Origin of the sequence: Facivitalis istanbulensis (assembly GCF_040560405.1) — a bacterium.
Lineage (GTDB): Bacteria > Pseudomonadota > Alphaproteobacteria > Sphingomonadales > Sphingomonadaceae > Sphingomonas > Sphingomonas istanbulensis.
On record NZ_JAVSCQ010000009.1, the window covers coordinates 1 to 115,343 of the forward strand.

The window sequence follows — 115,343 nt, forward strand, 5'->3', positions numbered from 1 at the left end:
GTCGATGACCGGCGGGTGTTGAGCGGGATCGTCTTCGTCAATCGCAATGGGCTGCGCTGGCGGGATGCACCAAAGGACTATGGCCCTCACAAGACGCTGTATAACCGCTGGAAACGCTGGGGCCGGATGGGCGTATTCACGACCATGATGGAAGGCCTTGCGGCTGCGGATGCCGAGCCCAGGACTGTCATGATCGACGCGACATATTTGAAGGTGCACCGCACGGCCTCGAGCCTGCGGGTTAAAAAGGGGATCTCGGCCGCCTGATCGGACGCACGAAAGGTGGCATGAACACGAAGCTCCATGCCATCGCCGACGCGAACGGGCGCCCCTTGAGCTTCTTCATGACCGCAGGCCAGGTCAGCGACTATACCGGCGCGGCAGCGCTGCTCGATGACATGCCAAAGGCACAGTGGCTGCTCGGAGACCGCGGCTACGACGCCGACTGGTTCCGGGACGCTCTCCAGGCCAGGGGCATCCAGCCCTGCATCCCGGGCAGGAAATCCCGCAATGAACCAATCAGATACGACAAGCGCCGCTATCGGCGTCGCAGCCGTATCGAGATCATGTTCGGACGCCTGAAGGACTGGCGCCGCGTCGCCACCCGCTACGATCGGTGCCCGACCGTCTTCCTCTCCGCCATCGCGCTCGCTGCAACCGTCATCTTCTGGCTGTGATCAACGAGTCCTGACCCTAAATAGCTGACAGGGCCTCGCGTGTTGTCGCGATGAACTCGCGGGGTGACCTATAGCCGAGGGCGCGGTGTGGATGCACCTCGTTATAGTGGTCAATCCAGGCTGGCAGCTGGGCGATGACAGTCTGCGCATCGGGCCTGGGGTTCACGCGGACGTAGTCGCGCTTGAGTGTGCGGACGAACGCTTCTGCCATGCCGTTGGACTGCGGGCTGCTGACCGGGGTCGTGCGTGGGACCAGCCCGATGCCGCGGGCAAAGGTGCGGGTGTCGCGAGCGGTGTAGCAGCTGCCGTTGTCTGTCAGCCACTCGATCGGCTCGGGCACGCGGTCCACCCGGCCGTAGCGATGCTCGACGGTAGCGACCATCAGGTCCTGCACGTCCTCGGCGGTGATGCCGCCCGTCGTGGCCACGTGCCCCATCGCTTCCCGGTCGCAGCAGTCGAGCGCGAACGCGACGCGCACCTTCTCGCCGTTGTCACAGGCGATCTCCAGCCCGTCGGAGCACCAGCGAGTGTTGCGCTGGTCGACGGCAACACGGCCGTCGTGACGGCGCTCCTCGTGCCGTCCGCCGCCTCTTTGGAGCAGCAGTCCATGCACCTTCATGACGCGGTAGACGCGCTTGGGATTGGGAACAGCGCGACCGGTCTGCTCGGCTTGGCGGCGCAGCAGGGCATGGACGCGGCGATAACCGTAGGTGGGCAGATCGGCGACGAGCAGCCGGATCTCGGCGACCAGCTCGGCATCCGGCAACGGTGGCCGTCCGCGCGGTCGCGGCGGTGGTCGGTTACGCGTCGCGGATAGATGCGGGCGGGCCATGCCGAGCGCATCGGCTACCGCGGTCACAGAACGTCCCCCGGCAACGAGGTCGAGCGCAAGAGCAGTTTTTTTGGGCCTGCGGCCCGGGAAACGGCCTCACGCAGCAGCTCGTTCTCCATGGCTTTCTTGCCGAGCAGCCGCTGCAACTCGCGCACCTGCACCTCCAGCGCCCGGTACTCCGACGCTGGCACCACCTCCTCGCCGGCTGCCGTGGCGGTCAGCGCACCCTGGTTCATCAGGCGGCGCCAGGTGAAGACCTGGCTGCCGCTGATGCCGTGCTGGCGCGCGACGAGCGACACGCTCATCCCCGGCAGATAGGTTTCCTCGACGATCCGGACCTTCTCCTCCGGTGTCCACCGCCTCCGGCGCTGGACACCGGAGAGGACCTCGCCGTCATTGTAACGCCTGGTCGTACCGTCAGTCATATGCCTCACTCTTATCTAAGAGCGAGACCCTGTCAGGTCATTTGAGGGGCCACCTCAACTTCCGAACCTAGCTCAATTGCCTTTCTTCTATCTTTTGGGCCTGCGCTAACGCCCGCCGAAACCTTGGCGCGAAAGTTGGAACTTTCGCGCTGAGGGAGACGGAGGGGGATTGAGTGTGTGGAGGAGAATGAAATGAGACCGCTGACGATGACGGACGAAGAAGCGGACGCACTCTTTCTTGAGCTCTGCCAAGAGCCGCCTGAGCCGCCCATCGAAACGTTGGCGGTGAACGACAATGGCGAGCATGTGCAATTGACAAGGAGGCCGTGGCGCAGTCGTCGAAACTTTGCGTACGCCTACGCCGATCGATGGTTCATGATGATCTTTTTGCCGGCGAAGTGAGCCCGCTCTTCCAAAAGCCGGTCGATTAGAGCAGCGGGTGGGGGTGGCGTCGCTGTGCAGTAAAACTGCCCATCGCCTCCACCCCCACCCGGCCTCTATTCGTCACAATGAATGCTTAATATCCCGTTACCACCGCTTCGGATTGCGGTGAACCGTTCTATTCGCATGTGGAACCGTGTCATCCTTGCGTTAATGGAATGGCCGTAACGGTATCGCCCAAAGGGAGACGACCGACATGACCGATGAATCCTGGACCGTTCGCGCACGCAAAGGAGCCTATCGCGCTTCGGCTGCTGCCTCGTACGATCGGCCGATGGATTACGCCATCGAGGGCCTGATGCCAGCTACAGGCGCGACCATCTGGTTCGGCGCCGGCTCCACAGGCAAGACCCAGCTCTTGCTTTGGATGGCGGCGCACATTGCGGCCACCGGCGACAAAGCACCTCGGCAATGGCTGGGTGCCGACATCCATGCCAGGGGGCATATCCTGGTCCTGACAGCGGAAGACCTGCAAGAGCATTTGCTCAAGCGGATCGGCATGATCGCTCGCCGCATGACGGCCGATGCCGGCGGCACCAGTCACGACGTGGCCGCATTGTGCCAACGGATCCATGTCATGGCCTTCCTCAGCATGAGCGCCGCCGAGTTCGGGGAGCCCAATCCCTGCTTGTTCGAGCGAGGCGGAGGCCGCTGGCAGCCAAGCTCCGTCCTGAAGGGCGTCGAGGCGTTCCTCGACGACTGGAATCAGCAGGTCGTGGCCGACGGTCGCCCGGAGGACCGGATCGTTGGCGTCATCCTCGACTCCGCCGTCTCAATGGCAGGGTTCGAGCTCGCCAATTCCGAGGCGACGACGAACTTCCTGTTCTACCTGAACCGCCTGGCACGGTGGCAGAACATGTTCTGGGCAGTGATCGGCCATACGCCGAAGGACGCAGCGAAGAAGGCTGACGACGCCGCGATCGAGCGGCTACGGGGCTCGGCGATGTGGTCGACAACTCCGCGTACCGTCATCGAGGTACGCCTCGCTGGACCGTCGGAAGATCTGGAAGCGGTCCGTGCCGTGCATGGCAGCCTGTCCGATCGTGACGTCGTCATCGTCGAGGTCGCCAAGGCAAACTCGCAGGGCGCGGACCTGCGGCCACGTACCCTACTGCGCCGATCTGATGGTGCCTATGACGACCTCACGCCCGAATTCCCCGGCATCTTCAGCGCGCCGCCGCCCGAATCCCGCGGCAAAGCGAGCGCACACACGCCAGAACTTCGCCGAGCCGTCGTCGCCCTTCTTGCGTCATTCAATGGCGGCAAGCCGGGTACCCTCATCGAACGGGACGCGCTTCGGGCTGTCTTCAACGACGCCAAGGCCTCGTCCCCGGTCCTGGGCACGATCGGCAGCGACGTCGATGGCTCGCGCGCCAAAACGCACGGTACGCTTGCCCGGGAACTCGCACTCATGAGCAAGGCAGGGTTGATCGATACCAGTCACGGGAACATCCGCATCGTCGATCTCGCGTCCGACAGCGACCAGCCATTGGCTGAGGCCGCAGAATAGCGAGAGTCTACATACGTCCATATATGGCCATCAATGTTGCGTGCTATCGCTTTACAGGCCATATTTGGACGATGCTTTACACGCCTGGTGAAATCGCGGCCGATCTAGGCCGGAGGATACAGCATCGCCGCCTGGCGATGAACCTGACGCAGGTCGACGCGGCGGCCCGCGCCGGCGTCTCCTATCGCACCTGGCGGCGCCTGGAGACCGAGGGCAAGGCGTCGATCGACGACCTCGTCCGCGCGGCCGTGGCGCTGCGGTGCGAGCAGGATCTGTTCGTCCTCTTCCCGGAGCCGGTGGCCAGTTCGATGGATGCCCTGCTGGAGCAAAAACGGATGACCGAACGCACTGCGCCGAAGCGCCGCCGCCGGGCCGCGTCGAGGATCCCGTCGTGAAGCTGAGGCCGGGGGCACCGCTGGGGCTCGCACTGGCGTTCGACGATTCCGCGCCCGCTGCGCAAGCGGGGCGGGTCGTGATGGCCGGTGGCGTCGCCCAGCTCGAATGGTCGCCCGACGTGATCCGCAGCGGCTTGCTCGTTGCCCCGCTGCTCTATCGTCCCGAGCGGGGCCTGCACGCCGCGCGGAGCCGGTCGTTCGGCGGGCTGCACGGCTTCCTGGCGGACAGCCTGCCCGATGCCTGGGGACGGCTGTTGCTGCGACGTCGCCTCGCCAGGATCGACGTCCAGTTCGACACGCTGAATCCGGTCGATCAGTTGGCGATCATCGGCGCCGCTGGCCGCGGCGCGCTGGTCTATCAGCCAGCCACTACACCCGACGAAGCGATCGGGACGATCGACCTCGATGCCTTGGCCGAGGAATCACGGTTGCTCCTCGCGGGAGACGAGGGCGCGCTGGTCGACACGCTGGCGGCGCTGGGGGGCGCCTCGGGCGGCGCTCGTCCCAAAGTTCATGTCGGCTTCGCCCCCGATGGCGCGATCAGCGTCGGCGAGGCCGCGGACGGCCATGACGCCTGGATCGTCAAGTTCCGCGCGACCGGCGACCCCGTCGATATCGGCCCGGTCGAGGAAGCCTATGCCCGCATGGCCCGCGCGGCCGGTCTGACGATCGCGGAATCCCGCGTCCTGCCCGAACGCGACGGACCTGGCTATTTCGCGACGCGCCGCTTCGACCGACCGGCCCCCGGACGCCGGCTGCACATGGTATCCCTCGCCGGGGCAGCCGAAGCCCCGTCCGAGATGCCGAGCCTCGACTATGACGGATTCCTGCGTGCGACCATGGCGATCACCCGCCATGCCGGCGACGTCGAACAAGCCTTCCGCCGCATGGTCTTCAACGTCCTGGCGCATAATCGCGACGACCATACCCGGCAGCATAGCTATCTGATGGGACCGAGCGGTGAGTGGCGCCTCGCCCCGGCCTATGACCTGACCTTCTCGGTCGGCCCAGGCGGCGAGCACTATCTCGCGGTCGAGGGCGAGGGCCGGACGCCGACCCGCGCGCACGTCCTCGCGCTGGGCCGCCGCCATGGCCTGTCGGATCGCGTCATCGCCCAGATCATCGACCGAACGCGCGACGCGCTGGCCGAATGGCCGGTCATCGCTGCCGATGTCGGCGTCACTGTCTCGCGACGCGATATCGCGGATCGCCTGAAGGTCACCGACGACCACTTCGGGTGAGAAGAAGGCCCTGCACGTGGGGGTTACCCACGTCAGGAAGGAAAAGACATGATGAGCATCGACGCGGACGCCGGCGGCACCGTCGCGATGACGCCGGGGACCGGCCCGGTCCTCCCCCAGGACATGATCGACGCGGCAACCGCCGACGCCATCCTGCGGCTCGACCGCAAGATCGCCCGTGCGATCCAGACGGACCGGGGCATCAACCTCAAGTCGGAGGATCTCGACCTCCTCACCCTGGTGGGTGCAGTGAACCTGCTCGGAAAGGCGCGAAGCGAAATTCTGAAGGAAAAAGCGCAGTGCCGTCACCGAACGACTTCTATCGCCGTGGTGAATTCTACCTCGATCACGTCCGAGGCAAGGACGGCGAGGTTGCCAGTCCGAACCTCTACATCTGCTGGTACTACCCGGTCTCCGGCCGAATGCAGCGACGCAGCACGGGCACGGCTGATCTTTGCGTAGCGACCGAGGTGCTCGACCGTCACTATCTGGCGTTCCACCAGCCTGCTGACGACGACAAGGCGTCCTACACGGTCCATCAGGCGATGACCGACTATTGGACGCTGCACGGCTCCGAGCAGGTCAGCGCCGACGCGATCCGTGCCCGGCTGAAACTGGTGAACCGGTTCATCGACCATGAACTCACGACCGGTGTATTGCGTGAGCCCGTGCTGCCGAAGGTGCTGGACGCCGAATGGCTGATACGATTCCGAAAGTGGGGGGCCGAGATCGATCCCGTGACCCAGCGGCGGCGTGACCCGAAGACCGGCGGGTGGACCGTGTCGACGCGCAAACGGGCGAGGTCGACGGTCGAGGAGAGCATCATCCAGCTAAAGGCAGCCTTGCGGTTCAACGTGAAGCGTATGGAGGCGGTGCCCGAACTGAAGCACCTGCCCCGCGCCGCCGTGACGCCGGAGCGCAACTTCCGTCTCTCGCTCGACCAGATCGCCGAGATGCTCGACTATACGGCGGAAGGAGACCCGGAGCTCAGCCCGGCGCATCCAGCACGGCTGATGCCGCTGCGCCGCTATCTGATCGGTGCGATCTGCACGCTGGCGCGGCCGGATGCGCTCTACGACATCTCGGTGCGGCCCGACCGGCAGCAATGGCACCGCAACGCTGGCGTGCTCGACCTCAACCCGGCGGGGCGGATTCAGACGCGCAAGAACCGACCGGCGCTCCCCGTCACATCGCTCCTGGCGAACTGGCTGGAGGCGACGGACGACCGGCTGGTCTGTCACGAGAGCGTGGCAGAGGAGGATGAGGACCGTTGGGTGGTTCAGCGGCCCGTGGCAGACGTCAAAAAGGCGCGGAGCGTCATGGCAAGGCGGTTCGGGGTGCCGGTTGGCTTCGGCCCCAAGCTGATGCGCCACAGCATGGCGACCTTGATCGCACAGCGTGGCGTCTCGCAGCAGGAGATCCCGCTGGCGCTCGGTCACGTGGTGCTGCCGCCATCGACGCGGCGCTACGTGATCTTCAGCCCGGCCTATCTCATCCAGACCAAGCAGGCGCTGGAGGACATTGCCATCGAGCTGGCACGGAAGATGGCGACGCCGCTTCACGCAAAACCCACGCAAGTCGGTCCCGATGGACGGCGGCGGCAAACGTGACGGCCTGGCGTTTCCACGCCGTCGCTACCGGTCCCAATTCGCTGCCACGGCCGCCCTTAGCGCCTCCGAGGCCCCCGTGAGCCCGGATGTTCCACTCGGCATGACACGCAAAAGGCACGCAAAACCGTGACGCGCAATTCGGGGGTCTAAAAACCAAAAACCCCGCTAAGCCGTTGGCCTAGCGGGGTTTTCGATGGTGGGCGTGGCAAGGATTGAACTTGCGACCCCTGCGATGTCAACACAGTGCTCTACCACTGAGCTACACGCCCGCCGGAGGTGGGCCAATTAGCCGGGAGCCCCGGAGGTGGCAAGCCCTAAATTGCGCCGTCGACCGAATTTGTTTGAAAAAGACGATCCACCTCCATCACCAGGTCGCGCAGATGGAAGGGTTTGGACAGGACACGGGCATTGGGCATCGCCTGTCCGGCCTTCAGCGTGACCGCGGCGAAACCCGTGATGAACATCACCCGCAGGTCGGGCACCATCGCGGCGGCCCGCTGCGCCAGTTCGATACCGTCCATCTCGGGCATGACGATATCGGTCAGCAACAGGTCGAAGCGGTCGGTCTCCAGCAGCGGGATCGCCGCCGTGCCCCGGTCCACCGCCGTGACGCGATAGCCCGACCGGGTCAGCGCGCGGGTCAGATATTCGCGCATGACCTCATCATCTTCGGCCAGCAGAATGTGCAGCATCTCTTGATCCCGATTCATCGTGGCGATCAGCATAACGACCCGGCCGTTAAGAATTCCAGACCATTGCGGCGGCCGGGGCGGCGGCATAGGATCGCATCGATGGCCAGCCCGTCCCCCGATGCGAGCTTTGCGATACTGGGCCCTACCCCGCCGATCGGGCCGGTGGTGGTGTCGGTGCCGCATGGCGGGCGCGCCTATCCCCCCGCGATGCTGGACATGCTGCGCGTGCCGCTCAGCGCGCTGATCGGGCTGGAGGACCGGCTGATCGACCGGGTCGCGATCGCCGCGCGCCGCGACGAGACGATGCTGGTGCAGCACAGCCCGCGCGCCTGGATCGACCTGAACCGGCATGAGGATGAGCGCGACCCGGTGATCGACCTGGGCGCACGCGTACCCGCGCGCCCCTCGACCAAGTTGCGCAGCGGCCTGGGCTTGGTGCCGCGCCGCGTCGCCGGTCATGGCGACATCTGGACCCGGCGCTTTTCCGATGCCGAGATCCGGGCGCGGATCACCGCCGACCACCGCCCCTATCATGCCGCCCTGCATCGCTGCCTGGCCGAGGCACGGGCGCGGTTCGGGATCGCCATCCTGCTGGATCTTCACTCCATGCCACCGCTCGGTAGCCCGGGCACCGGCGCACAAGTGGTCCTTGGCGACCGGCACGGCAGCACTGCGGCCAGCCAATATGTCCGCCGGGTCGAGACGATGATCCGGGCACGGGGCGTCGCGGTCACGCGCAATGCCCCCTATGCGGGCGGGCATGTGGTCGAACGGCATGGCGATCCCCGTCGCGACATCCACGCAATCCAGCTCGAACTCGACCGATCGCTGTATCTCGACGCCGCGCTCGAATCGCCGGGTGACGGGTTCGACGCCACCGTGGCGCTCGTCCGCGTCGTCGTCGACACCCTGACCGCCGCAGCGCTGGGCGATGGACCGGCCTCCGCCCTGCCGCTCGCCGCCGAATAACGGCCCGACCGCAATGATAAAAAACCACCTCGCGCAAGGGGGAGAGCGCGAGGTGGCCAAGGTTCAGGGAGGAGACACGCTGAAAGCGTGTCATACGACACCGCGAAAGGGGGGAACACGATGTCGTACTGATATAAATAGGAAAGCGCCCATTTGGTTCAACCCGGGGCGCCACAATTCGTCATTTTTTTGTAACGCCTCGCGGAAGCGGACCCAATCGCGCCGGCTTCATGCGCGGACCGCGATGCGGGCGAGCACAGCGTCGCGCAGCAGATAATGGTAACGCAGCGCCGCCGCGACATGAATCGCGACCAGGGCGAGCATCGCCCAGTCGCTAAGCCGCATGGCGAGCATCAGGCCATAGAGCAGCATGTGCAACGCATGCGCGCTGCCCCGCACCCAGGTCGGGACTTCGGCGGGTAGCGGCGGCGGGCGATGGCCCAGCCGCCACAGGATCCGGCCGACGGTCAACGCCAGCACGGTCAGCCCGATCGCCATGCGCAGCGGGATGGTCCCGCGCAACAGGCTTTCATGCAGCAGGCCGATCGCCAGATTGGCGATCACCAGTGCCGCGATCGCCCAGTGAAAGGCGATGGCGACACGGCTCTATCACGCCGTCCCGGCGACCGGCCCGCTCATGGGTTAGCCGATCGGCTGAAGCTGCGGCTGTGGCATCTTGCCGAGCTGCATCTGGCGCGAGAAGATGTCCCGCATCAACGACAGCGAGAAGAGATGCGCATAGAGCAGCGGGAGCATCCCCGACTGGCTCATCTTGCGCAGATGGTCGCCGCGCAGGTCGACCAGCTTCTCTTCATTGATCATCTGGAAGCCGCGATAGACGAAGGGCTGATCCGCACCCTCGGGCTGGATCGAGACCTCGCCGTCCATCAGCAGTTCCATCTCGCCCAGTTCCTTCATGAAGTTCTGGGTCCGGGCGCCGGCCTGTTCGAACGATTCGTTGAACGACAGGATATTCTTCGTCAGTTCGCTGGGCTGGCCATTCTCGAACAGCGCATCGCCCTCGTCGAACGCGCCGATCGTCGGCGAGGTCGGGTCGAAGCACAGCGACAGCTCATCGGCCTCGGGACGCAGGCGCGCCAGCATGTAGGGATAGCGACGGACATAGGCCGGGACATAGAAATTCGTCTCGGTGAGACGGCCCTCGTCGCTGACGAAGACGTTGACGCCCTCGTTCAGGCCCATCAGCGCCAGCGGGATCGGCTGATCCCCGACCGAGAAGACGATCGGCATGAAGCGCTGCACCAGCGGGAATTCGTCGACGGTGACGGGGATCGCATGCTGGCCGACCAGGAAGGGCGCGGTGTCCTGCGGGCGAACCTTGTAATTGGCATGGGCCTCGCTCGAAAGCGGCTCCAGGCCGTTGTAGAAAAGGGGAAGCGACGGCGCGCTGGCCATGATGATCTCCAAAAACTCGTCTCACGCGAGCCCCCCGGCCGCGTGCTGTGCGCCAGTGTCTATGGGGCCGGAGCCTCAGGCGCAAGCGACGAGCTTGCCGGGGTTGAACAGGCCGTGCGGATCGAGCGCCGTCTTGATCGCGCGCAACGTCGCCACCCGCTCGGGCGACAGGCGGGCGAGTTCGTCGCGCTTCATCTGGCCGATGCCGTGTTCGGCCGAGATGGTGCCCCCCGCCGCCATCACCAGGTCATGGACAAAGCGGGTGATCGTGGCGGCCTGCTCGGCATAGAAATGATCGCGATCGGTGTCGGGCGCGGCGCGGACATGGAAATGGATGTTGCCGTCGCCCAGATGCCCGAAGCCCGACGCATGGGTGCCGGGGAAGCGCGAATCGCACGCCGCCGCCGCCTCGACCATGAAGCGCGGCATGGCGTCGACCGGCACGGCGATGTCGTGTTGCACCGCCGGCCCCAGGGCACGTTCGGCATCGGACAGCGAATGTCGCAGCAGCCAGAAGGCCTCGGCCTGCGCCTTGGACGCGGCGATCACCGCATCCGCCGCCACGCCGTCCGCCAGCGCCTGCCCCAGCAGCGTTTCCAGCATCCCCGCCGGATCGATCGCGGGATCGCCCGTCACCGCCTCGATCAACACATGCCAGGGGTGCGCGCCCGCCAGCGGGCTGCGCGCGCCGGGCAGATGGGCGACGGCGGCGGCCAGGCTTTCGGCGGGCATGATCTCGAAGCTCTCGATCATGTCGGTCGCGGCCTGCAACCGGCGCAGCAGCGCCAGTCCGGCGGCGGGATCGGCCAGCCCGACCCAGGCGGTGGCGCTCGCCGCGATGGCCGGGACCAGGCGCAACGTCGCGGCGGTGACGATGCCCAGCGTCCCCTCCGCGCCGATCAGCATCTGGCCCAGATCATAGCCGCGATTGTCCTTCTTCAGCGCCGACAGGCCGTCATGGATCGTTCCGTCGGGCAGCACCGCCTCCACGCCCAGCGTCAGCCCGCGCATCGTCCCGAAACGCAGCACCTGCGTGCCCCCCGCATTGGTCGACACCAGTCCGCCGACCGTGGCATTGCCCCGCGCGCCCAGGGTCAGCGGGAAGCGCATGCCCTGCGCCTCGGCTGCGCCGTGCAGATCGGCGAGGATTACCCCTGCCTCGGCCACCGCCGTCCGCCCGTCCGCATCGATCCGCCGCACGCGGTTCATCCGCCGGGTCGACAGGATCAGCGCCGATCCGTCCGCGGGCGGCGTCGCCCCGCCGACCATCGAGCTGTTCCCCCCCTGCGGCACCAGCGGCACGCCATGCTCGGTCGCCGCGCGCAGGATCGCCTGGACCTGCGCGCGGTCGGCGGGAGCTAGGATCGCGGGGGCATGGCCCTGGAACCGCTTGCGCCAGTCGATTTCCCATGGCGCGATCAGCGCTGGGTCGGTGACGATGCCGCGTTCCCCCAAAAGCGGGCGGAGCGTGGCGATCAGGGCGGTCTGGGCGGGTGTCATGGATCGACGGTTAGGCGAGGTTCATAAAGCGTTCAACGATCGCCGCTAGAATCGGTGACCGACCATGGTCCGCCATTCTCGCTCTCTCGCGCTTCTCACGATGCTCGCGACGCCCGCTTTGCTGGGAGCCGCGCCGGCATCGCCGTCCGATTCACCGGGCATGACCCATTATGCGCAGATGATGGTGCGCGAACGCATCGTGGTGCGCGTCCCGCGCGAGGCCCCGCCCATCAGCACGCCGAACCACTGGAAGGAGCGCAAGGGCCCGCGCTGCATCGCCGCACAGCAACTGGCCGGGGCGCTCCCCGCCGAGGACGGCGCAGTCGACATCGTGCTGACCGGCGGCAAGCGGGTTCGCGCCCGGCTCGCCAAGGCCTGTCGCCAGATTTACTATTACGCCACTTTCTATATCCGTCCGGGCAGCGACGGACAGATTTGCGCGCGCCGCGACCCGATCCGCACCCGCGCGGGCGGCACATGCGAGATCGAACGCTTCCGCAGCCTGCTCCCCGCCCGCTGAGCGGAACGACGCGGCGGCAGCCTTGTGATGCGCGAAAAACGCAACGGAAACCGGCGCGCCTGAGTCGGAAAACTTGACTTTTCGCGCCATATCCGCAAGCGCCAACATCGTGCTGGGCGAGCGCGGGGCGATTCCCACTCCACGCCATATTCCGGAAAACTGCATGAGCTTTGCCGATCTCGGCCTATCCGACGAACTCCTGAAGGTGGTCATCGACGCCGGCTATACCGAGCCGACGCCGATTCAGGCCTCGACCATCCCTTCGGTGCTGATGATGCGCGACATCATCGGCATCGCGCAGACGGGGACGGGCAAGACCGCCTCCTTCGTCCTGCCGATGATCGACATCCTCGCACATGGGCGGAGCCGCGCGCGGATGCCGCGCAGCCTGATCCTGGAGCCGACACGCGAACTCGCCGCGCAGGTAGCCGAGAATTTCGAGAAATACGGCGCCAACCACAAGCTTTCGATGGCGCTGCTGATCGGCGGCGTGTCGATGGGCGACCAGGTCAAGGCGCTGGAAAAGGGCGTCGACGTGCTGATCGCGACGCCGGGCCGGTTGATGGACCTGTTCCAGCGCGGCAACATCCTGCTCACCGGCTGCTCGATGCTGGTCATCGACGAGGCGGACCGCATGCTCGACATGGGGTTCATCCCCGATATCGAGGAGATCTGCGCCAAGCTGCCCTCGCAGCGCCAGACGCTGCTCTTCTCGGCGACGATGCCCCCGCCGATCAAGAAGCTGGCCGACAAGTTCCTGGACAATCCCCGGATCATCGAGGTTGCGCGCCCCGCCTCGACCAACACCAACATCACCCAATGGATCGTGCCGGTCGCGCCCCAGGCGTTCGAGAAACGCAAGCGGCTGCGTCAGTTGCTCGGCCAGGAAGAGGTTCGGACCGCGATCATCTTCTGCAACCGCAAGACGACGGTGCGCGAGTTGAACAAGTCGCTCAAGCAGCACGGCTTTCGCTCGGGTGAGATTCACGGCGACATGGAACAGTCGCAGCGGCTTGCCGAACTGGACCTGTTCAAGACCGGCGAGATCAACATCCTGGTCGCCTCGGACGTGGCAGCACGCGGACTGGACATCAAGGGCGTCAGCCATGTGTTCAACTTCGACGCGCCGTGGCACCCCGACGATTATGTCCACCGCATCGGCCGGACGGGTCGCGGCGGTGCGACCGGCGTCGCCTATACCTTCGTCGCGCCCGATGATGCCGAGAATCTCGACAATATCGAAAAGCTGACCGGCCAGAAGATCGACCGGCTGGAGCAGCCCGCGCCCGTCGAGGACGAGCGGCCCGCACGGCGGTCACGCCGCGACCGGAGCCGCGAGCAGGCGGTCGAGACCCCGGTGGAAGCGGTCGAAGAAGCGCGCGAGCGCCCTGCCCGTCGCCGCCGCGCGGAACCACGTCAGGACGAAACGCGCGAGGAGAAACAGCCCCGCGAAACGCCGCGCGCACGCCGCGATCCACCGCGCGAGGAGGATCGTCGCCGCGATCGACGTCGCCCGGCCTCGGACAGCGAGCCCGACGATGGCGGCTGGAACGGCCCGATCCCGGACTTCCTGAAGGTTTCCTTCGGCTCCTGATCCCACGCCCATGTCGCTCGACATCATCAGCTTCGTCGAACCCCAGCCGAGCGATATCGCCAGCCCCTGCGTCAATGTCTGCACGATGGACAAGACCAGCGGCTGGTGCCTGGGGTGCGCGCGCACCATCCGCGAGATTTCCAACTGGAGCGCCAAGCCGCCCGAGGAACGCCGCATGATCCTGACCGCGCTGCCCGCGCGCAAGGCGGCCCTCGCCGCGCGACAGGGTTAAGCACGCCCCTGCGGGACGAGACGCCGCATCCCCGGCGAGGACCGGGGCTTCGATATCGTCCGTAGCGCAGAGCCAATGGCAAGGTCTGGCGGCGTTCCCTATCGCCCGACGAAGCGCCCCGGTCGCCGCTCGGTCACCGCCCGCACGCCTTCGGCAAAATCCTCGGTCTGCATCAGGACCGCCTGTTCGGCGAGTTCATGATCGGTCGCCGCCTCGACCAGCGCACGCAGATCCCCGCGCAACGTCCGCCGGGTAGACGCCACCGCCAGCGGTGCCCCGGCCGCGATCTCGCGCGCCAGGGCCAGCGCGGCATCGTCGAGTTCCTCCGCCGGGACCAGTTGATCGACCAGCCCCCAGCGCTCGGCGTCCTGCCCGCGAATCCGCCGCCCGGTCAGCAGCATCATCGCCGCGCGCTGTCGCCCGATGACCCGTTCCAGCACGGCGGAAATACCGAAGCCGGGATGCAGCCCCAGCTTGACGAAATTGGCGACGAAGCGCGCCTCGGGCGAGGCCACGCGAAAATCCGCCGCCAATGCCAGGCCCAGTCCGGCACCCACCGCCGCCCCCTGGATCGCCGCGACCATCGGCGTCGCCACGCCGAACAATCGCGCCGCCGCCAGATAAAAGGGGCTGCGCGCACCCGCCGGCAAGGGCTCGGCGACGGGATTGGCATGGACGAGATCGGCCCCGGCACAGAATACCCGACCTTCGGATCGTAACAGGATCGCCCGGAGCGCCGGGTTGTGATCGACCGAATCGAACGCATCCCCCAACGCCGTTATGGCCGCCAGCCCCAGATGGTTATTCGGAGGATTCCGTAGCGTTACGATCGCAACGCCATCCTGATGGGTCATGTCCACAGCCATGCGCCCTGTTAGCCCTCCGCGCGATCCAAAACCAGTACCATACCCGTTGCTCGAAAGTCACAGTCCGGGCGGCTTCGTGCATGCCGTGCAAACAGATGCTTGAGGCCAGGCACGGGCCATGCGTAGAAGATCGCCATGTCAGAATGACCGACCGCGAAAGGATCGGCATCGGGCATGGGGAGCCAATGGGCTCCGTGCCGGGAGAGGGTGCGGGGCGGTCCCGAAAACGGACCGCCCTTTCGCACCCGCCGCGGCACCCGGACGAATCTCCTATCCGCATAGTCGTGAGCCGGTTTCACCGCCGGTCGACCTTGCATGCATTTCGTTACACGCGCAGGAACGGGGGAACCCGAAGCCGCGGCGGGGATTGCTGATGCGGGAAATCACCGGTGGCGGGCTGAACGAATCGCCACCGTTCGTCTGTCCGTCTGGGAGCCGACAATGCCCGATACCATCCTGATCACCGGCGCGTCGGCCGGGCTGGGCGCGGCGTTCGCGCGTTCGCTGGCAAGAAAGCCGGTGACGCTCGTGCTGACCGCCAGGCGGACCGAGCGACTGTCGGCATTGGCGCGTGAACTGTGCGAGCGACCCGGCGTGGAGGTGCATATCGTCTCCGCCGATCTGGGCCGGGCGGACGGCGTCAAGGCGCTGCTGGACGGCATCGCCGATCGCGGATTGCACATCGATACGCTCATCAACAATGCGGGATTCGGCGCGCTGGGCGATTTCACCGACAGCGACCTGGCGACACAGACGGGCATGATCGACGTCAATATCCGCGCGCTGGTGACGCTGACCCACAGCCTGTTGCCACCGATGCTGGCGCGTGGCCGCGGCGCGGTGCTGAACATCGCCTCCACCGCCGCCTTTCAGCCGGGGCCCTATATGGCGGTCTACTATGCCAGCAAGGCGTTCGTCCTGCATTTCTCCGAAGCGCTGCACGAGGAGGTGAAGGGGCGCGGCGTCACCGTCACCGCGCTGTGCCCGGGGCCCACCCGGACCGAGTTCGCCGATGTCGCGGGCATGACGCAGACGCCGCTGTTCGAACGCTTCGCCGGCGCGTCGGATCAGGTGGTGCGCGACGGCCTCGCGGCGATGGAGCGTGGGCAAGCGGTAATGGTGTCGGGATTGTTCAACCGCCTGACCGCCACCGGCACCCGGCTGGTCCCGCGCGCACTGCTCCGGGGTGCGGTGGCGAAGCTGCAGAACGGGCGGCGTTGATCGCGTTCGCGCGCCCACGACTGGACAGGGCCGCTCCCCGTCCCCGCGCGAACCGCGCCTAGTCCACTGTCACCGGCGTTCGGCTGCCCCGAACGCTCTCAAAGGCGTAGAGCGCGCACCCAGCCCAGATCAGCACGAAGGTGACGATATGGACGGGCTTGAGCGGCTCGCCGAAAATGAGCACGGCCTGCGCGAATTGCAGGGTCGGCGCGATATATTGGAGCAACCCCAGCGTCGCATAGCGCAGCCGCCGTGCCGCCGCCGCGAACATCAGGAGCGGCGCCGCCGTCACCGCCCCGGCCAGGATCAGCAGCATGTCGAGATGCCGGTCGGTGCCGAACACCGCCGTGCCGCTGGCATTGGCGAAGATCAGCACCGCCAGGGCCGGTCCCGCAAGCACCAGCGTCTCGACCGTCAGCCCGCCCAGCGCATCGATCGCCGCGACCTTGCGCACCAGTCCATAGAAAGCGAAGGTCAGCGCCAGCGCGAGCGAGATCCAGAGCGCACCGCCGCCGCTGATCGCCAGCACCGCGACGCCCACCGCCGCGATCCCCACCGCGATCGCCTGCCCCCGGCGGATCCGCTCGCCCAGCAACGCGACGCCGAGCGCCACATTGATTAACGGGTTGATGAAATAGCCAAGGCTCGCTTCCAGCACATGGTTGTTCTGGACCGCCCAGATATAGGCCAGCCAGTTGAGCGCGATCAGCGTCGCGCTGACGCACAGCAGCAACAGCGTCCGCCCCCGCGCCGCCGCCCGGATCGCCGCACCGCGCCGCGCGACCAGCACGACCACGCCCAAGAGCAACAGCGACCAGAGGATCCGGTGCGCCAGCACCTGAAAGGCCGGCACGTTCTTCAACAATTTGAGGTACAGGGGCAGGATGCCCCAGCTGATATAGGCCCCGATGCCGAGCAACAGGCCGGTGCGCGCGGTGCGGTCGGTCGTCATGATGCCTCCTGTCGACGCTGCGACGCCGGATGGCAAGCGCCGGTTCACCCGGCCACCGATCTCCCGTCAATCCCGGAGTGGCGCGCGGCGGCAGGCCTCAATCCGCGAACAGCATGACCGGCGTTTCGAGCAGGTTCTTCAGCGCCTGGACATAGCTGGCCGCGTCATACCCATCGACCACGCGGTGGTCGCAGCTGATCGACAGGTTCATCAGCTTGGCGCGCGCGATCGTCTCGCCGCCGCGCCCGTCGGCGCGGAAGACGGGCCGTTCGACGATCCGGTTCGGCCCGATGATCGCGACCTCGGGGCGGTTGATGACCGGCGTCGTCGCGATCCCGCCCAGCGGCCCCAGCGAAGTCAGCGTGATCGTGCCGCCGCCCATGTCGCCGCTGGCGATGCTGCCCGCGCGCGCCGCCTCGGCCAGCCGGGCGATCTCGGTCGCGAGCTGCCAGACATTGCGGCTCTCGGCGTTGCGGATGACGGGGACCATCAGCCCGGCGGGCGTCTGCGTCGCCATGCCCATATGCACCGCGCCCGAGCGCTTCACCACGCCCGCCTCGTCATCATAGCGCGCATTGAGCATCGGGAAGTCGGGCAACGTCTTGCAGATCGCGACGATCAGCAGCGGCAACAGGGTCAGCTTTGGCCGGTTGCCCCGCCCCGCATTCAACTGCGCGCGCGTGTCCTCCAGCGCGGTGACGTCGATCTCCTCGACATAGGTGAAGTGCGGGATGGCGCGCTTGGAGGCGGCCATGTTCTCGGCGATGCGGCGGCGCATGCCGATGACGCGGACGACCTCATCCGCGCGAGGCGCACGGGCCGGGGTATAGCCCTGGCCCGCGCCATAGCGGAGAAAGGCGTCGAGATCGGCATGGCGCACCCGGTCGCCCTCGGCGGGCTTCACGCTCGACAGATCGATGCCCAGATCCCGCGCGCGGGCGCGGACGGCAGGCGAGGCCAGTACCTTGGCGGGAACCGACGGGGTGGCGTGCTCCTGCTCGACCGGGGCCGATCGCGGCGTCGGCTCGGGGGACGGGGCGGGCGCGGCAACGACCTCCACGCCGGAATTTTCCGCCTCCAGCACCGCCTCGTCCTCGGCGGCCGACTGAGCCTCTTCCACCGCGTCCGTCTCGATCACCATCAGCGCCGAACCGATCGGCACCTGGTCGCCGACCGCGCCGGCCAGTTCGACGACCGTCCCCGACACGGGCGATTCCATCTCGACCGTCGCCTTGTCGGTCATCATGTCGGCGACCGACTGGTCCTCCTCGACCCGGTCGCCGATCTTCACATGCCAGGCAACGATCTCGGCCTCGGAGATGCCTTCGCCGATATCGGGCAGGCGGAAGGTGAAACGAGCCATGTCAGGCGTCCTTCAGCAGAGTCTTGAGCGCCTGGCCGATACGGACCGGGCCGGGGAAATAGGCCCATTCCAGGCTGTGCGGATAGGGCGTGTCGAAGCCGGTCACGCGCGCGATCGGCGCTTCGAGATGGTAGAAGCAACGTTCCTGCACCAGCGCGGACAGCTCCGCACCGTACCCGCCGGTCCGCGTCGCCTCGTGCACGATCATGCAGCGGCCGGTCTTCTTCACCGACGCCTCGATCGCTTCGATGTCGAGCGGAACCAACGTGCGCAGGTCGAGGATGTGGGCGTCGACCTCCATCTCCGCCACCACGCCCGCCACGACATGGACCATCGTGCCGTAGCAGAGGATCGTCACCGCCTCGCCCTCGCGCACCGTGGCCGCCTTGCCCAGCGGGATGCGGTAATAGCCGGTCGGCACTTCGCCGCCGGGATGCTTCGACCAGTTCTCCGCCGGGCGATCCCAATGGCCGTTGAACGGGCCGTTATAGATGCGCTTCGGCTCGAAGAAGAGGACCGGGTCGTTGTCCTCGATCGCCGCGATCAGCAGGCCCTTGGCGTCATAGGGCGTGGCGGGGATCACCGTCTTGATGCCCGAGACATGGGTGAAGATGCCCTCGGGCGACTGGCTGTGCGTCTGGCCGCCGAAGATGCCGCCGCCAAAGGGCGAGCGGACCGTGATCGGCGCGGTGAACTCCCCCGCCGAGCGATAGCGCAGCCGGGCCGCCTCGCTGACCAGCTGGTCGAGCGCGGGGTAGATATAGTCGGCGAACTGGATTTCGGGCACCGGGCGCAAGCCATAGGCCCCCATGCCGACCGCGACGCCGATGATGCCGCATTCGGTGATCGGCGTGTCGAAGACGCGAGTCTTGCCATATTTCTTCTGAAGGCCCGCGGTGGCGCGGAAGACGCCGCCGAAATAGCCGACATCCTCGCCCATCACGACCACGTCCGGGTCGCGCGCCATGACCACGTCCATGGCGGAGTTGATCGCCTGGATCATGTTCATGCGGGTGGTTTCGCCCGTTTCGGGGGCGGTCGGGGCACTGAAATCGCTCATCTTTTGTCTTCCACCCCGGCGAAGGCCGGGGTCCAGTGGCGAGATGACAGGAGGCGCGCGATGCCTTGCGGTCGCGGGGACGCAGCGACTGGACCCCGGCCTTCGCCGGGGTGGTTCCGAACGGCGGTCACTTGCGCGCCCATGGCCGACCGCTCGCTTCTTCCTCGTCGAGCATCTGCTGGCGCTGTTCGCGCAGATGCCAGGGCATTGCCTCGAACACGCCGTCGAACAGGCTGTCGAGCGGCTGGTGCAGACCGTGGCCGAGAATACCGTTCGCCTCGGCCGCCTTTTGCGCGGCGCGGACCTCCTCGGCGACTTCGCGATCCTGCGCGGCATGGGCGTCCTCGTCCCACTCGCCCAGCGCGATCAGATGGTCCTTCAACCGCCGAATCGGATCGCCCAGCGGCCACGCGGTCGGCTCCCCCGCCGAGCGATATTGGGTGGGATCGTCCGAGGTCGAATGGCCTTCAGTGCGATAGGTGAAATGCTCGATCAGTGTCGCGCCCTGGTTGGTCCGCGCCCGCTCGGCGGCCCATTGCGTCGCGGCATAGACCGCCAGCGCATCGTTGCCGTCGACCCGCAGCCCCGCAATGCCATAGCCGATCGCCCGCGCGGCAAAGGTTGTCGCCTCCGCCCCCGCAAAGCCGGAAAAGCTGGAGATCGCCCACTGGTTGTTGACGACGTTCATAACGACGGGCGCGCGATAGACGGCGGCGAAGGTGCAGGCCGAGTGGAAATCGCCCTCCGCCGTCGAGCCTTCGCCGCACCACACCGCCGCGATCCGGGTATCGCCCTTGGCGGCGGAGGCCATCGCCCAGCCCACCGCCTGCGGATATTGCGTGGTGAGATTGCCCGAGATCGAGAAGAACCCCGCCTCTTTCGCCGAATACATGATGGGCAGTTGCTTGCCGCCCAGCCGGTCCGCGCTGTTCGAATAGATCTGGTTCATCATGTCGACCAGCGGCCAGTCGCGCGCGATCAACAGCCCCTGCTGGCGATAGGAGGGGAAGCACATATCCTCATAGTCCAGCGCATGGGCGGCGGCGACGGCGACCGCCTCCTCGCCCAGCGCCTTCATATAGAAGCTGGTCTTGCCCTGCCGCTGCGCGCGGAACATCCGTTCGTCGAACGCGCGCAGCAGCACCATGTGGCGCAGCATCCGACGCAAGGCATCGGGTGAAAGCCGGGGGTCCCAGGGACCGACCGCGCGGCCTTCGTCGTCCAGCACGCGGACCAGCGTATAGGCCAGTTCATGGAAGCTGTCGGCGGGCGCGGCGGTGTCGGGGCGACGCTGCGCTCCGGCAGGCGGGACCTCTACCCCGGCAAAGTCGACCGCATCGCCGGGCCGGAATTTCGGCTCGGGCACGTGCAACTGCAACGGGGCCAGATTGGCGCGCGAATGGCCTTCGGGCGGCACCGCCATGCTCTCTCCTCAACGCTTTGCCCGATTCCACCGGGTCGTTTCTATCTTTCAACCGACTGACATTTTATTTCAAGCGCCTTTTGCGGGCACTCATCGGTCGAACGCGTCGAGTGGCGGTATGGCTCCCGACACCCTCACCCTTCCCGCCCGCTATCGCGTCGGAAGGGTGCGGGTGTCGCGGTCAGTTCCCCGAGATCGCCGCCTCGAACGGCACGACCGGATGCGGGGCTTCGTCATAGAGGTTGACGACCGGCGCATCCGCCCAGGCATAGCGCACCCGAATGTCTCCCGGCTGCGCCCCCGCCAACCGGACCTCCGTGCCCGTCACCGTCGCCTCGGCGTAGCGACAGGCACGGGCATCACACAGCTCGAACCCGATGGGGGCCGCCGCGCTCCACGCATGCAGCGCGCCTTGCACGCCATTGAAGCGCAGCACCACACCGCCCCCGGCCCGCGTCGCTGAGGCGATCATGGGACCGGATGCAGCGGCGCGGTCGCCCGCCGCCAGATGCTGCTGGGCGAAGACCAGCCGTTTGGCGAGTTCGTTCTTGTCCGCCGGATGGATGTCGTTGCGCACACCGATATCGATCGCGGTCGCCAGCGCGGCGTGTTCGTCGCGCAGCACCGCCAGCCTCTGTGCCTCACGCAACGCCGCCCAGCCGCTCTCCCCGATCTTCACCGGCGGCGCGCCGAAATCGGCGAGCTGGACGATCAGGAAGGGCAATGTCGGATCGCCGAACTGCCGCCGCCACCCGGTCATCAACGCGCCCAGTCGGTCGCCATAGCTGGTCAGGCCGACATCCGATTCACCCTGATACCAGGCGACGCCCTTCAACCCGATCGGCCCGAGCGGCGCGATCATGCCGTTGTAGAGCGTGCCCAGCCCCGCATGGCTTTCCCAGGGCGCGCGCGGATAGCGCTGGTCGTCGCGCTTGTAGACCGAGTAGCGCCAGCCCGTGCCCAACGGGATCGGTGCTCGCCCGGCGGGGGTGAACCGGATGCTGTCGGCCGGGCCGAACATCCCGCCCGGGCCATAGGTGTCGCCCAGCGCCACGACGATCTCGTTTCGCCCGGCCTTCAACGCCGCGCGCGGCACGGTGTAGCGCCGCCAGTCTCCCCAACCAAAGGTTGCACCGACCGGCACGCCGTTGATCCAGACGGTATCGAGTTCGTCGATCCCGGCCAGCTCGATCGTCCCGTCGCCGGTGGGCGCGCCCGGCAGGTCGAAGCCCTGTCGGAACCAGACCAGCCCGTTATAGTCGGCAAGCGCGGGCACACCCCATTCCTCCCAGGGGCCGAACTTGGGAACCGCGGTCCATGAGAGCCGGTCGGGCGCGTTCCACGGCTCCTGCCCCGACGCGTCGCCGCTCGCCTTGCGCCACCACTGGCCCCAGCGATCCCCAAACGCCCGAAGCCCCGCCGCATGGTCGCGGGCATAGAGCGCCAGCAGATCGGCATCGGCGGCCAGCCCCGGCAGCTTGCGCGCATCGGTCGCCGCGACCCAGGGCAGGATCTTGGTCCCGCCCCAGCTCGAATCGATCGCGCCGATCGGCACGTTCGCCTTGGCGGCGAGGTCCTTGACCATCAGATAGCAGGCGGCGGAGAAATCCGCGACCGTGGCGGGCGCTGCGGCGGCCCAGACGGGGCGGTTGGCCAGCGGTTCGTCCGGGGACAGCGCGACATGATGCGCCACGTCGAGCAGGCGGATGCGGTCGTTCGCCGATCCCCTGACCAGCCCCTCGCCGCCCAGCGCCGCCTTGGTCGGATATTCCATGTTGGACTGGCCCGAACACAGCCAGACATCGCCGATCAGCAGGTCGTCCATCCGGTCGGCCACCCCGTCCCGCCCGGTCGCGGTCAGGCTTTGCGACGTGGTGGACGCCGCCATCGCGGGGAGTGTTGCGCGCCAGCGGCCCTGCCGGTCGGCGGTCACAGTCGCGCGGCCCTCGCCCAGCGTGACGGCGATCCGCTCGCCCGCATCCGCCGCCCCCTCGACGATGATCGGACGGTCGCGTTGCAGGACGGCATGGGCGCTCATCGGGGTCAGGATGCGCGGCCGCGCCTGCGCCATCACCGGCCATGCCGCCGCCGTCCCCAGCAGCAGCGCCAGACCCACACGCCGTCCGGTGCCGGACCGTGATTGCCCCCTTCGCATCATCTCTCTCCTATGCTCCTCACGCCGCCCGTCATGCGGGGTCCGGCTGTCGCGGCAGCATAGGATCGCCAAAATGATAACGCTATCGCAAATAGGTTACGGACGCTTCACCGTGTCGAAGGACAGGGTCGCGCGGACCGGAAAGTGATCGGACGGATAGATCCGGCCCCGGTGATAGGTATCGGTCGCGATCGCATCCGCCTTGAACCCGCGCAGGAACAGATAGTCGATGCGGCGATCGGGCGTGCCGGTGAAGTCGTGGAAGGTCAGGGCCGGACCCGTGCAATGGGTCGCGCTGGTCCAGCCATCGGTCATCGCACCGGCCAGCGTGCGATAGGCGGCGCTGTCGGGTCGCGCGTTCATGTCGCCCGCCAGCACCACCGGCAATCCTTGCGCCAATGCGGGCAGGCGCGACAGGATCAGCCGGGCCGCCCGGTTCCGCGCCTCCGCATCCTGGTCGCGATGGGCCAGATGGGTGTCGATGAACAGGAACCGGCGCGGCCTGTCGCCCCTGGTCTCGAACACGGCCCAGTTCGCCATGCGGGGCAGGTCGGTGCCCCAGCTCTGGCTACCCACCCGGTCGGGCGTATCGGACAGCCAGAAATCGCCATGGCGGATCAAGGTCAGGCGATCGATGCGATAAAGGATTCCCATATGTTCGTCGCCGTGCCCGCCGCGCCGGTCGCGCCCGAACCAGCGATATTGGGGCAGCGCGCGAACCAGGTCGTCGCCCTGCCGCTGGAGCAGTTCCTGCGTGCCGATCAGATCGGGCGCGGCGCGCCGGAGCAGTTCGACCATCACCGGCCGCCGTGCCGCCCAGCGTTCCGCGCCGTCATCCGAGGCATAGCGGACGTTGAACGTCATGACCTTCAGCGGAACGGACGGCAGGACCGGCTGTGGATCGGCCGCCGCGACCAACGGGGTCAGCAGCATGACCGCTGCCATCGTCAGCCGTCCCACCGCACGCCATGCTCCGATCATATCCATCCCTTCACCACCGATAGCGTTCACACATATTTTCCGGCCCGACACGAGGGCGCTGGGGCGCCGGTCCATGGCGAAGGAGCGTGGCAGGATCATTACAGCGACGAGATTATGATTGAGAACAGTTATCATTATCGATAATGGCGCCCCCGCATCGCATTCGATGCGCGTATGAAGTCAGGGGGGGCGTCCGATGTCGAAACTATTGTGGCATGCCATGGTGCTGGCCGGAAGCGCGCTGGGCCAGACGGCGCACGCGCAAAGCACGACCGCGATCGAGGCGGACAGGGGCGACATCATCGTCTCCGGCCTACGCGAAGCCAGTGCCAGCATCACCGGCAGCGACGTACCCGCCGCCCGCTATCCGCAAAGCCTGCGCATCATCGATCGGACCTTGATCGACCGGCTGGGCGCGACGCGACTCGACGACACGATCGATCTGGCGGGCGGCGTGGCGCGGCAGAACGATTTTGGGGGATTGTGGGACAAATATTCGATTCGCGGCTTTGCCGGGAACGAGAATAGCGGCCCGGACATCCTCATCAATCGCTTCAGCAGCAATCTGGGCTTCAACGCGCCGATCGACACCGCGACGGTCGAGCGATTCGAATTCCTGAAGGGCGCCGCCGCCGCGCTGTCGGGACTGGGCGAACCGGGCGGCTCGCTCAACATCGTCACCAAGACGCCGACCGCCAGGCCGCAAGGTGAAGTCACCCTGTCCTATGGTAGCTGGAACCGGCTGCGCGCGACGGGAGATGTCAGCGGCCCCGTCACCGACACGCTCGCGGTCCGACTGATCGGCGTGACCGAAAAGGCCGACAGCTATCGCGATTATGTCCACACCGACCGGCTGCTGCTCGCCCCCTCGATCTCGTTCGCGCCCGGCAAGGATCTGCGCCTGCTCTACCAGGCCGAGTTCATGCGCAACCGCGCGCCGATCGATCGCGGCGTGGTGGCGATCGGCGGCAATGCGCGGGCGATGGGCCGCGACACCTATCTCGGCGAACCGGCGGACGGCCGGGTCGAGCAGCAGATGCTGTGGCAGCAGGCGAGCCTGTTCGCCGCGCTGTCCGACCGGGTATCGTTCGAAGCCGGACTGTCGCAGCGCGACGGGCATCTGCGCGGCTTTTCGACCCAGCCCGATTTCGGCGGGCGCGGCCTCCAGGCCGATGGCCGCACGATCGGCCGGTCGCGCCGCTATCATGATTTCGACTGGGAGGACCTGTCCGCCCGCGCCGAGCTGACCGCCAAGCTCAACTGGCTGGGCCTGTCGCACGACCTACGGCTGGGCGTCGACCGGGTACGGCATGGCATGGATTTCCGCATGGACCAGGCGCGGGGGCGGCCCGGCGCGCCGATCCTGCCCATCGACGCGTTCAACCCCGTCTATGGCCAGTCCCTGCCCACCCCGACGCCTTTTCAGGACCGGCATCATTCCTATCGCAGCGAGAGCATCTATGCCCAGGATCTGGTCAGTCGCGGCAATCTGACCCTGTTGCTGGGCCTGCGCTGGAACAATTTCCGCGAGACAATGGTCAATCATCTGCGCGGCAACCTGACGCTGGAGACGGTCGATCGCGGGCTGACCCCGCGCGCCGCGCTGACCTGGGCCGTGACGCCGGGCCTGTCGCTGTTCACCAGCTGGGGCCAGTCGCTGCGCCTCAACCCGTCGGACGGCGTCAGCAGCTTCGACGCGGAAAAGAGCGATTCGACCGAGGTCGGCGCGAAATACACGCTCTTCGGCGGCGCGCTGACCGGCCAGACCGCGCTGTTCACCATGACCAAGCGCAACGTCCTCAACCCCAATGCCACCGACCCCTTCGTCAAGACCCAGATCGGCCGACAGCGTTCGCAGGGCGTGGAGACGGTGGCAGACCTGTCGCTGCGTGGCGGACTGAAGGTCACGGGCACCTACACCTATACCGATGCCACGGTGCGCAACGACAAGGATCCGGCACTGATCGGCACGATGCTGTCCAACGTGCCCCGGCATCTGGCCGCGCTCGACGTGCATCAGGCGATCGGGGCGGTGACGATCGGCGGCGGGTTCAGCCATGTCGGCGCGCGCAACGGCGATCCCTTCGCCACCGGCTATCGCCTGCCCGCCTATACTCTGGTCCGCGCCGATGCGACCTGGCGGGTGACCGAGAAGTTCGACGTCCGGCTCGACCTCGAGAATCTGTTCGACACCTATTATGTCAGCAGCAGCTACGCCAATGTCTGGACCATGCCCGGCACGCCGCGCAACGTCCGCGTGACCCTGCGCGGCCGATTCTGACCGCATCGATCCTCCCCCGGCCGTCTGGGGCAGCAGGCCGGGGGCCTGTCGGAGGGGTGTTCGCCCCCCTCCACCTCCCCTGGGAGCGGACGAGGCAATGCCCCCCCCTTCCGCGCCGATCGCCCTTGCGACCGGCATCGCCCGATCAATACGCGTGGTCGCAATGCGCGCTTTCACCCCTATGGCGGTGATCGAAAGGTCCGCGAGCCGTTGTCGACCCCGCTGGATCGCTGGTGTCGCCCGGCGGGCCTGATCTGCCGCCGGAGGCCGGATGGCATCGTCATCCGCGCGGCGGCCGAGCGGCCTCCGCCCGCGCAACCAACTGTTTACGGCCCTGCCGCTATGATCGAGGCATGACCGACCACAAGGACGAGAAACGCTACATCAAGATCGAGGGACGACAGGTCGAAAACGGCATGTATGTCCATGCGCTTCATTGCTCGTGGTTGGACAATCCCTTTTGGCGCAACAGCTTCCTGATCACCCATGATCGGGATCGCGATCAGATCCGCGAGCATGTGCCGCATGCCACCATCGACCTGTCGCGCGGGCGCGGCCCGATGGTGACACCCGTCACCGGGGAATGCATTCCCGAGCCGGCGGAAATACCGATCGATCCGCCGGCCGCGCCGATCGCCATCACGACCAACACCACGCCAAAGCGCGCCCGGCGACGCAAGCCCTTGTCCGAGGTCGAACGGGTACACGCCACCGCCGCCAGGACCGCCGCCTCCGTCGCGGAGCTGTTTCGCGAAGCGCGGCTGGGCAAGGCGATCCGCACCTGCGACCTGATGCCCATGGTCGAGGACATCGCCCGCGCCACCGTTCGCGGCAATGCGACGATGATCGCGGTCACCCGGCTGAAGACACAGGACCGGCACACCTATGTCCATTCGGTCGCGGTCGGCGCGATGATGATGGGCCTTGCCCGGCATCTGGGATTCAGCGACGATGACATCCATGTCGCGGGCATGGCGGGCCTGCTGCATGATATCGGCAAGACCCATATCGCCGCCGCGATCGTCGACAAGCCGGGCGCGCTGACGCGCGAGGAACTGCGTGAGATGCGCCGCCACCCGGTGCTGGGCTATCACATGCTGCTCGACATCGACGATCTCGACCCGCGCATTCTGGATGTGTGCCGCCATCATCACGAACGGATGGACGGCACCGGCTATCCCGACGAACTGAAAGGCCCCGAACTGAGCCGCTTCGTCCGCATGGCGGCGGTGTGCGACGTCTATGACGCGATCACCTCGATCCGGTCCTATAAAAGTGGCTGGTCGCCACACGAAGCGCTGGCGCAGATGGCCGAATGGCACGGCCATTTCGACGCGACGATGCTCGACGCGCTCATCGCCAGCCTGGGCATCCAGCCCTATGGCGCGTTGGTGCGGCTGCATTCCAACCGGCTGGGCGTGGTGGTGCGCGAGGGCGACAGCCCGCAGACGCCGGTGGTCCGCATATTCTTCGATGTCCCCGACCAGCGCCGGATCATGGCCGAGGACATCGCCACCGCCGACGATCCCATCCTGCGCAGCGAACGCGGCGCCTATTGGTTCGGCGAGGAATGGCCGAGACTGCTCGGCGAGATGATGGCGGATTCCGCGGCCGCGCGCGCGCCCTTTGCCGAGGTCGAGCGCCGCCGCGCACTCGGCTGACGCGGCGGGCGTTCCGCGCCGTGGCGGATCGGCGCGGGACGCTGTATGGCGCGACGCCATGATCCGCCTTAGTGAATTGAAACTGCCTCTCCATCACCCGGACGAGGCGCTCCCTGCGGCCATTTGCCGCCGGTTGCGCATCACCCCGCGCGACATGATCCGCTTTACCATTGCCCGGCGCGGCGCCGATGCGCGCGACAAGGCCAATATCCAGCTGGTCTATTCGGTCGACGTCACGCTGAAGAACGAAGCGGCGGTACTGACCCGTTTCCGGCGCGACCGCGACATCCAGAAGACGCCCGACACCCGCTACCCCCTGCCCAATCCGCCGCGCGACGGGAGCAGGCGGCCGGTGGTGATCGGCGCAGGCCCCTGTGGCCTGTTCGCTGCGCTGATCCTGGCCCAGGCGGGCTATCGCCCGATCATCCTGGAACGCGGCAAGGTAGTGCGCGAACGGACCCAGGACACCTGGGGCCTGTGGCGGCGCAGCGTCCTGAACCCCGAATCCAACGTCCAATATGGCGAAGGCGGCGCGGGCACTTTTTCGGACGGCAAACTCTACAGCCGGATCAAGGACCCGCGCCATCTGAACCGCAAGGTGCTGACCGAGTTCGTCAAGGCGGGCGCACCGCCCGAGATCCTGACCGAGGCGCATCCGCATATCGGCACCTTCCGCCTGGTCACCATGGTCGAGAGCATCCGCGCGACGATCGAGCAGCTCGGCGGCGAGTATCGCTTCTCCACCCGCGTCGACGGGCTGGAGGTCGAAACCGACGGATCGGGCGAACGGCGGGTGCGCGGGCTGCACCTGAACGGCGGCGACTATCTGGAGGCCGATCATGTCGTGCTGGCCATCGGGCACAGCGCGCGCGACAGCTTCGCGATGCTCCAGGCGGCAGGCGTCTTCGTCGAGGCCAAGCCCTTTTCGATCGGCGTGCGCATCGAACATCCGCAAAGCTGGATCGACCGCGCGCGCTTCGGGCATCAGGCGGGGCATCCGATCCTGGGCGCGGCGGAGTATCACATTTCGCACCACTGCTCGAACGGCCGCACCGTCTACAGCTTTTGCATGTGCCCGGGCGGCACGGTGGTCGCCGCCACCTCCGAGGAGGGGCGCGTGGCGACCAACGGGATGAGCCAATATTCGCGCAACGAGCGCAACGCCAATTCGGGCTTCGTCGTCGCGATCGATCCGGAACGCGACTATCCCGGCGACCCGCTGGCCGGGATCACGCTCCAGCGCGCGCTGGAGGAACAGGCGTTCGTCGCGGGCGGCTCCAACTACAAGGCTCCGGCGCAGCGGGTCGGCGACTTCCTGGCCGGACGGCCCTCCACCGGCCTGGGGACGGTCCTCCCCTCCTATCGCCCCGGCGTGACGCCGACCGACCTTTCACTGTGCCTGCCCGATTTCGTGATCGCGGCGATGCGCGAGGCGATCCCGGTCTTTGGCAAGCAGATCGAGGGCTATGACCATCCCGATGTCGTGATGACCGGGGTGGAGACGCGCACATCCTCGCCCGTGCGCTTCACACGCGGCGAGGATGGGCAGAGCCTGAACACCCTCGGCCTCTACCCGGCAGGCGAAGGCGCAGGCTATGCCGGGGGCATCCTGTCGGCGGCGGTCGACGGGATCAAGGCGGCAGAGGCCGTCGCCCGGCAGATGGCGGCGGGATGAGCGGCCCGGTCAAGCTGTTCTTCGACGGCGGCCTGCGGCCGCTACCCGCGGGCATGGAATGGGCGGTGGTGCTGCGCGGGCGCGCCCGGCTCGCGCGCGGACTGGGACCGGGCGGCAGCATGGCGGCCGAATGGCTGGCGCTGATCGCCGCGACGCGGCTGGTGATCGAGGAAGGGCTCACTGACGCGCTGCTGCTCGGCGATGCGGCGGCGGTGATCGCGCAGGCGCAGGGGACGGTGCGCGTTCCCCCATCCTGCCGCGCGCTGCACCGCGCGTGGTGCGACCTGCCGCCGCCGCCCGGTCGCCTGCGGCTGCGCCACATCCGCCGGACGCAGAATCTGGCCGGGATCGCGCTGGCCAAGGCGAGCCTGCGACAACCGCTATGACGGCCCGATCCGCCCGCGTCGCCGTGCCATGGGTCATTCCGGCGCGGCGGAACAGATCCGACGCCGATCGATCCTAGTCCGGGATCAGCGCCCAGCCGCGAAGCTGCAACGTCGCCATCGTGGTCAGCCCGGACACGTCGATCTCCACCCCCTTGTCGACCGTCGCCGGGGCGATGTTGTTGCCCACCAGCGCCTGGCTGCACACCCGGACCGAAACCCCGGCGGCGCGCAGCGCGGCGATCAGCGGCAGGTTCGGGTTCCGCGCGGCCTTGGTCCGATCGGTATAGGCCGCATCGGTCATCACCGAGAGCGTGGCCGGACCGTAGATGATGACAGCGACATCACCCGGCGCCGGCCGAACGCCATCCGCGCCGAGCAGGTTCAGGAAGCGCGCAACCTTCTCCAGCCCGGGATTGGCCTGATCGGGCGCGGATGGCGCCTTCGTGACACTGAAAAGCACGCGGTAGCGGAGTGCGTGGTCGGGACGCTCCTTGGCATCGGGCATGGGCGAGATCGCGCCATAGCCCTGCACGACGGGATGGCGCGGATCAGCGGCCATGGCCGTCCCGCCTCCGGCCAGCAGGACTCCGCCGGCCACGACAAGCTTCAACAGGGTCCACATGCACCAACTCCTCATGATCCTATGCGCGCAAAAGTCGCCGCCCCGGTCCGGGACCGGCCGCTGGCGGAATCGGGCATCACGGCGCCTGGGCTGCTGCCCGGCACCGCGATCCCCAGCGCGGCGAACAGCGCGCGCAGGCGGGTTTCGACCTGTTCGCCCGCGACGCTGTAATAGACCTGCCGCGCCTCGCGCCGGGTCGTGACATGGTCCGCGCGGCGCAATTCGGCAAGTTGCTGGCTGAGCGCGGGCTGGCCGATCCCGGTCACGCTCTCGATCTCGCCGACCGACCGCTCGCCACCGAGCAGCACCGACAGGATCATCAACCGCTGCGGCTGCGCGAGCGCCTTGAGCGCCTCGGCCAGCGCGGTGGCCTGTTCCCGGTCGAGGGTCACCGATCAGGCCTCAGCCGGTGGAACCAGTCGGGGCTGTCGTCTGACGGCAGCGAGGGCGGCAGAAGCACATCGTCGCCCGGCCGCCAGCAGGCGGGCGTCAGGACGCTGCCGTCCGCCGTCCGCTGAAGCGCCTGGATCGTGCGTAGCATCTCGTCGACGCAGCGGCCGACCTGCATCGGATACCAGCTCGTCGCCTGGATGATGCCATCCGGGTCGATGAAATAGGTGGCGCGCACGGCGGAGGAGTCGGTCGCGTCAGCATCGATCATTCCATAGGCGCGGCCGATCGCCATCGACGGATCCTCGACGACGGGGAACGGAATCCTGATCCCCGCCATGGCTTCGATCGCGCGCACCCAGGCGACATGCGCGTAAAGGCTGTCGACCGACAGGCCCAGCAGGACACAGTCCGCCGCCGCGAACAGGGGCGCGGCCTTCGCCAGCGCGATGAATTCGCTGGTGCATACCGGCGTGAAATCCGCCGGGTGGGAAAAGAGCATCAGCCAGCGGCCGCGGAACTGGTCGAGACTGACATCGCCGTGCGTGCTGCGCGCGCGGAACGTTGGTGCCTGGTCGCCAATACGCAAAGGTCGGTGAGGGATGGGAATTTCCATGCCCCCACCCTGCCAGCGAACGCCGCTTGACGCAATACGGTTACATACTTACATTAATAGACATACATGGAGGTGTAAGTGTCCGACCTTTTCCTGCAACGGGCGTTTTCGCAGATTGAAGGCGCCCGTGCCGCACACCACACCCCGACGGTGCGGGCATTCTTCGACGAACCAACGAACACGGTCAGCTATGTGGTGTCCGATCCCGGGACCGGACGGGCGGCCATTATCGACAGCGTCCTCGATTTCGATCCCGCCTCGGGCCGGACCGCGACTGCCTCGGCCGACGCCATCATCGCTCATGTCGAAGATGAGAATCTGACGGTCGACTGGCTGCTGGAAACCCATGCGCATGCCGACCATCTGTCGGCGGCCCCCTATTTGCAGCAGCGGGTTGGCGGAAAGCTCGGCATCGGTCGCGCAATCATCCAGGTGCAGCATGTCTTCGGCAAGCTGTTCAACGCTGGCACCGAATTCGCCCGCGACGGTTCCGAATTCGACCGGCTGTTCGACGATGGCGATACGTTCGAGATTGGCGGGCTTCACGCCATTGCCCTCCATGTCCCGGGCCATACCCCCGCCGACATGGCGTTCGTGATCGGAGATGCGGCCTTTGTCGGCGATACACTGTTCATGCCGGACTTCGGCACCGCCCGCGCCGACTTTCCCGGCGGCGATGCCCGCCAGCTCCATCGCTCGATCCGGCGACTGCTCGACCTGCCGCCGCAGACGCGGATGTTCCTGTGCCATGACTATAAGGCACCGGGCCGCGAGGACTATGTTTGGGAAACCACGGTCGCGGCGCAGCGCGCGGATAACGTCCATGCCCGCGACGGGATCAGCGAAGACAGCTTCGTCACGATGCGCCAGGCCCGCGACGCGACCCTGGCGATGCCCCGGCTGATCCTGCCATCGATCCAGGTGAACATGCATGGCGGACGGCTGCCGACGGCCGAGGATAACGGCACGCGCTATCTGCGCATTCCGCTGGACGCGCTGTGATGCCGGGCTTTCCCCATGCGATGCCCGGCCACGGCCTGATCGGCGGCCTGCTGATCGGACTGGCGGCGGCCCTGATGCTGCTGGCGAATGGCCGGGTGGCGGGCTGCAGCGGCATGTTTCCGCGCGCGGTCGGGCTCTCCAACAGCGGCGCGCCACGCGGCGTCGCGATCGCCTTCACACTGGGCCTGCCGATCGGTGCCGCGATCATCGCGGCGCTGATCGGAGCGCCGTCGCACTTCCCCACCTCCTGGGGCGTGCTGGCGGTCGCGGGGCTGATCGTCGGGTTCGGAACCCGGCTCGGATCGGGGTGCACCAGCGGGCATGGCGTCGTCGGCATGGCGCGCCTGTCGCCGCGCTCGATCGCGGCGACGATGACCTTCATGGCCACGGGCTTCGCGACCGTCGCGGTCCTGCGCCTTCTCGGATGGAATGCATGATGCGGCAGGCTCTGGTGGCGCTCTTCAGCGGCGTGCTGTTCGGCATGGGACTGGCCGTATCGGGCATGACCGATCCCGCACGGGTCCGGGCGTTCCTCGACATCGGCGGCGCTTGGGATCCGACGCTGGCGTTCGTCATGGGCGGTGCGCTCCTGATGATGGCGGTGGCGTGGAGGATCGTCCGGCGGCGCGAGAAACCGGTGGTGGCCGAGGCGTTCCACCTGCCCGCCACCCGCCCGATCGATGCGCGGCTGATCGGCGGCGCGGCCTTGTTCGGGATCGGCTGGGGACTGGGCGGGCTCTGCCCCGGTCCGGCCATCGCCGCCCTGGCGATCGCGCCCGGCCCGGCGCTGGTCTTCACCCTTTTCATGATGATCGGCTTTGGGCTGTTCCGCCTGCTGCCGCCCGTCAGATAGCATAGTGACAGGATAGCGACATGGCGTTCAAGCCTCTGGATGACGATATTGCCGTCTCGCCGCAGATAACGCTGGAGGATGTGGCCGAAGCCACGCGCCAGGGGTATCGGTCGATCATCTCCAACCGCCCGGATGGTGAGGAGGCGGGGCAACTCCCCGCCGCCGCGATCCGGGCCGAGGCGGCGCGGCACGGCCTGGCCTTCACCCATATCCCCATCGTGTCGGGCAAGGCCACCGAGGCCGACACCGCCGCGATGGCACGGGCGCTCGAGACGCTGCCCGGACCGACCCTCGCCTTCTGCCGAAGCGGGATGCGGTCGACGACCCTGTGGGCGCTGGCCAGGGCGGGGAAAGGCACCCCCGAAACCCTGATCGGCAAGGCCGGCGCGGCGGGCTATGACATTACGGGCCTTGCCCCCCGGCTGCGCCCGGCCGCACCGCCCAGAGCATTCGATGTGGTGATCGTCGGCGGCGGGTCCGCCGGTATCGCGACGGCGGCCAGCATCCTGAAGCGCAATGCCAAGGTGACGATCGCGATCGTCGACCCGGCGCAGGACCATTATTATCAGCCGGGCTGGACGCTGGTCGGCGCGGGCGTGTTCCGCCCGGAGGCGACCCGACGCGCCCAGGCCGATGTCATGCCAAAGGGCGTGACCTGGGTACAGGTCGCGACCACCGGTTTCGATCCCGACCGCAACCTGGTGGAACTGGCGGACGGCGGATCGCTCGCCTATGATGTGCTGGTCGCCGCGCCGGGGCTCCGCCTGGCGTGGGAAAAGATCGACGGCCTGGAACAGACGCTGGGGCGCAACGGCGTCACCTCCAACTATCGCTACGATCTGGCTCCCTTCACCCATCGGCTCGTCCGGGAGACGCGGTCGGGGCGCGCATTGTTCACCCAGCCGCCGATGCCGATCAAATGCGCCGGCGCGCCGCAAAAGGCGATGTACCTGTCCTGCGACCTCTGGCGCAAGGCGGGGGTCCTGCCGAAGATCGACGTCGCGTTCCACAATGCGGGGCCGACCCTGTTCGGCGTCCCGACCTATGTCCCGGCGCTGATGGACTATATCGAGGCGTACGGCATCGACCTGCGCCTCCAGTCCAATCTCGTGGCCGTGGACGGGGACCGCCGGGTCGCGACGTTCGCCCAGACGAAGGACGGCGCGACCGAGACCATCGAACGCGAATATGACATGCTGCATGTCGTGCCGCCGCAGGTGTCGCACGACTGGGTGGCGAAGAGCCCGCTGGCCGCCGCCAATGGCTTCATCGACGTCGACGAGGCGACGCTGCGCCACCCGCGCTACCCCAATGTCTTCGGCCTGGGTGATGGCGCGGCCACCAGCAACGCCAAGACCGCCGCCGCCGCGCGGCAGCAGGCGCCCGTGGTCGCGGTCAACGTCCTCGCCGCGCTGGAGGGCAAGGCCCCGGTCGCCGATTATGACGGCTATGGCTCCTGCCCGCTGACCGTCGAGCGCGGCAAGATCGTTCTCGCCGAGTTCGGCTATGGCGGCAAATTGCTCCCGACCTTCCCCAAATGGCTGATCGACGGCACCCGCCCGACGCGGCTCGCCTGGTTCCTGAAGGAAAGGATGCTGCCACCGCTCTACTGGCAGGGCATGCTCAAGGGGCATGAACTGCTCGCCCGCCCGCACCGGATCGATGCCGCGTCATGATGCTGGAGCCCATCCAATATCTGCTGGGCGCCCTTTCCGGCGGCCTGGTCGGCTTCACCCTGGGGCTGGTCGGCGGGGGCGGCTCGATCCTGGCCGTCCCCCTGATGGTCTATCTTGTCGGGGTGCCGAGCGCCCATGTCGCGATCGGGACCAGCGCCTTCGCGGTCGCGGCCAACGCCGCCACCGGGCTGATCGGTCATGCGCGGGCCGGTACGGTCAAGTGGCGCTGCGGCGGCATGTATGCGCTCGCCGGTATCGTCGGCGCGTTCGCGGGATCGACGGCGGGCAAGGCATTTGACGGCACCCGCCTGCTGTTCCTGTTCGCGCTGGTCATGGTGTTGGTCGGCTTCGTGATGCTGCGCGGCCGCAAGGCGCAAGGCGAGCCGGGCGCGCAGTGCAACCGCGAGAACGCGCCCAAGGTGCTGGGCTTCGGACTGGTCACGGGCGTCTTCTCGGGCTTTTTCGGCATCGGCGGCGGCTTTCTGATCGTGCCCGGCCTGATCGGATCGACGCGCATGCCGATGCTGAACGCCGTCGGCACCTCGCTGGTCGCGGTGGCCGCCTTCGGCCTGACGACCGCGCTCAACTATGCCTGGTCCGGTATGGTCGACTGGCCGCTGGCAGGGGTCTTCATCCTGGGCGGCATCCTTGGCGGGCTGCTCGGCCTGATGGCGGCGCGGCGACTGGCCGAAAGCCGGGGTGCGCTGACCACGGTGTTCGCGGTGCTGATCTTCGTGGTCGCGGCCTATATGCTGTGGCGCAGCTGGGGCGCGCTCTGATGCCCGGTCACCGCGACGCGATTGTACGGGCACGGGCGCCATTCGCCTTCGCCCTGGGCATCCCCTTCATCGTCCTGTCCTGTCAGTCCGGCACCGACTGGTCCGCCTTCGCGGCCAGCGCCGGGCCGCTGGCGGCGCATGAGGTGCCGGCCGCCTTTATCCTGGGGGCGGTCATCCTCCCCTGTACCGGATGGGCCAATCGGGTGTTGCGCGGCAAGGTCGGCACGCCCGGCTGCCGTTGATGCCCCCTGCCCACTTCTTGCGGCAGCGTCCCGGCTGGTTCGATCCGATCCGGGCAACTGGCGTCGCCAGCCTAAGGCTGGGCGCGGGGCTGTCGCACCGGTGGCTGGAACCGTAATGGGAGGCGCCGCCGCCATCGGCCCCATTCTGATCGCGACCGATCGCGGTATCGCGATCCTGTGCATCCTGCTCTTCTTCGGCCTTGCCGCGCTTGCCGCCCGCTGGGGGGCAACGAGGTTCGCCGGCGTGGCGACCAGCATCGTTCTCGCGGGGATCGTCACGGCGCGGATCGGCTATGTCGCCCGGCACGCGACGATCTATGCCGACGCGCCATGGTCGATGCTGGCGCTCTGGCAGGGTGGGTTTTCACCGCTGGCCGGTGTCGCGGGAGCCGCATCAATGCTGCTGATCCGCCTTGGTCGTGGCAGGGACGCGCTGTTCGGGCTGGGCGCGCTGGCGATCCCGACAATGCTGTGGTTCGGCGTGCAAACCATTCTTCCGACGGCGGACCATGGTCGGTTTCCCGATCATGTGACGCTGGCCGATGCCGCCGGTAAGCCGATGGCGCTCGACCGGTTTCGTGGCCGCCCCTTCGTCGTCAACCTCTGGGCGACATGGTGCGGCCCGTGCCGACGCGAGTTGCCGATGCTCGACGCGGTCGCCGGAACAAGCGACGTCCCGATCATCCTGGCCGACCAGGGCGAGGCACCCGGGACGGTCGCCGCATTCCTGCGCGCCGAAGGCATCGCGCCGCAACACGTCGCCCTCGACATCGATCGCCAGTTGAGCGGCGCCTTCACCGTCGGCGGATATCCCGCGACCATCTTCATTGCGGCCGACGGCACGATCGTACAAACCCGGATCGGCGAGATGTCTCGCGCCGCGCTCGCCGACGGGATCGACATGGCAAGGAAACACCGATGAACCGTCGAAATCTTCTGATCCGCAGCACGCTGGCCGCGCTGGCCTTCACGCTCTCGTTCACCCCGGCCCTTGCGGAACGACAGCCCGATCTGTCGCGCAAGGCCGTGACCGACGATCCCGTCGCGCCGAAGCGCGGCACCCCGGGCTATGACGTCACGATCGTCGAGTTCTTCGACTATAATTGCCCCTATTGCCGCCGCATGGACCCGGTCCTGAACAGCCTTCTGGCATCGGACAGGAAGGTCCGGCTGGTGTATCGGGACTGGCCGATCTTCGGCCCCGCCTCGCGAGAGGCGGCGCGCGCGGCGATCGCCAGCCAGTGGCAGGGGCGCCATACGGCGTTCCACGCGGCATTGCTGTCCTCGCCGGCGCGGCTCGACAGCGCCGGGATCCGGGCTGCGGCCGCGCGCGCCAAGGTCGACTGGCCGCGCCTGCAACACGACCTGACGCTCCATGGCGCCGAGATCGACGCGCTGCTCGCGCGCACCAACGCGATCGCCGAGGCGGTCGGCTTCCACGGGACGCCGGCCCTGATCGTCGGATCACAACTCGTGGCGGGCGCGGTCGATCTGCCGTCGCTGCGGCGGATCGTCGCGACGGCGCGCGCCCGGCCAGAAGCACGCTGACCCATGCAGAAGGATGAAGGCATGAAGGAGTATCAACATCGTGGCATGACGGTCGCGTCGCTCCACGACGAACCGACCGGCAGCTTCCAATATGTCGTCGTCGATGACGCCACGAAGGCGGCCGCGATCATCGACCCGGTTCTCGATTTCGACCGCCGGGCCGGCGCGACATCGACCCGCAATGCCGACCTGATCCTCGCTTATGTCGCGCAAAAGGGGCTGGGCGTGGAATGGGTGCTCGATACCCACCCGCATGCCGATCACTTCTCGGCGGCCCCTTATCTGGCGGCGAAGACGGGCGCGCGGACCGCGATCGGTGCGAAGGTCGTCGAGGTCCAGGCGCTGTGGCGGGACATTTACTGCCTGCCCGATCTTCCCACCGACGGCAGCCAGTGGGATCGGCTGTTCGCCGATGGCGACACGTTCCGCATCGGCTCGCTCGACGCGCGCGTCATGCTGTCGCCGGGGCATACGCTCGCGTCGATCACCTACGTCGTCGGCGATGCGGCGTTCGTCCACGATACGCTGATGGTGCCCGACAGCGGCACCAGCCGGGCGGATTTCCCGGGCGGCGATTCGCATGTGCTGTGGCGATCGATCCGGGCGATCCTCGACCTGTCGCCCGACACCATGACCTATGTCGGCCATGATTATGGCAAGGACGGCCGCCCGGTCATCGGCCATGCCACCGTCGCGGAGCACCGCCGCGCCAACATCCATGTGCGCGACGGCATCGGCGAGGAAGAATTCGTCACCACCCGCGACAAGCGCGATGCGACGCTCCCCCTGCCCGACCTGATGCTCGCCGCGCTTCAGGTCAATATCCGTGGCGGGCGGCTGCCCGACGCGGAACCGTGCGGCACGGCGTTTCTCAAGCTGCCGCTCAACCGCTTCACCGCCATCGGATAGGCGCGCCGCCGCCACCGGGGACGATGGGCCGGCCCTGCCCATCGTCCCCGGCGACCCGTCCGAAACCGCGCCTGTCGCCAAATCGCAACGCCGTCGTAACAAACTTGACCCTCTAGTCGGCCAGTTGCCCCGCGCATGGCCAACACGGACGAGATCGGCTCAAAGACCGCGAAACTGGCACCGGGCCGAAGCCGGTGGGCGAGGTTGCTCGACCAGATCGGTCGCAGCACGCGGCGGGCCGATGCCGAGGATCTGTTGCAGGACGCCTATTGCTCGCTCCTGAGCCGCGCCTCGCTGCCCGACAACCAGGAGGCGTTCCTGGTTCGCGCCGCGGTGAACAAGGGGCGGGACGCATGGCGGCGCGAACGGGTGCGGGGCGCGGACGGCAGCGAGGAGGCTTTCGCCGACCTGGCGGACGGCTCCCCTCCGCAGGACGAGGTTCTCATCATGCGCCAACGACTCGCCCGCGTCCGTGAAGGGGTCGCCCGGCTCACGCCCCGGACACGGGAGGTTTTTCTGCTTCAACGCGTCGAAGGGTGCAGCTATCGAGAGATTGCCGAACGCCTTGCCATCAGCCAGAGCGCGGTGGAAAAGCACATGGCCAGAGCGATGACGCATCTGGCAGAATGGACAGAAACCTGGTGAACGCCGCCGAAAGCAGGGCCGCGCAATGGATCGCCCGCCTGCATGCCGAAGATCGCTCGCCGGCGGATGAAGCGGCCCTGCGCGCATGGCTCGAAGAGGATGAGCGCCACGCCGCCGCGTTCGAGCGCGTCACCATGGTGTGGGACATGGTTCCGGGCAGCTGCACGGCGCAGCCCGTCCGACGCCGCCCAGCGCTGACGCGGCGCGGGATGCTGATGGGGATCGGTGCCGTGACCGCGACCGGCGCGAGCGCGCTTGTCGGCGTTTCCGCCGCGTTCGCGGGCACGCGCTACGAGACGGGGATCGGCGAGCGGCGCACCATACGCCTGCGCGACGGATCGCAACTGCTGCTCGATGCGGCGAGCCGCGTCACGGCCGACGCCTGGCCGAGATACCGCAAATTGTGGCTAGAAGAAGGGCGGGTGCGGCTATCGATCGTGCCGGGGACGGTGCCGTTCGAGGTCGAGGCCGGGGGGGAACGGATCATCGCCTCGCCGGGCCGCCTCGACCTGCGGCGCGATGCGGGGTCCGCCCTGTCCGTCACCAGCATCGCCGGCCGGGTCAGCGTGATCACGGACAGCGGCACGCGGCACCTGACGCCGGGTGAAAGGCTTCGCGCCAGCCCCGGCGGCATGGCGCTCGACCGCCCCGACACCGCGCAGACCGAGGCCTGGATCGACGGCCACTGTGTCTTCAACGACGACACCATCGCGCAGATCGTCCAAGAGGCCAACCGCTATGCCTCCCCGCCGCTCGCGGTCGCGGATCGACAGACCGCCGCCATGCGGGTGAGCGGCGTCTATCGGCTGGGCGACAATGCCGAGCTCGCCCGGGCGCTGGCCTCGCTGCTCGGCCTGGACGTGCGGGCCGACGGAGAGACGATCCTGCTCGGTCGGAAAAAATATCTCGCCGAAGGGGTGGGGTGATCGGCGGCTGATGCGTCGGAAGGGTGCGGCCCCGGTGGCCGCCATCTTTCTGGGGGGATCGAATTCGTGGCCAGCCGTTACCGTCCAAGCCTGTATCATACGCTCCTGCTGGGTGCCGCCCTCGGTGCCTGCATCGCCTCGCCCGCCACGGCGCAGGATCGGCCCGCCGCCATCGACGTCGCGGCCCAGCCGCTTGCCGCCGCGCTGAAGAAGGTCGCGCGCCAGTCGAGCGTCAACATCCTGTTCGCGCCCGAGACGGTGCGCGGCATGACCGGGACGGCGCTGACCGGACGCCTGAGCGCGCGGAGCGCCGTGGAGCGCCTGATCGCGGGGCATCCGCTGCGCGTCCGGCAGGAGCCGAACGGCACGCTCATGATCGTCGCCGCGACGCCGCGCGGGACCGTCACCGGGGCACTGACCGATGCCGCGCCGACGACCGACGCCACCGAGGTCGCAAAGGCCGGCGGCAATGACGACATCGTCGTCACCGGCTATTCGAGCAGCCTGTCGCACGCGCTGGAGGAGAAGCGCAAAGCCTCCAACGTCGCCGACGTGGTGCGCGCCGACGATATCGGCAAATTCCCCGCGCAGAACATCGCGGAAGCGTTGCAGCGCGTGCCCGGGGTCTCGATCGTGCGCGACCGGGGTGAGGGCGTATTCGTCCGGGTGCGCGGGCTGGGCGCGAATTTCCAGGTGGTGACGCTGAATGGCCGCTCCGTCGCGGTGAACGAGAATGTGCGCGACAGTGGCCAGAGCGGCCGCCAGTTCCGCTTCGACACGCTGCCGTCCGAACTGGTATCGGCGGTCGAGGTCGTGAAGAGCCCGCGCGCCGACCTGGACGAAGGCGGCATCGGTGGCATCGTCAACCTTCGCACCTTTCGCCCGTTCGACCTGAAGGAACCGCTGCTCAACCTGTCGGCCAATGTCAGCGCCCCGCTGCTCGCCCACAAGGCCAATCCGCGCCTGTCCGGGCTGGCGAACTGGGTGAACGACTCGGGCACGTTCGGCGCGCTGTTCGGCGCCGTATATGACGAGCGGACCACGCGTCAGGATCGCATCACGGGCGTCGGCTGGGCCGACGGGCGGATCGACGCGAATGGCGACGGCACGCTCGATTCCAGCACCATCCTGGTGCCCACCAGCGCCCGCCCGACGCTGGAGCGCGAGGATCGCCAGCGGATCGGCCTGAACGGCGCGATCCAGTGGAAGCCGGACGACCGGTTCGAGCTGAACGTCGACGCGCTGTGGAGCCGGCTGAACATCCATTATGACGAACTGACCTATTCGGCCGATTTCTCGAACACCTCCGCCGGCAAGATGGTGCCCGGCACCGCCGTCGTAACGAACGGCGTGCTGACCGCCGGCACCGTCCAGACCTCCACCCAGATCGGTCGCGAAACCTCGAATCTGCGCTATTCCAACTGGCTGATCGGCACCAACGGGCGCTGGCATGCCGATGGCTGGACGGTCAGCACCGACATCAGCATCGGCCGCGCGGTGTCCAACACGCCAAGCCCGATCTACCGCTATCGCCTGCTCGGCCCGGTCGGCAATGTCGCGTTCGACTTCGGCAAGGTTGGTGGCCGCCTGCCGACGCTGCAATTCCAGTCGGCGGACCTGTCGCAACCGGGCACGCTGCCGGGCCGGCGGATCGAGTATCGCGTCAACGATTCGATCGACAATGAGCGCGCGGCCAAATTCGACGTCGTGCGCGACCTGGACGGGATCGTCACCGCGCTGCGGGCGGGGGTCAAGGCAGAGAAGCGCGACCGCGACTATAACCGCCGCGACATCAACTTCACGGGCGGGATCGCGGGTCAGCGGTTCGATGCCGGATTCTTCGATCCCTTCCCCGTCAGCGGCTTTCTGAAGGGCGTGGACGGCGACCTGCCGCGCAGCTGGCTGATGCCCAATGGCGGTGCCTTTCTCGGCGCGGCGACCGGCGTGGACTCGCTGCTGGCGGGACCGCTGACGCGCGGCGACCGGCGCAACAGCTATGATATCGCGGAGCGCATCCTCTCCGGCTATGCGATGGCGAACTTCACGGTGCCGCTGGGCGGCATCACGCTGCGCGGCGATGTCGGCGTGCGCTTCGCCTCGACGCGCCAGACCTCGTCGGGCTATGCCGACAATGGCCGCATCGCCGTGCCGGTCAGCTACCGGCGGGACTATGACAACTGGCTGCCGTCGCTGAACTTGGTCGGCGAGCTGACCGACCGGCTGCAACTGCGCTTCGCCGCGTCCAAGGTCATCACCCGCCCCTCGCTGGCCGACCTCGCGCCGCGGCTGACGATCAATTCCAACCCGACCGTGCTGACGGCGGTCGGCGGCAACCCGCAACTCGCCCCGTTCCAGGCGTGGCAATATGACGGCACCGCGGAATGGTATTTCGCCCCCGGCAGCGCGCTGATCGGCGCGGTCTTCTACAAGGACATCACGACTTTCGTCTTCCAGCAGACGCGCGACTTCGTGCTGGACGGCGCGAATTACCGGCTCACCGCGCCCCAGAACGGGGGCGATGCGTATGTCGGCGGGTTCGAGATCGCCTATCAGCAGCTCTTCCGGTCCCTGCCCGCGCCCTTTGACGGCCTGGGCACCCAGATCAATTATACGCATACCAGCAGCAAGGGCACCTATGCCGCGGCGGGCGGCGGCACGATGCGCGACGCGCTGGTCGATGTCGCCCGCGACACGTTCAATGTCACCGCCTTTTACGAAAAGGGGCCGTTCGGCGCGCGGACGAGCTATAGCTGGCGCGGCAAGGTGCTGCGCGATGTCGGTGGCGCGGGGCTGGCCGCCAACAACGACAGCCCGTTCGGAAGCCTGGATTTCGACATGTCCTATGCGGTGCGCCCCAATGTCACGCTGGTGGTGCAGGGCATCAACCTGGCCGGCGGGCGGCAGTGGCAATATGTCCGCGACGATCGCTTCGCGGGCTATACCGATTATGGCACGACGCTGATCGCTGGCGTCAGGGCGCGATTCTGATGGCGATCCGACTGCGACGATGGCTCGCGGTCGGCGCGGCCCTCTGGTCGGGGGCTGCGTCCGCCCAGCCCGTCGAGCATCTCGAACGGGTGGTCATCGTGATGCGGCATGGCGTGCGCAGCGCCATGTCCAGCCCGGAGGAACTGGGCGAATACAGCGCCCGGCCATGGCCCCGCTTCGCGGTGCCCGCCGGTCATCTCACCGACGATGGCGCGCGCGCCGTGACGTTGCTGGGCGACTGGTATCGCCGCCATTACCGCGCGGTCGGCCTGCTCGCGGACGGGGATTGCGCGGTCTATTACTGGGCCAACCACACCCAGCGGACGGAAGCGACGGCGACGGCTCTGGCCAGGGGGCTGACGCCGAACTGTCCCGCCACTATCCACCAGTCGCCCGCTGCGCCCGATCCGCTGTTCGATGCGCCGATGACGCCGCTTGCGCGCCTGGACCCGGCGCGTCGGCTGGCGGCGATCTCGGGCCGGATCGGCGGCGATCTCGCGGGATGGGACCGGCGGCAACAGCCGGGACTGGATCGCTTCGAGGCGATCCTGCTCCAGTGCGAACGCGTGCCCTGCACGCCCGCCGAGCGACGTCGGCCCAGACGGCGTCTGGCCGACACGCCGATCCGCATGGCGCTCGATTCGGATGGCGACGTGACGCTGACCTCGCCCGCGCTTCAGGTCGCCGGGATCGCGGAAAGCCTGTTGATGGCCTATGCCGACGGCCTCGCCTTCAAGGGCTGGCGCGGCATCGATGCGAAAAGCATCGAAGCGGCGATGACGGTGCACGGGGCGGGCATCGACCTGCGCACCCGCACGCAGGAGGTGGGTCGGCAGGCCAGTGGCTATCTCGCCACGCGAATCCTGGCGACGTTGCAGTCGGGCAACGGGCGCGGCGTGGCGGCCGAACCCATCGGCGGGACCGAGAAGATCGTCGTGCTGAGCGGGCATGACGGCACGGTGACGATGCTCGCCGGTCTGCTGGGGCTGGAATGGCAGGTGCCGGGCTATGCGGCGGGACAGGCCGCACCCGGCGGCGGGCTGGTGTTCGAACGCTGGCGCCGCGCATCGGGCGAGGCGATCGTCCGGGTCCGCTACATCGCGCAGGGCCTCGACCAGCTCCGGGCGTTGACGCCCCTCACCGGCGACGCCGTGCCGGGGAACGCGGCGGTCTTCGTGCCGGGATGCAGCGAAGCCGACATGGCCTGCCCGCTGGAGGATTTCGGACGGCGCGTGATGGAGGCGCAGCGCTGACGCTTCCGCCCGTCGCCATCGGCCGGTTCCCGGGGTGCGAGCGGCGCCCCGGGGCGGCAGGGCTTTACTGGCGACCGGCGGTGACGCCACCATCCACGGGCAGGATCGTACCGGTGATCCACGATGCCTGATCGGACGCGAGGAACAGGATGGCGTCGGCGACATCGCCCGGCTGACCATTGCGCCCCAGCGGGTGGAAGCTGTTGAAGCCGGGCAGCGTCGCCTTCACTTCGTCCTCGCTCATGAAGCTGTTGTAGATCGGCGTTTCGACCACCGCCGGCGCGACCGCGTTGACGCGGATCCGGTGCGGGGCCAGCTCAATCGCCAGGTTGCGCACCATCGCGTGCACGCCCGCATTGGCCGCCGAATAGGCCGCCGACGGGGTCGCGCCGATCGCCTGGATCGCCCAGAGCGACCCGGTCTGTACGATCGAGCCGCCCTTGTCCTTCATCGCCTTGGCCGCTGCCTGCGCGGTGAAGAACTTGCCCTTCAGGATCGTGTCGAGATACCAGTCATAATCCTGCTCGGTCAGTTCCAGGAACGGCTTGGGGCTGAACACACCGGCATTGTTGACCAATATGTCGAGGGTGCCGAAACGCGTGACGGCCATGTCGACCAGCGCCGCCCCAGTCGCCGGATCGCCGATGTCGCCGGCCAGCACGACCAGCCTTTCCCCCGTCGGATCGATCTCCTGCGCCGCCGCGTCCAGCTTCGCCTTGTCACGACCGTTGATCGCGACGCGGGCGCCTTCGGCCACGAAGCGCCGTGCGGTTTCCTTGCCGATGCCCGAACCGCCGCCGGTGATCGCCACAACCTTGCCGTCGAACCGAGTCATATCGCATCCTTATCTATCAATAGGTAGTCACCTTGATAAGGCGTTGCCCCGATGTGCCGCAACCCCTATTTTCCGATAGATAGATATTGAGCGACGGTGGGGGACGGGCGTGAACGAGACGGCAGAGGCGATCATGGACGCCGCGGAGCGGCGGATTCGCGCCGGCGGTTATGGCGGCTTCAGCTTTCGGGATCTGGCCGCCGATGTGGGCGTGAAGAGCGCCAGCGTGCATTATCATTTCCCGACCAAGGACATGCTCGTGGCGGCGGTGGCGCGGCGCTATAACGACCGGGTCGTCGCGGCCGTCGAGCAGGAGATCGCAACGGGCGCCGACGCGGTCGAGGCATGGCGCAAGGTCTTCCGCGACGCGCTGGCCAAGGGCGCGCATATGTGCCTGTGCGGATCGCTTGGCGCCACGGCGGGCGACCTGGCGCCGGACGTCGCCACCGAAGTCCGCCGGTTCTTCGATCTTGGCGTCGACAGCCTGATGGCCGGCGGCTTGCCGCGCGCGCGCGCGATGCAGGCGCTGGCGCTGCTGGAAGGTGCTATTCTGATGGCCAGCGTTCAGGGCGATAGCGCGATATTCGATGCCGCGACTGCCGTCCTGGCCGATCCCGCCATGCGTCCGGGCGCGGCGATCGCGCCGTCATGACAGACCGAAGGCGCGGAGGTCATCCCTAGGGAATTGGCCGCGATCGATCGCCCCTGCCCTGGTGAAGCGTGGAGTGTCAGGCGACCATCCCGCGAACAGCGCCCAGCGGATCGTCACTGCCAGCCGCCACCCAGCGCCAGGAACAGCCGGACCTGATCGGCCGCCAGCCGCGCCTTGGACTGGGCGACGGCGCGATCGGCCGTGACCATGGCGCGCTGTGCGTCGAGACGCGGCAGGAAGCCGGTCCGCCCACGACGATACAGCATGTCCGCATCCCGCGCCGCGCGCGCCGTCTGGCGCTGCGCCTCGGTCAGCGCGGCATGCGCGTCCAGATCGCGGGCATAGACGGACAGCGCGCTTTCGACCTCGCGCAGCGCGGTCAGGACGGTACCGTCGAAGCGCGCATAGGCGGCATCGGCCTGTGCCTGGGCGTCGGCGATCGAGGCGCGCACCCGGGTCCGGTTGGGAAACTGCCAGGAGATCAACGGGCCGAGCGAGAATTTCAGCGTGTCACCGGCCAGCGCGTGGCTGTCGAGCCCGGTCGAGCCCACCGCGCCGCCCAGATTGACCTGCGGATAGAGATTGGCCGTCGCCACGCCGATCCGCGCGGTCGCCGCCCGCAAGGCCCATTCCGCGCCGCGCACGTCCGGCCGCCGCCGCAACAGCGCCGCGCCGTCGCCAACCGGGATCGGGCGCATCACGCGCGGCACGTCACGACAGGTCGCGACGCTGCGATCGAACGCGGCCGGGGGATGGCCCGTCAGCGTGGCGAGGCGATAGAGCGCGACTTGCCGGGCGGCGATCATGCCGGGGATCGTCGCCTTCACCTGCGACTCCTGCGCGCGCGACCGCGTCAGCTCCGTGGTGATGCCGCGGCCGGCGCGGATCATCCGCGCGGTCAACGCCGCTTCGCGCTGCTGCACCGCCAGCGCACGCTCGGCGACCTCCAGATCCTCGCCCGCCGCGCAGGCCTCGACATAGGCGCTGACGATGTCCGCCGCGACGGTGACGCGGACATTGTCCTGCGCCGCGCGGGTCGCGGCCAGATCCGCCCCCGCCGCCTCGACCGCGCGCCGCACCTGCCCGAACAGGTCGAGCTGATAGGACACGCTCACCCCGCCCGAATACAGCAGAAAGGGTGGGAAATTGGCATTGGGCATCAACTCGCCCTCGGGCGAGGGCCGCGCCGCGCCCAGCGAGGTCTGCACGTCGGTCTGGACATGGCGACCGTCATTGGCCCGGTCGAGCCCGGCGCGCGCCCGCGCGATATTGGCGGCGGCGACGCGCAGGTCGGTATTGTTGCGCATCCCGTCCTCGATCAGCGCGTCGAGGCGCGGATCGTCATAGAGCTTCCACCAGTGATCGGGCACCGGGCCGGGATCGAACGCCGCTTCATTGGCCCCGACGAAGCTGCCCGTCGCCGAAGGGCGCGCGACCACCGCCGCATCGGGCCGGTGATAGTCCGGGCCGACGGTCGTACACCCCGCCAGCAACAGCGTCGCGAGCAGCGCGGAACGGACACGTCGGGTCATCGCGACGCCCGCGCGGCCTGAGGCTGTGCCGATGGCGCAGCCTGGACGGGTGCGGTCTGAGCGGGCGCGGGCGCCACGGGCGGCGGCAGCACTTCGACGGTCGCGGTACGCCCGGCGATCAGCGCCATGCCGCGCGGCACCCGGTCGATCGCGATCCGCACCGGAATACGCTGGGCCAGCCGGACCCAGGTGAAGGTCGGATTGACGTCGGCCAGCATATTGGCCCCGGCCCGCCGTTCCCGATCCTCGATCCCGCCCGCGATGCTGGCGACATGGCCATAGATATAGCGGTCCTCGCCCATCAGCCGGGCCCGCACCCGGTCGCCGACCCGCACGCGCGGCAGCTTCGTCTCCTCGAAATAGGCGGTAATGCGCAGCGAGGTCCGGTCGACGATCGCCAGCACGGCATGTCCGGCAACGGCATAGTCGCCGGGCCTAAGATCGAAGTTGCTGACCATGCCGTCGACCGACGACCGCACCGTGGAGCGTTCTAGGTCGAGCCGCGCCGAATCCAGCGCCACCCGCGCCTCGGCCACCGCGCTTTCCAGCCGTTCGAGCTTGTCGAGCGACTGTTCGCGCTGCTCGGCGGCGACCAGTTCGCCCAGCACGCGGTCGCGGGCTAGTTCACGCCGGGCCTGTGCGGCCTGCGTCTCCTGCGCCGCCAGCGCGGCCTTCGCCCGCGCCACAGCCAGCATGAACCGTTTCTGGTCGATTTCGAACAGCGGCGTCCCCACCGAGACCTGCTGGTTGTCCTTGACGAACACGCGCGAGATCGGGCCGGCGACATCGGGCGCGATCTGCACGATATCGGCCTGTACCCGGCCGTCGCGGGTCCAGGGATCCTCTTCGTATCGCAGCCACAGGGCGTGGCACAGCGCCACCGCCAGAAGGACCAGCGCGAGGGTGACGATGACGCGAAGGATGAGAAGCCGGTTCATAGGGGCCAATGTGCGAGGGAGGAAGGCGACAGACCAGTCATGACGCTCGCGATGACACCCCAGATGATGGCAGTCATGGCGATGTCGAACAGGCCTCGGTGCCAGACGAAACGATAGAGCCCGGCGCGCCCGATCAGCCATGCGAGGCCCTCCGACAGCGGAAAGGCGATCAGCGCGGCGATCAGCAGCGGGTGGACGAAGACCCCGGCAATGTCGATCTCGCCGGTCATGACGCGGCCACCGGCTTGCGCCACGCCGGTGCGTCAGCGAAGAAGTTGCGGCGCAAGCCCGTCAGGACGGCGAGCAGGCTTTGCCGCAGCGCGGCACCATCAAGGGTCATGGCCAGCAGGATTGCCGAGTCCAGGTCGCGACGCAACATTTCGTCCGGCGCACGGTCGGGTTGGCGGATGCGGGCCAGATAATGCCCGGCAATGTCATCGCGCAGGCGCAGCAGGTCCAGTCCCGCGACATCATATCGGGCCCGCCCGATCCGCTCCAGTTCCATCACATTCATGCCCACGCGCAATTCGCCCAGCACCGCCAGCGCCTGCCCGCGATCCTCCTCGCCCGCGCCGTTGAGCCGTGAGGCGACCAGCCCGGCGCGGTCGAGCATCCGGCTGCGCCACGCCGCCGCCTCGCGATCGTTGGTGCCGCGCGACAGCCGCGCCAGATCGCGCCACCCCGCCTTGCGGATGCGATGGATCGCGGTCCCCGCCGTGATCGACCGCAGCAACCGGGTTGCCGCGATCGCCATGACCACCGCCACCAGCAATCCGACGACGCCGTTGAGAAAGCGGGACGCGTCGAAGCTGAACCGATTGTCCAGCGACAGGCTGCCCGGAACGGTCAGGACCAGGGGCATCATCCGGCCGTTCCAGCGCGGCACGGTCATCAACGCGCCGATCACCAGCAGCATGGGGGCCATCGCCAGGGCAAAGGTCACGAAATCGTGATTCTGGGGCAGGACGACGAACAGATATGCCGCCGCGAGCGGCACGCCGACGATCGTCCAGATCAGGAAGCTTTGCTGCGCTGGCACGGGATCATCCATCGCCGCGAAAACGCAGCAGATGATCGCCACCATCGTCGCCGCGCCCGCCCCGTCCGGCCAGGCCGTAAGGATCCAGAACAAACAACAGACAAAAGTCGCGACCATCGCCGCCAGCCCCGACGACAGCGCCAGTCCGTAATCGCGGTGCAGCGGGCGCGTCACCCGCTCCTTCAACAGCGGCGCGAGCGCCTTGGCCGCCACGGGATCGGGCGCGATCATCTGCGCCGCAAGCCGATGAGTCGCCCGCCACACCGCGAGCAGTTCGCGCAGCCGCGCCAGCAGGCTGATCCGCAACAGGCTGGCCCAGTGGTCGCCCGGCTCCTGCTCCTGGATCACCCTGCACCGTTCAGCGAGCACCTCCTGCGCGTCCTCCTCGGGCCGGGCGATCCAGCCGCGGATATCGGCCAGCAGCACCCGCGCCGGATCGGTCAGCGCCTCCTTCTCGATCAGGCTGCGCCGCCGATCCTCGATCGCCGAAATCAGCGGCAACAGCGACACCATGCGGTCCTGCAACGCCGCCAGCATGGCGCGGGTCGGGCGCAGCGTCCCGGTATCGAACGGCACATGCGTCGCCAGCCCATGCAGTTCCGACAGATCGATGACGAGCCGTTCCCGCTCGCGGTCGAGCCGGGGGACGTCCTCCTCCGCGATGCTGTCGACCATCCAGGCGCGCATGTCCGCCATCATCGCATTGACCCGCCGGGCCAGGACGCCGGTGACGCTGCTGGGAAAGACCACCGCATGCACGACCGCGGCGCACAGCACGCCGATGCCGATCTCCTGCGTTCGTGCGATCGCGATGGTGAACACGGCCTCGGGCGTGGCGACCGACGAGAAACCGATGATCGCCGCCGTATAACCACTCAGCATGAACAGATAGGAGCGCGGGGTCCGATCCAGCAACGATACGAACAGGCACCCACCGACCCATGCCGCCAGCAACAGCGACAACAGGGTCGGCATCGTCACGAAGGTCGGTACCAGCGCCACCGCGATGACGGCGCCGACCACGGTGCCGACCAGCCGGTATACCGCCTTCGACCGGACCGCGCCGCTCAGCGGCTGGCTGGTGATATAGACAGTGGTGACCGCCCAGAACGGCCGTTCCAGATTGATGCTGAATGCAAGGAACAGCGCCAGCATCGCCGCAACATAGCTGTTGACGGAGAAGATCGCCGCGCGGGCATATTGACTCCAGTTCATCGCGGGAGCCGCTTCATCGATCCGCTTCGCCGCGACGATCCAGATCGTCGATCCGCGCCTGCAAACGATCGAGCACGCCCAGGGTGGTTTCCAGGTCCGCCGCCGCGATCCCCGCGAACAGCTCCTTCCTTACCTCCGCCACGCGTTGTTCGGCGGCGAGCGCCATGGATCGGCCCGGCGCCGTCAGGTGCACCTTGCGCGCCCGCCGGTCGACGGGATCGACCTCCCGCCGCACAAAGCCGTTGCGCTCCATCTCGTCGATCAGCGGCACGATCGTCGGCGCTTCGACGCCCAGCATTTCCGCCAGCACCCCCTGCCGCACGCCATCGTCCAACCGTCCGAGCATCATCACCGCCACCCCGCCGGTCTGGGACACCGGCAGGTCCACCAGCTCGCGGTCGAGATGCCGCCGATACCGGCGGGCGAACTGGATGAGCACCGATCCCAGTCGGCGTTGGATGGCAGCGTCAGAGGTCATGATAGATCGATATCGAATTATTTGATGACGCATCAATATGGCGTGTCGTCGGCCCGCGCAAGATGCCTTGCGCCGCGCAGGCCCGCGCTGGTCTGCGCAGCCTCCTAGGCATGCAAAACCATGACGTCGGACCGCATGACGAATCCGCGTCCTTGGCCCGCAGGACGAAAATGGCGGCCGTCAGGCGGCCTTCGGCAGGGTGCGCTCGACCAGCACCACGCCCAGCCCCGCCGCCGCCAGGCAGACGGCCAGCAGCAGCATCGGCGCGGTGTCGCTCTGCGTGTGATCGCGGATCGCGGGCACGGCGGCCTGGGCGAAGAAGCCGCCCAGATTGCCGACCGAATTGATCGCCGCGAACCCCGCCGCCGCCCGCGCGCCCGACAGGAGCCGTGGCGGCAGGGTCCAGAAGACCGGCTGGCCCGAAAAGATCGCCGCCGCCGCAAGGCTGAGAAAGGTGAAGCGCAGCACCGGCCCCTCGACCCAGACGCTCAGCGCCAGCAGTCCCGCACCGATCAGCGCAGGGCCCGCTGCGTGCCAGATCGGGTTGCGCACGCGCGCGGCGTGGCGCGGCACCGCCCACAAGGCGATCGCGACGAGCGTCCAGGGAATGATGTTGAGCAGGCCGTTGACGCTGTTCGACACGCCGAAGCTGCGCACGATCGTCGGCAGCCAATAGCTGAGCCCATAGGCGGCCAGCGGAAAGCCGATATAGACCAGACAGAGCAGCACCACCCGCCGGTCGAGAATCGCGCGCAACGCCGCCCCGGGCGATTCGGGTTCGCCCTGCGCGCCCTCGGCGAGTTCGGCCGCGAGCCACGCCTTGTGCTCGGGATCCAGCCAGCGCGCCGACGCCGGACTGCGCGGCAGGAAGAAGAAGACGATGGGCGCGAGCAGGATCGCGGGCACGCCCGTCGCCAGGAACACCCATTGCCAGCCCGCCAGCCCGAACGTGCCGCCCTGGTCGAGCAGCCAGCCGCCGATCCCCGCCCCCACCGCATTGGCGACCGCGCTGGCCAGCATGAACAGGCCCACCGCCCGCGCGCGATACCGGGCGGGGAACCACAGGGTCAGCAGATAGAGGACACCGGGAAAGAACCCCGCCTCCGCCACGCCGAGCAGGAAGCGCAGGATGTAGAAGACGGTCGCATTCGGCGTGAAGGCCAGCGCCACCGTGACCAGTCCCCAGCTGGCGATGATCCGGGTGAACCAGATATGCGCGCCGACGCGGTGCAGGAACAGGTTGCTCGGCACCTCGAACAGGAAATAGCCGACGAAGAACAGCGATGCGCCCAGCCCGAACGCCGCCTCGCTCATCCCCAGCGCGTCGACCATCTGCAGCTTGGCATAGGAGACATTCTGTCGGTCGATATAGGCGACCAGGTAGAGCAGCCCGAGAAAGGGCATCAGCCGCCCCATCACCCGGCGGATCGTGACCTGTTCCACCCTGTCCATCACCGCTCTCCCCCGGGGCATCGCCCGGATTCGCTCCGGGTCTTCGCGATGCGCGGATCGCGCCTCCGCCCGGGACGTTATAGGCCATATGATGCCTGCCCGTCATCCCGTCTTGTCCGACATGCTATTGCGTTGCGACGCAAAAAAATTTCATCGCAAGTCTGACAGTCGGTTCAGCTTGGCGTAGGATAGCGTCGTGCAATAGGCACGACCTGCCGCGCGCATCATCATGATAAGGGGGCTTTCGTACCACCATGACCGCATTGCCATTCGCTGTTTCCGGCCAATCGGTTGCTCATAGCCTGTTGGCGCTGGCGGCGGGATCGCTGCTCGCCACGCCATTGATGGCGCAGGCCGCGCAAGTGTCGCCGCCGCCCGTCATGGTGCCGGCCACGCCGAACCAGACGATGACTCCCCAGACGATGCCCGCACCCCGGCTGGCGCCGCCCAACGTTGCGCCGCCGGTCGTACCCGCCGTCGCGCTGCCCAGCCTGAATCCCGCCCAGGCTCGGCAACTCGCCGCGCTGATCGCCAAGGGCGAGGTGACCCAGGGCCTGCGCCAGGGGCCGCCGCGCGACCTTTCGGCGCTGTCGCCCGCCGCGCTGGTCCATGTCGCCCTCGATTATGCCCATGCGGTGCATGTCGGGCGGCTCGATACCGCCGACTTCACCAAGGACTGGGGCATCCGTCCGCAGGCCTATGACCCGCTGCCCGCTTTTGCAGATGCGGTGCGCCGCGACCGGCTGGACGCCTGGGACGCATCGCTGCCGCCGCCCTATGCCGGCTATGACGCGCTGGTCGCGGGGCTCGCCCGCTATCGCGCCATGGCGGCGGCGGGCGGCTGGTCGCCGCTGCCCGCCAACGCCACCATCCCCTTCCAGTCGAGCGGGCCGCTGGTCGCGCAGTTGCGCAAGCGGCTGGCGATGGAGGATCCCGCCGTCAGCACCAGCGGCGCGACCTTTGACGACGGGCTGCTGGAGGCGGTGCGGCGCGCGCAGCGGCGCTATGGCCTGAATCCGGTCGGCACCGTGGGGTCGCAGACGATCGCCGCGCTCAACGTGCCGGTGACCCACCGCATTCGCCAGATCATGGCCAATATGGAACGCTGGCGCTGGCTGCCACAGCATCTGGAAGCCAGGCGCGTGCAGGTGAACATCGCCGCCGCGGTGCTGACCCTGTTCGACGGCGACAATCCCGTCATGTCGATGAAAGCGGTCACGGGTCGTCCGGGCAACGAGACGCCGATGCTGGTGTCCTCGATCCGCAGCATCGTCCTCAACCCGCCATGGAACGTGCCAAGCTCGATCGCCGCAAAGGAGCTGTGGCCCAAGGAGCGCGCCAATCCCGGCTATCTGAAGCGCAACGGCTTTCGCGTGATCGACACGGGCAATGGCGGCAAGCGGTTGCAGCAGGCGTCGGAACGCAGCGCTCTGGGACGGTTCAAGTTCGACTTCCCCAATGATTTCGCGGTCTATCTGCACGACACGCCCGCGCAGGCCGGCTTCTCCCGGTTCGATCGCCTGTCCAGCCATGGCTGCGTCCGCCTGGAAAAGCCCGCAGATCTGGCCGCGCGGATGCTCCAGACCACGCCCGAATGGCAACCGGCGCGGGTCGATGCGACGCTGGCCTCGGGCAAGACGGTGCGCGCGACCATGGCGGAGCCGGTGGCGGTCTATCTTCTTTACTGGACCGCCTTCGCCAACGCGGACGGACAGGTCGGTTTCCGGGACGATCCCTATAGCTGGGACGCGCAGCTGGCCTCCAAGATCGAGGCGCGCTCGGCCGAGCGTGCTTCCTCCACCAACGCATAAAGGGGTTTGGACCGGATATGACGATCACCACCAATCGCATGCGGCTGCTGGGCCTGATGGCGGCGGGGCTGTTGCTGCCCGCGCTGGCCGGTTGCTCGCGCTCCGAGCCGGAGCAGCAACCCAGCTACGGCATGGAGAATGACGCGGGCGTGACCGAGACGGTGCCCGAGACCGAGGCCCCGGCCCCGATCAACGATACCGACATGCAGCCGGCCATGCGCAACATGGCCGCCGAAGCGCCGCCGCCCCCGCCGCCGCCGCCCGCGCGCTCGGTGGACCAGCAGATGATGGATGACGCCTCGGTCACCGGCATGACCGCCCGGGTCTCGCGCGATCATGGCGACACCGGGATGGCTCCTGTCGAAAGCGTGGCGAACGAACAATAAGCCACTGTCCCCCAGCGCGCCGGGCTTGCCGGGACGCTGGGGGCTTATTGAAGAGAACAGACCGCACGGCGGATCATTCCGCTGGCGAAGGCCCTCCATGGCTCCGCCGCACAAGGCGGTGACAGGCGGATGGACTGACGGCGGCAGGTGCCCCCCTTCCCCCCTGAAAAGTAACGCTGGACCATCCGCCGGTCGAAAATTCGACGCCTGATCGACATCAGTTTTTGTTGCAATTGATTTGCATCACCAATAAATGCGCGGCCCAGGCCGGACAAACGGCTATCAGGGGAAATCATCATGACCATGATGTGGCTGGCGGCGATGGCCGTCGGCGGCACTAGCCTATCTGCGCCCGTATCACTTCCGCCCGCCGATCGGGCGATCCAGCAGGACGAACCCGCGCTGGACGAGGATGTGCTGGTGACGGGGCGGCGGACCAGGGAATTTCGCGCGGACACGGTGCAGGTCGGCGCGTTTCGCAACCGCTCGCTGCTCGACACGCCCGCCACGGTCGCGGTGATGACGCGCAGCCTGCTCGACGCGCAAGGCGCGCAGGGGCTGGAGGATGCGCTGCGCAACACCGCCGGGGTCGGCCAGCAATCGACCAGCCCGATCACCACCAACAGCTTCGTCTCACGCGGCGTGTTCATCAATCCGCGCACCAATTACCGGCTCAACGGCGCGCTCCAGATCGTCAACATGGGGCCGATCCCGATCGAGAACAAACAGCGGGTCGAGATGCTGAAGGGCGTCTCCGCGCTCTATTACGGCCTCAGCACGCCATCGGGCATCGTCAACGTCGTCACCAAGCGGGCGGGCGCGCAGCCGGTCACCTCGATCCAGCTGACCGGCGATGTCGAGGGCAGCTATGGCGGTGGCGTCGATATCGGCCGCCGCTTCGGCAACCACGACCAGTTCGGCGTGCGGCTGAACGGCTATGCCGGGCATCTGGAATTCCCCATCGACGGGGTGAATGGCCGCCGCGCGGTCGCCGCCGGGGCCTTTGACTGGCAGGCGACGTCGCGCCTCTCGCTCAAGCTCGACCTGGAATATTATCGCCGCGCCACCGACGAGCCGGGCGGCATCCGCCTGCCCTCCGCGATCGGCGCGGTGAAGGGCGTGGGCGGCATCATCATCCTGCCCGACGCGCCCGATGCGCACCACCGGCTCGCCCCGGGCAATGCGCCCTATATCACCTGGGTCAACAACATGCTGGCGCGCGCCGATTATGATCTGGGCGGCGGCTGGTCGATCCGGGCCGAGGGCGGGACGGCGCAATCGCGGCGGCAGCGGGCCCAGTCCAATCTGGAACAGCTGAACGTCACCACCGGCCAGGGCGTATTGGTCAGCGTCTATACGCCCGATCAGGATTATCGGAACGGCTATCTCCGCACCGAATTGAGCGGCACGGTCCAGACCGGCTTCATCCGCCACGAACTGCTGTTCGGCTTCACCCGCAACCGCCAGGTGCAGAGCGACCAGCACCGCCAAAGCTATCGCAACGTCGTGCAGAATCTCTATGCGCCGCGCGACGTGCCCTTCGCCTCGCTCACGCCGTCGACGATGCGGGTCGGGGTGGGCAGCGTGAATATCGACACCGGCGTCTATGTGATGGACATCGCGCATCTGGGCGAACGCTGGCTGGCGATCGGCGGCGTGCGCCATGTCGATTATGCGACGGAAGGCGCCAAGCGGACCTTCACCATGCGCACCTGGACCCCGACCGCCGGTCTGGTCTTCCGCCCGACGGCGCGGACCAGCCTGTACGGCACCTATATCGAGGGGCTGGAAAGCGCGGGGACCGCGCCCGACGGCACGGAGAATGCGGGCGATGTGCTGGACCCGGTGGTCAGCCGCCAATGGGAGCTGGGCGGCCGGGTGGAGATCGCGGGTGCGATCGCCTCGCTCGCCGGGTTCGTCATCGATCGCGGCCTGGACTATACCGACGCCACCAACCGGCAGGTCGTCGACGGCCGGGCGCTTCATCGCGGGGTCGAGGCCTCGTTGCAGGGCCAGGTCGCGCGCGGGCTCTCGGTGATGCTGTCGGGCCAGTATCTCGACGCGGTGCAGCGCCGGACCGGCATCGCCGCGCAGAACGGCAAGCAGATCGAGAATACGCCGCGCTGGGCCGGGTCGGCCTTTGTCGAATACCGGCCCGCGATCGCCCCCGATTTCGCGATCAATGCCGGGGCCTATCATACCGGCCGCCGCTGGTCCGATCCGCAGAACCGGGCGCTGCTGCCCGCCTATACGACCTATAGCCTGGGGGCGAGCTATGGCTGGCGGATGGCGGGCGAAGGACCACGCATGACCGCGCGGATCAACGCCGACAACATCGCCAATACCCGCTATTGGGCGACCGGCGGCACCACCCTCTATGCCGGGCTGGGCCGCACGGTCCGCGCCTCGCTGACGGTCGATTACTGATCCACGGGCGGCGGGTTTTCGCGATAGTGGAAATAGCGAAAGTCCGCCGCCTGCCCGGTGCCCGCCATGTCCTGGCACGCCATCCCGACAAAGGTGCCGGTAAAATTGGGCAGGCCGGGCAAAGTGGCTTCGTCGGACAACAGGCTGGTGTCGAACAGGCCGGGTAGCCAGCTCCAGTCCGCCGCCTCGCCCGCCCGAAAGGCAAAGCGCATCGCCGCCCCGTCCACCGCGACACGCAACGCGACCGGCCCGTCGAGCACGGCGATGGGCGGGGTCAGCTGGCTGCGCCCCTCGCCCAGCGGCAGGACCGACAGCAATTGCACCTGCCGCCTGCCCTCGTCATCGGCGGTCAGGTGGAGATAATGGAATTTGGAGCTGTTGTAATAGCAGACCAGCCCCGCCGCCTGCTGGAAATGCCGAGGCGTGAAATCGACCAGCGTCTGCGCGTCATAGCGGAACGCGGTCTGGCGGCGGGCGACCAGCGCCTGTTCGAAATGGCTGCCGATCGTCTCACGCCCGAACAACCGCAAATGGCCGGGCCGCGCGTCCAGGCTGAACAGCCTTTCCGGGCATGGCGTGCGCAACCATTGAAAAGCCGTGGGAAGCGCGGGGCCGTCGAACGCGTCGCGCGCATCGATCGGCGCGGAGCATTCCGCCACCTCCGGGGCCTCGGCGCAGCGCAGCCAGCCATCCGCGCCCCAGATCATGCGCCGGATCGCCGTCTCCCGCCCCAGCACACAGCGATCGCGGCCGGGCAAGGGCCGTCCGCACAGATAGGCCATCCACGTCTCGCCCTCCGGCGTGTCGACCAGATCGCCATGCCCCGTGCGCTGGAGCGGCGCGTCGGGCGTATCGCGCGCGGTCAGGATCGGGCCATCGGGATGCGGGACATAAGGCCCGAACAGGTCGCGCGACCGCGCCATCACCACCGCATGGCCCCGCTCGGTCCCGCCCTCCGCAACCAGCAGGTGATACCAGCCGTCGCGGCGATAGAGATGCGGCCCCTCGGTAAAGCCCAGCGCCGTCCCCTCGAAGATGCGCCGCCGCTCGCCCAGCAGGCGGCCGGTCGCCATGTCCATCTCCTGCGCGACGATCCCGGCGAAGCGCCACCGGTCGGGACGATGATCCCAAAGCATGTTGAGCAGCCAGCTACGCCCGTCCTCGTCATGGAACAGCGCCGGGTCGAAGCCGCTGCTGTTCAGATGCACCGGGTCCGACCAGTCGCCGTCGATCCGGTCGCACGACACCCAGTAATTGTGGAAATCGCGCAGCGACGCGCCCCTGGCCCCATCCACCGTGGTGCGGCCATAGCGCTTCACATCGGTGTAGATCAGGTGGAAGCGCCCGTCCTTGTAGCTGAGATCGGGGGCCCAGACGCCGCAGCCGTCGGGATTGCCGCGCATGTCGAGCTGCGCCGCGCGCACCAGTGGCCGGGCGACCAGCGTCCAGTTCACCAGATCGCGGCTGTGATGGATCTGCACGCCGGGAAACCATTCGAAGGTCGAGGTGGCGATATAATAATCCGCGCCGACGCGCACGATCGAGGGATCGGGGTTGAAGCCCCGCAATATCGGGTTGGTCGGGGTCATGCGGGTTTGCGTACCAGGGTCCAGAGGAGGGCCGCACCGGCGAGGTCGAGCAGGCCGAGCAGGAGGAAGAAGGGCTGATAGCCGACGCGGTCGACCAGCACGCCGAGCGTCAGGGTGAAGAGCAGTACGCCCAGATTGGCCGCCGTGCCCGACACGCCGGTCGCGGTCGCCACCTGATCCTGCGGGAACAGGTCGGAACACAGGGTGATGACCGTCACCGACAGCGTCTGGTGCGCAAAACCACCCAGGCACAGCAGCGCGATGGCGGCGGCGGGGCTGGTCACGCTGCCGACGAACATCATGCCGGTCATCAGGATCGCGCCCAGCGTGAACGCCCCGCGCCGCGCGTCGATCAGATGCACGCCGCGCCGCTGGAGGAAGGCGACGACGGCAGGGCCGAACAGGCATCCCAGATCGGCCGCCAGAAAGGGCAGCCAGGCGAAGAGCGCGATCTGGGTCAGGTCGAAATGCCGCGCCTGCACCAGATAGAGCGGCATCCACAGCGACAACATCCCCCAGACCGGATCGGCCAGGAAGCGCGCGACGGCGATCGCCCAGAGATTGCGGTGGCGCAGTAACTCGCCCAGCGGCGGGCGGCGACGCCGCTTGGCCAGCATGGTCTCCTGCCCCTCGACGATCAGCGTGCGCTCACGTGCCGACAGCGCCCGGTGCCGCGCGGGTGGCGCATACCAGAACAGCCAGGCGACGACCCACAACAGCCCCAGCCCGCCCGCGACGAAAAAGGCCGCGCGCCAGCTATGGTAAAGGACCGCCCAGGCGACCAGAGGCGGCGCGAAGACCGCGCCGAAGGATGCGCCGATCTGATACAGGCCACCCGCCACCCCGCGCTCGCGCGCCGGAAACCATTCGGCGACGACCTTCATCCCCGCGGGCTGCGCCGATCCCTCGACCAGCCCCAGCGCCGCCCGCAGCCCGGCAAAGCCCAGCCAGCCGCTCGCAAAGCCATGCCCGATGGTGATGCACGACCAGACCGCGACGAACAGGGTGAAACCGATCTTCAGCCCGATCAGGTCGAGCAGATAGCCCGCCAGCGGCTGGAACATGATGCCGAACTGAAACGCGCCGGTGATCCAGCTATAGTGTTCGGACGAGATATGCTGCTCGGCCATGATCGCGGGCGCGGCGACGCCCAGGATGCTGCGCGTCAGATAGTTGATGACCATCGCGCCGACGAACAGCGCGATGATCGTCCAGCGGACATAGGGGAAGCGCCTCACGCCACGGTCCCGGCCGATGGGTTCGTCATTTTTCGGATATCCTCATCCCGGTTTGCGCCGATGGCATTGACCTGTCCGGCCGTGCCGGGGCACGGATTCGGCGACAGCTTCGGGGCCGGGGGCGCCGATGACAGGATGGAGAGCCTTTGACCCGTTCCCGAAAGCGCCCGCGGGGCGTGACGATCATCGACGTCGCCAAGGCCGCCGGGGTGTCGCCGATGACCGTCTCGCGCGTCATCAACGGCGACCCCGGCGTGCGCGACGAGGTGCGCGGTCATGTGCGCGAGGTGATCGCGAAACTGAACTACACGCCCAATCTGATGGCGCGCAGCCTGGTGACCTCGCGCGAGATCCGGATCGGCGTCATCTTCGCCAATCCCAGCGCGGCGTTCATGAGCGAATTGCTGGTCGGCGTGTTCGAGGAAGCCTCGACCCGCGCCGCGCAACTCTTTCTGCTGCGCGGCGAACAGGATCGCCCGCCCACGCCGGATGCGATCCGCGGCCTGATCGACCAGCGTATCGCCGGGCTGCTGCTCGCCCCGCCCTTGGGGGAATCGCCGGTCGTATGGGACATGCTGCGCGAGGCCGGGCTGCCCGTCGCGGTGGTCGGCGGGATCGCGCCCGATGCGGTCTGCGTCGGCATCGACAATGCCCGCGCCGCCTATGACATGACGCGCCACCTGATCGCGCTGGGCCATCGGCGCATCGGCTTCGTCCATGGCAATCCCGACCAGTCGGCCAGCCTCGACCGGCTGTCGGGATTCCGCGCGGCGGTGGCCGAGGGCGACGGGCTGGACGTGCGGATCGTGCAGGGCGATTACAGCTATGCCTCGGGCCTGCGCGCGGGCGAGGCGCTGCTCGACCAGGCCGATCCGCCGACCGCGATCTTCGCGAGCAACGACGACATGGCCGCCGCCGTGGTCTCGGTCGCGCATCGCCGCCACCTCGACGTGCCGGGCGACCTGACCGTGGCGGGCTTCGATGACAGCACCGCCGCGACCACCTTGTGGCCGCCGCTGACCACCATCCGCCAGCCGGTGCGCGCGCTGGCCACGACCGCGCTGCAATTGCTGATCCAGGATATCCGCGGCGGCCCGCCCGCCGCGACCGGCCAGCCCCGGCTGACGCTGCTCGACCATCACCTGATCGAACGCGACTCCGCCGCGCCCCCGCGCCGCTGACCGGCCGGCGCTCCGCTCGCCCGAGGGCGCGGCGACGGGCCCCCTTCCCGGGCCGGGATGCAGCCGGTCTCTCGACAACGCCGATGGCACGCCGTCCCCATGCGGTCGCTCGACCACATCATCCCGGCGCAGGTCGGGGCCCCGTCGCCACGCGCCCCCTGAGGCGCGTGGCGCTGGCATGGAGATCGGACGCGCCACGCGATTACCGCTTCGGGGCCGTCACGCCCGCGTCGGTCTGCACGACCGGCTTCATCGTACCGTCGGGATTGTAATAGAGCCGCTCGACCGTCACCGCGCGGCGGCCGATCGCGCCGCTCTGGTCGCCGATCGCCAGCGTGGCGTTGTGCAGGAACAGATACCAGTCGCCCTTGAACTGCGCGATGCCAGGATGGATGGTAAAGCTGTACTTGCCCGATCCGGTCAGCAACCCGCGATAGGTCCAGGGCCCCTTGATCGACGGCGCGGTGGCATAGGACACATGCTCGTCACGCTGCGTCGTGCGGTCGAGCGAGGCATAGGTCAGGTAATAGAGATTGCCGCGCTTGTGCAGCCAGGGCCCCTCCTCGAAATGCGGCGGCGTGATCTCGGTGATCGGGCCGTCAATCTCGATCATGTTGGGCTTCAGCCGGGCGATATAGCATTGCCGGTTGCCCCAGGCGATCCAGGTGGTGCCGTCGTCGTCGGTGAACACCGTGGGATCGATATCCTCCCAGCTATGCGTGCCCCTGGGCGTCATCTCGTTGGTGATGAGCGCCGATCCCTTGGCATCGACGAACGGGCCGGTCGGCTTGTCCGACACCGCCACCGCGATCGCCTTGCCCGGATGGGTATCGTCATGCTCGACCGCGGCATAGAACCAGTATTTGCCGTTCTTGTAGATCGTCTGGCTGGCCCAGGCGTCCTTCTTGGCCCATTTGAAGTCCCGCACGTTCATGATCGGCCCATGCGACGTCCAGTGCCGCATGTCGGTGGTCGAATAGACCAGCCATTCCTTCATGTTGAACATCTCGTCGCGCTGCGCTTCGTCATGCCCGACATAGAGGTACAACCGGTTGCCCACGACGAGCGGCGCCGGGTCGGCGGTAAACCGGTCGTGAAAGATCGGGTTGGCCCCCGCCGGACGCTCCGCCGCCCCGGCCGAACCCGCGCCCGGCAGCGCCGCCAGCATCACCGGCGCGATCATGGTCCACAGCTTCATCGTCATCCCCTCCGTCAGAATTGGAATCGCACGCCCGCACGATAGACCCGACCGAGGACATCGTAGAGTGCCGGATTGACGAAATAGGGCGACGGCGCGGGATCGCGGTCAAATACGTTGTCGACCTTGAAATAGGCGGTGACCGCCGGGGTGATGTTATAGGTGCCGCCGACATCGATATAGAAGGCGCCGGGCACGAAGTTGCGCTCGATCGTCGGGCGGTTGACCGTCGAGGCCGGACAGCCGGTGGTGCAGACGACATATTGATTGCCCAGCTTGCCGTCGCTGAACCAGCGTTCCTGCAACAACAGCGACCAGTCGTCGGTGGCATAGGTCTGCGTCGCCAACCACTTCCACTTGGGGGTATTGCCGATATTCACGCCCGCCGTATCGTTGGGGATGGTGCCGGGCAATCCGGTGTCGGTGATGAAGCGGCGGATATTGGTCGCCAGCGTGCGCAGCGTCAGGCTGCCCGGCAGGCCCAGCGGCCGCTGCCAGCGATAGCTCGCCTCGATATCGAAGCCATCGGTCAGGATCGAAGCAAGGTTGAACGCCTGGACATTGATATAATTGGGGCCGTTGGGATTGTTCAGGTTGAACACGCCACAGGTCTCGGGCGCGATCTTGAGGTAGCAGAGATTGACGATGTCGCCCGCGCCCAGGCTGGAGATCACATCGGTGATCTTGATCTTGTAATAGTCGACCGACAGGCTGAGCCCCGGAATCGCCTGCGAATTGGAGAAGGCGATACCCAGCGTGGTGTTGCGCGCGATTTCGGGCTTCAGGTTGCGGTTGCCGATCGTGTTCTGCAACGCCAGCACGTTGACGTTGTTGAACGGATCGAAAAAGCCCGGCAGCGTCGTGGTGACCGGCGCGGCGAACAGTTCCGACAGGTTGGGCGCGCGCACGTCGCGCGAGGTGACGCCGCGAATGCGCAGCCCGTCTACCGGCAGGTCCCAGGTCCCGCCGATCTTCCACGCCCAGACACTGCCCGAGGTGCTGTAATCGGTCAGGCGCACCGCGCCGCTGATATTGGCGCGGCCCCCGGCATCCGAGTTGATGATCGGCAGATCGGCCTCGAGGAACGCCTCCTTGACGCTATAGGCGCCGCTGCCATTCTTGTAATTGCCCGCATACCAGTTGTTGCCGTCGGCCAGCAGCACGGGGTCGGCGGGATAGGCCGCATTGGCCGGGCTGTTGGCGAAGCCCGCGCCATAGGGGTCGGCATGGACGCGGTAGAATTCGTGGCGGAACTCGCCGCCGAACGCGATCGACACCGGCCCCGCCCAGGAGGAGAAGGGCGAGCCCGAGAAGTTGAGGCTGATGACGTCCTGAGTCTGGCGCGTCCGCTGCATCGGGCCGTTCTGCGGCATGATATAGCCCAGCGCCGCCGCCGAGGGATTGCCGCCGAAGATGTTGAGCGGCTGGCACCCATTGGCGCGCGCGGTCGCATCGGCACAGACGATCGCGCCGTTCAGGACAGTGGCGTTGATCGCCTGGTTGAACCGGCGCGACAACAGGATGTTGCTGACGTCGATGTTCGAATAATTGGTGCCATGCTCATAATAGAGGTCGTAGCTCCAATCCGAGCCCGCGACCGATTCGCGCCCCTTCGCCCCTGCGACGAAGCGATACTGGCGACGATCGGTATAGACCTGCGAACTGCCCAGCGCGGCATTGCTGGTACCATATTGGAAATTGGTGATGCCCGCATTGGCGCAGGCGGTCTGGACCAGCGCGGGCACGAAGGGATTGGCGCACTGGATCGTCAGGTTGGGGCGATTCTGCCCGCCGACCGGCTGGTTGCTGGTCTTCACCTGGCTGATATTGACGGTGGCGTAGAGTTCGCCATTGGGCGCGAAGTCATAGCCGATCCGGCCATAGCTGTTCACCCGCTGGATCCGCGACAGCAGCGAGCGGCCCGCATCGACATTGCCCGACAGATCGCCGCCCAGGCAGAAGCCCGGCAGGCATCCGCGCACATTGCCCGCCGCGTCGCGCGCAGGCACGCCGCCCGATCCATATTGGAACTGGAACGGATTGCCCGCCTGGTCGAAGGCGATGCCCTGCAGCGGCCCGGCGGTGATCAGGCCATATTTGGTGTAGTTATAGGGCTGCGCATAGTCGCGGTAGAGATATTGCGGCGCACCGTCGTTCAGGACGTTGCGATTGATGAGCGTCGATTGCCGGAACCAGTCGCGGCCGCCCGCCAGCGCGGTGCCAAACTGGCCGCCACCCACGCCATTGTCATGCGCATATTCGGTGCTGACCACGACATGGACGCGATCATCGGCCAGGCTGGTCCCGCCCGCCAGTTGCACCAGCACCTGCTCGCTGTCGCCATGGGTGGTGATGCCGCCCTGGACATTGCCCTTGATCCCCTTGAACCGGGTATCGGTGATGAAGTTGACGACACCACCCACCGCATCCGAGCCATAGGAGGCGGACGCACCGCCATTGACGATGTCGACCCGCTTGATGAGCAATTGCGGGAACAGGCTGATGTCCGGCACGCCCGTCACGTTCGCGCCGACCACCCGCTGCCCGTCGAGCAGGGTCAGGGTGCGGATCGCCCCGACGCCGCGCAGCGAGAAGGAGCTCAGCCCCTGCGTGCCGCTCGACGTGCTGAAGGTGCCGACCGAGGTGCCGGTCGACCCCTGTAGCGAGGGCAGTTGCGCGATGGTGGTAAAGACATTGGGCTGCGCATTGGCGGCGATCGTGCTGGAATCGATCACCGTGGTCGGCGTCGGCGCGGTGAAGCCGCCGGTGGTGATGCGCGAGCCGGTGACGATGATGTCGCGGCTGGACACCCCCTCGCCCTCGGCCTGGCTGGTATCGGGCGAGGTCGCCTGCCCCACCGGGTCCGTGCCCCGTTCGTCGGGGCGTTCGCCAGACTGCCCGCCGGGCCGTCCGTCGGGCTGCCGGGCCTGATCCGGTGGCGTGGCGGTGGTCTGCGACCGTGCCGGCGCGGCCAGATTCAGGGCCAGGGTCAGCGCCAGCATCGCCAGGCTGGTCGATCCTGCGGCATGGTTGCGCAAACGCCGTGCCCGCGATCGCGTGGTCATCATCATCCTCTCCCGCTCTACTCGTTCCGTATATCTGGTAACGTTACCAGCATTGATTGCCGCTTTCGGCGACGATGTCAATGCTCCGACATTATGATGCGCCGGAACGGGTATCGGCCACGCCCGTCGCCCGCCCCGGCGAACAGCTGCCGCGCCGACTCAGGCGGTCGGCACGGCGCGGTCGAACAGGCGGCAATCCGCCCGCTTCACGCCCGACAGCTTGGCGTCGTTGCGCAGCGAATAAGCAGTCCGCTGGCGCACGTTGAACGCCATGACGCGGCGGATGCGCGGATTGGGCACGACCGCGTTGAGGAAGCTGACGGGCGCGATCGGCTGATAGTCATAGACGACCTCCACGACCATGAGCGCGGTGCCGGGCGCCGCCGCGATCTGATTCCCCGCCGGCCCCATGCCCGTCAGGGTCGAGGCGGTTTCGACCGCGCCATGGTCCTCATTGATCCCACTATCGAGATCGGCCACGGCCTGCCCGCCGCGGTCCAGCGGGCCGCCCAATGACGATGGCATCCGCAAAGCCCCCGCGCAGCGTTGCCAGCGTATCCATTGCTGGGGCAGCCCCGCGCCATTGACCGCTCCGTTCGTCCGCTGCTCCAGATCGGACAGAATGATGCGGCCATGGGTCGACAGCCCCAGCGGCTCCCCCATCTTCAGCGCGCCGATCATCAATTCGGTGATATCGGCCTCGTCGATCGAGGTGCGGACGCGCCCCGCATTGTCGGCCACGGACATTGCGATCTGCGATATCTGCATATTGGCGACGATGAAATTGCTCAGCTCGATCCCGCCCAGCCCCAGCAACAATATGACCGGCGCGGTGATCGCGAATTCGACCAGCGCCACGCCGCGCCGGTCACGCAGGATCGCGGGCCGGGGGAGCCGCGTCCGGCTCATGCGCATACCGTCATCGGCTCGGCCTGCGACGCATAGGGCTGGTTCTTCAACATGGTCGTGACGGTCAGCCGGGTGACCGGATCCCAGCCCAGCAACTGCTTCATCGGCAGCAATTCGGGATAGGAGACAGTCGCGGTGTACAGCACCACGTCATCCGACCCGCCGGTCCCCGACCGACCGGCATCCGCGTCCCAGACGCCGTTGCCGTTGATGTCCAGGAAGCAATCCCCCTTATTATAGGTGCCGAGCGGTGGCTTGTCGGTCGTGATCGGTTCGGGCCGCGTGACCTGCCGGAATTTTTCATAGCTGGTCGGCAGGACGACGACGGTGGCGTTCGGGGCGATCGACGCCAGCCCGGTCTCGACGATCGCGGTCAGTTGCGCGGTCGTCGTGCCGGTGCCCACCGTGACCGCCCGCGCGCCGCGATCCAGCGCATTCTGCACCTGTGTCACGACATATTGCCGATAGCCCAGGTCGAACAGGCCATAGGTGATGGTGATCGCCGGCAGCGCGAGCAGCGCGAACTCGACGGCCGCGACCGCGCGGCGATCCCGCCACACCGGCCCGCCCAGCATCTGGAGAAGGCGGGTCATCGGGTCAGCCTCAGCGCGCCGATATTCTTCCCGATCTCGACGAACCGGCCCATCAGCGCTTCCTGATCGTCCGAGGTCGAGGCCTGGCTCTTGTTGCTCGCACAATTCTCCAACGTGGAATCGATCGAGGTCGCGAAGCCCAGGACCCAGACCGAATAGCCCATCGCCTTGGCTTGCGAACACAAGAGCGAGAAACGCTGCCGGTGGCGCGCGAGTTGATCTGCCTCGTCCGAGGACGCTCCCCCCGGCGTCGCACGCTTGTCGAGTTGTTCGACGCCATAAGAGGAATAAAGCCCCCTATAGCCCGTATCGAACAGCCCGTCGGTCATGAAGATGATATATTTCTTCACGGGCATGGAATTATATTTCTCGGGGTTGAGCCCGCCGAAAATACCCGATGACGAGGCCCAGCGCGCACCCCACATCATGCCATTGTCATGATAGGTACCGCCATTGGGGACGAGCGTTTTAAGATAGTTTTCGAGATCCTGCCGCGTCCAGCTCTTCATCATCGCCGGCGCGCTGGGGCAGGCATATTGCGGCTTATAGGGATCGTTGGCGTAGATGCCGAGCCAATAGGGCACATATTCGACTTCGGGCCAATAGGGCTTCCACCGCGTCGCGTTGTCGGTCGGGATCAGATTGATGTTGAGGTCCGTCGCCCCGGCCGGAATCGCGGGACTGTTCGCCGGCATCGCAACGGTCTGGCGCTCCTCCACGCAACCGGCCCATGACACTTTCCGGGGCGTCGAGCGCGTCGGCTGATAGCCGGTGCCATCCGCCGTGCCGACCAGTTGATCCACATCGACAGCGGCCCCCGCCACATAGTCGGTCACGTCGAACTTGCGCGGCAGATAGGTGAAATAGGTGCAGGAGCGCTCGGCCCAATCATAGGTGCCACCGACATCGTAGCAACTGTTCCGGCCCCGTCTTTCGGTCACGCTTTGCCGCGACTGATAGGTCCATTCGCCCGACAGCATATAGTCGGGATTGACCGCGCGGATCGCCTTGCCGACATTGACCGCGCTGGCATAGGGCACCACCCCGTAGCGCAGGCGCATGCCCGATGCGCTCAGTTGATCCTGCACGGACGCCAACTGGTCGAACAGGGCCAGCACGGCGCCGCGCAGCGCCTCGATCTTCGTCTTGGTATCCGCCGGGGTCGCCTTGTCCTTCATCGACCCCGTCGTATCGAGAACCAGGACGATATCGGTGTTCACGAAATCCTGCGATGCATTGCAACTCGTGCTGACCGGCAGGCTGTCGACCCCGAATATCCGCATCACCGACGTGGGAATGCTGGTCGCGGCGGTGAGCACCAGCGTCGTCTTCGAATCGGGCGCGCTCGTCACCTGGGGAACGAAGGGACGCGCGCCGAAGACGCCCTGGGTGAAATTGAAATTGAAGAACTTCGTCGCTTCGCTTCGGACGCGATCGTCGATCGTCGTCGTCATCGCCCGCCGCCCGGCCAGCACGGCGGCGTCGCAGGCGACCTGCATCTGCTTGCGCGCAACATAGGCCGTGCCGAGGTCGATCCCCGATCCCATCAGCGCGACCAGCGGGATCATGCACAGGACCCAAAGCAGCATGACATTGCCCCGCCGGTCCCGCGCCAACCGGACAACACCCGCAATCCCATAGCGCCCGGCCGCACGCCATCGCCCTCCGCCGGAACGCGAGGAAGAAGCCGGATCGGGAAGAATCGGATGGTTGTCGGGCATAGGATCACACGCGGTGGAGGCACACCCATGCGGCATCTTTCTATAGTTCCGATTAACCCGGGACCAATTTGCAGCCTGCGACATCCCGGCGCGTGGGATGCGTAGGCGTCCGATCATTGCCGTCGATGAGCAAAGCTGCTGATCGACCAGCGAGCCCGTTGCAAGGGACCAACACGTCGCTTACGTTCAGTTCATGCCCGAGTTGGCCGTTTGGAACGGAGGCAACGGCATTGCACCTGACGATCGGGTCTTCATGAAGGGCCGCGTCGACCACGCACTTGGGCTCTGCTCAATGCTGTGGCGGGATTTTGTCGTATTTGAAGACTATGTACTTCGAGGCCCGCTCGACGTAGAACAACTCCACTCGTGGGAGAGCGCCGGACATCCCGTCAGCAGGTCGAAACGGCAATGAACGCCCATCTTCTTGAGGGCGTTTTTCTGAACGACATAGCCGAAGAGCCCCTCAAGACTCAGCAAGCCGCGTGGTTTGCAGTGATAATGGCCATCATGCCTTTCGCCAAGCTATCGCGAGATTTCCCTGATCGACGTTTTGCTGTGTTCGTATTGGAGGGCGACTTTGGCGTGTCATTTTACCAGGTTGAGAGGCAGCATTTGTTGCATACCCCTCACCAACATGACTCCAAGCCCATGGCGCGAGTTCACCGATACGGTTGGCCGGTCGACCATCGGCGATGCGGGTGAGTACGTCACGCAGCCAGACTTCGGGCTCGACGACGTTGAGCCGGGCGGTCTGGATCAGCGTGTAGGTCGACGCTGCCCGGTCACCGCCTTTGTGGGAGCCGGCGAAGAGGTAGCGCGCTCGCCTTGATGGCAGGGTACGCCTCAAGAGCTTCATTGATCGCGCCGTCGCTCAACCAGATCGAGAAAGCCCAGGGTCCGAGCAAAACTCGTAGAGCGTCATCATCAGCGGCGTGCCTCAGACAGCCAACGGTTCGAACACGAGCGATTGGTGAAGGGAAATGCCCGCCGTCACGCCGTCGGCCGCCGCCCAGCTTGCATTGTGGGGCACGCGGGCAATGTCGCCGGCTGCGTAGACGCCCGGAACAGTAGTCAGCTTGGCGGCGTCGGTGTGGATCACCTTGCCGAACGGGCCGTCATCCAGCGCGCAACCGAGTTTCTCGGCGATCGGGCTGTTCAGCCGAGAGCGCGGAGCGAGGAACAGGGCGTCGATCGCGACCGAACGACCGCCATCCAGCAGCAGCGACGACAGCGAGTCGTTTCCGCCCTGCAAAGAACGAATGGGTGCCGGCTCGATCGCGACGCCGCGACGATCCAGCATCGTGCGGGCCGCCTGGTCGGGGAGATCGTTGCCGTTCAGGTACAGCGTTGTCGGCCCCCAGTCGGCAATCAGAGCCGCTTGATGCACCGACATGGGAGCTGTCCACATCACGCCCAGCCTGCCGCCACCATATTCGAAGCCATGGCAATAAGGACAATGCAACACGCTGCGTCCCCAACGTTCGGCGAGGCCCGGCAAGTCCGGCAATATGTCGGAGATGCCGAACGCCAGCACCAGCTTGGCGGCGGCCACCATGCCACCTCCGGCGAGGGCGACCTCGAAACCGCTCGCCACTGCCCGCGCACCAGTCGCAACACCCGAAATCATCCGCACGGTGGGGTATCGCGCGACCGCCTGTCGCGATGCGGTGATCATTGCCTGGGGATTGGCACCGTCCTGACCGAAAAAGCCATGCGAGGCTTCGGCGAAGCGATTACGGGGGGAACCGGAGTCAATGACGCACACAGACCGGCGCGCGCGGGCTATATGGATGGCGGCGGACAAGCCGGCGAAGCTACCCCCGATCACGATCGCGTCATGCTGCATGAACAGTCTCCAGGTCTATCGATTTACCGCTTGCGACCATGCGGTCGTGGAAGTCTGCACTGAGCTCTGCGAGCGTAATGGCCTCAAGACGGCCGAGCAGCAGCGCTTTGGCGTCGTCGAAGGCGGTGTTCAGCGCGGCATTTACCGCCTGTTCGACGAGGCAGCCCGGCGATTCGGTTCGGTTTCCCATCGCGAACAGCTCCCCGCTGCCGAGTGCGGCATAGACATCACGCAGCGTGATCGCGGCAAGATCGCGCGTGATCGTCCACCCTCCACCATGCCCCTTCTCCGAGCGAACGAACCCTGCGTTTCGAAGACCCGACATGATCCGGCGAATGACCACCGGGTTGGTCTGCATCGCCTTGGCCATGGTCTCCGATGTCACCGGACGGCCGACCTCCGCCATGTGCAGCATGACATGGAGCACGCCCGACAGCTTGCTATCCCGTTTCATGTAATTTCATATGTTGCATGAAACGGTCTTTGTCAACAATGATCGGCCAGCATTGCTGTGAGAGGAGGTGCCAAGTGCCCGCCCACACACGAAATTCCTGACAGGCGCTTATCGCTTTGGTCCCCCAACGCGCATTGTCTCGCGCGATCGCCGCAACCAGGTGGCAATATCGACCGTCGCCAGTCCAAGCTTCGCATTGAAAGAGTCTTCGATCGGCCAGGCGACCCCATCGGGTCGCGCAAAAGCAAGTCGGTATGCTGCCATCAAATCCGTGGGATCACGCTCGGTATCGGCACGAAGCTGTTCGGGCGTCGACAGCAGGCGCTCGACGGTGATGCCGAGCACGCCATCTACTGTGTCCGCGAGATCGCGATAGGTGAAGGTATCGCCGGCAACATGCAGGATCTGGTTCGCAAAGGTGATCGGATCGCTCGCGACCAAGGCGGTCACCTGACCGATGTCCTCGGGAGTCGTGGCCGTCAATCGATGGTCCCAATGTCCCAGTGCACGCACAGTGCCGGACCGAAGATCGACCACGCCAAACTCCGGCAGAAACACGAAGCTCGTGAAGATGCCGGTCGAGATGATCGTCCAGCGGACCCGGTCCTGCGAGCGAAGCAGCGTTCGGACGTCGAGCTGATCGTCCCAGACCGCCTGCCCGCTACCGCGCCCCACCACGTCGTAATCTACGCCGAACTGCCACGGGATATAATGATCGACGCCGGCCCCCAGCACGGCCTCGGTGATGCGCTGCTGCGTGCCAGGCCCGCCGACAAAGCCGGTGCAGCAGATGACCATCGAAAAGCGAGAAAATATAGCGATCAGTTCTTCGACGCTGGAGGTTGCCAGATCCGCGTCGATTATATCGATCCCCAGCGCACGCACCGCGTGGCGCGCTGCAGATACGACCGCTGTCGTTTGTGGGCGAAGCAGCACCGACACCGATCCCGCGCGGCGCCGGGCGTCGGCGGGGGCCAATTCGTTCAGCACAGCCATTCCCAATTCGCCGGCACCGAGCACCAGAATGCCAGTGCGTTTTACGTCGATATCCATCATGCTTTGCATCTCCTCGCCGCATAGATGCGCAGGCGCGAGGATTTACAGAAGAAGGCACATTCTTGATCCTGCATGATAATCCGGATTTCGTTGAAGCGATGCGCCACTCCCGTGCCGCGTGTGACGCACTCAGCGAGGAGGACGATGGGCTCAAACGCGAGGTCTTGTCGCATGCCGGCAATCGCTGGTCGCTGGGTGTGGTCCATGCGCTCGGGGTTGCCGGGACGCTTCGTCATGCGGCGCTAGCTCGCGAACTGAAGCCTGTGACGCAGCGCATGCTGACACGAACCCTGCGTCACCTCGAGCGCGATGGCCTGATCGTGCGGACGGACCATGGCGAAGTCCCGCCGCGCGTCGATTATGATCTGACCGATCTTGGACGCGCCTTTCTGATGGGCATGATGCCGCTATGGTCGTGGGTCATCGACAATGCCGAAGATGTCCGCAGCTCCAGGGATCGATTTGACCGGGCTGGAAAGTGATGGCGATAACAGCGATCCTGAGCCCGCGCTGCGCTGGCACTACTCTCGAGCCGAGCCGGTCGGACGATCGATCTCCTTCGACCGTCCGGTACTGACGGAAGCCTCAGGACGCATTCGATCAGAGATCTTCCAACGGCTTGGATTGCGACAGGCGGGGACCGAGGATCGCCATCGTTTGCTCGGCCACTGGTGCCAGCACCTCGAATGACGCGGTCACAGCCTGATCGCCGGCACGCGCGGGATTGCCTGCATCGAAAGGCGGGGCCGGATCATATTCCATGAGCAGCTGAGTCGTCCTGGCGACATGCTCTCCAAGGATCGTGTCCAGCAGGGTCAGGCCGAAATCGATGCCCGCCGTGACCCCGCCCCCCGTGATCCTGTTGCGATCGATGACGACGCGCTCGGAGACGGGCTCCGCACCGAACATCTCGAGCATAGCCAGCCCGGCCCAATGGGTCGTGGCGCGATACCCGTCGAGGAGGCCCGCAGCGCCCAGGATGATCGACCCGCTGCAGACTGCGGTGACCCATTTGGCACGCGCGCCATGATGCGCCAGAAAGCCCATGACCTCCCGATCGTCGAACAGGTCCACCTGTCCGGACCCTCCGGGCACGAACAGGATGTCGAACGCATCCGGGGCGTCCTCGAACGACATCGTCGGCGCAATGTTGATGCCGATGTCGGACTGGATCAGATCCTTCGTCTTCCAGACGAGGTGCGTCTGCATCGGCCCGTGCAGTGTCGTGAGCGGTCCTACGAGGTCGAGAAGGGTACAGCCCGGAAATGTCAGCATCGCCACCTGCAGCGGCGGCTTTCCCGTCATCTGCGGCGTCATAGCCATCAGCGACCATTGGCTAGTCCTAATTTGCGTCATGCGTTGCTCCATCAGTCCACACGCGTCCCGGAAACGCTGATACTCGGGAGGAATCCGGGCTTGGCGCGTCCGGTGAGCGTCTCTCCGTCGCGGGTCAGGTCGAACTTGATCACCATGCTCATGGGCTTGGTGATGCGCTGCGACCACTGGATCCGGTCGCCGTCCGCCACCGGATCGATGAAGGGCACGGTTTCGTCGCCCTGCGTCGCGGTCCCTGAAATCGGCCCTTCTCGATGGACGATATCGAGCAGCACATCCTGTCTGCCCAGCGGTGTCGGAATGCTGATCTGCCAGCGGCCGTGAAGGCTCATAAGTCTTTCTCCCAAATACAATCTAGGCGGTCAGGGCACGCTGCCGCTTGACCTCTCGCGCCTGCGCTAACCCGTGGTCATCCATCTGGCTGAGGAAGGCCTTGACCTGCGCGATGGTCTCCTCATCGGCGACGCTGGGATGCCCGGCATTGAAGGGTGGCGCCGGGTTATATTCGAGAATGAGTTGCGCATTCTTGGCGACCTGTTCACCCTGAAGCCGCGCCAACACCGTGAGGCCGAAATCCAGACCTGCCGTCACGCCGCCTCCGGTCAGTCGGTTGCGATCGATGACCACTCGATCGGGAACGACTTCGACATCGCCGGTCAGCCCCAGCATGTGGCGGGTCGCCCAATGCGTTGCAGCACGGTAGCCATCCAGAAGGCCGGCAGCGCCGAGAACCATGGCACCGTTACAGACCGACGTGACATAGCGGGCCTGTTCACCCTGCGCACGGACGAACTCGATGGTCTCGACATCAAGCATCAGGTCGAACGTCGCCATGCCGCCGGGCACGAAGAAGACATCCAACTGCTCGGGGCATGTTTCGAAGCAATGGGTGGCATGAATGACGATCGCGCTGTCCGTCGTGATCGGAGCGCCATCCCTCGACACCAGGAAAACATCGGCGAACATCGCCCACGCCTGATGGGGAGCAATGAAATCCAGTGCGGTCAGGCCATCATAAAGCAGGATCGCGATCCGCGGTCGCCCGGCCTCCAAGCCAACTTCCATGTCAATTACCTCCGTGGAACGACAATCCGAATCAGTACGACCGGTCGTACTTTTCTAGGCAGGATTCTTTGTTCTGCAATAAAAATCTATAATTCCTTGCCATTTCTGCGTCCGCAAGGCGGCTGGTAGGGCCACTCGCCATGCAAATAAGATGTTGCAAATAAGCACGATCGGTCGTATCCATTGCCCTATGAAAGGCAACACCACCAAACAGCGCTTGCTGCAGATCGGTCTGGATCAAATGAGTGTCCATGGAGTCGGGGGTGTAACCCTCGGGCAACTCGCGACGGCTTCGGGCATATCGAAAAGCGGGCTTTTTGCGCACTTCAAATCGAAGGAGCAGCTTCAGATCGAGGTACTTGAGAGCATGTCCGAGATGGCGTTCAACGTCATTTTCCAACCTGCCCTGCAAGCACCCGAGGGCCTTCGGCGTTTGCGGTCCGTGATGGAGCACTGGCTCGGCTGGTGGCGTCGCGCGGGTCTTACCGGTGGTTGTCCGATCGCCGGCGCACTGTTCGAGTTTGATGATGTCGAGGGTGAAGTTCGCGCTCGTGCCACGGCAATGGAACGACAATGGCGGCAGCAACTCGCAACCTATGTCCTTGAGGCCAAATGGCTCGGCCAGCTTGCGGAAGACACAGACGTGGACCAATTTGTTTGGGAACTGTGTGCCATCTATCTCGGCCATCATGTATCGAGCCGGTTCCTGAAATCTGCGGATGCCGATATGCGTGCCCGGCATGCGCTTGATGCCTTGATCGAACGACATTCGCCGCCGTCCCACCAGCCCGAGGCGGTCCAGCCATGAATGTTCACGCACCTGATGTGGCCGCGTTCCGGCGCTTGCGTCTGATGGCTTTGATCGAAGGCACGACGCTGGTCTGCCTGATTCTCGTGGCGGTTCCGTTGAAGCATTTGCTGCATATGCCGGTTGCCGTCAGCGTCATGGGGCCGATCCACGGCGTCGCCTTCGTCGCCTATGTCTGGGCCCTGATGGCCGCGGCCTCAAGCGACGCGTGGACGTCTCGCGAGACCATTCGCTTCGTCATTGGTGCGCTTGTCCCGTTCGGCAGCTTCGTCAACGAGCGCTGGCTGAAAAGACGGGAGCGGGCGATGGCCGACGGTGTCGCGCGCTGATGCTCTATCTTTGGCTGAAGGCCGCACACGTCGCGTCCGTCCTCATCTTCATCGGTGGGTTGATGGCGCAGACTCTCGCCGTGGCGACGCTCTGGGAGGGGGCTTCCAATCTGCACAGAGCCATCGAACGCTGGGACCAGCGGGTCACGACACCTGCGATGCTATCAACATGGCTGTTCGGAATATTGCTTGCCGTGAAGGGCGCCTTCTTCACCAGTGGCTGGCTTGCCGTGAAGCTGGCGATCGTCGTCTTCCTGAGCGGCATGCACGGCATCCAGTCGGGCCGCCTTCGGCGAGCGTTGAGGGACCGATCGGTGAGGGCAAAGCGCATTTACCTTTCTACGCCCGCTATCGTGGCCTTCGGTGCGCTCGCTATCGCGGTGTTAGCGGTCATCAAGCCGTTTTGAGAACAGAGTTATCATAGCGTTGAGCAGCCCCCTTCTGAGTAGCCCATCGACTATGACAGTCTGGACCTAGGAAGGGACGACGAATGCCCACTCTAATTGGGGAGTGTCAGGAATTTCGTGTGCGGGCGGGCGGATGAACATTACACCGGCATGGCCCTGATGAAGCGTTCGCCGAAGATGACGGCGAACTGGGCCTTTGCCATGGCGAATGGTTCAGCTTTCGCGTCATCGACAGATTTCTCTGTGTAAGGCAGCTGCCGGGCGGACCGATCCGCAAATTGTCGGATTGGGAACAACTCGACGTCGGAAGGTCGATCCTATGGCATCCTGAGCCGGATGACGGGGCGATCAGTCTGGCAGAGGGGCGCGCTGCCCGCCTGCGAAAGCAGGGCAGAGGGCGCTTTGACGTTCAACATCGCGACGATGGAACGTTGTGGGTCATCCGGACTGAACCGCTGCAAAGCGACATTGCGATGGAGTGCCAGTGATGCCGGCGCAGGTGGAGGCGGTCACGGCGCGCTGGCGAGCGCCTTACCTTCGCAGCATGCTGGACTTGCAAGTCGGTGGTTCAGTCGACCTACGCCCAGATGAGGGCGACACGCTGAAGGCGCTCTGGGAGCGGGTGAAAAGGCAGTCCGCAAGATACCGGCTAGCCGGATACCATTTCCACCTTCACAAGCGAACCGATTACATTTTCGTGCAGCGGGTTGAGTCCGAAGAACGCAGAAAGCTGGCACCATTCCTCCGGCTTGCAGTCGGAGATAAAATGCGCTGCACCGAGCCGTTCGAAACAGATCGACAACAGAAAAATCTCCGCCGCAGGCTTTTATACCTCTGGGAGAAGGGTCCTTTCATTTGGGTGGAGCGCCATACCGATGGACTTTTGTATTATCGCTGCATTGACCGCCGGGATAATAGAGCAGCACTTTGGTATGACCAGCCATCGGATGACGGTTCGGTTTCACGAGGGGCGAGGCTTGTTTGTTGTCCGTTCGAGCTAAGGTGCTTCCAAGCAGAGTTTGAGCGGGCCAAGGCCGCTATCCTCGCCAGCCGTGCCGCCGCTGCCGCCGACGTTTCAGGTATTATATCCGCATAATACACGTGGGTACTTTTCCCACTCTAATATTTTTTCTACAATAAGCGATTGATTTTATTGTAGAAAATCTTTTCTGTGACCGCCAGCGCCGAGGCATAGGCCGTCAAAAACATATCCTTTTGATTTTGCAGGATTTTTTGGCAATTTTAACGCAGAAAAAATTCTGTGAACTATCGGTATCTATCGACCGTTTCGCGGTGAGACCTAGACCTCACACCGCGAATCTTTTGCTCCCGATAAAGTACCGTCAAAACCGGCGAAATCAATACACCCGCCTCGATTCTATATCGCTGCGATGGCGGGTTGGCCTTGCCGACTAAGGGGGCCGAGACGGACTAGACCTCTCTGGCTGCTGATACTAAACTGCAGTCTTCAGCCATCAGACTGCGAGGATTTGTATCAAGGCGAAGACCGCGGGTTTGCCAAATGCCACATTTGCTAACCGATGTGACGCTAACCGCTAAATTTTCAAACTGGCGCCACCATGAGCGAGCAAGGCGTGGGAAAGCTAAAGCAGCTTGAGCGCCTCCTCCCGGAAGGCGTGCTCGTTGATTCCGCGTGGTTCTCTGTGCGCGACTACTGTACCTCGCTACACACTCAATATGTCGGCTTGGGCCGGCTCGAACAGCCGGCACGCCGGGTCTATCGCCGCTCCCGCGGGCAGTTGAGTTAGCAGCAGGCTATTATCTCGCTCCAGACGCTTTTCAGCCATCGCCTTTTCGTTGGTGGCCGGACAGCTCTCGAACTGGAGGGTGTTGGCGGCAATCAGGTAGGTATCGCCAGCTATATCGAGCAATCGGGGTGGCTGGTGCCGGTCACCATACGTCTGATGCAGGCATGCATCGGACAAGCCCAGCAGTGTCTCTGACGATCCTGAGCGCCGGAGAACCACAGGAAACGGTGGCTTTTGGGAGACTTCTGGGATACCGTCATGCCGAGCTAATGATCGCCCGTGGCATCTAAAGCACATAATAGTATAGCGAGGCCGAATCGAAGAAAGGAGGCGAGCATGTCTACCAAGCATATTCTCGCGCTCCTCAACTCGCATATCGACGGAGATGAAGATCAGCTTCTGTCGATCGCCTTGCAGATTGCGGCACAGGAAGCCCGTCAAGGTCGGGCCGAGGATGCCGAAAAGCTGAAGCGCCTTGTCCAAAAGGCTAGAGATCAGCGTCATGTCGGAAAGCCCGCAGGCGGGCAGACACCGATCCCGCTAGCTCGGCCACGGGGTGAATTGCAAGGTCTTGTCGAGAGCGCCTATCCCAAGGTCACGTTGTCAAGCATGGTGCTGTCGGACGACATCGCCGCAAGGCTTGGGCGGATCGTTCGCCAGCAACAGGAACGCGCAACCTTGCGCGAACACGGCCAAACGCCGGCGACACACATGCTGCTCGTCGGTCTGCCTGGCACAGGTAAGACCATGACCGCCTCGGCGCTTGCCGGGGAATTGCGCCTGCCGCTCTTCACTGTGCGTCTCGAAGCGTTGTTCAGCCGCTTTTTTGGCGAGACCGCCGGCAAGATGCGACTTCTGTTTGATCAAATCGCGCAAACACGCGGTGTCTATCTACTCGACGAGTTCGACGCGATCGGCGCTCGCCGGGGCGACCCGAACGATGTCGGCGAGATCCGCCGGGTGTTGAACTCGGTCCTGGCCTTTATGGAAGAGCCAAACTCGACCGACAGCCTCGTGCTGGCGGCAACGAATCACGTCGAGATCTTGGATGAAGCGCTGGCGCGGCGCTTCGATGAGGTGATCGAATACACCCTGCCAGACGTCGCGGCCGCCCGCGCGATCGTTGAGCGCCGCCTTGGCAAATTCAAATTCGCCGCAAAGGCGTGGCCTGCACTCGAAACGTCGCTGGAGGGGCTCAGCCAGGGCGAATTGGTTCGTGCCGCAGATGCCGTCGTGAAGGACGCTATCCTTGAAGGGGCGTCGAAGGCCTCACCTGAAGCGCTACAAGGCGCTTTGGAGAACCGACAAACATTAAAGGGTAAGTTCCGTCGTCAATCCAGCCGTTAGGCAGGCTCCGCCAACGGATAGACTGGAACTCGAACAAACGAGCAAGGACTTATGGCGGAGCCAGATAATTTCGAAACGAGAAACCGTCAGCACATACCGATCGACGTTTTCCGTGAGACGGCAGCTTACACCTTCCCATCACGCAATCAGGAACGCAAACCGCTTCGCGGCGACTATGCTGCGCACGCCGCACGTTTGCTTGATCAACTCGCCGCTGCGCTCGGCGATGTTCCACTGCCAGCCGACGATCCTCGTCTCACCGTTCAGGGCCTGAAATCCGGCACGATCGTCGAGATCACGACACTGCCGCCAGCCGAGGACTCCCGGACCAAGGCGGTCAAGGTTCCAACAGCGCTCGAGTTTCCTACGCAGGACGTGGTGGTGCTCCGCTCCGAACGGAACGACGATCGCACGGAGAGCGCATTGCTGTTCGTGCCGGATGATGCGCGCGCCTTCTTGCAAGGCCGTATCAGTGAGTATGGTCTCGATCCGGGCAATCAACGACGTCCTGATGTCGAGCGCTTCGAGGTCGTCGAGGAGGTCCGGGCGATTGACACAGGATCATTGTTCACGGGCGCGATAGACTTGGCTGCGCCGGACATCGTTTGGTGGGAGTTGTGGGTTCGCCAGCCTGTCGCCTTGGCGGATCGCCTTGTTAACTCGGCGCGCAATGCGAATATCGATGTTCATGACGACCGCCTGATCTTCCCCGACACGACCGTCCTGTTTCTGCACGGCGCCGCCGCGACGGTTGCGCTCTTCGCGACGCGCGTACCGGGCGCGATCACCGAAATCAGGCGTGCGACAGGGACGATCGAACCCTTTCTCGATCGTGGAGAGATAGGGCTGGGTCAGCACGATTGGGTCGCCGAATTGTCCCAGAGGGTCTCGGCGCCCGCGCACGATGCCCCGGTGGTTTGCACGCTCGATACGGGCGTTGCTGCCGCCCACCCCCTGATCGCTCCCGGCCTGCGTGGTGCGTGGGCCTATGATGCTGCCTGGGGCGCCGACGATCATCAGCCGAACGGCGGTCACGGCACGCCGCTGACAGGCCTCGTCCTATATGGCGATCTCGAACCCTTGATGAACGACGCGCGTCCGGTCACGCTGACGCACGGCGCGGAATCCATGAAACTGTTGCCACCGCACGGATTCCCGCCGACCAAGCCGCCCAGCTATGGGGTCGTCACGCAAGGTGCGGTCAGTGCGGTCGAGATCGAACGGCCGGACGCGCTGCGCAGTTTCTGTATCGCGACCTCCGCGACGGACTTCCCGCCCAGCCGACCATCGACTTGGAGCGGTGCGCTGGATCAGATCATCGCCGGGGCGATGCCTGGCGAGGTTGATGACCAAGTTGCGGCATCCGAACGTCCCAAGCGCCTGATGGTCGTCGCCACCGGAAACGTATCCGGCGGAATGGCTGTGGACGTGCTGCCCTCTCATCCGTTGGAAGATCCGTCGCAAAGCTGGAACGCCCTCACCATCGGCGGTTTCACGCGCAAGGAGCAGCCGCCGGCGCCGCCTCCCGTGTTGCAGGCGGCGGTCCCCGCCAATCATCGCAGCCCGTTCAGCCGCGGTTCTCAGTCGCTTCCCGATGACCTGACCCCGATCAAGCCCGAGGTGCTGTTCGAGGCGGGCAACATGATGTCCGACGCCACGGGCTTCTGCGGCTGGGACCCGTCCGTGTCCCTTCTATCAGCGGGGTCAGATGTGGCGGGCGAGCCTTTGGTCCCGTTCTGGGCGACCAGCGCCGCCGCAGGCATGGCCGGCAATTTCGTCGGTCGGCTCCAAGCGGCTCGGCCCGACCTCTGGCCGGAAACGCATCGCGCGCTCATAGTCGACTCCGCGGGCTGGCCCGAGCCCATCCGAAAGAAGTTCATCGGCACAGGCGCGCACTGGAAAACGGGCAAGGACGCCACCAAAGCGAAGAAGCAGGCAATGCTTCGCGAGTTCGGATACGGCGTACCGGACATCGGCCGCGCGGTCCTCTCAGCGCGCAACGATGCTACGCTTGTTGCGCAGGCAGAGCTTCAGCCTTTTGCGATAGGCGCGGACGGCCGAACCGGCGTGTTCAATGAGATGCATTTCTATGATCTCCCTTGGCCCAAGACGGCGCTGGAGCAGCTCGAGAACGAGATCGTCACGATGAAGGTGACATTGTCCTATTTCATCGAGCCCAACCTAACCGGAAAAGCCGCCACCCGCCCGGACACCTATCGTTCCTTTGGTCTGCGCTTCGATATGAAGAAGCGCACCGAGACGAGCGCCCGATTCCGCAGCCGAATTTCCGCGAGCCAGGCGAAGGATGGCACGGAGGCCGACGGCGAGACGAGCTGCTGGCTGCTCGGACCAAAGGCGATCCAGGCGGGCTCCCTCCATTGCGATCTCTGGCGCGGACGAGCGATCGACCTCGCCGGGCACGATGCTATTGCCGTTTACCCCGTCGGAGGTTGGTGGAAGTCGCATGTTGGGCAGAAGCGCGTAGCCGACAAGGCGCGTTACGCGCTGGTCATCTCGATTTCCGCGCCCGGCCAGCAGGTAGATCTCTATTCGGAAATCACGACATTGGTTGATGCGAAGGAAATCGAAGTGTTGCTCGGTTGATCGGCTGGTTTCGGTGCGATTTGGCGGCGAAGTGTCGGGCTATAGCGGGCAGTCGGCGGAGCTGTCGGTCCGCGCCCAACGATTATGGGTTCATGCAAGATAATTTCCGGCCTGCAAAGTATCGGCTATTTCTTGCTGCTTGAAACCACATCACCATCAAGGCGCAGTATTTCATCGAAGCAAAAATGACAAATATCTAAGCCCAATCTCTGGCATTAGGCCCCATCATAGCTGCGGTCAATCAGTGGCTTGGCTTTGTCCAGCGTGGCGACATCAGTGATGATGATTTCGAGGTCGCCAGTGCCGAAGTGACCGATATTGCGCACGTCGCGGGTAAAACCCGGCTCAAGTTGTATGGTCGCCGGATCGATCTTGACGAAAACTTTAAGGTGCCTGATCTGCGGCTTGACCTCGACGCACGCAAAGTTCTTCAGGCGGCGGAAGGCGACATAGTTGTCTAGGGTCTTCAACTCGACATCATCGCCTAGCGCCAGCAGGTACGCCTTCGTTGCCTCGTAGAGATCGACAAGGTCCTGGTCAGCATCCGCGAGGTACTGCGTGACAGTTTTCTGGCGCGACCGAGGTCGCATCGCCGCAGGCTCGCCTTGGGTGTCAACGCTGGCGGAGATTTCGCGCGCGGGCCGCTCCGATGCCGAGGTCAGCAGTTCGAACAGCAAGAGTTCGTCACCAAAGCGGCGATAGCGAACCAGCGCAATATTTCGGTTCATCTGGTTGACCGCATGAGCATCGTATTTTGTGAAATCACCCGCGATGCAGATCAGCCGGGGCGTCGTCCAATCGACGGCCTTCGCCTCTTCGGCGCCGAAGCGCTCCAGAACAAGCCATTCGAAATCACGGCGGTGGTCCATCAGCCAGTCGAGGTAGAATAAGCCTTGGTTGATGACGTTCTCATTGCTGGCCCGTTTGTACTCGACGATCACAGGCGAACCATTCTCGTCGATGCCCAGCGAATCCATGCGTCCGCCGTTCGTCGTCGAAAACTCCGATGCAAGAAACCGCACACCGAGGAACGCTTCCATGTTGCGTTCAATAAGGGTCTGCAACGACTTCTCCAGCGCGACCGCGCTGCCGCGAAGCTCTGTGACCGAAGCACTGTCCGTGCGAAAGAGTTTTATATCGCTCATACAAAAATCACCAAATGAACTGGTGCCCCATTCTATCAAGTCTTCTTAGGCGATCCTCGTAGTCCGGCATGATCGTTTCCAACGACCGCCAAAATCGCCGTGAATGATTGTGCTCAAGAACGTGACAAGCCTCGTGTGCAATAACGTAGTCGACCAGCGGCATCGGAGCCATCACCAAGCGCCAGTTGAGGCGTATGCGCCCCCGTGAATCGCAGCTTCCCCAGCGTTTGGACTGGTCAACGACATTGACGGTCGGTGTTGGAATGCCAAGCGTCTCTGCGATCATTCGCGCGCGGGCAGGAAAATGCTGGATCGCATGCGCTCGATACCAGTGCCTGAGCCCGCTGCGGACAGCGGCGCGCTGAATGGATTCATGGCCATTCGGCAGCACCGGAGCAACAAGGGTGGAACCTCTCGCAGTAATCCGGGTCGTGACGGCGGTTTCGTCGGGAATGAGCTTCAGGCGATATTGGCGGCCGAGGTAGTCAAAGGTCTCGCCACTCACAAATTCCTTGGCGACCGGCTGCCCCCCCAGTTCGCGGTACGCCGCCTGTTTGCGAAGCAGCCAAGCTCCTTTCTTGCGAACGATGCCGAGGACGCGGTCATCGTCTAAGTCCGACGGCGCGAGGACGCGCACTCCGTCGAAACCAACAGATATCGCCACGGTTTTCCGACGCGCCGTCCGCTCGATTAGGAACGCAAACGTTTCGCCGCCAAAAATGATGGAATGCTGAGCCGCGTCCGTCATCCCGCATACCTCGCGCGGGCAACATCCATGATCTTTGCCGTCGTGGCTTCAACCTTGTGCGCATCCAATCCCAAGCTGCGCAATTGCTCCTTGATGGATCGGCGCATCTGTCGCTGGACGTCCTCCTTTTGATGCCAGTCGACAACCTCGGCATATTCCTCAAGCGCCCTGGTGATACCGGCAGCGCTCCGGGAGCGTTCAGGGTCTGGTAGGTCGGCGTCAATGAAGGGCAGGATGGCAGCAGCCGTTCCGGTAAGGCCGTCGCTTCTGCCCGCCGCGCCCGAGCGAATATCTGCGGCTCGCCCGACCATTGCTTCAAGCTGGGTCAAGGCGCTGGCAGCGGAGACGCGAGCTTCCCGCCTATCATTGACGATCCGCTCCAACTGTTCCCAAAGCGAGGCGTAAGCCGTCGGGTTCTCGTCGCGGTGGACGTGGATCTCCTGGCGAATGGCGTGCTCGATCTCGGCAGCCTTGGCAGCGCTCGACCTGAGGCTTTCCAGATGCGGACGGAAGGCGGGGTCGAGAATATCGAACTTCACCAACAACTGTTCGACACCCGTCACCGAGAGGTGGCTGGTGATAATCTCGCCCACCTTCGCGCCGTAGTCCTTCGGGTCAAATGGCTCCTCGTGATAGGCGCGGCGGGCGAGAACGCGGATGCGCGATAGCCACTTCAAGTCGGATGGATAGGGTTCTTCCAATGCCTTTGGGTCAGGCAAGACCATGTCCATGGCCTCGGCAAAGCGTAGGAAGTCGAGTTCGAATTTGGCGCGGATGTCGTCGGGGCGCAGCAGCTCGACGCACGTCGTATCGTCCTTGCGGCCAATACCTTCGAAGAGTCGAATGGCCGCTCGGTGCCGACTCTCCAGAAGCTGGACTTTCTCGGACAGTGGACGAAGCGCACTGGCTATGCCGTCTTCGTCCGAGAACATATCCAGGGCATCGGAAATGCGTCGATTGTCGCCCCAATAGTCAACGACCAACCCATAGGTCTTACCGTCAGCGGTCCGGTTCACGCGGGCGATGGCCTGCAAAAGCGTATGCTCTCGCAGAGGGGCATCGAGATACAGAACCTGCTCTACCGGTGCGTCAAAACCGGTGAGCAGCATATCGCACACGACCAAGATTTTCAGCGGATCGTCACGCTTCTTGAACCGGCCAATCATGGTGTCGCGGTCGCGTTTGGACAGGTGATGGGCTTGCAACCGGGCGCTGTCGTTGTTGGATGCAGACATGATCAGCGCGCATTCTGGCGCACCGAGCTGCCGCAAAGCTTCGACGTAGGTCACGGCGACGTCTCGGCTGACCGTCACTATTTGGGCTTTGAAACCATTCGGTTCGATCGTGCTTCGATAGTGCGCAAGGATATCTTTGGCGATGGCCTCAACACGAACTTGAGCTCCGGCAAGCTTCTCCTGAAGCCGCATGCCGCGCTTCAGTTTCTCAATCTCTTCGTTCGACAGTTCAGGGAACGTGGCCCGAATATCCCGTTCGAGATCGCGGCCGTCGATCCGTAGTTGTGCGTCGCGCATCTCGTAATAGATTGGGACGGTCGCTCCATCATTCACAGCCTGGTCGATCAGGTAGCGGTGCAGATAGTCGCCGAAGACCTCACGGGTGCTGCGGTCCTTTTTGTCGATGGGCGTGCCGGTAAAGGCGATCATGCAGGCATTGGGCAGTCCTGCCCGCATCCGAGCGGCAAGCGCACCATATTGCGTCCGGTGCGCTTCATCGACCATGACGAAGACGTTCCGCGCTTTGGAAATGACCGAAGAGCGTTTCGGCACGGCGCTGTGAAACTTGTGGACGGTGGTCAGAACTGTGGTTCCAGCGCCGCCCGATAGAGCGTTGCGCAGCGCGGCTCCGCTTTCGGCCTGGATGGGGTTGGCAAATCCTGAACGCTGGAATTGTCCGGTGATCTGGTCATCAAGGTCGGTTCTATCCGTAACGATGACAATCGTCGGATTTTCGGCTTCGGGAAGGCGGCGCAGTTTGGTCGCAAGAAACACCATCGTCAGCGACTTACCGGAGCCTTGGGTGTGGTGGATGACCCCGCCACGGCGTTGTGGGTTAGGTGCGGTCCGGATGCGCTCAATCGCCTTCCCGACGGCAACGAACTGCTGATAGCGCGCCAGCTTTTTGATGCGCCGTCCGTCGATAGTCTCGAACATCACGAAGTTGCGGATAAGATCGAGCAGATTGGCCGGGGCGAGAAGCCCGGCGAGCAAGATGTCTTGTCCGGTTGGCGTTCGACCCAATTGCGCCGCAAGCGCGTCGAGCGTGAGTGGATAGGGGTCTTTCCACTCAGCCCATTGCCTGGCAGGCGTGAGCGTCGTGCCATATTTCGCCACGTCGCGCGCAAGTGCGATGGAAATCTGCGCCGTTTCGAACAAGCGGGGTGCGCCAAGCCCGGCGAACTCATCCCGGCTTTCATAGCGGCGGAATTGGCGGATCGCCTCACCCATCGGGTCGGCCAGTGACGGCGATTTGCATTCGATGGCAGCGAGCGGGAGACCGTTCACGTAAACGACGATATCGGGAATGATGTCCTGACGCGCACCCTTGATGGCGACTTGCCGCGCGAACTCAAATGTGTTGGCGGATGGATCGTCGAAATCGAAGAATCGCACATTGCGGTCCTGTCGTCTGCCACCTTCAGTATGGGGGGCCGTCACGCCGTAGGTGAGAGCCGTATAGGCGCTCTCGTTGGCCTCCATGACATCGACGGCTGTAACGCGCGTTACAGCCGCAACAGCGCGGCGGACGCCGTCCTCGCCGAGCCACGGATTGAGGCGCGTCAGGCATTCCGCAACGCGCACCGTCAGAACCGGCTCGGTTGCCAGCCCGTCGCGCAATCGTCGTACGTCGTCTGGTGACAAGGGCTTATAATCGAACAGCACCCTCAGAAGGTCCGCCGCCGGCTCCTCTACCCATTCGCGCTCAAGCTGTTCACTGGTTTCGTTCATGCAGCTTGCCCGGCTTTGTCACGATGCCGCACAATGATGCTTTCCGGGAGGCGAATGCGCCCTGAGAGCAGTTCCTGAGCTAACGCATCCCGGTTTCCGACCAGCACCTTGCGGGTCTCACGCTCTTGCGCGATCCGCATGTCAAATGCTTCACCAACATCCGCAATCCTTTGTTGCTCGGTCGTCGGTGGCAGCAAGATCTGGAGCTTCTTGAAGACCGGCATATAAATGGTCTTGTGCGTACTGCCTTCCTGAAGGCGATCCCACTCGCGTTCCATGTGGCGGAAAACCTGAACGAGATAGGCCGGTACAAGAGTTGGCCCGCAGACCCAGTTCGCAAAATCCTGGCTGGTCGCCATAGGATACTTCATCCGCGAGGCCTTACCGACCGTTGCTGTCCGGGAGAACACCACGGTGTCCTTCGGCAGGACGCGCGCAGAGGAATTTGCGATTCCCTTAGCGGTGACGCATTCCGAGGTCCGGTCCACTTCGAGCGCATCAAGAGCCTCGGTGTCCGCTAGCGACAACCAAGGGATATCACCATTCCAGTAGTCTGGCTTATCTCGGCTTGGAGTGTGACCGCTTTCGAGCTTGGCTACCTTCGTCAGTGTCACGAGGTCCCAATCTGCCGGGATATGCGTGATCCCCTCGGCTACTCGTCCAAGCACCCAGCGTGACGGTAAGGGCTTTATCGGCGCTTTCTGGCCCCGAATGCCGCGCGTCAGCAACTCGCGCATAGTAGCGTGCTTGGCCTCGGCGAGCGCCGCAATTAGTGCCTCCGATCTGGCGATAGCTTCCTCAATCGCACCTAAAACTTCGGAAATCGCGCGCTGTTCGGCGAGGGGGGGAATGGCAAACTTAAAGGCAGCCAGATCGCTGAACAGGATCGATTTTCTGCGATTGACCCCCCCATTGCTGTAAGGATCAAAACGACCGCTCAATGCAAATCGCTTGAAGTTCCTAAAGGCGACATCCTTGTCGACATCTGTGGAGCTGAGCTCAAAGACGGTATACATTGGGCTTATAAGGCCCGCGTCATAGTTTTTGAGATAGTCTATAGAGCCTTCATCCAAGTGGATCGTTGCATAGGCGAATTGACCACGCCTTACGATCTTATAGTTCTCTGTGTTTTCGCTGTAGACGGACTTTGAGAAATATTCATTGGAGCGAACGAAGCCTCGATGCTTCGTCATGCTCAAGACCGGAATGTCAGCACTCGACCTATTCCTGCTCGAAATTTCGCGAGCGATTTGACCTATGCGGACCTCGCGCCACCCCTTCGGTACGTTACCCGACATAGCCCATCTCCTTGAGAAGGGCGTTCATGCGCGCGGCGGCTTCATCGCGTGCCTGCTCGGCGGCCCAAAGTTTGCCAAGCTCGGCTTTGACGTTGATCGGCTTCTCGGGCTCAAGTGTGTCGATGTAGCGGGAGATGTTGAGGTTAAAATCGTTCTCTTCGATCTCTTTCATGTCGACGATGCGGCAGAAGCGATCCTCATCCTTCCAAGCATTGAAGGCATTGACGATCCGCGTGATGTTGTTTTCGCCAAGAATGTTCTTTTTTGGCCGCTCCTCGAATTCCTTCGCGGCGTGAATGAACAGCACTTTGTCCTTGCGCTCAGGCGCTTTTGCCTTGTTGAGGATCAAAACGGTCGCCGGAATGCCGGTTCCTGCGAACAGGTTTTCCGGCAGGCCGATAATCGCTTCGAACAGATCGGCTTTCAGCATCGCTTCGCGAATACGGCCGTCGCCTGAGCCGCGGAACAGCACCCCATGCGGCATCACTACGCCGCAAACACCTTTAGTGTTGAGCGTGGCCACCATGTGCTGAACGAAGGCCAGATCGCCCATGTTCTTAGGAGGAATGCCGTAGATGAAGCGGTTATGCCCCTTCTTCTCGGTGTCGCCTGACACATCCTCGGCGCCCCAGCTATCCAGCGAAAAGGGCGGATTGGCGATCACGCGGTCATACAGGAAGAGGTTGCCGTCCTGATCGAGCAGGCGCGGATTGCGGATCGTATCGCCCTTTTCAATACGCGCATCGCGTAGCCCGTGCAGTAGTAGGTTCATCTTGGCGATAGCCCATGTGCCAAGGTTTTTTTCCTGCCCATGCAGTGTGATGTTGAGTGCTTCACCCAGTCTCTTGCCTTCAAGCTTCGCCACATGCTCCGCGACCTGAACCAGCATGCCGCCGGAGCCGCAGGTGGGATCGCTGATGCGCATGCCCGGCTTGGGATCCAGCAACTCCACAATCAGCCGCACGACATGATGGGGGGTATAGAACTCGCCACCCTTCTTGCCTGCATCATCTGCGAATTTGTCGATCAGATATTCATAGGCGCGACCAAGCATGTCCGGCTCGGAAAGCGAGGCGTTCGACAGGTCGATGCGTGAGAAGTGGTCGATCAGACGCGACAAAACGCCTTCGCGGTTCTTGGCGTCGCCAAGGCGTGATTCGGAATTGAAGTCGATATTGGCCAGTACGCCTTCAATCGAGGGATTGGCGTCCTCAATCGCGGCGCATGCCTTGTTGAGGTGATCGCCAATGCCCGTCGTCAGCTTTTTGATCGACGACCAGCGCGCGCGCTCAACCAGAAAGAATTCATGCTCGTCCGGGTCGCTGTAGGCGACATCCTCCGGCAGACCCTGACGCATGGCCTCCTTGGCTTCTTCTTCAAAGCGATCAGACAGCCGCTTCAGGAACAGAAAGCCAAAGATGTAGATCTTGTAATCGGAACTATCGATGGAGCCGCGCAGGATGTCGGCGGATTTCCAAAGATGATTTTCCAGTTCGGTGCGTGTAAGCTTGGCCATATTTTCCTCAATTGTTCTGGTTGTCGCCAAACAGGCGAGCGTCAATCAGACGCCGCGCGAGTGAGCGGCGGATTTCGGCAGCCTCCAGGGCGGTGCGGTAGGCGAGTTGCGCGTCCTTAACGAGGGCGGCGATGCGCTCCTGTTCGTTCCGAGACGGCAGTTTGATTTCGAGCTTGGCAAGGTCTTTTGGCGACAGGGACAGCAACGTCGTCGCCCCTCTCCGCAGAACCTCGATCTTTGGGCGAAACACATCGCTGGACAGGATTGCAAACAGCGCGCCGCCCGCCACATCGGGGCCGGGTCGCACAACAATGATGTTTGCGCTGACGATAGCCCCTACTGTCTCATCCCCCACAAGGCCGAATTTCAGGAGCGTACCGCGCCCCGTGACGAGCACGTCATCGACCTGCACCGCATAGGTCGCCGCTTTGGAGGGAGACGAAAAGCCTACTGTGTCCAGCGCTTCTCGCGCGGCTACAGCGCCATCTTGGAGGTCACGTACGCCGATAACCGGCAGCCGTTCGCCAGGGCGAACCACCGTTTCCTCGCGCGACACGCCAACGCCTGCAAAGACCTCCGCAACATCCAGAAGGCGGGCGGCGGAGCGACCGACGGCGACTGTTTTCACTCGTTTTGTCATACGCGATCTATAGCCGTAGCGCACTACGCCGTCAAGAGAATACAAAACCGTAACTAGCTACGGCATAAAATTACGTGTTTTGTTGTTGACAGCCAAGCGAATCGCGCTCATAAAGGCGACGTCAGGCTAGAGTCTGGCGTTGGAAACATAGGAGAAATGCATGGCATCACGGGCGAAGCCCAGTGGCCTCACAATTACGGAGCGCGATGCGGCGCTCATTCGCGGAATGATCAAGCGGGGCGACCGCCATCACGATATCGCAGCGTTCTTCGGCCTCAATCAGGGCCGGATCGCTGAAGTAAAGGATGGGACGCGGTTTCCTGAAGTTCCGCCGGTGAGTCCAGACGAACTTCCGCCGAGGGGGCCGTATCTCACCCCGAAGGCAAAATGGATGGAAAACCGACTGGTCTCGTAAACCAGCCGATTTCCGAATACCTGGGCCGAAGCCCGCTAGGCATGCTTGAACACCATTACCCTAGCTGGCCCATCCTCAGAAATCAATGACCCGGCGCTTCGGACGGGTCTCATTTTCGGCCCAAGGAGGGCCAGCTACATGTTTGAAATCCTCCGCGCGAACGCAGGCGGGTACTTCTGGCGCCTTAAGGGTGCCAACGGCGAAACCCTGTGCCACTCCGAGGTCTACACCTCCAAGCAGTCTGCACAGGCGGGCGTCGATGCAGCGAAGAGGGTTGCCCCGCTCGCCCAGGTCCACGACCGGACCTAACGTACTTAACTTGAGTTTGAATGAGCCCCGTAGTGAACGCTGCGGGGCTCCTTTTCCTGCACGGCCCCTCAAGCTAAATCTGATTGCCCGGCATGCGGCGGCTTGGCCCTTGCAGCTGCTCACCCCTGGATTTCCCACGCCCCGCTTTCAAACGCATCTCAACGATCCGTCGTGATTCGGAACGCCAATACCTCTCAAATACTCATATTTGAATGATAATAATAGGTTAATCGTCATATATGAATTAGACTCTGCGGGCTGTTTCCATCTCGTCGCCGACGAAAGCAGCCTCATAATCGCGTGCGAACCCGCCAGAGACGCCAACCTGCCTGAAGGCTTCCCGCCATCCGTCCGAAATGCGCTGCGCCATGGTTCGGATGATCTCCCGTGCCTCGGCCTCGGGAATCTCGAAAAACTCGCAGGCTTCAAGTGCGAGCCTGATTGATCGATCATGGGATCCACCCTCGAGGATCGCGGTCTCAAGATGCGGGTTGCGGTCCGGTGACGGGTTCACGTCGAATACCGGCGACAAGCGCCACTGACCCGCCCCCACATAGAGGAAGCCGTGGTTCTTCAGGTGATCGTCCTTGTTGGACACGAGGATCGTGAAAATCAGACGCCGGTAGAGTTCGCGGAAGTCGTCAGAGGGATCAGATGAATAAGCCCGCATGAAATCGACGATCTCCGTGTAGGAGCCCAGTTCCACCCCCGTCTTGCCGAGCGCAGTGCGCGCGGAGATGTACGGAATCCGTGCGGACCCACGCCGGTCGAACCGCTGGATCAGAGCAACTGGAAACGGTGTGTCCGCCAACTCCAACCGGGCCTCGGGTGTGCGGATACCACAGGCTGCCGCCAGGCGGAGGGTCGCGACCTCAACGCGCTCGATCGGCTGTTGATCGTGCACCGAGGTGAACTTCGCCAGCCACAGCGCATCGCCGTCCCTGACATTGGCTTTGGGGCGAGCGCCGCCGGAGCCGCCTGCGCCGGCCAGCGCTTGCATCTCCTCGGGCGAGATTTCCTTGCCCTGCTCATAGGCGCGCGCGATCGCCGTGATGGTTTCGAGATCGACCAGACGCGGAACGGCGTCGGCTGCCTTGCCGCGAATGATCTCGCCCTCGTCGTCCAGAAAGCGCAACGCGCCCTGCCGGCAGGTATCGTCGGAAAGCGTCAGATACTCGAATTCATTGAGACCATTGCCATAAGCGCGTTCGAGCAACCTGCGCCCCCAACTGTCCGGCGCCGCATCGGCGAAAACGCCCGCCAATGCGTCGCGCATGTTTCCGGGCTGTCCCGAAGTGTGGAACGGGCCGGCCTCAAGAGGGAAATCGGGCTGTATGGCGAAGGCACGCGGATTTTCAATCCATTTGGCGCCATAGGCGAAGGTCGAGAATTGCCGCGGCCCGGCATGGGTGAAACGCAACTGCCCCACCGTTGTCCGGCCTTCGCCAAGCGCGACATGGGCGAAGAGATCGGCCATCAGAAGGAGGCCCCGTCAGGGTCCACAACGTCCTGTCGATCCTGCGTCTCCTCCGTCTGAGCCTTCTGTTTTTTCAGCCTTGTCGCGAAGGAACGGCCCCTGCGCGGTCCGTGCTCCGCTGCCAGCGCCAGCCCCAGATCGTCCTTGCGGATATCGACCAGGTCAGCGAGCCGCTCCAGAAGGCCGAGTACAACGAGAACGTCGGCAAGCGTTCCGATGGCAACGCCGGGATCGCCTCGTTCAAGGCGGGCGATGGAACTCGGCGAGGTTCCCGCACGCACAGCGAGATCCGCCACGGCGATGCCACGCCGCAGACGCGCGTTGCGGATATCCTGGCCCAGCCGTTCCAATGCTGGTTTCGCCTTGGGGGAACTCATCTCAATCATCCATATTTGATGGAATTTAGCTTTCAATAAGTCATATATGACTAATTACTGACCTGGTCAAGAATTCCAGCCCGTGCCCTCCCCGCAGCGTGGGCATTTCGTTTCGGCATTTGGGGAAATCATATTCCTGATCCCTTAGCCATTGGCGGCCAGCAGCGCGAGATAGGACCGAATGACCGTCGCGACTGCTCCTCGCTGGCCTGGATGGCAATCTCGCTTGGCTCGCGTGGCCTGCGCTGGCGCAAAGCGTCCTGAAGGCCTTCGATCGCCACGGACAGGCCAATCTCGTTCCAATATCCGGGGGAGCCTGTACCAGCCAGCAATGGAGATGTGAGTCAGTCCCGTTAATCGCCATGATGCCTTTGCCGAGGGGGAAAGCCTTCCCCCTGGCCGGCGCCGAAGTCGCCGGCACACACCCTTCTGCGGGGAGACCCCGCAACGCCCCCTTGTCAGGCTATCATCCGACGCGATCTTCAGGGCGTGAGATGCCCGAGAAAGAGAAGGCGCCCGAATGCGATTCCTGTTTCCGCATAGTCATGCCTTTCGGAAAGGCCGCGTCACCGTCGACGACGACGGAAAGGCCGCGCCCGACTGTCTGGTCGAGTTCGGCGATGGCGTCACCGTCATCGCGGAGTGGCATGCTGAAGGCGATTCCATCCGTCTCACCGTTCCAGATTATCGCACCGCACGCGGCACGCTGGTCACGGCGCGGACCTGGCGGCTCGCGAAGGGCAAGGACGGCAACTGGCGCTCGGAGCGCGTGTCCTAATCGCGCGCAAGGATCGACTCGGCCGGGCGGAGCCGATCACGGCGTTGCCCGACCAGACGATGCAGTGCCTGATCTCATAGAGTGAGAGTGCGGGCTGGTTTTGCCGTGACGGGTAGAGAGCTGGAGGAGAGGCTTCCGGCGCCCGTCGCGGAGAACCGCGATGTCCAGACATGACCGCACCCCTCGCACCGGCACTGAGCGGGCGAACCTCTATGACGAAATCACCGACAAGATCATCACCGAACTGGAAGCCGGCCGCGTGCCATGGGTGCAGCCCTGGGGCAGCGCGGCGGCCAAGGCTCCCCTTGGTCTGCCGCGTAATGCCGCGACCTCGCGCTGCTACAGCGGCATCAATGTCCTGATCCTCTGGGGCGCCGTCATAGACCACGGCTTCGCCGGCCAAGGCTGGCTCACCTTCCGCCAGGCGCTGTCGCTCGGCGGCCATGTCCGCAAGGGCGAGCGCGGCACCACCGTCGTCTATGCCGACCGCTTCACGCCGGAGGACGAGAAGCGCCGCGCCTTCGAGGCCGGCGAGGAAGCCCATGCGATCCCGTTCCTGAAGCGCTTCACGGTGTTCAACACGGCGCAATGCGACGACCTGCCCGAAGACATCGAGGCGTCCGCGCCGCCGCCGCCGCCCGGCATGATCGAGCCCCAGGTCGAGGGGCTCATCAAGGCGACCGGCATCGATTTCCGCATAGGCGGCAACCGGGCGTTCTACGTGCCGTCGCTCGACTATGTGCAGGTGCCGCCGCCGGCTGCCTATTTCGAGCCGATCAACTGGCACCGGACGGCGCTGCACGAACTCGGTCACGCCAGCGGTGCAGCACACCGGTTGAATCGGAACCTCTCCGGCTCCTTCGGCTCGAAGCTCTATTCGGTCGAGGAAATCACGGCCGAGCTGATCTCGGCCTTTTGCTGCGCCTCGCTCGGCATCGTGCCGACCGTGCGCCATGCCGACTATATCGGTTCGTGGCTGGAGGTGCTGCGCGAGGACAATCGCGCGATCGTCCGCGCCGCCTCGCAGGCGAGCAAGGCGGCGGACTGGCTTCTGTCCTTCGGGCCGGACGCCGACAGCCTGCCCGACGCCGACGATATGCGGAGGGCCGCGTGACCTGCGCGATCCGGCGAACCGAAGTGCGTGGCGCTGCCCTTCAGAGGAAGAGGGCGGCGCTTCGCTTCGTGACGGATTGAAATCCGAGAGAGAGTTTCTCGGAGTCCGTCATGGAGTGAAGACCATGGCCAAGGCCGCTACCCGCAAGAAGAACCCCGCCGTCGCGATGATCGAGTTTTCCCGCTCGCGTGACATTCCGTTCCACCGCATCCGGCTGTCGGACAGCAATGTCCGCGAGATCGACGTCGAAAACGGTCTCGACGAGCTGACCCATGACATCGACCGGCGCGAAGACCTCGTGATGGGTCTCAATGTCCGTGCCATCCTCGACGATGCCGGCGTCGAGATCGGCGATTTCGAGACCCCGGCGGGCGGCCGGCGTTACCGCGCCATCGCCCGCCTTGTTGCAGCGGGCCGCTTCCCGGCCGATGGGCTGGTCCCCTGCCTGGTCAAGAAGGCCAACGCCAAGACCTCGGCCGTCGACGATTCCTACGCGGAGAACGTCGTCCGTCTCGCCCTGCATCCGCTCGACCAGTTCAAGGCGTTCAAGCGCATGGTCGACGGCGGCATGTCGAAGGAGGAAGTCGCCGACGCGTATCGCACCACGCCGCGCTACATTGGCCAGCGGCTCCGCCTCGCCCGCGTCGCGCAGTCCCTGCTGGACGCTTATGCGCGCAGCGAGATGACGCTGGCGATGCTGGAGGCGTTCACCGTCAACCCTGATCATGCCCGTCAGGAACAGGTCTGGGAGGCGATCCAGCGTTCGCACAATCGCCAGCCTTGGTACATTCGCGATCTCCTCACCGAAACGACCGTGCCGACCGACGACAAGCGCGCGCAGTTCGTCGGCGTCGAAGCCTATGAGCAGGCCGGCGGCGTGATGCTGCGCGACCTGTTCTCCGATGAGGACGAGGGCTGGCTGGAAAACCCCGCGCTGCTGGACCGGTTGGTCTCGGACAAGCTGAAGGTCATCGCCGATAAAGTCGCGGCGGAGGGCTGGAAGTGGATCGAGATCGATACCGATCTGCCTTACGGCCATGATCGCGGTCTTCGCGTCCTCAACGCCACCTTCCCCGATCTGAGCGAGGAGGATCGCGCCATTCGGGAGGCACTGCGCGAGGAATACGAGCGGCTCGAGGCGGAACACGCCGATTACGACGAGCTGCCCGATGACATCGACGCGCGCCTCGGCGAGATCGAGGCCGCGTTGAGCGTCTTCGAGAAGCGCCCGGCCATCTATGACGCTGCCGAGATCGCCCGCGCGGGCGTATTCATCAGCATCGATCGCGCCGGCCAGCTTGTCGTCGCTCGCGGCTACGTCCGTCCCGAGGACGAGGCGCCCGTCACCGGCGATGGCGAGGACGCAGCCGGCGATGGCGAGACGGATGCCGAAAGCGGCGCGGTCGCTGCCCAGGCCAGCGTCCAGCGCGCCGTCATCACAATCGGCGGCGAGCCGGTCGATACGGAGGACGACGAGGATGACGCGATCAAGCCGCTCCCCGAACGGCTCGTGATCGAACTCACCGCCCATCGCACGCTGGCGCTCCACGACGCGCTCGCCAATAACCCGCATGTCGCGATGACCGCGCTCCTGCACCGCCTGGTCATGCAGCGTTATCACTACGCAGCGCCGACCGGCTGCATGGAGATCAGCGTGCGACAGCCGCATCTTGGCGTGCAGGGCAGCGATCTCAGCGACACGCCCTCGGCCAAGGCCATCGACGAACGCTTCGACGCCTGGAAGGCCGATGTTCCTTCCGACGAAGGCGCGGTCTGGGACTGGATCGCCGCGCTCGACGAGGCGAGCCGGATGGCGCTGCTGGCCCATTGCGTCAGCTACGGCGTCAACGCCCTCTACGAGCGGCCGAACCCCCACAGCGGTTCCGGCGTTTCGCAGTTCGGCCTTGATCGCCGCCTGTCCGGTGCAGACCGGATCGCCCGCGCCACCGGCTTCGACATGGTAGCGGATGGCGGCTGGAGGCCCACGGTCGACAACTATCTCGGCCGCGTCACCAAGCCCCGCATCCTCGAAGCTGTCCGCGAAGGTGCGGGCGAACGCGCCGCCCAGCTCATCGCGCATCTGAAGAAGGGGGACATGGCGAAGGAAGCCGAACGCCTGCTGGCCGAAACGGGCTGGCTGCCCGAGCCGCTGCGCCTGGTCGAACTCGACGGCGACGTCGCGGACGCTGCCGATGCTGGTGATGACGAAGCCCTGCCGGATTTCCTGGCGGGCGATGGCGACGAGGAGGAAGCCGCCGAGACCGAAGACGAACACGTCGTTCTCGTCGCGGCCGAATGATCGAAACCTGCGCCCCATCATCCGGTGGGGCGCATTTTTCATCCAAGCCACTGCCGTCTTCCAAGAGTGGAGAGAGGCAGAGGCCGGTCGGCCTGGCCGTGACGGGTTACGAGGTGGAGGAGAGGCTTCCACCGCCCGTCGCGGAGTTAGTCCCATGACCCTTGCCCGCCAATTCAACGCCGCTCTGATCGGCGCCATTCTCGCCCGGCACGTTCTACCAACCCTCCAGCGCGCGCAGAAATTCCCGCTGCGGATCTCTTGCATCGGCACCGCCAGCTACGACGACATGGAAGCCCAAAGTTTCGACCAAATCGTCGCCATCGGCGAATGCCTGTCGCCCGAAGAAGCCATGTCCGTCGCGAGCAACCGTGTCGCTCGCGGCGACATCCGCGTCGGGACCGACGACATGCTGCGCTTCCGCCCGCGCACGATCGTCATTCAGGACTGCGATCAGGGGCTGTTTCTCGCCGGAACGGTCCGGGCCGGGATCATCCTCTGGCAGCAGCCGGTCGCATCCGACGCCGAGGCCCGCCAGATCGTCACCGAAGCGAGCAAGCTGCGCGGCGCGGCCTTCGCCGCCGCCGGTCGCGGCGAGCACGGCCCGGCTCGCGACTATCGCTACCGCGCCAGTCAGCTTGAAGCGCGGCTGGTCGATGCATTCTGGCGCGAGACCGCCGCCGAGCTTCTGCGACTGCCGCTGGCCGCCTGACGTTCTGCTCCACCTTTCCATCCATCCGACCCGGCCATGCGCCGGGTTTCGTCGTTTGAGGAGCCAGCCATGGCCGAATATCTCACCCGCTTTTCCTGCCTGCTCGACGTGGGCACGCCCGAGAACGCCGCTCGCGCGCTCGATCTCTACAACACGCTCTCTGCCGAGAGCGCCGACGAAGACCCGCCGTCGGAAGGGTTTCATCTGTCCATCGTGCCCGAGCATGGCGGCACGCAGCTCTGGATGCGCGATGATTCCACCGGCGATCCCGCGCATGTCATCCGGTTCGTCCAGCGTTGCGCGGCGGCGTTCGGCCTCACCGGACGCTGGGGCTTCCAATATGCCAACACCTGCTCGCGGCCGCGCCTCGACGGCTTTGGCGGCGGCGCGCATGTTCTCGATCTCGCCACCGGCGACACCATCGCCTGGACCTATACCGATGGCTGGCTCGCCCAGGTTCTCGGCGGAGGCGATCCCGATGCCTGAGACCATCGAAACGACCGTCTATCGGCTCGACGAGCTTTCCGACGCCGCCAAGGACAACGCCCGCGCCTGGTATCGCGAACGCGGCTTCGATTACGGCTGGTATGATTCCGTATTCGAGGATTTCCAGCGCATCGCGGAAATCCTCGGTATCTGCCTGAAAACCCAGCTCGTTCGCCTCACGGGCGGCGGCTCCCGGCAGGAGCCGCAGATCGCGTTCACCGGCTTCTGGTCGCAGGGCGATGGCGCCAGCTATCAGGCGTTTTATGCCTTTCGGAAAAACGCCGCCCGCGAAATTCGCGAGCACGCGCCGCAGGACACGCGCCTGCACGCCATCGCCGCCGATTTGCAGGCGATCCAGCGCCGCAACTTCTATCAGCTCTGCGCCGATGTCAGTCATCGCGGCCGCTATTCCCATGAGTATTGCATGGCGATCTCGGTCGAGCGGCATAGCCCGGTCTGGCAGGACATGACCACTGATGCGGGGGACGCCGTGATCGAGGCGCTGCGCGATCTCGCCCGCTGGCTCTACCGGCAGCTCGAACGGGAATACGAATATCTCAGTTCGGATGAGGTCGTGGACGAGACGATCGCCGCCAACCAATACACGTTCACCGAAGCCGGACGCCGTTTCGGCTGATCTCGACAGGCGCCCCGCCGCACGGTCGGGCGCCTTTTTCATGCCGGCTATCGCCACGGCATCAGAGGGAGAGAGTGGCCGGGACGGGTTTGAGCCCGTCCGGTCCGAGAGAGAGAGCGCCGGCGGGCTTGCCCGTTTCCGCTCTCCCGAGGATTTCCCGATGAACACTCTGCTTCCTCTCGCCGATACGCTGCCGGCGACGCCGCTCGCAGCACCCGGCGACACCGCCGCCGCCGTCCACGCTGCCGCCCTCCTGATCCTGCCGCATCTCGAACGCGGGGCGCGCGTCGATGCCGTCGCCCTGCGCGGCGCGATGGAGACGGCCTTCGGCGGCTCCGACGCCACCGGCCTCTGGGACTGGAAAACCGCCTATGAGGCGTGCGAGGTCGCGACCGTCCTGTTCCTGCGCAAATACGGAAAGGCGCTTTTCCGCAAAGCCGGTTCTCCCGTCGCAACACTCCCGCTGCTCGGCAAGATCGTCGGGCTCCTGCCGACCCACACCCGCCGTTCGCAGGAGAGCCAGGCCCTCCAGCAATTCTCGACGCCGATCCCGCTCGGCCTGGTCGCCGCGACCGCCGCCGCGATCACATCCGCCGACCGTGTGCTGGAGCCTTCGGCCGGGACCGGCCTGCTCGCCATCCTCGCGGAGATCGCCGGCGGCTCGCTCGTGCTCAACGAGCTGGCCGACACGCGCGCCGCTCTGCTTTCCTCCCTCTTTCCGGCCATTCCCGTCACCCGCTTCGACGCGGCGCAGATCGACGATCATCTCGATACCGCCGCTGTCCCGTCCGTCGTGCTCATGAACCCGCCGTTCTCGGCGATGGTCCATGTCGAGGGCCGCATGGCGGACGCGGCGTTCCGCCATGTCGCCTCGGCGCTTGCGCGCCTTGCGCCCGGCGGGCGTCTCGTTGCGATCACCGGCGCGAACTTCGGCCCGGAAGCCCCGGCGTGGACCGCCGCCTTCGCCCGCCTGCAGGAGCGTGGCCGCGTCGTCTTCTCCGCCGGGATCGACGGCGCGGTCTATGCCAAGCATGGCACGACATTCGCCACGCGGCTCACCGTCATCGACAAGCTGCCCGCCGACGATCCCACGGTCTTCCCGGTCTCGCCGGGCACCGCGCCAGACGCCGCGACGCTCATGGACTGGATCGGCGCGCATCTTCCGCCGCGCCTGCCGGTCGATCCGTCCGTCATCATCCCGACCGCTGCGCCCGCCGCCGCGCGCAGCGTGCGCGGCTATCTCAACCGCGCCGCCAGGACCACGCCCGCCGTCGTCGCGGCCGAGCCCGAAGGTGTCGCGCTCGACTATGAGATCGTCGACGCGCTGGCTGAGACCGAAGCCGGGGCCGACGACGACGGCCGCATCTCCGACGCCATTTATGAAGAATACGGATTGCAGGCGATCCGTATCTCCGGGTCTCAGGCTCACCCGACCAAGCTGGTGCAGTCGGCGGCGATGGCGAGCGTCGCGCCGCCGAAGCCGAGCTATCGCCCGCAACTCCCCGCCAACATCCGCGAGCTTCTGTCCGACGCCCAGCTCGAAACGCTGGTCTATGCGGGCGAAGCCCATTCGGACTATCTCGCCGGCGCATGGACCGTGGACGAGAGGTTCGATCTCGTCTCGGCCGCCCGCGACGATGCCGAGAAGGCCGTGCGCTTCCGGCGCGGCTTCTTCATCGGTGACGGCACCGGCGTCGGCAAGGGCCGCCAGTCCGCCGCGATCATCCTCGACAACTGGCTGCAAGGCCGGCGAAAGGCGGTCTGGATCTCCAAATCCGACAAGCTCCTGGAGGACGCGCAGCGCGACTGGTCCGCGCTCGGCATGGAGCGCCTGCTGGTCACGCCGCTCTCGCGCTTCCCGCAAGGGCGGCCGATCACGCTTGCCGAAGGCGTCCTATTTACAACCTACGCCACGCTGCGCTCCGACGACCGCGGCGAGAAGCTTTCCCGCGTCAAGCAGATCGTTGAATGGTTGGGCTCCGATTTCGATGGAGCGATCATTTTCGACGAGGCGCACGCGATGCAGAATGCCGCCGGAAGCAAGGGTGAACGGGGCGATGTCGCCGCCTCGCAGCAAGGTCGTGCCGGGCTTCGCTTCCAGCACGCGCTCCCGAACGCCCGCATCACCTATGTCTCGGCGACCGGCGCCACCTCCGTCCACAATCTCGCCTATGCCCAGCGGCTCGGCCTCTGGGGAGGCGAGGATTTCCCGTTCTCGACCAGGGCCGAATTTGTTGAGGCGATCGAGGCCGGCGGCGTCGCGGCGATGGAGGTGCTGGCGCGCGACCTGCGCGCGCTCGGCCTCTACACCGCCCGCTCGCTCTCCTTCGACGGCGTGGAATATGAGCTGGTCGAGCACGCGCTGACGCCCGAGCAGACGCGCATCTACGACGCCTATGCCGGGGCCTTCGCGATCTTATGGCGAGCTGCGCATAAGATCCCTTATCGCGAGGAAGCGGTAATGCGGAGGAGCGCGGCGTAACCGGCGAATTCCCATGATAGTGTGCGCAGTTGCTGCGCATTATATTGGTTGCGAACCTCGGCGGTCCCTGGACCAGCTGAGGAGGCAATCATGTTGAAGTTGCATGACGAGTTGATCACCGAACTCTCGAATTCGCTCACCACACAGAATTACAATCCCGTGGTCGTGGCGAACCACCGTCTCTACGCCCGCGCGTTTCTCGATTATCTGGCCGAGTGCGATATACAGGTCGAGACTGTGACGCCGCAGCAGGTCGATCAGTATTTTGGCTATGCGGTTCAGGATTTTGAGATCCAGTACGGTCGGCCTCCCAGTGCGCGTTGGCACATGTTGCCCCGCACCGCGATCGCCAAGCTCCTCCGGCTTGCTCAAGGCAATTGGCCCCCGGACGCAGAAATGATCGGTCCCGATGACGAGCATCGACATGAAATTTGCCGCGAATACGAGGCATGGCTGCGCGAGGAGCGCGGTTTGGCAAGCGCGTCCATTGCGGCGCTGATGTGGGAGGCGCGAAACTTCCTGCGATGGCAGTTCGACCGGGCCGGTGCCGCCAGCCTCGAAACGTTGAGCATCGTGGACATCGATCTCTACATGGACATGCGCGCGCCTGGTTTACGGCGCAAATCATTGGCCGATGTCGCTGAGCGTCTCCGTTCGGTGGTTCGCCATCTGCATCGGACGGGTCGCATCCCGACCGATCTGACGCCACACATCATCGGCCCCATGCTCTATGCCTACGAAGATGTGCCGTCGACGCTGGAAAGGAGCCAAATCGCCGCGGTTCTGGCGACAACGCAGGAGGACAGATCGCCACGCGGACTACGCGATTATGCGATACTTCAGCTGCTTGCCACGTATGGGCTGCGCGAAGGTGAGATATGCCGCCTTCGGCTCGATGACGTGGACTGGCGCGCAGAATCCCTCCGGATCTGCCACACCAAGACCAACGCGTACTCGTACATGCCGCTAATGGTGACTGTTGGTGAAGCGCTGCTGGATTATCTGCGCCTTGGGCGGCCCCAGGTTGAAGTGCGGGAAATCTTCGTCCGATCCTGCGCACCCTATATCGCAATGACGAACCTGTACGGCATGATCCGCGGTCGGTTGGCCGCCGCAGGCGTAGTGCCAGCAGGAAAGCGGGGGCCGCATGTCTTCCGCCACGCACGTGCGGTCGAAATGCTGCGGGCATCGGTCCCGCAAAAGATCATCGGCGACGTGCTCGGGCATCGATCCACCGAATCCACCAATACTTATCTCAAACTGGCAACAGATGATCTCCGAGCCGTGGCACTCGAGGTGCCTGGAATGGAGGTGCTGTCATGAGCGCCTGGCACGATCCCGATCGCACCGTCGTCGACGCCTTCCTGGTAAAATCGCAGTTCCGGCCGGGAAGCGTACCGACATATCGCTGGTTCCTTTGCACCTTCGAAGATGTTGCCCGCCGGCATCCGGCGGTGGACCGGCAGATGCTCGACGCCTGGCTGAAGGAGATGCAAAAACGTTGGCGATTGTCGACGCTGCTCAATCAGGTCTGCATTGTCGACCGCTTCCTCGACCACCTCGTCGAAATCGGGCTGATCGCCGACAACCCTGTTGCTGCACTTCGCCGTCGGTACAACGTCAAGCAAAGCAAGCCGATCTGGCGGGCCTTGGCTTCCCCGAATCCCGACGAATCCTTGGCCGCGTTACGACGGCCTGCGCCCTTCGGCAGCGTGCTGGGTGACTTCATGCAAGACCATGTCATGCTGATGCGCAGCCGGGGATATCAATATGAAGCGCAGGCTCACTGGCTGCTGCGGTTCGATCGGTTCCTTCAGGCCCGTCCCGACCTCGCGGAGCAACCACTTGAGGCAATGATTGCGAGCTGGGCGGCTGCCAAGCCGACCCGCAACCACGCGGCTGAATGCCAGAAGCTGGCGCGCATCCTGACCAAGGCGCGGTTCCGCCTCGATCCGACTATCCCGCCAAAGCGCTTCAATCCCCGGCCAGAGCGGGAAGTAGCGCGGGAGCATCGGCAACCGCATATCTTCAGCCCGGCTGACGTTCGGCGTATGCTCGATACCGCACGGACTTATCCGTCGCCGGACGCTCCGCTGCGGCCGTTGACCCTCTACACCATGATCATGCTGGCCTATTGTGCCGGGCTACGGCGAAGCGAGCTGGCATGGCTCGATCTTGGTGACGTGGACCTGCAATCAAGCACGATCACGATCCGGGAAACGAAGTTCTACAAGACCAGGATCTTGCCTCTATCCGACAGTGTCGCGGTCGAACTGCGCGCGTACATCGATGCGAGGCGGCGCGCTGGCGGCCCACAGAACCCGAAATCAGGGCTGTTCTGGCATGCCCACTTAAATGACCGCTACAGGCCCGAGGCGGTTACGACAATGATTACCAACGTCATGCGCCGTGCTGGGCTCAAGCCCGCTTCGGGCCGGACCGGGCCGCGGGTCCATGACCTTCGTCACTCGATGGTGGTGAACCGCATCCTCCAGTGGTACCGGTCCGGCATTAACCCTCAGGAAAAACTGCACTTCCTCTCGACCTACATGGGGCACCGGGATCTCCACTCCACGCTGGTCTACATCACCGTCACGCAGGATCTGTTGCAGGAAGCCAGTGAACGGTTCCGCGCGCTCGGCGCCCCGTGCCTTGTCACGGAGGCGCGGCCATGAGGAAAGGCAATCCATTGCCCGCGTTGTTGCGGGCGTTCTTCCAGGAGTGGCTGGCCGAGCAGCGCAGCGCGTCAATCCACACGATCCGCTCTTATCGCGACACCTGGCGGCTGCTGCTTCGGTTCGTCGCGGAGCGAAAAGGCTGCGGGGTCGCGCGGCTGACGCTCACCGACGTCTCGGCCGGCGAGGTGCGCGCGTTCCTTCATCATACCGAGCATGGCCGCAAGACCACGATCGGCACGCGGAACTGCCGACTGGCCGCCATCCGCAGCTTCTTCAGCTTCGTGGCGGACAAGAATCCGGAATACATCGCGCAGTGCTCAGAGGTCCTGGCTGTTCCGTTGAAGCGGGAGCCCACCTCCGCGCCGTGCTACCTCGAGCCCGAGGAGGTCGAGGCCATCCTCGCCCAGCCCAACCGATCGACACTCGAAGGGCTGCGCGACCATGTACTGCTCTCGTTCCTCTATAACAGTGGCGCGCGAATCCAAGAGGCGCTTGACCTCTGTCCCGAAGCAATCCGGTTCGATGCACCGAACTTCGTGCGTCTTTACGGCAAGGGGCGCAAGGAACGCATCTGCCCGCTCTGGCCAGAAACCGTGGCATTGCTCAGGAAGCTACTGGAGCGACAGCCGCGTGCGCCCGATGAGCGGATCTTCGTCAATCGATACGGTGAACCGCTAGGGGCGTCAGGGGTGCGGTTCAAGCTCAACGCCTACGTGGAACAAGCCGCGAAATCGACGCTGACCCTCCAGTCAAAACACGTTACGCCTCACAGCTTCCGGCACGCGACCGCCGTCCACCTCGTTGCCGCCGGGGTCGATATCACCGTCATCCGCAGTTGGCTCGGGCACGTCAGTCTCGATACGACCAATCACTATGCTCAGGCCAATCTGGAGACCAAACGAAAGGCGCTGGAACAGGTTGGCGCCCCGGCGGCGAGCAACGTGCCACCTTCGTGGAAGCGAGATGCCAATCTGATGGGATGGCTCGACACCCTATAGAATAATGTGAAGGACGTGGCGAAATGTTCCGCAGCTTTGCAGGACTACGCCGCGTTCCTCCGCATTACCGCTTCCTCGCGATAAGCCATCATCCATAACAATCTCGACGCGGCGATGGAGGCCGCCAACATCACCGGATCGTCCGGTACGCTGAACAAGCAGGCGAAGTCCGCCGCCCGCTCGGCCTTCGAGGCCGCCAAGCAGCGCTTCTTCGGCCATCTGCTCACCAGCATGAAAACGCCGACCCTGATCCGGTCGATCACCGCCGATCTGGAAGCCGGTCATTCCGCCGTGATCCAGATCGTCTCGACCGGCGAGGCGCTGACGGAACGGCGTCTGGCCGATATCCCGACAGAAGAATGGAACGACATCCGGGCGGACATCACGCCGCGCGAATATGTCCTGTCCTACCTCGAAACCAGCTTTCCCGTTCAGCTTTACGAGCCCTTCACCGACAGCGACGGCAAGGTCTCGTCGCATCCGGTCATGCGGGACGGCCAGCCCGTCGAAAGCCGGGAGGCCGTCGCCCGCCGCAACGAGTTGATCGAGAAGCTCGCGAGCTTGCCGGCCGTCCCCGGCGCGCTCGACCAGATCGTCCAGCACTTCAGCACGGACATGGTGGCCGAGGTGACGGGCCGCTCGCGCCGGATCGTCCGAAAACGCAGTCCGGGCGGTATCGACCGCCTTGTCGTCGAGAACCGCGCGGCCTCCGCCAATCTCGCCGAGACGCAGGCGTTCATGGATGACGACAAGCGCGTCCTGATCTTCTCGGACGCCGGCGGCACCGGGCGCAGCTATCATGCCGAACTCTCGGCGCGGAACACGCGGCTGCGCGTCCACTACCTGCTCGAACCGGGCTGGAAAGCCGACGCCGCCATCCAGGGCCTCGGCCGCACGCACCGGACCAATCAGGCGCAGCCGCCGCTCTTTCGCCCGATCGCAACAGACGTGAAGGCCGAAAAGCGCTTCCTCTCGACGATCGCCCGCCGCCTCGACACGCTCGGCGCGATCACGCGGGGCCAGCGCCAGACCGGCGGCCAAGGTCTCTTCCGTCCCGAGGATAATCTGGAAAGTCCCTATGCGCGCGATGCGCTGCGCCAGCTCTACATGCTGCTGGTGCGCGGCAAGGTCGAGGGCTGCTCGCTCGACCGCTTCGAGTCCGCCACCGGCCTGAAGCTGATGGACTCGACCGGCATCAAGGACGATCTGCCGCCGATCACCACCTTCCTCAATCGGCTGCTGGCGCTGACCATCGAGCTTCAGGGCGTCCTCTTCACCGCCTTCGAGCAATTGCTGACGGCGCGCATCGAGGGCGCCATCGCGAGCGGAACCTATGACGCCGGGCTGGAGACGCTGACTGCCGAGCGGTTCACCGTCACCGACCGCAAGACCATCTATGTCCATCCGGGGACCGGCGCGGAAACCCGGCTGCTCACCATCACGCAGCGCCAGCGCAATCGTCCGCTGACCCTAGACACAGCACTCGGCCATCTCGATGACCGGCGCGCGAAACTCCTCGTCAACGAGCGTTCCGGCCGCGCCGCCGTGCAGGTGCCGACCACCAGCATCATGCTCGACGATGGCGAGATCGAGCGCCGCGTGCGGCTCCTGCGCCCGATGGAGGGGCATAACATCCCCTTGAACGCCATGGCCGAAACGCACTGGATCGAGGCCGATCAGGATGCGTTCGCCGCCGCCTGGAACGCCGAGATCGCCGAGGTGCCGGAGTTTGCCGACAGCACGATCCATGTCGTGACCGGCTTGCTCCTGCCGATCTGGAAGCGCCTGCCGAATGAATCGACGCGGGTGTATCGCCTCCAGACCGATGACGGCGAGCGCATCATCGGCCGCCGGGTTTCTCCGGCCTGGGCCGCCAATGCGACCACGACCGGCACGACCGCGCTCGCGCCCGATGACGCCTTCATGGCGCTGATGGACGGCCGCACGATCCTCGATCTCGCCGAGGGCCTTCAGCTTCGGCGCGCGCGCGTCATGGGCGCGAACCGTATCGAACTCTCCGGCTTCACCGACACGATGCGCGAGCGGCTCACGGCCTATGGCCTGTTCCACGAGATCACCTCGTGGAAACTGCGCATGTTCGTGCCGGTCGATGCGTCCGGCCCGGTCGTGCTCGCCAAGCTGCTCGAACGCTGGCCGGTCGAGCGCATCGGCGAACGGGAGGCGGCATAGATGGCCCGCCTCGCGGCTTCCGAACTCGCAATCCGTCTCGGCCGACACGCCGAGGCGGTTTGCCGTCATTATCTATCGTCCGGCCACCGCGCCGGACGCTACTGGCAGGTCGGCGATGCCCGCAACACGCCTGGCCGGTCGATGTTCGTCCGGCTGACCGGGCCGGAAACCGGCAAGGGCGCAGCGGGCAAGTGGACCGATTCCGCCACGGGCGAGCATGGCGATCTTCTCGACGTCATCCGCGAAAGCTGCGGGCTGATCGACTTCAGGGACATTGCCGACGAGGCCCGGTCCTTCCTTGCCCTGCCGCATCCTGAACCCGAACCGGGGAAGCGTGACTGGCGACCGGCATCGGCGCCGGCAGGATCGCCCGAAGCGTCGCGGCGGCTCCTTGCGATGGCGAGGCCCATCGGGCGGATGCTCGTGGAAACGTATTTGCGGAACCGAGCCATTACGGCTTTGCACGAAACCGGAGCCCTGCGCTTCCACCCCCGCTGCTACTATCGGGCCGACGAGAACGCACCGACTGAGACCTGGCCGGCAATGGTCGCCGCCGTCACCGACCCCGCCGGCACGATCACGGGCGCGCACCGCACCTGGCTCGATCCCGACGGCTTCAGCGAGGCGCGTCTTGGCCGTGCGCCGATCGAGACGCCCCGGCGTGCGATGGGTGATCTCCTGGGAAACGCCGTCCGCTTCGGCATGGGCAGCGAGGTTATGACGGCCGGCGAAGGCATCGAAACGGTGCTGTCCGTCCGCACGGCTCTGCCCGCTATGCCGTCTCTGGCAGCGCTCTCGGCGGCCCATCTCAGCGCCATCCTGTTCCCGACGACGCTGCGGCGGATCTATGTCGCCCGCGACAAAGATCCGGCCGGCGATGGGGCGATGGCGACCCTGACGGAGCGTGCGAGCGCGGTCGGGATCGAGACGGTCGTGCTCACGCCGCGGCTCAGTGACTTCAACGAAGATCTCAGGCTTCTCGGCCACGACGCATTGGCGGCACGGCTGCGGGACCAGATCGTCTCGCAGGACATAGCTCGCTTCATGCTGCTGGCGGCCTGATCGGTCCCGGTCAGGTGGCAGCGGCAAGGCGGTATCGCGGAGCCGGTTCAGCCATGGCGATCTACCTGCGGCGCTGAGAGGCCACACCCACGGCCTTCTGAGAGGGCGATCGGGGCGTCAGCCGTGCCGGACAGGCAATGCCGGTTGCCAACGATTTTCCGCCGCGCCGCACCCACCCCACGCGACAGGTCGCGCGGGGACCCCGGCTGGGGCGCTTTGCATCGCGAAGCAAAATCGCCTGTAGCGCGATCATGATGTCGAGGGTCTGCCGGCACAGGTAGACGTTGTGCGGCTTCGATCGCTTCATGCGCTCCTTCGGGATGGTCCAGACAGCGTTGTCGAAATCAATCTCGTCCCATACTGCATCCTGCAACTCGCTCTTCCGGACCATGGTGAGGAGGTAGAGCTTCATGCCGAGGCGGATCGTCGGCAGCGTCGCGACATGCTCGAGCTGCTTGAACATGATGCGGATCTCAGCGGGCGAAAGCGCGCGATCCTTCGGCGTAAAGGTAGCGATCGAGGCCGGACCGACGTCATCGGCCGGATTGGCGACCTTCTCGCCGTGCAGAATGGCAAAGCCGTAGATCTGCTTCAGGATATCCCGCACATGGATGGCGGTCGCAGGCGCGCCGCGTTCGACGATCTTGCCGCAGTGAGCGCGCAGGTCATCGGGCGTGATCTCCGTCAGGAGACGATTCCGCCAGACGGGCATGAGTTCGCGTTCGAAGATGGAGCGCCGCATCGCGCGCGTGCTATCGGCCATCGTCGCGCTGGTCAGCCACTTCTCGCCGAACTGGCCGAAACTCTTTGCTTCCTTGATCCGACGCTTTTCGCGCTGCTTCTCGATGGCGGGAGACCGCCCCTCGGCGATCGCGCGCCGCGCGTCGATGCATAGCTCGCGAGCTCTGGCGAGCGATATTCCGTCACGGGCATATCTGCCGAGATAGACGGTCTCCCGCCTGCCGTTCAGCCGATAGTCGAGCCTGAAAGAGATGGCGCCCGAAGGGGCGACGCGCACATACATGCCGTCACGATCGGATACCTTGTACATTTTAGCTTTTGGTTTCAAGCACTTGAGCGCTGCATCGGTCAACATTTCGGGCCTCCTTGCGGAAAAGTACCGTCACGCGGTTTTTGGAGGCCGATATCGTCGAAAATGCTTTTATTTCAGCACATTAGTTCGAAAAAAGTACCGTCATTGGCCTCGGTTGACCTGACGGTACTTTCGTTTTTCCGGTTGATCAATGGGGGTGAGGCCCGTCAGCGAGGCCGCCGAACGCCATCTATGCCCACCGATAGATGGCGATAGGCATCGGATGAATTTATTTTTGTTTTCAGTAGCTTAGATCGTACCAGAGCGTAAAATCGGCGGTGTTCGGAGGGGCCTGAATCATTCCCACTCAATCGTGCCGGGCGGCTTGCTCGTATAGTCGTAGACCACGCGATTAATGCCCTTGACCTCGTTGATGATGCGGGTCGTCACACGGGCCAGGAAGTCGCCCGGAAAGTGGAATGCCTGCGCGGTCATGCCGTCGACCGAGGTGACCGCGCGCAGCGCCAGCACCGAGTCATAGGTGCGGCCATCGCCCATCACGCCGACCGAGCGTACCGGCAGCAGCACCGCAAAAGCCTGCCAGATCGCGTCGTACAGCCCCGCCTTGCGGATCTCCTCCAGATAGATGGCATCCGCCTTGCGTAGGATGTCGCAACGCTCCTTCGTCACCTCGCCGGGGATGCGGATCGCAAGGCCCGGCCCCGGGAAGGGATGGCGGCCGACGAACACCTCGGGCAGGCCCAGTTCGCGGCCCAGTGCGCGGACCTCGTCCTTGAACAGCTCGCGGAGCGGCTCGACGAGCTTCATGTTCATCCGCTCGGGCAGGCCGCCGACATTGTGGTGGCTCTTGATCGTCACCGACGGGCCACCGGTGAAGCTGACGCTCTCGATCACGTCGGGATAGAGCGTGCCCTGCGCCAGGAAATCGGCGCCGCCGATCTTCCTGGCCTCCGCCTCGAACACGTCGATAAAGGTCTTGCCGATGAACTTCCGCTTGGCCTCGGGGTCGGTAACGCCGGCCAGGCCGCCCATGAACAGTTCCTGCGCGTCCACATGGACGAGCGGGATGTTGTAATGGCCGCGGAACAGGCTGACGACCTGGTCCGCCTCGCCCTGGCGCAGGATGCCGCCATCGACGAATACGCAGGTGAGCTGATCGCCGATCGCCTCGTGGATCAACAGCGCGGCGACCGACGAGTCGACGCCACCCGACAGGCCGCAGATCACCCGGGCGCTACCGACCTGTTCACGGATCTCGGCGATCTTGGCCGCACGGAATTCGGCCATCGTCCAGTCGCCCGACAGGCCGACGACGTGCCGCGCGAAATTGGCGATCAGCTTCGCGCCGTCGGGCGTGTGCACGACCTCCGGGTGGAACTGCATCGCATAGATGCGCCGCTCCTCATTGGCGATCACCGCATAGGGCGCGCCGGGGCTGGTCGCGACGACCCTGAAGCCGGGGGCGAGCGTGGTGACCTTGTCGCCATGGCTCATCCAGACCTGGTGCCGGTCGCCCTGCGCCCATAGACCGTCGAACAGCGCGCAATCACCCTCGACCGTGATGAACGCCTCGCCAAACTCGCCACTGTCGCCCTTTTCGACCTTGCCGCCCAGCTGCTGGGTCAGCGCCTGCTGGCCATAGCAGATGCCCAGCATCGGCAGGCCGCTATCGAGGATCGCCTGCGGAATGCGCGGGCTATCCTGGTCGACCACCGAGGCCGGACCGCCGGACAGGATGACGGCGGCCGGCTTGATCCGCGCGAACGCCGCTTCGGCCGATTGAAAGGGAACGACCTCGCTATAGACCCCCGCCTCGCGCACACGGCGCGCGATAAGCTGGGTGACCTGGCTGCCGAAATCGACGATGAGGATGCTGTCAGGATGCTCCATGGCGGTCCGATAGCGATGTCTTCCGGAAAATGCTACCGGCGCGGAAGCGATTGAATCGCGTCGGCGATCGCCCTTCGGATGGCTTGCCCATCGACCGGGCCCCGGAAGGCCCTGCCCCATCCCGGGCCGCCACCCCCGGATAGCCCAACGAAAAAGGGCCGCGCCATCGCTGGCACGGCCCCCTCTCGAAGGTGTCTCGAAAGACGCGTGACTTACGCGGCTTCGTCGAAATCTTCCTCGGTCATGACCGGACCCGAATCCTGGCCCTTCGCCGAGACGTCACGGTCGACGAACTCGATGATCGCCATCGGCGAGGCGTCCGACGCGCGGATGCCGGCCTTGATGATGCGGGTATAGCCACCGTTACGGTCCGCATAGCGGGTCGCCAGGACTTCGAACAGCTTCACCAGCTGTGCGTCGTCGAGCAGGCGGGCATGGGCCAGACGGCGGTTCGAGAGACCACCCTTCTTGGCCAGCGTCACCAGCTTTTCGACATAGGGACGCAGTTCCTTCGCCTTGGCGACGGTGGTGGTGATCTGCTCGTGCTTGATCAGCGCGGCCGCCATGTTGCGGAAGAGCGCGATACGATGAGCCGAGGTACGCTGCAGCTTACGGCCGCCGACGCGATGACGCATGGGTAGTTCCTTCGTTCGTTAAGGGGCCGTGTCACGGAAACCCCAGAGCTGGTGACCGTTAAAGGCCGTCACCGTCGCCTGTCTTGTCGCTCGCCGGTTCGCCCGGGGAGCGGGGCAGCAAAGCTGGAAAATCGGCCGGGCCGGATCACGGCGACGCCGCGATCCTGACGTCGAACGGGTCGCCCGAGGGCGACCCGCCGGCCGGGCCTTCGCCGTCGCGCGGATAGCATCGCTATCCGCGTGCGGCTCAGCCCATGATCTCCTGTTCCAGCTTCTTGGCCATTTCCTCGATATTCTCGGGCGGCCAGCCGGGGATTTCCATGCCCAGGCGCAGCCCCATCGACGACAGCACTTCCTTGATCTCGTTCAGCGACTTGCGACCGAAATTCGGGGTGCGCAGCATCTCGGCTTCGGTCTTGCCGACCAGATCGCCGATATAGATGATGTTGTCGTTCTTGAGGCAGTTCGCCGAACGCACCGACAGCTCCAGCTCGTCGACCTTCTTGAGAAGGTAACGGTTGATCTGCTGCGCGTCGCTCTGCGGCTCGCCACCGGCGGCGGGAACCGCTGCCTGGCCGACCGGCGCGGCGCGGGTGAGCGCCGAGTCGTCGAAGTGGACGAACAGCGCCAGCTGGTCCTGAAGGATGCGCGCGGCATAGGCCACGGCGTCTTCCGGGGTGACGGTGCCGTCGGTCTCGATCGAGAGCGTCAGCTTGTCATAGTCCAGGTCCTGACCGACGCGGGTCGGGTCGACCTTGTACGACACCTGGCGCACCGGCGAGTAGAGCGCGTCGACCGGGATCAGGCCGATCGGCGCATCCGCCGGACGGTTCGAGGCCGCGGGGACATAACCCTTCCCGATGTCCGCGGTCAGCTCCATGTTGAGCGTCGCGCCTTCATCGAGATGGCAGATCACCAGGTCCTTGTTCATGACCTCGATGTCGCCCGACACGGCGATGTCACCGGCCTTGACGGTGGCGGGGCCGGTCGCCGAGAGCTGAAGCCGCTTCGGGCCTTCGCCCTGCATGCGGATGGCGAGCTGCTTGACGTTCAGGACGATGTCGGTGACGTCTTCACGCACACCGGCCAGCGACGAGAATTCGTGCAGCACGTTTTCGATCTTGATCGAGGTCACCGCCGCGCCCTGGAGCGACGACAGAAGCACGCGCCGCAGCGCATTGCCCAGCGTCAGGCCGAAGCCACGCTCCAACGGTTCGGCAACAAAGGTTGCCTTGCGCTTGCCATCGCCGCCCTTTTTCTCGAGCGCGTTGGGCTTCTTCAGTTCCTGCCAGTTCTTTGCGTTGACAGACACGTGGTTCCCCTGAGTTATGGGCCGGAACGGGGACAGTTCCAGCCGTGGAGATAGACATGGCCGACTCGTCAGCCGGCCATGGGAAGCATCAGACGCGGCGACGCTTGGAAGGCCGCACGCCGTTATGCGGGATCGAGGTCACGTCACGGATCGAGGTGATCTGGAAACCGACCGCCTGCAGCGCGCGGAGCGCCGACTCGCGGCCCGAACCCGGGCCCTTCACTTCGACTTCCAGGGTACGGACGCCATGCTCGGCGGCCTTCTTGCCCGCGTCCTCGGCGGCGACCTGGGCCGCGTAAGGGGTCGACTTGCGCGAACCCTTGAAGCCCATCATGCCCGCCGACGACCACGAAATGGCATTGCCCTGCGCGTCGGTGATGGTGATCATGGTGTTGTTGAAGCTGGCGTTCACATGGGCGACGCCGGCGGTGATGTTCTTGCGCTCGCGACGGCGAATGCGCTGCGGTTCACGTGCCATTGAATTCTATCCTGACCTGTATCTCTGATACGGAGAGCGGGAAGCAGCCTGCCTCGCGCCGCCCTCCGGCGGAGAAGAAGTGATTATCGCCCCCCGGACGAAAATCTTACTTCTTCTTGCCCGCGATCGGCTTCGCCTTGCCCTTGCGGGTGCGCGCATTGGTGTGCGTGCGCTGGCCGCGGACCGGCAGGCCCTTGCGGTGACGCAGGCCGCGATAGCAGGCCAGATCCATCAGGCGCTTGATGTTCATCGCGGTCTCGCGACGAAGATCGCCTTCCACCGTGTGATCGGCGTCGATGGTCTCACGGATCTGCAGGACTTCCTGGTCCGTCAGGTCCTGGACGCGACGATCCGCGGCGATGTTCAGCTTGGTGGCGATTTCCTTCGCCTTGGCCGGACCGATGCCGTGGATATAGGTCAGCGCGATGATCACGCGCTTGTTGGTCGGGATGTTGACACCCGCGATACGTGCCATGAATTATTTCTCCTAGCTCCACGAGGCGTGGCATGGCCGCACACGCTTCATCTCAACGCGATTGCTCCACCACGCACGATCACGGCGCGCGCAAGCAGCACGGCGCCGAAACAGGAGTGTTGGAAGGATGGGCAGTTAGGCCGCGCGCAGCCCACTGTCAAGCGACAGACCCCTGATTCTTTCGCAGATTCAGCCAGCGGCGGAACGACACCACGGCCCAGACCAGCTCGACCACGCCGAACGGCCATGCGCCCTGCAAAAAGCCATAGACCGATCCCGCCAGGCACCCCAGGACGAAACCAAAGGTCCACCAGTGCGATCCCGCTTCCAGCGCATAGCAGACCAGGGTGAACGACACGGCGATCAGGCCGAAGAGCGACAGGGAATCCATAGCCACGGTCTAAAGCCGCGGGCCAGAACGGCAAGCCTTGCCTTCGTCGCCGCATCCGGGCGCGTCATCCCGCCGGTCAGGGCAGGACCAGCCGCGCGACCAGCCCCGGCACGTTATCCGCCAGTTCGAACCGCCCGCCATGCAGCCGCGCCACCGCCTCGATCAGCGCCATGCCCAGCCCCGCGCCGGGCGTGGTGCGCGCGGTATCGAGCCGCCCGAACCGCTTGAGCGCCTGCGCCCGGTCGGATTCGGCGATGCCCGGGCCACGATCCTCGACCTGGAACGCGATGCCATCGGCCCGCACCCTGAGCCGCAGGGTCAGTTCACCGCCCGACGCGCCATGCTTCAGCGCATTGTCGATCAGGTTGGACAGGGCCTGGCTCATCAATTCGCGGTGGAGGGGAATGGGCGCGGGCCGGTCCTCGATCCGAACGACGAAACGCAACCCGCCATCTTCCGCGACCGGCGCATAAAGCTCGCCGATCTCCTCGACCAGATCGGCGGGCGCGACGGGGGTGAAGCGGTCGCGCGTCACCGATTCCGACCGGCTGATCTCGATCACCATGGTCAGCATCCGCATGACGAGATCGGTTTCGACCAGCAGGCCACCCAGCGCCGCCTCGCGCTGCGCCGGATCGGCGATCAGCACGGCATGTTCGGTCTTGGTCCGCAACCGCGCCAGCGGCGAGCGCAGGTCATGCGCCAGACTGTCGGTGACGACGCGCAGTTCGACCATCAACTGCTCGATCTTGCCCAGCATCGCGTTCAACCGCGCCGCCAGCCGGTCAAAGGCATCGCCATCCCCCGCGCGCACCAGCGCCACGCGTCGCGACAGGTCGCCCTCGCCCGCCGCGTCCATCACCGCCACGATCGTGTTGAGCCGCCCGCCGACATAGCGCGCCAGCACCAGCCCGGTGCCGACCCCCAGCATCAGCGACAGCGCCACCGCCAGCGCGAGGGCGCGTTCGATCGCGACCT

General features: G+C 65.4%; 105 protein-coding genes, 1 tRNA gene and 3 pseudogenes (1 of these 109 running past the window's edge). 55 read left to right on the plus strand and 54 right to left on the minus strand.

Annotation, left to right across the window (positions count from 1 at the left end; all coding sequences use genetic code 11):
• A pseudogene (locus tag RN629_RS07575) lies at positions 1–677 on the plus strand (IS5 family transposase); the annotation flags it as partial.
• 16 nt (positions 678–693) lie between these two features.
• Here RN629_RS07575 and RN629_RS07580 read toward each other — a convergent pair.
• Positions 694–1,934, minus strand: a protein-coding gene (locus RN629_RS07580) for an IS3 family transposase (protein WP_407034667.1) whose coding sequence is annotated in 2 segments (ribosomal slippage) — positions 694–1,587 and positions 1,590–1,934 — 1,239 coding nt in all. Because the reading frame shifts where the segments join, the coding sequence is not laid out codon by codon here.
• Positions 1,935–2,126: 192 nt separating this feature from the next.
• On the opposite strand from RN629_RS07580, the gene RN629_RS07585 reads away from it, so the two are divergent.
• The 6 genes from RN629_RS07585 (at position 2,127) to RN629_RS07610 (ending at position 7,131) form a co-directional block, all read left to right on the plus strand.
• The gene (locus RN629_RS07585) at positions 2,127–2,336 is read left to right on the plus strand and encodes a hypothetical protein (RefSeq protein ID WP_407034668.1); all 210 of its coding nucleotides are present in this window, start codon (positions 2,127–2,129) and stop codon (positions 2,334–2,336) included.
• Between the two features lie 235 nt (positions 2,337–2,571).
• Positions 2,572–3,885, plus strand: coding sequence for an AAA family ATPase (locus RN629_RS07590; RefSeq protein WP_407034669.1), 1,314 nt, complete (start codon positions 2,572–2,574; stop codon positions 3,883–3,885).
• A gap of 23 nt (positions 3,886–3,908) precedes the next feature.
• Positions 3,909–4,280, plus strand: a complete 372-nt coding sequence (locus RN629_RS07595; RefSeq protein WP_407034670.1) for a helix-turn-helix domain-containing protein — start codon at positions 3,909–3,911, stop codon at positions 4,278–4,280.
• Positions 4,277–5,521, plus strand: a complete 1,245-nt coding sequence (locus RN629_RS07600) for a type II toxin-antitoxin system HipA family toxin (protein WP_407034671.1) — start codon at positions 4,277–4,279, stop codon at positions 5,519–5,521. The genes RN629_RS07595 and RN629_RS07600 overlap by 4 nt, the downstream gene beginning before the upstream one ends.
• A 48-nt stretch (positions 5,522–5,569) precedes the next feature.
• Positions 5,570–5,983, plus strand: coding sequence for a hypothetical protein (locus tag RN629_RS07605; RefSeq protein ID WP_407034672.1), 414 nt, complete (start codon positions 5,570–5,572; stop codon positions 5,981–5,983).
• 8 nt (positions 5,984–5,991) lie between these two features.
• The gene (locus RN629_RS07610; protein ID WP_407034673.1) at positions 5,992–7,131 is read left to right on the plus strand and encodes a hypothetical protein; all 1,140 of its coding nucleotides are present in this window, start codon (positions 5,992–5,994) and stop codon (positions 7,129–7,131) included.
• A gap of 194 nt (positions 7,132–7,325) precedes the next feature.
• Here the strand turns inward: RN629_RS07610 and RN629_RS07615 are convergent.
• Positions 7,326–7,400: transfer RNA gene (locus RN629_RS07615), tRNA-Val, on the minus strand.
• Between the two features lie 45 nt (positions 7,401–7,445).
• The gene (gene cpdR / locus RN629_RS07620) at positions 7,446–7,823 is read right to left on the minus strand and encodes a cell cycle two-component system response regulator CpdR (RefSeq protein ID WP_407034674.1); all 378 of its coding nucleotides are present in this window, start codon (positions 7,821–7,823) and stop codon (positions 7,446–7,448) included.
• Between the two features lie 99 nt (positions 7,824–7,922).
• Between cpdR and RN629_RS07625 the strand changes: the two genes are divergently transcribed.
• Complete coding sequence (locus RN629_RS07625) at positions 7,923–8,792, plus strand: N-formylglutamate amidohydrolase (protein WP_407034675.1); 870 nt, start codon at positions 7,923–7,925, stop codon at positions 8,790–8,792.
• 228 nt (positions 8,793–9,020) lie between these two features.
• On the opposite strand, the gene RN629_RS07630 is transcribed toward RN629_RS07625, so the two are convergent.
• From RN629_RS07630 to RN629_RS07640, 3 genes are all read right to left on the minus strand, one after another.
• The gene (locus RN629_RS07630) at positions 9,021–9,386 is read right to left on the minus strand and encodes a cytochrome b (protein ID WP_407034770.1); all 366 of its coding nucleotides are present in this window, start codon (positions 9,384–9,386) and stop codon (positions 9,021–9,023) included.
• Between the two features lie 48 nt (positions 9,387–9,434).
• The gene (locus RN629_RS07635) at positions 9,435–10,208 is read right to left on the minus strand and encodes a SapC family protein (protein ID WP_407034676.1); all 774 of its coding nucleotides are present in this window, start codon (positions 10,206–10,208) and stop codon (positions 9,435–9,437) included.
• A 75-nt stretch (positions 10,209–10,283) separates the two neighbouring features.
• On the minus strand, positions 10,284–11,708 hold the full coding sequence (locus tag RN629_RS07640) for an FAD-binding oxidoreductase (protein WP_407034677.1): 1,425 nt from the start codon (positions 11,706–11,708) through the stop codon (positions 10,284–10,286).
• Positions 11,709–11,868: 160 nt separating this feature from the next.
• Between RN629_RS07640 and RN629_RS07645 the strand changes: the two genes are divergently transcribed.
• From RN629_RS07645 to RN629_RS07655, 3 genes are all read left to right on the plus strand, one after another.
• The gene (locus RN629_RS07645; RefSeq protein ID WP_407034678.1) at positions 11,869–12,228 is read left to right on the plus strand and encodes a hypothetical protein; all 360 of its coding nucleotides are present in this window, start codon (positions 11,869–11,871) and stop codon (positions 12,226–12,228) included.
• 163 nt (positions 12,229–12,391) lie between these two features.
• Complete coding sequence (locus tag RN629_RS07650; RefSeq protein WP_407034679.1) at positions 12,392–13,822, plus strand: DEAD/DEAH box helicase; 1,431 nt, start codon at positions 12,392–12,394, stop codon at positions 13,820–13,822.
• Between the two features lie 10 nt (positions 13,823–13,832).
• Positions 13,833–14,054, plus strand: coding sequence for a DUF1289 domain-containing protein (locus RN629_RS07655; protein ID WP_407034680.1), 222 nt, complete (start codon positions 13,833–13,835; stop codon positions 14,052–14,054).
• Positions 14,055–14,152: 98 nt separating this feature from the next.
• Here the strand turns inward: RN629_RS07655 and RN629_RS07660 are convergent, their stop codons facing one another.
• Positions 14,153–14,908 carry an enoyl-CoA hydratase/isomerase family protein gene (locus RN629_RS07660; protein ID WP_407034681.1) on the minus strand — a complete coding sequence of 252 codons (756 nt, stop codon included), beginning with the start codon at positions 14,906–14,908 and terminating at the stop codon, positions 14,153–14,155.
• A gap of 453 nt (positions 14,909–15,361) precedes the next feature.
• Here RN629_RS07660 and RN629_RS07665 point away from each other — a divergent pair, with 453 nt between their 5' ends.
• The gene (locus RN629_RS07665) at positions 15,362–16,141 is read left to right on the plus strand and encodes an SDR family NAD(P)-dependent oxidoreductase (protein ID WP_407034682.1); all 780 of its coding nucleotides are present in this window, start codon (positions 15,362–15,364) and stop codon (positions 16,139–16,141) included.
• A 58-nt stretch (positions 16,142–16,199) separates the two neighbouring features.
• On the opposite strand, the gene rarD is transcribed toward RN629_RS07665, so the two are convergent.
• From rarD to RN629_RS07695, 6 genes are all read right to left on the minus strand, one after another.
• Positions 16,200–17,093: an EamA family transporter RarD gene (rarD, locus tag RN629_RS07670; RefSeq protein WP_407034683.1), complete on the minus strand. Its 894-nt coding sequence runs from the start codon at positions 17,091–17,093 to the stop codon at positions 16,200–16,202.
• Positions 17,094–17,190: 97 nt separating this feature from the next.
• Positions 17,191–18,456 carry a dihydrolipoamide acetyltransferase family protein gene (locus RN629_RS07675; protein ID WP_407034684.1) on the minus strand — a complete coding sequence of 422 codons (1,266 nt, stop codon included), beginning with the start codon at positions 18,454–18,456 and terminating at the stop codon, positions 17,191–17,193.
• A gap of 1 nt (position 18,457) precedes the next feature.
• Entirely contained in the window at positions 18,458–19,465 is a 1,008-nt protein-coding gene (locus RN629_RS07680) for an alpha-ketoacid dehydrogenase subunit beta (RefSeq protein WP_407034771.1), read from the minus strand.
• A gap of 178 nt (positions 19,466–19,643) precedes the next feature.
• Positions 19,644–20,939 carry a 3-methyl-2-oxobutanoate dehydrogenase (2-methylpropanoyl-transferring) subunit alpha gene (locus RN629_RS07685; protein ID WP_407034685.1) on the minus strand — a complete coding sequence of 432 codons (1,296 nt, stop codon included), beginning with the start codon at positions 20,937–20,939 and terminating at the stop codon, positions 19,644–19,646.
• Positions 20,940–21,120: 181 nt separating this feature from the next.
• Positions 21,121–23,094: a sialate O-acetylesterase gene (locus tag RN629_RS07690; protein WP_407034686.1), complete on the minus strand. Its 1,974-nt coding sequence runs from the start codon at positions 23,092–23,094 to the stop codon at positions 21,121–21,123.
• Positions 23,095–23,190: 96 nt separating this feature from the next.
• Complete coding sequence (locus RN629_RS07695; protein ID WP_407034687.1) at positions 23,191–24,075, minus strand: endonuclease/exonuclease/phosphatase family protein; 885 nt, start codon at positions 24,073–24,075, stop codon at positions 23,191–23,193.
• Between the two features lie 196 nt (positions 24,076–24,271).
• Here RN629_RS07695 and RN629_RS07700 point away from each other — a divergent pair, with 196 nt between their 5' ends.
• The 4 genes from RN629_RS07700 (at position 24,272) to RN629_RS07715 (ending at position 30,078) form a co-directional block, all read left to right on the plus strand.
• Entirely contained in the window at positions 24,272–26,356 is a 2,085-nt protein-coding gene (locus RN629_RS07700) for a TonB-dependent siderophore receptor (RefSeq protein WP_407034688.1), read from the plus strand.
• 353 nt (positions 26,357–26,709) lie between these two features.
• Complete coding sequence (locus RN629_RS07705) at positions 26,710–28,017, plus strand: HD-GYP domain-containing protein (protein ID WP_407034689.1); 1,308 nt, start codon at positions 26,710–26,712, stop codon at positions 28,015–28,017.
• Between the two features lie 58 nt (positions 28,018–28,075).
• Positions 28,076–29,692, plus strand: coding sequence for an NAD(P)/FAD-dependent oxidoreductase (locus RN629_RS07710; RefSeq protein WP_407034690.1), 1,617 nt, complete (start codon positions 28,076–28,078; stop codon positions 29,690–29,692).
• On the plus strand, positions 29,689–30,078 hold the full coding sequence (locus RN629_RS07715) for a reverse transcriptase-like protein (RefSeq protein ID WP_407034691.1): 390 nt from the start codon (positions 29,689–29,691) through the stop codon (positions 30,076–30,078). Before RN629_RS07710 ends, RN629_RS07715 begins: the two co-directional genes overlap by 4 nt.
• Before the next feature lie 73 nt (positions 30,079–30,151).
• Here the strand turns inward: RN629_RS07715 and RN629_RS07720 are convergent, their stop codons facing one another.
• The 3 genes from RN629_RS07720 to RN629_RS07730 are packed head-to-tail and all read right to left on the minus strand — an operon-like array spanning position 30,152 to position 31,706.
• Positions 30,152–30,700: a DsrE family protein gene (locus tag RN629_RS07720; RefSeq protein ID WP_407034692.1), complete on the minus strand. Its 549-nt coding sequence runs from the start codon at positions 30,698–30,700 to the stop codon at positions 30,152–30,154.
• Positions 30,701–30,711: 11 nt separating this feature from the next.
• Complete coding sequence (locus tag RN629_RS07725) at positions 30,712–31,092, minus strand: ArsR/SmtB family transcription factor (protein ID WP_407034693.1); 381 nt, start codon at positions 31,090–31,092, stop codon at positions 30,712–30,714.
• Complete coding sequence (locus tag RN629_RS07730; RefSeq protein ID WP_407034694.1) at positions 31,089–31,706, minus strand: peroxiredoxin; 618 nt, start codon at positions 31,704–31,706, stop codon at positions 31,089–31,091. Before RN629_RS07730 ends, RN629_RS07725 begins: the two co-directional genes overlap by 4 nt.
• Before the next feature lie 93 nt (positions 31,707–31,799).
• On the opposite strand from RN629_RS07730, the gene RN629_RS07735 reads away from it, so the two are divergent.
• The 13 genes from RN629_RS07735 to RN629_RS07795 all read left to right on the plus strand — a co-directional run bounded on the left by RN629_RS07735 (position 31,800) and on the right by RN629_RS07795 (position 44,527).
• Positions 31,800–32,708: an MBL fold metallo-hydrolase gene (locus RN629_RS07735; RefSeq protein WP_407034772.1), complete on the plus strand. Its 909-nt coding sequence runs from the start codon at positions 31,800–31,802 to the stop codon at positions 32,706–32,708.
• Positions 32,705–33,145: a YeeE/YedE family protein gene (locus RN629_RS07740; RefSeq protein WP_407034695.1), complete on the plus strand. Its 441-nt coding sequence runs from the start codon at positions 32,705–32,707 to the stop codon at positions 33,143–33,145. Before RN629_RS07735 ends, RN629_RS07740 begins: the two co-directional genes overlap by 4 nt.
• On the plus strand, positions 33,145–33,561 hold the full coding sequence (locus RN629_RS07745; RefSeq protein WP_407034696.1) for a DUF6691 family protein: 417 nt from the start codon (positions 33,145–33,147) through the stop codon (positions 33,559–33,561). The genes RN629_RS07740 and RN629_RS07745 overlap by 1 nt, the downstream gene beginning before the upstream one ends.
• Positions 33,562–33,581: 20 nt before the next feature.
• On the plus strand, positions 33,582–35,237 hold the full coding sequence (locus RN629_RS07750) for a TIGR01244 family sulfur transferase (protein WP_407034697.1): 1,656 nt from the start codon (positions 33,582–33,584) through the stop codon (positions 35,235–35,237).
• Entirely contained in the window at positions 35,234–36,016 is a 783-nt protein-coding gene (locus RN629_RS07755; RefSeq protein ID WP_407034698.1) for a sulfite exporter TauE/SafE family protein, read from the plus strand. Before RN629_RS07750 ends, RN629_RS07755 begins: the two co-directional genes overlap by 4 nt.
• A complete protein-coding gene (locus RN629_RS07760; RefSeq protein WP_407034699.1) occupies positions 36,016–36,258 on the plus strand; it encodes a hypothetical protein in 243 nt (80 codons plus the stop codon). Before RN629_RS07755 ends, RN629_RS07760 begins: the two co-directional genes overlap by 1 nt.
• A gap of 115 nt (positions 36,259–36,373) precedes the next feature.
• Positions 36,374–37,180, plus strand: coding sequence for a redoxin domain-containing protein (locus RN629_RS07765; RefSeq protein ID WP_407034700.1), 807 nt, complete (start codon positions 36,374–36,376; stop codon positions 37,178–37,180).
• Positions 37,177–37,806, plus strand: coding sequence for a DsbA family protein (locus tag RN629_RS07770; protein ID WP_407034701.1), 630 nt, complete (start codon positions 37,177–37,179; stop codon positions 37,804–37,806). Before RN629_RS07765 ends, RN629_RS07770 begins: the two co-directional genes overlap by 4 nt.
• Before the next feature lie 21 nt (positions 37,807–37,827).
• Positions 37,828–38,715, plus strand: coding sequence for an MBL fold metallo-hydrolase (locus tag RN629_RS07775; RefSeq protein WP_407034702.1), 888 nt, complete (start codon positions 37,828–37,830; stop codon positions 38,713–38,715).
• Between the two features lie 135 nt (positions 38,716–38,850).
• Complete coding sequence (locus RN629_RS07780; RefSeq protein ID WP_407034703.1) at positions 38,851–39,360, plus strand: RNA polymerase sigma factor; 510 nt, start codon at positions 38,851–38,853, stop codon at positions 39,358–39,360.
• Complete coding sequence (locus RN629_RS07785) at positions 39,357–40,286, plus strand: FecR family protein (RefSeq protein WP_407034704.1); 930 nt, start codon at positions 39,357–39,359, stop codon at positions 40,284–40,286. The genes RN629_RS07780 and RN629_RS07785 overlap by 4 nt, the downstream gene beginning before the upstream one ends.
• 66 nt (positions 40,287–40,352) lie before the next feature.
• Entirely contained in the window at positions 40,353–43,274 is a 2,922-nt protein-coding gene (locus RN629_RS07790) for a TonB-dependent receptor (protein WP_407034705.1), read from the plus strand.
• The gene (locus RN629_RS07795; RefSeq protein WP_407034706.1) at positions 43,274–44,527 is read left to right on the plus strand and encodes a histidine-type phosphatase; all 1,254 of its coding nucleotides are present in this window, start codon (positions 43,274–43,276) and stop codon (positions 44,525–44,527) included. The genes RN629_RS07790 and RN629_RS07795 overlap by 1 nt, the downstream gene beginning before the upstream one ends.
• Before the next feature lie 64 nt (positions 44,528–44,591).
• Here RN629_RS07795 and RN629_RS07800 read toward each other — a convergent pair whose 3' ends face one another.
• The gene (locus RN629_RS07800; RefSeq protein ID WP_407034707.1) at positions 44,592–45,362 is read right to left on the minus strand and encodes an SDR family NAD(P)-dependent oxidoreductase; all 771 of its coding nucleotides are present in this window, start codon (positions 45,360–45,362) and stop codon (positions 44,592–44,594) included.
• Positions 45,363–45,471: 109 nt separating this feature from the next.
• Here RN629_RS07800 and RN629_RS07805 point away from each other — a divergent pair, with 109 nt between their 5' ends.
• Positions 45,472–46,014, plus strand: coding sequence for a TetR/AcrR family transcriptional regulator (locus tag RN629_RS07805; protein ID WP_407034708.1), 543 nt, complete (start codon positions 45,472–45,474; stop codon positions 46,012–46,014).
• A 113-nt stretch (positions 46,015–46,127) separates the two neighbouring features.
• Here the strand turns inward: RN629_RS07805 and RN629_RS07810 are convergent, their stop codons facing one another.
• From RN629_RS07810 to RN629_RS07835, 6 genes are all read right to left on the minus strand, one after another.
• Positions 46,128–47,546, minus strand: a complete 1,419-nt coding sequence (locus RN629_RS07810; protein WP_407034709.1) for an efflux transporter outer membrane subunit — start codon at positions 47,544–47,546, stop codon at positions 46,128–46,130.
• Entirely contained in the window at positions 47,543–48,484 is a 942-nt protein-coding gene (locus RN629_RS07815) for an efflux RND transporter periplasmic adaptor subunit (protein WP_407034710.1), read from the minus strand. Before RN629_RS07815 ends, RN629_RS07810 begins: the two co-directional genes overlap by 4 nt.
• Positions 48,481–48,714, minus strand: coding sequence for a DUF1656 domain-containing protein (locus RN629_RS07820; RefSeq protein ID WP_407034711.1), 234 nt, complete (start codon positions 48,712–48,714; stop codon positions 48,481–48,483). The genes RN629_RS07815 and RN629_RS07820 overlap by 4 nt, the downstream gene beginning before the upstream one ends.
• Positions 48,711–50,738 (minus strand): FUSC family protein, encoded by a 2,028-nt coding sequence (locus RN629_RS07825; RefSeq protein WP_407034712.1) that lies wholly within the window; start codon positions 50,736–50,738, stop codon positions 48,711–48,713. The genes RN629_RS07820 and RN629_RS07825 overlap by 4 nt, the downstream gene beginning before the upstream one ends.
• 13 nt (positions 50,739–50,751) lie before the next feature.
• Positions 50,752–51,216 (minus strand): MarR family winged helix-turn-helix transcriptional regulator, encoded by a 465-nt coding sequence (locus RN629_RS07830; protein ID WP_407034713.1) that lies wholly within the window; start codon positions 51,214–51,216, stop codon positions 50,752–50,754.
• A gap of 180 nt (positions 51,217–51,396) precedes the next feature.
• Positions 51,397–52,668, minus strand: coding sequence for an MFS transporter (locus RN629_RS07835; RefSeq protein ID WP_407034714.1), 1,272 nt, complete (start codon positions 52,666–52,668; stop codon positions 51,397–51,399).
• Positions 52,669–52,922: 254 nt separating this feature from the next.
• Between RN629_RS07835 and RN629_RS07840 the strand changes: the two genes are divergently transcribed.
• From RN629_RS07840 to RN629_RS07850, 3 genes are all read left to right on the plus strand, one after another.
• Positions 52,923–54,479 carry a L,D-transpeptidase family protein gene (locus RN629_RS07840; protein WP_407034715.1) on the plus strand — a complete coding sequence of 519 codons (1,557 nt, stop codon included), beginning with the start codon at positions 52,923–52,925 and terminating at the stop codon, positions 54,477–54,479.
• A gap of 17 nt (positions 54,480–54,496) precedes the next feature.
• The gene (locus tag RN629_RS07845) at positions 54,497–54,865 is read left to right on the plus strand and encodes a hypothetical protein (RefSeq protein ID WP_407034716.1); all 369 of its coding nucleotides are present in this window, start codon (positions 54,497–54,499) and stop codon (positions 54,863–54,865) included.
• A 297-nt stretch (positions 54,866–55,162) separates the two neighbouring features.
• Positions 55,163–57,292, plus strand: a complete 2,130-nt coding sequence (locus RN629_RS07850; protein ID WP_407034717.1) for a TonB-dependent siderophore receptor — start codon at positions 55,163–55,165, stop codon at positions 57,290–57,292.
• On the opposite strand, the gene RN629_RS07855 is transcribed toward RN629_RS07850, so the two are convergent.
• The gene (locus RN629_RS07855) at positions 57,286–58,881 is read right to left on the minus strand and encodes a glycoside hydrolase family 43 protein (RefSeq protein ID WP_407034718.1); all 1,596 of its coding nucleotides are present in this window, start codon (positions 58,879–58,881) and stop codon (positions 57,286–57,288) included. The two genes, RN629_RS07850 and RN629_RS07855, sit on opposite strands and share 7 nt — an antisense overlap.
• A complete protein-coding gene (locus RN629_RS07860; RefSeq protein WP_407034719.1) occupies positions 58,878–60,119 on the minus strand; it encodes an MFS transporter in 1,242 nt (413 codons plus the stop codon). Before RN629_RS07860 ends, RN629_RS07855 begins: the two co-directional genes overlap by 4 nt.
• A 146-nt stretch (positions 60,120–60,265) precedes the next feature.
• Here RN629_RS07860 and RN629_RS07865 point away from each other — a divergent pair, with 146 nt between their 5' ends.
• Complete coding sequence (locus tag RN629_RS07865; RefSeq protein ID WP_407034720.1) at positions 60,266–61,300, plus strand: LacI family DNA-binding transcriptional regulator; 1,035 nt, start codon at positions 60,266–60,268, stop codon at positions 61,298–61,300.
• A 202-nt stretch (positions 61,301–61,502) separates the two neighbouring features.
• Here the strand turns inward: RN629_RS07865 and RN629_RS07870 are convergent, their stop codons facing one another.
• From RN629_RS07870 to RN629_RS07910, 9 genes and pseudogenes are all read right to left on the minus strand, one after another.
• Positions 61,503–62,498 carry a glycoside hydrolase family 43 protein gene (locus RN629_RS07870; RefSeq protein ID WP_407034721.1) on the minus strand — a complete coding sequence of 332 codons (996 nt, stop codon included), beginning with the start codon at positions 62,496–62,498 and terminating at the stop codon, positions 61,503–61,505.
• A 14-nt stretch (positions 62,499–62,512) separates the two neighbouring features.
• Positions 62,513–65,569: a TonB-dependent receptor plug domain-containing protein gene (locus RN629_RS07875; RefSeq protein WP_407034722.1), complete on the minus strand. Its 3,057-nt coding sequence runs from the start codon at positions 65,567–65,569 to the stop codon at positions 62,513–62,515.
• 153 nt (positions 65,570–65,722) lie between these two features.
• Entirely contained in the window at positions 65,723–66,472 is a 750-nt protein-coding gene (locus tag RN629_RS07880) for a TadE/TadG family type IV pilus assembly protein (RefSeq protein ID WP_407034723.1), read from the minus strand.
• Positions 66,469–67,065 carry a TadE/TadG family type IV pilus assembly protein gene (locus RN629_RS07885; protein ID WP_407034724.1) on the minus strand — a complete coding sequence of 199 codons (597 nt, stop codon included), beginning with the start codon at positions 67,063–67,065 and terminating at the stop codon, positions 66,469–66,471. Before RN629_RS07885 ends, RN629_RS07880 begins: the two co-directional genes overlap by 4 nt.
• Entirely contained in the window at positions 67,062–68,654 is a 1,593-nt protein-coding gene (locus RN629_RS07890; protein WP_407034725.1) for a pilus assembly protein TadG-related protein, read from the minus strand. The genes RN629_RS07885 and RN629_RS07890 overlap by 4 nt, the downstream gene beginning before the upstream one ends.
• Before the next feature lie 772 nt (positions 68,655–69,426).
• Positions 69,427–69,627, minus strand: a pseudogene (locus RN629_RS07895) (transposase domain-containing protein); the annotation flags it as partial.
• 96 nt (positions 69,628–69,723) lie between these two features.
• Positions 69,724–70,632, minus strand: a complete 909-nt coding sequence (locus RN629_RS07900; RefSeq protein ID WP_407034726.1) for an NAD(P)/FAD-dependent oxidoreductase — start codon at positions 70,630–70,632, stop codon at positions 69,724–69,726.
• Positions 70,622–71,086 carry an Rrf2 family transcriptional regulator gene (locus RN629_RS07905; protein ID WP_407034727.1) on the minus strand — a complete coding sequence of 155 codons (465 nt, stop codon included), beginning with the start codon at positions 71,084–71,086 and terminating at the stop codon, positions 70,622–70,624. The genes RN629_RS07900 and RN629_RS07905 overlap by 11 nt, the downstream gene beginning before the upstream one ends.
• A 108-nt stretch (positions 71,087–71,194) precedes the next feature.
• Entirely contained in the window at positions 71,195–72,142 is a 948-nt protein-coding gene (locus RN629_RS07910) for an aromatic alcohol reductase (protein WP_407034728.1), read from the minus strand.
• Positions 72,143–72,204: 62 nt separating this feature from the next.
• On the opposite strand from RN629_RS07910, the gene RN629_RS07915 reads away from it, so the two are divergent.
• Positions 72,205–72,624 (plus strand): winged helix-turn-helix transcriptional regulator, encoded by a 420-nt coding sequence (locus tag RN629_RS07915; RefSeq protein WP_407034729.1) that lies wholly within the window; start codon positions 72,205–72,207, stop codon positions 72,622–72,624.
• Between the two features lie 118 nt (positions 72,625–72,742).
• Here the strand turns inward: RN629_RS07915 and RN629_RS07920 are convergent, their stop codons facing one another.
• The 3 genes from RN629_RS07920 to RN629_RS07930 are packed head-to-tail and all read right to left on the minus strand — an operon-like array spanning position 72,743 to position 74,542.
• Complete coding sequence (locus RN629_RS07920) at positions 72,743–73,459, minus strand: DJ-1/PfpI family protein (protein WP_407034730.1); 717 nt, start codon at positions 73,457–73,459, stop codon at positions 72,743–72,745.
• A gap of 50 nt (positions 73,460–73,509) precedes the next feature.
• The gene (locus tag RN629_RS07925) at positions 73,510–73,809 is read right to left on the minus strand and encodes a hypothetical protein (protein ID WP_407034731.1); all 300 of its coding nucleotides are present in this window, start codon (positions 73,807–73,809) and stop codon (positions 73,510–73,512) included.
• A gap of 22 nt (positions 73,810–73,831) precedes the next feature.
• Positions 73,832–74,542: a DJ-1/PfpI family protein gene (locus RN629_RS07930; protein ID WP_407034732.1), complete on the minus strand. Its 711-nt coding sequence runs from the start codon at positions 74,540–74,542 to the stop codon at positions 73,832–73,834.
• A gap of 190 nt (positions 74,543–74,732) precedes the next feature.
• Between RN629_RS07930 and RN629_RS07935 the strand changes: the two genes are divergently transcribed.
• From RN629_RS07935 to RN629_RS07950, 4 genes are all read left to right on the plus strand, one after another.
• A complete protein-coding gene (locus tag RN629_RS07935; RefSeq protein ID WP_407034733.1) occupies positions 74,733–75,350 on the plus strand; it encodes a TetR/AcrR family transcriptional regulator in 618 nt (205 codons plus the stop codon).
• Entirely contained in the window at positions 75,347–75,679 is a 333-nt protein-coding gene (locus RN629_RS07940; protein ID WP_407034734.1) for a DUF3817 domain-containing protein, read from the plus strand. The genes RN629_RS07935 and RN629_RS07940 overlap by 4 nt, the downstream gene beginning before the upstream one ends.
• On the plus strand, positions 75,679–76,086 hold the full coding sequence (locus RN629_RS07945) for a CopD family protein (RefSeq protein WP_407034735.1): 408 nt from the start codon (positions 75,679–75,681) through the stop codon (positions 76,084–76,086). Before RN629_RS07940 ends, RN629_RS07945 begins: the two co-directional genes overlap by 1 nt.
• A gap of 487 nt (positions 76,087–76,573) precedes the next feature.
• Complete coding sequence (locus tag RN629_RS07950) at positions 76,574–77,182, plus strand: hypothetical protein (protein ID WP_407034736.1); 609 nt, start codon at positions 76,574–76,576, stop codon at positions 77,180–77,182.
• A 589-nt stretch (positions 77,183–77,771) separates the two neighbouring features.
• On the opposite strand, the gene RN629_RS07955 is transcribed toward RN629_RS07950, so the two are convergent.
• Positions 77,772–77,978 carry a hypothetical protein gene (locus RN629_RS07955; protein WP_407034737.1) on the minus strand — a complete coding sequence of 69 codons (207 nt, stop codon included), beginning with the start codon at positions 77,976–77,978 and terminating at the stop codon, positions 77,772–77,774.
• 213 nt (positions 77,979–78,191) lie between these two features.
• On the opposite strand from RN629_RS07955, the gene RN629_RS07960 reads away from it, so the two are divergent.
• Both RN629_RS07960 and RN629_RS07965 read left to right on the plus strand, forming a co-directional pair.
• Complete coding sequence (locus tag RN629_RS07960; protein ID WP_407034738.1) at positions 78,192–79,202, plus strand: AAA family ATPase; 1,011 nt, start codon at positions 78,192–78,194, stop codon at positions 79,200–79,202.
• A gap of 51 nt (positions 79,203–79,253) precedes the next feature.
• On the plus strand, positions 79,254–81,806 hold the full coding sequence (locus RN629_RS07965; RefSeq protein ID WP_407034739.1) for a S8 family peptidase: 2,553 nt from the start codon (positions 79,254–79,256) through the stop codon (positions 81,804–81,806).
• A gap of 215 nt (positions 81,807–82,021) precedes the next feature.
• Here RN629_RS07965 and RN629_RS07970 read toward each other — a convergent pair whose 3' ends face one another.
• From RN629_RS07970 to RN629_RS07995, 6 genes are all read right to left on the minus strand, one after another.
• Positions 82,022–82,951 carry a DUF5655 domain-containing protein gene (locus RN629_RS07970; protein WP_407034740.1) on the minus strand — a complete coding sequence of 310 codons (930 nt, stop codon included), beginning with the start codon at positions 82,949–82,951 and terminating at the stop codon, positions 82,022–82,024.
• Between the two features lie 7 nt (positions 82,952–82,958).
• Positions 82,959–83,699: a M48 family metallopeptidase gene (locus RN629_RS07975; protein ID WP_407034741.1), complete on the minus strand. Its 741-nt coding sequence runs from the start codon at positions 83,697–83,699 to the stop codon at positions 82,959–82,961.
• Complete coding sequence (locus RN629_RS07980) at positions 83,696–86,665, minus strand: type I restriction endonuclease subunit R (RefSeq protein ID WP_407034742.1); 2,970 nt, start codon at positions 86,663–86,665, stop codon at positions 83,696–83,698. The genes RN629_RS07975 and RN629_RS07980 overlap by 4 nt, the downstream gene beginning before the upstream one ends.
• A complete protein-coding gene (locus tag RN629_RS07985; protein ID WP_407034743.1) occupies positions 86,662–87,858 on the minus strand; it encodes a restriction endonuclease subunit S in 1,197 nt (398 codons plus the stop codon). Before RN629_RS07985 ends, RN629_RS07980 begins: the two co-directional genes overlap by 4 nt.
• 94 nt (positions 87,859–87,952) lie before the next feature.
• Positions 87,953–89,479 carry a type I restriction-modification system subunit M gene (locus tag RN629_RS07990; protein ID WP_407034744.1) on the minus strand — a complete coding sequence of 509 codons (1,527 nt, stop codon included), beginning with the start codon at positions 89,477–89,479 and terminating at the stop codon, positions 87,953–87,955.
• Between the two features lie 7 nt (positions 89,480–89,486).
• Complete coding sequence (locus RN629_RS07995; RefSeq protein ID WP_407034745.1) at positions 89,487–90,119, minus strand: restriction endonuclease subunit S; 633 nt, start codon at positions 90,117–90,119, stop codon at positions 89,487–89,489.
• Between the two features lie 160 nt (positions 90,120–90,279).
• Between RN629_RS07995 and RN629_RS08000 the strand changes: the two genes are divergently transcribed.
• Together RN629_RS08000 and RN629_RS08005 are read left to right on the plus strand one after the other, a co-directional pair.
• Positions 90,280–90,534, plus strand: a complete 255-nt coding sequence (locus tag RN629_RS08000; protein WP_219511536.1) for a hypothetical protein — start codon at positions 90,280–90,282, stop codon at positions 90,532–90,534.
• Between the two features lie 138 nt (positions 90,535–90,672).
• Positions 90,673–90,843, plus strand: coding sequence for a YegP family protein (locus RN629_RS08005; protein WP_082143912.1), 171 nt, complete (start codon positions 90,673–90,675; stop codon positions 90,841–90,843).
• 244 nt (positions 90,844–91,087) lie between these two features.
• On the opposite strand, the gene RN629_RS08010 is transcribed toward RN629_RS08005, so the two are convergent.
• Together RN629_RS08010 and RN629_RS08015 are read right to left on the minus strand one after the other, a co-directional pair.
• Positions 91,088–92,320, minus strand: a complete 1,233-nt coding sequence (locus tag RN629_RS08010; RefSeq protein ID WP_407034746.1) for a type II toxin-antitoxin system HipA family toxin — start codon at positions 92,318–92,320, stop codon at positions 91,088–91,090.
• Positions 92,320–92,697, minus strand: a complete 378-nt coding sequence (locus RN629_RS08015; protein ID WP_407034747.1) for a helix-turn-helix domain-containing protein — start codon at positions 92,695–92,697, stop codon at positions 92,320–92,322. Before RN629_RS08015 ends, RN629_RS08010 begins: the two co-directional genes overlap by 1 nt.
• A gap of 520 nt (positions 92,698–93,217) precedes the next feature.
• Between RN629_RS08015 and RN629_RS08020 the strand changes: the two genes are divergently transcribed.
• The 12 genes and pseudogenes from RN629_RS08020 to RN629_RS08075 all read left to right on the plus strand — a co-directional run bounded on the left by RN629_RS08020 (position 93,218) and on the right by RN629_RS08075 (position 108,130).
• The gene (locus RN629_RS08020; RefSeq protein WP_407034748.1) at positions 93,218–93,475 is read left to right on the plus strand and encodes a hypothetical protein; all 258 of its coding nucleotides are present in this window, start codon (positions 93,218–93,220) and stop codon (positions 93,473–93,475) included.
• A 160-nt stretch (positions 93,476–93,635) separates the two neighbouring features.
• Entirely contained in the window at positions 93,636–94,589 is a 954-nt protein-coding gene (locus RN629_RS08025) for an ArdC family protein (RefSeq protein WP_407034749.1), read from the plus strand.
• A 124-nt stretch (positions 94,590–94,713) separates the two neighbouring features.
• Positions 94,714–96,888 carry a ParB/RepB/Spo0J family partition protein gene (locus RN629_RS08030; protein ID WP_407034750.1) on the plus strand — a complete coding sequence of 725 codons (2,175 nt, stop codon included), beginning with the start codon at positions 94,714–94,716 and terminating at the stop codon, positions 96,886–96,888.
• Positions 96,889–97,042: 154 nt separating this feature from the next.
• Positions 97,043–97,597 carry a hypothetical protein gene (locus RN629_RS08035; RefSeq protein WP_407034751.1) on the plus strand — a complete coding sequence of 185 codons (555 nt, stop codon included), beginning with the start codon at positions 97,043–97,045 and terminating at the stop codon, positions 97,595–97,597.
• A 69-nt stretch (positions 97,598–97,666) separates the two neighbouring features.
• On the plus strand, positions 97,667–98,083 hold the full coding sequence (locus tag RN629_RS08040) for a hypothetical protein (RefSeq protein ID WP_407034752.1): 417 nt from the start codon (positions 97,667–97,669) through the stop codon (positions 98,081–98,083).
• Entirely contained in the window at positions 98,076–98,720 is a 645-nt protein-coding gene (locus RN629_RS08045) for an antitoxin of toxin-antitoxin stability system (protein ID WP_407034773.1), read from the plus strand. The genes RN629_RS08040 and RN629_RS08045 overlap by 8 nt, the downstream gene beginning before the upstream one ends.
• Positions 98,721–98,880: 160 nt before the next feature.
• Positions 98,881–101,139 (plus strand): annotated as a pseudogene (locus RN629_RS08050) (strawberry notch-like NTP hydrolase domain-containing protein); the annotation flags it as partial.
• A gap of 153 nt (positions 101,140–101,292) precedes the next feature.
• Positions 101,293–102,525, plus strand: a complete 1,233-nt coding sequence (locus RN629_RS08055; RefSeq protein ID WP_007015824.1) for a site-specific integrase — start codon at positions 101,293–101,295, stop codon at positions 102,523–102,525.
• Entirely contained in the window at positions 102,522–103,877 is a 1,356-nt protein-coding gene (locus tag RN629_RS08060; protein ID WP_009823940.1) for a tyrosine-type recombinase/integrase, read from the plus strand. Before RN629_RS08055 ends, RN629_RS08060 begins: the two co-directional genes overlap by 4 nt.
• On the plus strand, positions 103,874–104,878 hold the full coding sequence (locus tag RN629_RS08065) for a site-specific integrase (protein ID WP_009823939.1): 1,005 nt from the start codon (positions 103,874–103,876) through the stop codon (positions 104,876–104,878). Before RN629_RS08060 ends, RN629_RS08065 begins: the two co-directional genes overlap by 4 nt.
• Before the next feature lie 231 nt (positions 104,879–105,109).
• Positions 105,110–107,068 (plus strand): strawberry notch C-terminal domain-containing protein, encoded by a 1,959-nt coding sequence (locus RN629_RS08070; protein ID WP_455189835.1) that lies wholly within the window; start codon positions 105,110–105,112, stop codon positions 107,066–107,068.
• Complete coding sequence (locus tag RN629_RS08075) at positions 107,069–108,130, plus strand: DUF7146 domain-containing protein (RefSeq protein ID WP_407034753.1); 1,062 nt, start codon at positions 107,069–107,071, stop codon at positions 108,128–108,130.
• A 61-nt stretch (positions 108,131–108,191) separates the two neighbouring features.
• Here RN629_RS08075 and RN629_RS08080 read toward each other — a convergent pair whose 3' ends face one another.
• From RN629_RS08080 to RN629_RS08115, 8 genes are all read right to left on the minus strand, one after another.
• On the minus strand, positions 108,192–109,226 hold the full coding sequence (locus tag RN629_RS08080) for a tyrosine-type recombinase/integrase (protein WP_455189834.1): 1,035 nt from the start codon (positions 109,224–109,226) through the stop codon (positions 108,192–108,194).
• A gap of 294 nt (positions 109,227–109,520) precedes the next feature.
• On the minus strand, positions 109,521–111,074 hold the full coding sequence (guaA, locus tag RN629_RS08085; protein ID WP_407034754.1) for a glutamine-hydrolyzing GMP synthase: 1,554 nt from the start codon (positions 111,072–111,074) through the stop codon (positions 109,521–109,523).
• A gap of 212 nt (positions 111,075–111,286) precedes the next feature.
• Positions 111,287–111,709 carry a 50S ribosomal protein L17 gene (gene rplQ, locus RN629_RS08090; RefSeq protein ID WP_407034755.1) on the minus strand — a complete coding sequence of 141 codons (423 nt, stop codon included), beginning with the start codon at positions 111,707–111,709 and terminating at the stop codon, positions 111,287–111,289.
• A 247-nt stretch (positions 111,710–111,956) separates the two neighbouring features.
• Positions 111,957–113,021 (minus strand): DNA-directed RNA polymerase subunit alpha, encoded by a 1,065-nt coding sequence (locus RN629_RS08095; protein WP_407034756.1) that lies wholly within the window; start codon positions 113,019–113,021, stop codon positions 111,957–111,959.
• 88 nt (positions 113,022–113,109) lie between these two features.
• Entirely contained in the window at positions 113,110–113,499 is a 390-nt protein-coding gene (gene rpsK, locus RN629_RS08100; RefSeq protein ID WP_007405180.1) for a 30S ribosomal protein S11, read from the minus strand.
• Between the two features lie 106 nt (positions 113,500–113,605).
• Entirely contained in the window at positions 113,606–113,974 is a 369-nt protein-coding gene (gene rpsM, locus RN629_RS08105; protein WP_407034757.1) for a 30S ribosomal protein S13, read from the minus strand.
• 157 nt (positions 113,975–114,131) lie between these two features.
• Positions 114,132–114,365 (minus strand): hypothetical protein, encoded by a 234-nt coding sequence (locus tag RN629_RS08110; protein ID WP_407034774.1) that lies wholly within the window; start codon positions 114,363–114,365, stop codon positions 114,132–114,134.
• Positions 114,366–114,441: 76 nt separating this feature from the next.
• Positions 114,442–115,343, minus strand: the 3' portion of a protein-coding gene (locus tag RN629_RS08115) for a sensor histidine kinase (protein WP_407034758.1). It continues 436 nt past the right edge of the window; 902 of the gene's 1,338 nt are visible here — the last part of the coding sequence; its start codon lies off the right edge, out of view — the gene reads right to left on this strand; it ends in the stop codon at positions 114,442–114,444.

Bases quoted from the DNA above. Each gene is read 5' to 3' on its own strand.
- RN629_RS08000 (WP_219511536.1), top strand. From the start codon at position 90,280: ATGGCATCACGGGCGAAGCCCAGTGGCCTCACAATTACGGAGCGCGAT.
- RN629_RS07635 (WP_407034676.1), bottom strand. From the start codon at position 10,208: ATGGCCAGCGCGCCGTCGCTTCCCCTTTTCTACAACGGCCTGGAGCCG.
- RN629_RS08065 (WP_009823939.1), top strand. From the start codon at position 103,874: ATGAGGAAAGGCAATCCATTGCCCGCGTTGTTGCGGGCGTTCTTCCAG.
- RN629_RS07840 (WP_407034715.1), top strand. From the start codon at position 52,923: ATGACCGCATTGCCATTCGCTGTTTCCGGCCAATCGGTTGCTCATAGC.
- RN629_RS07850 (WP_407034717.1), top strand. From the start codon at position 55,163: ATGACCATGATGTGGCTGGCGGCGATGGCCGTCGGCGGCACTAGCCTA.
- RN629_RS07595 (WP_407034670.1), top strand. From the start codon at position 3,909: ATGGCCATCAATGTTGCGTGCTATCGCTTTACAGGCCATATTTGGACG.
- RN629_RS07940 (WP_407034734.1), top strand. From the start codon at position 75,347: ATGAATGTTCACGCACCTGATGTGGCCGCGTTCCGGCGCTTGCGTCTG.
- RN629_RS07655 (WP_407034680.1), top strand. From the start codon at position 13,833: ATGTCGCTCGACATCATCAGCTTCGTCGAACCCCAGCCGAGCGATATC.
- RN629_RS08080 (WP_455189834.1), bottom strand. From the start codon at position 109,226: ATGTTGACCGATGCAGCGCTCAAGTGCTTGAAACCAAAAGCTAAAATG.
- RN629_RS07820 (WP_407034711.1), bottom strand. From the start codon at position 48,714: ATGACCGGCGAGATCGACATTGCCGGGGTCTTCGTCCACCCGCTGCTG.
- RN629_RS07935 (WP_407034733.1), top strand. From the start codon at position 74,733: ATGAAAGGCAACACCACCAAACAGCGCTTGCTGCAGATCGGTCTGGAT.
- RN629_RS07880 (WP_407034723.1), bottom strand. From the start codon at position 66,472: ATGAGCCGGACGCGGCTCCCCCGGCCCGCGATCCTGCGTGACCGGCGC.
- RN629_RS08035 (WP_407034751.1), top strand. From the start codon at position 97,043: ATGACCCTTGCCCGCCAATTCAACGCCGCTCTGATCGGCGCCATTCTC.
- RN629_RS08110 (WP_407034774.1), bottom strand. From the start codon at position 114,365: ATGGATTCCCTGTCGCTCTTCGGCCTGATCGCCGTGTCGTTCACCCTG.
- RN629_RS07590 (WP_407034669.1), top strand. From the start codon at position 2,572: ATGACCGATGAATCCTGGACCGTTCGCGCACGCAAAGGAGCCTATCGC.
- RN629_RS07985 (WP_407034743.1), bottom strand. From the start codon at position 87,858: ATGACGAAGCATCGAGGCTTCGTTCGCTCCAATGAATATTTCTCAAAG.
- RN629_RS07890 (WP_407034725.1), bottom strand. From the start codon at position 68,654: ATGCTGCTTTGGGTCCTGTGCATGATCCCGCTGGTCGCGCTGATGGGA.
- RN629_RS07775 (WP_407034702.1), top strand. From the start codon at position 37,828: ATGAAGGAGTATCAACATCGTGGCATGACGGTCGCGTCGCTCCACGAC.
- RN629_RS07950 (WP_407034736.1), top strand. From the start codon at position 76,574: ATGCCGGCGCAGGTGGAGGCGGTCACGGCGCGCTGGCGAGCGCCTTAC.
- RN629_RS07835 (WP_407034714.1), bottom strand. From the start codon at position 52,668: ATGGACAGGGTGGAACAGGTCACGATCCGCCGGGTGATGGGGCGGCTG.
- RN629_RS07720 (WP_407034692.1), bottom strand. From the start codon at position 30,700: ATGTGGACCCTGTTGAAGCTTGTCGTGGCCGGCGGAGTCCTGCTGGCC.
- RN629_RS08040 (WP_407034752.1), top strand. From the start codon at position 97,667: ATGGCCGAATATCTCACCCGCTTTTCCTGCCTGCTCGACGTGGGCACG.
- RN629_RS07680 (WP_407034771.1), bottom strand. From the start codon at position 19,465: ATGAACATGATCCAGGCGATCAACTCCGCCATGGACGTGGTCATGGCG.
- RN629_RS07695 (WP_407034687.1), bottom strand. From the start codon at position 24,075: ATGATCGGAGCATGGCGTGCGGTGGGACGGCTGACGATGGCAGCGGTC.
- RN629_RS07870 (WP_407034721.1), bottom strand. From the start codon at position 62,498: ATGAAGCTGTGGACCATGATCGCGCCGGTGATGCTGGCGGCGCTGCCG.
- RN629_RS07825 (WP_407034712.1), bottom strand. From the start codon at position 50,738: ATGAACTGGAGTCAATATGCCCGCGCGGCGATCTTCTCCGTCAACAGC.
- RN629_RS07605 (WP_407034672.1), top strand. From the start codon at position 5,570: ATGATGAGCATCGACGCGGACGCCGGCGGCACCGTCGCGATGACGCCG.
- rpsM (WP_407034757.1), bottom strand. From the start codon at position 113,974: ATGGCACGTATCGCGGGTGTCAACATCCCGACCAACAAGCGCGTGATC.
- RN629_RS07910 (WP_407034728.1), bottom strand. From the start codon at position 72,142: ATGATGGATATCGACGTAAAACGCACTGGCATTCTGGTGCTCGGTGCC.
- RN629_RS07710 (WP_407034690.1), top strand. From the start codon at position 28,076: ATGATCCGCCTTAGTGAATTGAAACTGCCTCTCCATCACCCGGACGAG.
- RN629_RS07640 (WP_407034677.1), bottom strand. From the start codon at position 11,708: ATGACACCCGCCCAGACCGCCCTGATCGCCACGCTCCGCCCGCTTTTG.
- RN629_RS07920 (WP_407034730.1), bottom strand. From the start codon at position 73,459: ATGACGCCGCAGATGACGGGAAAGCCGCCGCTGCAGGTGGCGATGCTG.
- RN629_RS07795 (WP_407034706.1), top strand. From the start codon at position 43,274: ATGGCGATCCGACTGCGACGATGGCTCGCGGTCGGCGCGGCCCTCTGG.
- RN629_RS07845 (WP_407034716.1), top strand. From the start codon at position 54,497: ATGACGATCACCACCAATCGCATGCGGCTGCTGGGCCTGATGGCGGCG.
- RN629_RS08030 (WP_407034750.1), top strand. From the start codon at position 94,714: ATGGCCAAGGCCGCTACCCGCAAGAAGAACCCCGCCGTCGCGATGATC.
- RN629_RS07650 (WP_407034679.1), top strand. From the start codon at position 12,392: ATGAGCTTTGCCGATCTCGGCCTATCCGACGAACTCCTGAAGGTGGTC.
- RN629_RS07810 (WP_407034709.1), bottom strand. From the start codon at position 47,546: ATGACCCGACGTGTCCGTTCCGCGCTGCTCGCGACGCTGTTGCTGGCG.
- RN629_RS07800 (WP_407034707.1), bottom strand. From the start codon at position 45,362: ATGACTCGGTTCGACGGCAAGGTTGTGGCGATCACCGGCGGCGGTTCG.
- RN629_RS07765 (WP_407034700.1), top strand. From the start codon at position 36,374: ATGGGAGGCGCCGCCGCCATCGGCCCCATTCTGATCGCGACCGATCGC.
- RN629_RS07905 (WP_407034727.1), bottom strand. From the start codon at position 71,086: ATGAAACGGGATAGCAAGCTGTCGGGCGTGCTCCATGTCATGCTGCAC.
- RN629_RS08075 (WP_407034753.1), top strand. From the start codon at position 107,069: ATGGCCCGCCTCGCGGCTTCCGAACTCGCAATCCGTCTCGGCCGACAC.
- RN629_RS07995 (WP_407034745.1), bottom strand. From the start codon at position 90,119: ATGACAAAACGAGTGAAAACAGTCGCCGTCGGTCGCTCCGCCGCCCGC.
- RN629_RS07745 (WP_407034696.1), top strand. From the start codon at position 33,145: ATGCGGCAGGCTCTGGTGGCGCTCTTCAGCGGCGTGCTGTTCGGCATG.
- RN629_RS07625 (WP_407034675.1), top strand. From the start codon at position 7,923: ATGGCCAGCCCGTCCCCCGATGCGAGCTTTGCGATACTGGGCCCTACC.
- RN629_RS07945 (WP_407034735.1), top strand. From the start codon at position 75,679: ATGCTCTATCTTTGGCTGAAGGCCGCACACGTCGCGTCCGTCCTCATC.
- cpdR (WP_407034674.1), bottom strand. From the start codon at position 7,823: ATGCTGCACATTCTGCTGGCCGAAGATGATGAGGTCATGCGCGAATAT.
- RN629_RS08070 (WP_455189835.1), top strand. From the start codon at position 105,110: ATGAAAACGCCGACCCTGATCCGGTCGATCACCGCCGATCTGGAAGCC.
- RN629_RS08025 (WP_407034749.1), top strand. From the start codon at position 93,636: ATGTCCAGACATGACCGCACCCCTCGCACCGGCACTGAGCGGGCGAAC.
- RN629_RS07665 (WP_407034682.1), top strand. From the start codon at position 15,362: ATGCCCGATACCATCCTGATCACCGGCGCGTCGGCCGGGCTGGGCGCG.
- RN629_RS07980 (WP_407034742.1), bottom strand. From the start codon at position 86,665: ATGAACGAAACCAGTGAACAGCTTGAGCGCGAATGGGTAGAGGAGCCG.
- RN629_RS07830 (WP_407034713.1), bottom strand. From the start codon at position 51,216: ATGACCTCTGACGCTGCCATCCAACGCCGACTGGGATCGGTGCTCATC.
- RN629_RS07930 (WP_407034732.1), bottom strand. From the start codon at position 74,542: ATGGAAGTTGGCTTGGAGGCCGGGCGACCGCGGATCGCGATCCTGCTT.
- RN629_RS07770 (WP_407034701.1), top strand. From the start codon at position 37,177: ATGAACCGTCGAAATCTTCTGATCCGCAGCACGCTGGCCGCGCTGGCC.
- RN629_RS07700 (WP_407034688.1), top strand. From the start codon at position 24,272: ATGTCGAAACTATTGTGGCATGCCATGGTGCTGGCCGGAAGCGCGCTG.
- rpsK (WP_007405180.1), bottom strand. From the start codon at position 113,499: ATGGCACGTGAACCGCAGCGCATTCGCCGTCGCGAGCGCAAGAACATC.
- RN629_RS07965 (WP_407034739.1), top strand. From the start codon at position 79,254: ATGGCGGAGCCAGATAATTTCGAAACGAGAAACCGTCAGCACATACCG.
- RN629_RS07755 (WP_407034698.1), top strand. From the start codon at position 35,234: ATGATGCTGGAGCCCATCCAATATCTGCTGGGCGCCCTTTCCGGCGGC.
- RN629_RS07970 (WP_407034740.1), bottom strand. From the start codon at position 82,951: ATGAGCGATATAAAACTCTTTCGCACGGACAGTGCTTCGGTCACAGAG.
- RN629_RS08010 (WP_407034746.1), bottom strand. From the start codon at position 92,320: ATGGCCGATCTCTTCGCCCATGTCGCGCTTGGCGAAGGCCGGACAACG.
- RN629_RS07750 (WP_407034697.1), top strand. From the start codon at position 33,582: ATGGCGTTCAAGCCTCTGGATGACGATATTGCCGTCTCGCCGCAGATA.
- RN629_RS07685 (WP_407034685.1), bottom strand. From the start codon at position 20,939: ATGGCGGTGCCGCCCGAAGGCCATTCGCGCGCCAATCTGGCCCCGTTG.
- RN629_RS08045 (WP_407034773.1), top strand. From the start codon at position 98,076: ATGCCTGAGACCATCGAAACGACCGTCTATCGGCTCGACGAGCTTTCC.
- RN629_RS07975 (WP_407034741.1), bottom strand. From the start codon at position 83,699: ATGACGGACGCGGCTCAGCATTCCATCATTTTTGGCGGCGAAACGTTT.
- RN629_RS07705 (WP_407034689.1), top strand. From the start codon at position 26,710: ATGACCGACCACAAGGACGAGAAACGCTACATCAAGATCGAGGGACGA.
- RN629_RS07690 (WP_407034686.1), bottom strand. From the start codon at position 23,094: ATGCGAAGGGGGCAATCACGGTCCGGCACCGGACGGCGTGTGGGTCTG.
- RN629_RS07780 (WP_407034703.1), top strand. From the start codon at position 38,851: ATGGCCAACACGGACGAGATCGGCTCAAAGACCGCGAAACTGGCACCG.
- RN629_RS08005 (WP_082143912.1), top strand. From the start codon at position 90,673: ATGTTTGAAATCCTCCGCGCGAACGCAGGCGGGTACTTCTGGCGCCTT.
- RN629_RS07715 (WP_407034691.1), top strand. From the start codon at position 29,689: ATGAGCGGCCCGGTCAAGCTGTTCTTCGACGGCGGCCTGCGGCCGCTA.
- rplQ (WP_407034755.1), bottom strand. From the start codon at position 111,709: ATGCGTCATCGCGTCGGCGGCCGTAAGCTGCAGCGTACCTCGGCTCAT.
- RN629_RS07730 (WP_407034694.1), bottom strand. From the start codon at position 31,706: ATGGAAATTCCCATCCCTCACCGACCTTTGCGTATTGGCGACCAGGCA.
- RN629_RS07900 (WP_407034726.1), bottom strand. From the start codon at position 70,632: ATGCAGCATGACGCGATCGTGATCGGGGGTAGCTTCGCCGGCTTGTCC.
- RN629_RS07925 (WP_407034731.1), bottom strand. From the start codon at position 73,809: ATGAGCCTTCACGGCCGCTGGCAGATCAGCATTCCGACACCGCTGGGC.
- RN629_RS08015 (WP_407034747.1), bottom strand. From the start codon at position 92,697: ATGAGTTCCCCCAAGGCGAAACCAGCATTGGAACGGCTGGGCCAGGAT.
- RN629_RS07885 (WP_407034724.1), bottom strand. From the start codon at position 67,065: ATGACCCGCCTTCTCCAGATGCTGGGCGGGCCGGTGTGGCGGGATCGC.
- RN629_RS07585 (WP_407034668.1), top strand. From the start codon at position 2,127: ATGAGACCGCTGACGATGACGGACGAAGAAGCGGACGCACTCTTTCTT.
- RN629_RS07660 (WP_407034681.1), bottom strand. From the start codon at position 14,908: ATGACCCATCAGGATGGCGTTGCGATCGTAACGCTACGGAATCCTCCG.
- RN629_RS08055 (WP_007015824.1), top strand. From the start codon at position 101,293: ATGTTGAAGTTGCATGACGAGTTGATCACCGAACTCTCGAATTCGCTC.
- rarD (WP_407034683.1), bottom strand. From the start codon at position 17,093: ATGACGACCGACCGCACCGCGCGCACCGGCCTGTTGCTCGGCATCGGG.
- RN629_RS07815 (WP_407034710.1), bottom strand. From the start codon at position 48,484: ATGAACCGGCTTCTCATCCTTCGCGTCATCGTCACCCTCGCGCTGGTC.
- RN629_RS08060 (WP_009823940.1), top strand. From the start codon at position 102,522: ATGAGCGCCTGGCACGATCCCGATCGCACCGTCGTCGACGCCTTCCTG.
- RN629_RS07760 (WP_407034699.1), top strand. From the start codon at position 36,016: ATGCCCGGTCACCGCGACGCGATTGTACGGGCACGGGCGCCATTCGCC.
- RN629_RS07645 (WP_407034678.1), top strand. From the start codon at position 11,869: ATGACCCATTATGCGCAGATGATGGTGCGCGAACGCATCGTGGTGCGC.
- RN629_RS07875 (WP_407034722.1), bottom strand. From the start codon at position 65,569: ATGATGATGACCACGCGATCGCGGGCACGGCGTTTGCGCAACCATGCC.
- guaA (WP_407034754.1), bottom strand. From the start codon at position 111,074: ATGGAGCATCCTGACAGCATCCTCATCGTCGATTTCGGCAGCCAGGTC.
- RN629_RS07855 (WP_407034718.1), bottom strand. From the start codon at position 58,881: ATGACCCCGACCAACCCGATATTGCGGGGCTTCAACCCCGATCCCTCG.
- RN629_RS08020 (WP_407034748.1), top strand. From the start codon at position 93,218: ATGCGATTCCTGTTTCCGCATAGTCATGCCTTTCGGAAAGGCCGCGTC.
- RN629_RS07675 (WP_407034684.1), bottom strand. From the start codon at position 18,456: ATGGCTCGTTTCACCTTCCGCCTGCCCGATATCGGCGAAGGCATCTCC.
- RN629_RS07990 (WP_407034744.1), bottom strand. From the start codon at position 89,479: ATGGCCAAGCTTACACGCACCGAACTGGAAAATCATCTTTGGAAATCC.
- RN629_RS07960 (WP_407034738.1), top strand. From the start codon at position 78,192: ATGTCTACCAAGCATATTCTCGCGCTCCTCAACTCGCATATCGACGGA.